General features: G+C 67.2%; 101 protein-coding genes, 1 tRNA gene and 1 pseudogene (1 of these 103 only partly in view). 56 read left to right on the top strand and 47 right to left on the bottom strand.

Annotation, left to right across the window (positions count from 1 at the left end; all coding sequences use genetic code 11):
• Positions 1–463: the beginning of a murein biosynthesis integral membrane protein MurJ gene (gene murJ / locus IAE24_RS09065; protein ID WP_063326900.1), read on the bottom strand. The gene continues 1103 nt to the left of window position 1, outside the view; 463 of the gene's 1566 nt are visible here — the first part of the coding sequence; its start codon is at positions 461–463; its stop codon lies beyond the left edge, outside the window.
• A 180-nt stretch (positions 464–643) separates the two neighbouring features.
• On the opposite strand from murJ, the gene rpsT reads away from it, so the two are divergent.
• A complete protein-coding gene (gene rpsT / locus IAE24_RS09060; RefSeq protein ID WP_012204104.1) occupies positions 644–937 on the top strand; it encodes a 30S ribosomal protein S20 in 294 nt (97 codons plus the stop codon).
• Positions 938–1166: 229 nt separating this feature from the next.
• On the opposite strand, the gene IAE24_RS09055 is transcribed toward rpsT, so the two are convergent.
• The gene (locus IAE24_RS09055) at positions 1167–1484 is read right to left on the bottom strand and encodes a DUF3579 domain-containing protein (RefSeq protein WP_012204103.1); all 318 of its coding nucleotides are present in this window, start codon (positions 1482–1484) and stop codon (positions 1167–1169) included.
• Between the two features lie 350 nt (positions 1485–1834).
• On the opposite strand from IAE24_RS09055, the gene IAE24_RS09050 reads away from it, so the two are divergent.
• Positions 1835–3031, top strand: a complete 1197-nt coding sequence (locus tag IAE24_RS09050) for an aspartate aminotransferase family protein (RefSeq protein ID WP_199960590.1) — start codon at positions 1835–1837, stop codon at positions 3029–3031.
• A gap of 10 nt (positions 3032–3041) precedes the next feature.
• The gene (gene argF, locus IAE24_RS09045; RefSeq protein ID WP_199960589.1) at positions 3042–3974 is read left to right on the top strand and encodes an ornithine carbamoyltransferase; all 933 of its coding nucleotides are present in this window, start codon (positions 3042–3044) and stop codon (positions 3972–3974) included.
• An 86-nt stretch (positions 3975–4060) separates the two neighbouring features.
• Here argF and IAE24_RS09040 read toward each other — a convergent pair whose 3' ends face one another.
• The 3 genes from IAE24_RS09040 to IAE24_RS09030 are packed head-to-tail and all read right to left on the bottom strand — an operon-like array spanning position 4061 to position 6551.
• On the bottom strand, positions 4061–4255 hold the full coding sequence (locus IAE24_RS09040; RefSeq protein ID WP_043824054.1) for a hypothetical protein: 195 nt from the start codon (positions 4253–4255) through the stop codon (positions 4061–4063).
• 14 nt (positions 4256–4269) lie between these two features.
• Positions 4270–6213: a ferrous iron transporter B gene (gene feoB / locus IAE24_RS09035; protein ID WP_199960588.1), complete on the bottom strand. Its 1944-nt coding sequence runs from the start codon at positions 6211–6213 to the stop codon at positions 4270–4272.
• On the bottom strand, positions 6210–6551 hold the full coding sequence (locus IAE24_RS09030) for a FeoA family protein (protein ID WP_043824050.1): 342 nt from the start codon (positions 6549–6551) through the stop codon (positions 6210–6212). The genes feoB and IAE24_RS09030 overlap by 4 nt, the downstream gene beginning before the upstream one ends.
• A 199-nt stretch (positions 6552–6750) precedes the next feature.
• On the opposite strand from IAE24_RS09030, the gene IAE24_RS09025 reads away from it, so the two are divergent.
• Positions 6751–7071 carry a YkgJ family cysteine cluster protein gene (locus tag IAE24_RS09025; protein ID WP_034391185.1) on the top strand — a complete coding sequence of 107 codons (321 nt, stop codon included), beginning with the start codon at positions 6751–6753 and terminating at the stop codon, positions 7069–7071.
• Positions 7072–7118: 47 nt separating this feature from the next.
• Here IAE24_RS09025 and IAE24_RS09020 read toward each other — a convergent pair whose 3' ends face one another.
• The gene (locus IAE24_RS09020) at positions 7119–7589 is read right to left on the bottom strand and encodes an Lrp/AsnC family transcriptional regulator (protein ID WP_012204096.1); all 471 of its coding nucleotides are present in this window, start codon (positions 7587–7589) and stop codon (positions 7119–7121) included.
• Between the two features lie 138 nt (positions 7590–7727).
• On the opposite strand from IAE24_RS09020, the gene IAE24_RS09015 reads away from it, so the two are divergent.
• The 9 genes from IAE24_RS09015 to kynU all read left to right on the top strand — a co-directional run bounded on the left by IAE24_RS09015 (position 7728) and on the right by kynU (position 16913).
• Complete coding sequence (locus IAE24_RS09015) at positions 7728–9161, top strand: amino acid permease (RefSeq protein ID WP_088166749.1); 1434 nt, start codon at positions 7728–7730, stop codon at positions 9159–9161.
• 75 nt (positions 9162–9236) lie between these two features.
• Complete coding sequence (locus IAE24_RS09010) at positions 9237–10442, top strand: amino acid aminotransferase (RefSeq protein ID WP_170962144.1); 1206 nt, start codon at positions 9237–9239, stop codon at positions 10440–10442.
• On the top strand, positions 10439–11299 hold the full coding sequence (kynA, locus tag IAE24_RS09005; RefSeq protein WP_199960587.1) for a tryptophan 2,3-dioxygenase: 861 nt from the start codon (positions 10439–10441) through the stop codon (positions 11297–11299). Before IAE24_RS09010 ends, kynA (IAE24_RS09005) begins: the two co-directional genes overlap by 4 nt.
• A gap of 161 nt (positions 11300–11460) precedes the next feature.
• The gene (locus tag IAE24_RS09000) at positions 11461–11838 is read left to right on the top strand and encodes a RidA family protein (RefSeq protein ID WP_099752144.1); all 378 of its coding nucleotides are present in this window, start codon (positions 11461–11463) and stop codon (positions 11836–11838) included.
• 105 nt (positions 11839–11943) lie between these two features.
• Entirely contained in the window at positions 11944–12564 is a 621-nt protein-coding gene (locus IAE24_RS08995; RefSeq protein ID WP_199960586.1) for a LysE family translocator, read from the top strand.
• A 12-nt stretch (positions 12565–12576) separates the two neighbouring features.
• Positions 12577–13362, top strand: coding sequence for a helix-turn-helix domain-containing protein (locus IAE24_RS08990; protein WP_097203166.1), 786 nt, complete (start codon positions 12577–12579; stop codon positions 13360–13362).
• A 156-nt stretch (positions 13363–13518) separates the two neighbouring features.
• A complete protein-coding gene (locus tag IAE24_RS08985) occupies positions 13519–14907 on the top strand; it encodes an amino acid permease (protein ID WP_199960585.1) in 1389 nt (462 codons plus the stop codon).
• 4 nt (positions 14908–14911) lie between these two features.
• On the top strand, positions 14912–15541 hold the full coding sequence (gene kynB / locus IAE24_RS08980; RefSeq protein WP_043824042.1) for an arylformamidase: 630 nt from the start codon (positions 14912–14914) through the stop codon (positions 15539–15541).
• 67 nt (positions 15542–15608) lie between these two features.
• Complete coding sequence (gene kynU, locus IAE24_RS08975) at positions 15609–16913, top strand: kynureninase (protein ID WP_199960584.1); 1305 nt, start codon at positions 15609–15611, stop codon at positions 16911–16913.
• Between the two features lie 17 nt (positions 16914–16930).
• Here kynU and IAE24_RS08970 read toward each other — a convergent pair whose 3' ends face one another.
• Positions 16931–17935 carry a DNA-3-methyladenine glycosylase family protein gene (locus tag IAE24_RS08970; RefSeq protein WP_199960583.1) on the bottom strand — a complete coding sequence of 335 codons (1005 nt, stop codon included), beginning with the start codon at positions 17933–17935 and terminating at the stop codon, positions 16931–16933.
• Complete coding sequence (gene ada / locus IAE24_RS08965; RefSeq protein ID WP_062794107.1) at positions 17932–18840, bottom strand: bifunctional DNA-binding transcriptional regulator/O6-methylguanine-DNA methyltransferase Ada; 909 nt, start codon at positions 18838–18840, stop codon at positions 17932–17934. The genes IAE24_RS08970 and ada overlap by 4 nt, the downstream gene beginning before the upstream one ends.
• Before the next feature lie 163 nt (positions 18841–19003).
• Between ada and kynA (IAE24_RS08960) the strand changes: the two genes are divergently transcribed.
• Together kynA (IAE24_RS08960) and IAE24_RS08955 are read left to right on the top strand one after the other, a co-directional pair.
• On the top strand, positions 19004–19879 hold the full coding sequence (kynA, locus tag IAE24_RS08960) for a tryptophan 2,3-dioxygenase (protein ID WP_012204084.1): 876 nt from the start codon (positions 19004–19006) through the stop codon (positions 19877–19879).
• A 91-nt stretch (positions 19880–19970) separates the two neighbouring features.
• Positions 19971–21272 carry an MFS transporter gene (locus IAE24_RS08955; protein ID WP_012204083.1) on the top strand — a complete coding sequence of 434 codons (1302 nt, stop codon included), beginning with the start codon at positions 19971–19973 and terminating at the stop codon, positions 21270–21272.
• 18 nt (positions 21273–21290) lie between these two features.
• Here the strand turns inward: IAE24_RS08955 and IAE24_RS08950 are convergent, their stop codons facing one another.
• The 3 genes from IAE24_RS08950 to IAE24_RS08940 form a co-directional block, all read right to left on the bottom strand.
• The gene (locus IAE24_RS08950) at positions 21291–22499 is read right to left on the bottom strand and encodes an FAD-dependent monooxygenase (RefSeq protein ID WP_013803678.1); all 1209 of its coding nucleotides are present in this window, start codon (positions 22497–22499) and stop codon (positions 21291–21293) included.
• A 377-nt stretch (positions 22500–22876) separates the two neighbouring features.
• Entirely contained in the window at positions 22877–23167 is a 291-nt protein-coding gene (locus IAE24_RS08945; RefSeq protein ID WP_012204081.1) for an H-NS histone family protein, read from the bottom strand.
• Positions 23168–23267: 100 nt separating this feature from the next.
• Positions 23268–24581 carry a hemolysin family protein gene (locus IAE24_RS08940; protein WP_012204080.1) on the bottom strand — a complete coding sequence of 438 codons (1314 nt, stop codon included), beginning with the start codon at positions 24579–24581 and terminating at the stop codon, positions 23268–23270.
• A 24-nt stretch (positions 24582–24605) separates the two neighbouring features.
• Here IAE24_RS08940 and IAE24_RS08935 point away from each other — a divergent pair, with 24 nt between their 5' ends.
• Positions 24606–25451 (top strand): symmetrical bis(5'-nucleosyl)-tetraphosphatase, encoded by an 846-nt coding sequence (locus tag IAE24_RS08935; protein ID WP_180317779.1) that lies wholly within the window; start codon positions 24606–24608, stop codon positions 25449–25451.
• An 85-nt stretch (positions 25452–25536) separates the two neighbouring features.
• Here the strand turns inward: IAE24_RS08935 and IAE24_RS08930 are convergent, their stop codons facing one another.
• The 3 genes from IAE24_RS08930 to IAE24_RS08920 all read right to left on the bottom strand — a co-directional run bounded on the left by IAE24_RS08930 (position 25537) and on the right by IAE24_RS08920 (position 28615).
• Positions 25537–27051, bottom strand: a complete 1515-nt coding sequence (locus IAE24_RS08930) for a DEAD/DEAH box helicase (protein ID WP_063326913.1) — start codon at positions 27049–27051, stop codon at positions 25537–25539.
• Positions 27052–27271: 220 nt separating this feature from the next.
• Positions 27272–28150, bottom strand: coding sequence for a KPN_02809 family neutral zinc metallopeptidase (gene ypfJ, locus IAE24_RS08925; RefSeq protein WP_012204077.1), 879 nt, complete (start codon positions 28148–28150; stop codon positions 27272–27274).
• A gap of 108 nt (positions 28151–28258) precedes the next feature.
• Entirely contained in the window at positions 28259–28615 is a 357-nt protein-coding gene (locus IAE24_RS08920; protein WP_224986416.1) for a hypothetical protein, read from the bottom strand.
• Positions 28616–28716: 101 nt separating this feature from the next.
• On the opposite strand from IAE24_RS08920, the gene IAE24_RS08915 reads away from it, so the two are divergent.
• From IAE24_RS08915 to nadB, 4 genes are all read left to right on the top strand, one after another.
• Positions 28717–29664 carry a delta(1)-pyrroline-2-carboxylate reductase family protein gene (locus IAE24_RS08915; protein ID WP_199960582.1) on the top strand — a complete coding sequence of 316 codons (948 nt, stop codon included), beginning with the start codon at positions 28717–28719 and terminating at the stop codon, positions 29662–29664.
• Positions 29665–29679: 15 nt separating this feature from the next.
• Entirely contained in the window at positions 29680–31431 is a 1752-nt protein-coding gene (locus IAE24_RS08910; protein ID WP_063326915.1) for a sensor domain-containing diguanylate cyclase, read from the top strand.
• Between the two features lie 143 nt (positions 31432–31574).
• Positions 31575–32708, top strand: coding sequence for a quinolinate synthase NadA (nadA, locus tag IAE24_RS08905; protein ID WP_071954657.1), 1134 nt, complete (start codon positions 31575–31577; stop codon positions 32706–32708).
• A gap of 10 nt (positions 32709–32718) precedes the next feature.
• Positions 32719–34221: an L-aspartate oxidase gene (gene nadB / locus IAE24_RS08900; RefSeq protein WP_199960581.1), complete on the top strand. Its 1503-nt coding sequence runs from the start codon at positions 32719–32721 to the stop codon at positions 34219–34221.
• Positions 34222–34357: 136 nt separating this feature from the next.
• Here the strand turns inward: nadB and dcd are convergent, their stop codons facing one another.
• The 3 genes from dcd to IAE24_RS08885 form a co-directional block, all read right to left on the bottom strand.
• A complete protein-coding gene (dcd, locus tag IAE24_RS08895; RefSeq protein ID WP_013803686.1) occupies positions 34358–34930 on the bottom strand; it encodes a dCTP deaminase in 573 nt (190 codons plus the stop codon).
• Between the two features lie 68 nt (positions 34931–34998).
• Complete coding sequence (gene guaD, locus IAE24_RS08890) at positions 34999–36291, bottom strand: guanine deaminase (protein WP_199960580.1); 1293 nt, start codon at positions 36289–36291, stop codon at positions 34999–35001.
• Positions 36292–36403: 112 nt separating this feature from the next.
• Complete coding sequence (locus IAE24_RS08885; RefSeq protein ID WP_012204069.1) at positions 36404–37510, bottom strand: BMP family ABC transporter substrate-binding protein; 1107 nt, start codon at positions 37508–37510, stop codon at positions 36404–36406.
• A 461-nt stretch (positions 37511–37971) separates the two neighbouring features.
• Here IAE24_RS08885 and IAE24_RS08880 point away from each other — a divergent pair, with 461 nt between their 5' ends.
• On the top strand, positions 37972–38412 hold the full coding sequence (locus tag IAE24_RS08880; protein WP_199960579.1) for an HIT family protein: 441 nt from the start codon (positions 37972–37974) through the stop codon (positions 38410–38412).
• Between the two features lie 6 nt (positions 38413–38418).
• On the opposite strand, the gene IAE24_RS08875 is transcribed toward IAE24_RS08880, so the two are convergent.
• The 8 genes from IAE24_RS08875 to IAE24_RS08840 form a co-directional block, all read right to left on the bottom strand.
• On the bottom strand, positions 38419–39468 hold the full coding sequence (locus IAE24_RS08875) for an adenosine deaminase (RefSeq protein WP_034366623.1): 1050 nt from the start codon (positions 39466–39468) through the stop codon (positions 38419–38421).
• Positions 39468–40475 carry an aromatic ring-hydroxylating dioxygenase subunit alpha gene (locus IAE24_RS08870; RefSeq protein ID WP_199960578.1) on the bottom strand — a complete coding sequence of 336 codons (1008 nt, stop codon included), beginning with the start codon at positions 40473–40475 and terminating at the stop codon, positions 39468–39470. The genes IAE24_RS08875 and IAE24_RS08870 overlap by 1 nt, the downstream gene beginning before the upstream one ends.
• 195 nt (positions 40476–40670) lie before the next feature.
• Complete coding sequence (locus IAE24_RS08865) at positions 40671–41828, bottom strand: BMP family ABC transporter substrate-binding protein (protein ID WP_012204065.1); 1158 nt, start codon at positions 41826–41828, stop codon at positions 40671–40673.
• Positions 41829–42078: 250 nt separating this feature from the next.
• Complete coding sequence (locus IAE24_RS08860) at positions 42079–43251, bottom strand: BMP family ABC transporter substrate-binding protein (RefSeq protein WP_012204061.1); 1173 nt, start codon at positions 43249–43251, stop codon at positions 42079–42081.
• A 47-nt stretch (positions 43252–43298) separates the two neighbouring features.
• On the bottom strand, positions 43299–44219 hold the full coding sequence (locus IAE24_RS08855) for an ABC transporter permease (protein WP_013803692.1): 921 nt from the start codon (positions 44217–44219) through the stop codon (positions 43299–43301).
• Complete coding sequence (locus IAE24_RS08850; protein WP_012204059.1) at positions 44219–45325, bottom strand: ABC transporter permease; 1107 nt, start codon at positions 45323–45325, stop codon at positions 44219–44221. Before IAE24_RS08850 ends, IAE24_RS08855 begins: the two co-directional genes overlap by 1 nt.
• Positions 45312–46901, bottom strand: a complete 1590-nt coding sequence (locus IAE24_RS08845) for an ABC transporter ATP-binding protein (RefSeq protein ID WP_199960577.1) — start codon at positions 46899–46901, stop codon at positions 45312–45314. The genes IAE24_RS08850 and IAE24_RS08845 overlap by 14 nt, the downstream gene beginning before the upstream one ends.
• Positions 46902–47021: 120 nt before the next feature.
• Positions 47022–47954 carry a LysR family transcriptional regulator gene (locus IAE24_RS08840; protein WP_012204057.1) on the bottom strand — a complete coding sequence of 311 codons (933 nt, stop codon included), beginning with the start codon at positions 47952–47954 and terminating at the stop codon, positions 47022–47024.
• Positions 47955–48230: 276 nt separating this feature from the next.
• Between IAE24_RS08840 and IAE24_RS08835 the strand changes: the two genes are divergently transcribed.
• Positions 48231–50555, top strand: a complete 2325-nt coding sequence (locus tag IAE24_RS08835; protein WP_199960576.1) for a DUF6351 family protein — start codon at positions 48231–48233, stop codon at positions 50553–50555.
• Positions 50556–50669: 114 nt separating this feature from the next.
• A complete protein-coding gene (locus IAE24_RS08830; RefSeq protein WP_043824016.1) occupies positions 50670–51362 on the top strand; it encodes a Crp/Fnr family transcriptional regulator in 693 nt (230 codons plus the stop codon).
• A gap of 16 nt (positions 51363–51378) precedes the next feature.
• Here IAE24_RS08830 and IAE24_RS08825 read toward each other — a convergent pair whose 3' ends face one another.
• Complete coding sequence (locus IAE24_RS08825; RefSeq protein WP_199960575.1) at positions 51379–53661, bottom strand: sensor domain-containing diguanylate cyclase; 2283 nt, start codon at positions 53659–53661, stop codon at positions 51379–51381.
• 120 nt (positions 53662–53781) lie between these two features.
• Positions 53782–54417: a Crp/Fnr family transcriptional regulator gene (locus tag IAE24_RS08820; protein WP_199960574.1), complete on the bottom strand. Its 636-nt coding sequence runs from the start codon at positions 54415–54417 to the stop codon at positions 53782–53784.
• A gap of 140 nt (positions 54418–54557) precedes the next feature.
• On the opposite strand from IAE24_RS08820, the gene IAE24_RS08815 reads away from it, so the two are divergent.
• Positions 54558–56441 carry an EAL domain-containing protein gene (locus tag IAE24_RS08815; protein WP_199960573.1) on the top strand — a complete coding sequence of 628 codons (1884 nt, stop codon included), beginning with the start codon at positions 54558–54560 and terminating at the stop codon, positions 56439–56441.
• 97 nt (positions 56442–56538) lie between these two features.
• Here IAE24_RS08815 and IAE24_RS08810 read toward each other — a convergent pair whose 3' ends face one another.
• Positions 56539–57870, bottom strand: coding sequence for a urate hydroxylase PuuD (locus IAE24_RS08810; RefSeq protein ID WP_199960572.1), 1332 nt, complete (start codon positions 57868–57870; stop codon positions 56539–56541).
• Positions 57871–58056: 186 nt separating this feature from the next.
• Positions 58057–58959 carry a xanthine dehydrogenase accessory protein XdhC gene (xdhC, locus tag IAE24_RS08805; protein WP_199960571.1) on the bottom strand — a complete coding sequence of 301 codons (903 nt, stop codon included), beginning with the start codon at positions 58957–58959 and terminating at the stop codon, positions 58057–58059.
• A 130-nt stretch (positions 58960–59089) separates the two neighbouring features.
• Between xdhC and IAE24_RS08800 the strand changes: the two genes are divergently transcribed.
• Positions 59090–59578 (top strand): hypothetical protein, encoded by a 489-nt coding sequence (locus IAE24_RS08800; protein ID WP_065346741.1) that lies wholly within the window; start codon positions 59090–59092, stop codon positions 59576–59578.
• 13 nt (positions 59579–59591) lie between these two features.
• Here IAE24_RS08800 and IAE24_RS08795 read toward each other — a convergent pair whose 3' ends face one another.
• A complete protein-coding gene (locus IAE24_RS08795) occupies positions 59592–59981 on the bottom strand; it encodes a hypothetical protein (protein ID WP_199960570.1) in 390 nt (129 codons plus the stop codon).
• Between the two features lie 93 nt (positions 59982–60074).
• Here IAE24_RS08795 and IAE24_RS08790 point away from each other — a divergent pair, with 93 nt between their 5' ends.
• The gene (locus IAE24_RS08790; protein ID WP_012204047.1) at positions 60075–60404 is read left to right on the top strand and encodes an Arc family DNA-binding protein; all 330 of its coding nucleotides are present in this window, start codon (positions 60075–60077) and stop codon (positions 60402–60404) included.
• Positions 60405–60469: 65 nt separating this feature from the next.
• On the opposite strand, the gene IAE24_RS08785 is transcribed toward IAE24_RS08790, so the two are convergent.
• Positions 60470–61054: a BPSL1445 family SYLF domain-containing lipoprotein gene (locus tag IAE24_RS08785; RefSeq protein ID WP_012204046.1), complete on the bottom strand. Its 585-nt coding sequence runs from the start codon at positions 61052–61054 to the stop codon at positions 60470–60472.
• 318 nt (positions 61055–61372) lie between these two features.
• Here IAE24_RS08785 and IAE24_RS08780 point away from each other — a divergent pair, with 318 nt between their 5' ends.
• Positions 61373–61762, top strand: coding sequence for a DoxX family protein (locus tag IAE24_RS08780; RefSeq protein ID WP_034391114.1), 390 nt, complete (start codon positions 61373–61375; stop codon positions 61760–61762).
• Between the two features lie 110 nt (positions 61763–61872).
• Here the strand turns inward: IAE24_RS08780 and uraH are convergent, their stop codons facing one another.
• Entirely contained in the window at positions 61873–62223 is a 351-nt protein-coding gene (gene uraH / locus IAE24_RS08775; RefSeq protein ID WP_012204044.1) for a hydroxyisourate hydrolase, read from the bottom strand.
• A 339-nt stretch (positions 62224–62562) separates the two neighbouring features.
• Here uraH and ggt point away from each other — a divergent pair, with 339 nt between their 5' ends.
• A complete protein-coding gene (gene ggt / locus IAE24_RS08770; protein ID WP_012204043.1) occupies positions 62563–64383 on the top strand; it encodes a gamma-glutamyltransferase in 1821 nt (606 codons plus the stop codon).
• A gap of 258 nt (positions 64384–64641) precedes the next feature.
• Here the strand turns inward: ggt and glxR are convergent, their stop codons facing one another.
• The 3 genes from glxR to gcl form a co-directional block, all read right to left on the bottom strand.
• Positions 64642–65556, bottom strand: coding sequence for a 2-hydroxy-3-oxopropionate reductase (gene glxR / locus IAE24_RS08765; protein ID WP_043824000.1), 915 nt, complete (start codon positions 65554–65556; stop codon positions 64642–64644).
• Positions 65557–65606: 50 nt separating this feature from the next.
• Entirely contained in the window at positions 65607–66407 is an 801-nt protein-coding gene (gene hyi, locus IAE24_RS08760; RefSeq protein WP_012204041.1) for a hydroxypyruvate isomerase, read from the bottom strand.
• Between the two features lie 240 nt (positions 66408–66647).
• Positions 66648–68438, bottom strand: a complete 1791-nt coding sequence (gene gcl / locus IAE24_RS08755) for a glyoxylate carboligase (protein WP_016449782.1) — start codon at positions 68436–68438, stop codon at positions 66648–66650.
• A 121-nt stretch (positions 68439–68559) separates the two neighbouring features.
• Between gcl and IAE24_RS08750 the strand changes: the two genes are divergently transcribed.
• The 3 genes from IAE24_RS08750 to IAE24_RS08740 all read left to right on the top strand — a co-directional run bounded on the left by IAE24_RS08750 (position 68560) and on the right by IAE24_RS08740 (position 70824).
• On the top strand, positions 68560–69477 hold the full coding sequence (locus tag IAE24_RS08750; RefSeq protein ID WP_013803709.1) for a LysR family transcriptional regulator: 918 nt from the start codon (positions 68560–68562) through the stop codon (positions 69475–69477).
• A 95-nt stretch (positions 69478–69572) separates the two neighbouring features.
• Entirely contained in the window at positions 69573–69911 is a 339-nt protein-coding gene (locus IAE24_RS08745; protein WP_233626189.1) for an antitoxin VbhA family protein, read from the top strand.
• Positions 69901–70824 carry a Fic family protein gene (locus tag IAE24_RS08740; RefSeq protein WP_199960569.1) on the top strand — a complete coding sequence of 308 codons (924 nt, stop codon included), beginning with the start codon at positions 69901–69903 and terminating at the stop codon, positions 70822–70824. Before IAE24_RS08745 ends, IAE24_RS08740 begins: the two co-directional genes overlap by 11 nt.
• Before the next feature lie 42 nt (positions 70825–70866).
• Here the strand turns inward: IAE24_RS08740 and IAE24_RS08735 are convergent, their stop codons facing one another.
• From IAE24_RS08735 to IAE24_RS08725, 3 genes are all read right to left on the bottom strand, one after another.
• Positions 70867–72189, bottom strand: coding sequence for a glycerate kinase type-2 family protein (locus tag IAE24_RS08735; protein WP_123692564.1), 1323 nt, complete (start codon positions 72187–72189; stop codon positions 70867–70869).
• A 104-nt stretch (positions 72190–72293) separates the two neighbouring features.
• Positions 72294–73274: a tripartite tricarboxylate transporter substrate binding protein gene (locus IAE24_RS08730; RefSeq protein ID WP_063326936.1), complete on the bottom strand. Its 981-nt coding sequence runs from the start codon at positions 73272–73274 to the stop codon at positions 72294–72296.
• A 52-nt stretch (positions 73275–73326) separates the two neighbouring features.
• On the bottom strand, positions 73327–74433 hold the full coding sequence (locus IAE24_RS08725; protein ID WP_199960568.1) for a tartrate dehydrogenase: 1107 nt from the start codon (positions 74431–74433) through the stop codon (positions 73327–73329).
• 124 nt (positions 74434–74557) lie between these two features.
• Here IAE24_RS08725 and IAE24_RS08720 point away from each other — a divergent pair, with 124 nt between their 5' ends.
• The 8 genes from IAE24_RS08720 to IAE24_RS08685 all read left to right on the top strand — a co-directional run bounded on the left by IAE24_RS08720 (position 74558) and on the right by IAE24_RS08685 (position 84830).
• Entirely contained in the window at positions 74558–75481 is a 924-nt protein-coding gene (locus IAE24_RS08720; RefSeq protein ID WP_012204035.1) for a LysR family transcriptional regulator, read from the top strand.
• Positions 75482–75567: 86 nt separating this feature from the next.
• A complete protein-coding gene (locus IAE24_RS08715; RefSeq protein ID WP_012204034.1) occupies positions 75568–76245 on the top strand; it encodes a GntR family transcriptional regulator in 678 nt (225 codons plus the stop codon).
• Positions 76242–77198, top strand: coding sequence for an allantoinase PuuE (gene puuE / locus IAE24_RS08710; protein ID WP_047217824.1), 957 nt, complete (start codon positions 76242–76244; stop codon positions 77196–77198). The genes IAE24_RS08715 and puuE overlap by 4 nt, the downstream gene beginning before the upstream one ends.
• Positions 77199–77204: 6 nt before the next feature.
• On the top strand, positions 77205–78980 hold the full coding sequence (gene uraD / locus IAE24_RS08705; RefSeq protein WP_013803715.1) for a 2-oxo-4-hydroxy-4-carboxy-5-ureidoimidazoline decarboxylase: 1776 nt from the start codon (positions 77205–77207) through the stop codon (positions 78978–78980).
• Entirely contained in the window at positions 78977–80269 is a 1293-nt protein-coding gene (locus IAE24_RS08700) for a M20 family metallopeptidase (protein WP_063326941.1), read from the top strand. Before uraD ends, IAE24_RS08700 begins: the two co-directional genes overlap by 4 nt.
• A 403-nt stretch (positions 80270–80672) precedes the next feature.
• Positions 80673–82160 (top strand): nucleobase:cation symporter-2 family protein, encoded by a 1488-nt coding sequence (locus IAE24_RS08695; RefSeq protein ID WP_013803717.1) that lies wholly within the window; start codon positions 80673–80675, stop codon positions 82158–82160.
• Positions 82161–82345: 185 nt separating this feature from the next.
• Positions 82346–84643, top strand: coding sequence for an NADP-dependent malic enzyme (locus IAE24_RS08690; protein WP_199960567.1), 2298 nt, complete (start codon positions 82346–82348; stop codon positions 84641–84643).
• A gap of 99 nt (positions 84644–84742) precedes the next feature.
• Positions 84743–84830 (top strand) — tRNA-Ser (locus IAE24_RS08685).
• A gap of 163 nt (positions 84831–84993) precedes the next feature.
• Here the strand turns inward: IAE24_RS08685 and IAE24_RS08680 are convergent.
• Positions 84994–85145: pseudogene (locus IAE24_RS08680) on the bottom strand (IS3 family transposase); the annotation flags it as partial.
• Positions 85146–85291: 146 nt separating this feature from the next.
• On the opposite strand from IAE24_RS08680, the gene IAE24_RS08675 reads away from it, so the two are divergent.
• The 3 genes from IAE24_RS08675 (at position 85292) to IAE24_RS08665 (ending at position 87837) form a co-directional block, all read left to right on the top strand.
• The gene (locus IAE24_RS08675) at positions 85292–85867 is read left to right on the top strand and encodes a Panacea domain-containing protein (protein ID WP_199960566.1); all 576 of its coding nucleotides are present in this window, start codon (positions 85292–85294) and stop codon (positions 85865–85867) included.
• A 10-nt stretch (positions 85868–85877) separates the two neighbouring features.
• Complete coding sequence (locus tag IAE24_RS08670; RefSeq protein WP_013803719.1) at positions 85878–86327, top strand: hypothetical protein; 450 nt, start codon at positions 85878–85880, stop codon at positions 86325–86327.
• A gap of 871 nt (positions 86328–87198) precedes the next feature.
• Positions 87199–87837: a BRCT domain-containing protein gene (locus tag IAE24_RS08665; RefSeq protein ID WP_013803721.1), complete on the top strand. Its 639-nt coding sequence runs from the start codon at positions 87199–87201 to the stop codon at positions 87835–87837.
• Positions 87838–88367: 530 nt separating this feature from the next.
• Here the strand turns inward: IAE24_RS08665 and IAE24_RS30240 are convergent.
• From IAE24_RS30240 to IAE24_RS08645, 4 genes are all read right to left on the bottom strand, one after another.
• Positions 88368–88841 carry a hypothetical protein gene (locus tag IAE24_RS30240; RefSeq protein WP_228676804.1) on the bottom strand — a complete coding sequence of 158 codons (474 nt, stop codon included), beginning with the start codon at positions 88839–88841 and terminating at the stop codon, positions 88368–88370.
• 295 nt (positions 88842–89136) lie between these two features.
• Entirely contained in the window at positions 89137–89838 is a 702-nt protein-coding gene (locus tag IAE24_RS08655; protein ID WP_199960565.1) for a hypothetical protein, read from the bottom strand.
• A gap of 16 nt (positions 89839–89854) precedes the next feature.
• Positions 89855–89992, bottom strand: a complete 138-nt coding sequence (locus tag IAE24_RS08650) for a Com family DNA-binding transcriptional regulator (protein WP_233626192.1) — start codon at positions 89990–89992, stop codon at positions 89855–89857.
• A 69-nt stretch (positions 89993–90061) separates the two neighbouring features.
• Positions 90062–90346, bottom strand: a complete 285-nt coding sequence (locus IAE24_RS08645) for a hypothetical protein (protein ID WP_199960564.1) — start codon at positions 90344–90346, stop codon at positions 90062–90064.
• Positions 90347–90630: 284 nt separating this feature from the next.
• Here IAE24_RS08645 and IAE24_RS08640 point away from each other — a divergent pair, with 284 nt between their 5' ends.
• Positions 90631–92103: a glycosyltransferase family 39 protein gene (locus tag IAE24_RS08640; RefSeq protein ID WP_199960563.1), complete on the top strand. Its 1473-nt coding sequence runs from the start codon at positions 90631–90633 to the stop codon at positions 92101–92103.
• A gap of 24 nt (positions 92104–92127) precedes the next feature.
• Here the strand turns inward: IAE24_RS08640 and IAE24_RS08635 are convergent, their stop codons facing one another.
• Both IAE24_RS08635 and IAE24_RS08630 read right to left on the bottom strand, forming a co-directional pair.
• On the bottom strand, positions 92128–92646 hold the full coding sequence (locus IAE24_RS08635) for a hypothetical protein (protein ID WP_199960562.1): 519 nt from the start codon (positions 92644–92646) through the stop codon (positions 92128–92130).
• A gap of 197 nt (positions 92647–92843) precedes the next feature.
• On the bottom strand, positions 92844–93503 hold the full coding sequence (locus IAE24_RS08630) for a TetR/AcrR family transcriptional regulator (protein ID WP_013803729.1): 660 nt from the start codon (positions 93501–93503) through the stop codon (positions 92844–92846).
• 60 nt (positions 93504–93563) lie between these two features.
• Between IAE24_RS08630 and IAE24_RS08625 the strand changes: the two genes are divergently transcribed.
• The 12 genes from IAE24_RS08625 to IAE24_RS08570 all read left to right on the top strand — a co-directional run bounded on the left by IAE24_RS08625 (position 93564) and on the right by IAE24_RS08570 (position 105497).
• The gene (locus tag IAE24_RS08625; protein ID WP_199960561.1) at positions 93564–94772 is read left to right on the top strand and encodes an arabinose transporter; all 1209 of its coding nucleotides are present in this window, start codon (positions 93564–93566) and stop codon (positions 94770–94772) included.
• A complete protein-coding gene (locus IAE24_RS08620; RefSeq protein ID WP_199960560.1) occupies positions 94765–95538 on the top strand; it encodes a siderophore-interacting protein in 774 nt (257 codons plus the stop codon). Before IAE24_RS08625 ends, IAE24_RS08620 begins: the two co-directional genes overlap by 8 nt.
• A 132-nt stretch (positions 95539–95670) precedes the next feature.
• The gene (locus IAE24_RS08615) at positions 95671–97104 is read left to right on the top strand and encodes an amidase (protein WP_199960559.1); all 1434 of its coding nucleotides are present in this window, start codon (positions 95671–95673) and stop codon (positions 97102–97104) included.
• 1 nt (position 97105) lies between these two features.
• On the top strand, positions 97106–97981 hold the full coding sequence (locus IAE24_RS08610) for a polysaccharide deacetylase family protein (RefSeq protein ID WP_013803733.1): 876 nt from the start codon (positions 97106–97108) through the stop codon (positions 97979–97981).
• A 28-nt stretch (positions 97982–98009) separates the two neighbouring features.
• Complete coding sequence (locus IAE24_RS08605; protein ID WP_043823934.1) at positions 98010–99455, top strand: MFS transporter; 1446 nt, start codon at positions 98010–98012, stop codon at positions 99453–99455.
• Between the two features lie 7 nt (positions 99456–99462).
• Positions 99463–100239, top strand: a complete 777-nt coding sequence (locus IAE24_RS08600) for an SDR family NAD(P)-dependent oxidoreductase (RefSeq protein ID WP_043823933.1) — start codon at positions 99463–99465, stop codon at positions 100237–100239.
• 11 nt (positions 100240–100250) lie between these two features.
• The gene (locus tag IAE24_RS08595; protein ID WP_199960558.1) at positions 100251–101009 is read left to right on the top strand and encodes an SDR family NAD(P)-dependent oxidoreductase; all 759 of its coding nucleotides are present in this window, start codon (positions 100251–100253) and stop codon (positions 101007–101009) included.
• 191 nt (positions 101010–101200) lie between these two features.
• Positions 101201–101533, top strand: a complete 333-nt coding sequence (locus tag IAE24_RS08590) for a hypothetical protein (RefSeq protein ID WP_233626188.1) — start codon at positions 101201–101203, stop codon at positions 101531–101533.
• Positions 101530–102624, top strand: coding sequence for a CobW family GTP-binding protein (locus IAE24_RS08585; protein WP_199960556.1), 1095 nt, complete (start codon positions 101530–101532; stop codon positions 102622–102624). Before IAE24_RS08590 ends, IAE24_RS08585 begins: the two co-directional genes overlap by 4 nt.
• Before the next feature lie 23 nt (positions 102625–102647).
• Positions 102648–103838, top strand: a complete 1191-nt coding sequence (locus IAE24_RS08580; RefSeq protein WP_097205350.1) for an ABC transporter substrate-binding protein — start codon at positions 102648–102650, stop codon at positions 103836–103838.
• 64 nt (positions 103839–103902) lie between these two features.
• On the top strand, positions 103903–104979 hold the full coding sequence (locus tag IAE24_RS08575) for a GntR family transcriptional regulator (RefSeq protein ID WP_199960555.1): 1077 nt from the start codon (positions 103903–103905) through the stop codon (positions 104977–104979).
• Positions 104980–105107: 128 nt separating this feature from the next.
• On the top strand, positions 105108–105497 hold the full coding sequence (locus tag IAE24_RS08570) for a hypothetical protein (protein ID WP_013803741.1): 390 nt from the start codon (positions 105108–105110) through the stop codon (positions 105495–105497).
• 61 nt (positions 105498–105558) lie between these two features.
• Here IAE24_RS08570 and IAE24_RS08565 read toward each other — a convergent pair whose 3' ends face one another.
• Both IAE24_RS08565 and IAE24_RS08560 read right to left on the bottom strand, forming a co-directional pair.
• The gene (locus IAE24_RS08565; protein ID WP_013803742.1) at positions 105559–107073 is read right to left on the bottom strand and encodes a L,D-transpeptidase family protein; all 1515 of its coding nucleotides are present in this window, start codon (positions 107071–107073) and stop codon (positions 105559–105561) included.
• Entirely contained in the window at positions 107073–108332 is a 1260-nt protein-coding gene (locus IAE24_RS08560; RefSeq protein ID WP_325100521.1) for a L,D-transpeptidase Cds6 family protein, read from the bottom strand. Before IAE24_RS08560 ends, IAE24_RS08565 begins: the two co-directional genes overlap by 1 nt.
• A 547-nt stretch (positions 108333–108879) precedes the next feature.
• Between IAE24_RS08560 and IAE24_RS08555 the strand changes: the two genes are divergently transcribed.
• A complete protein-coding gene (locus IAE24_RS08555) occupies positions 108880–113310 on the top strand; it encodes a beta strand repeat-containing protein (RefSeq protein WP_200016363.1) in 4431 nt (1476 codons plus the stop codon).
• Positions 113311–113385: the final 75 nt, after the last annotated feature.

The raw sequence follows: 113385 nt of genomic DNA, 5'->3' as shown, positions 1-113385 counted from the left end.
GCCAGGTATTGAGCACGCCGGCAGACAGCGCCACCAGCGACATGAAGCCGATGTAGGGGAACATCCAGCGTGTCATCAGCACGGCGGCGTCATAGCCCTCGGGCGACTGGCGCAGGCCGCTGGCCAGCAGCCAGACCAGCAGCGGCGCGCCGACCACGCCCAGCACGCAGGTCACCAGCAGCACCCAGAACAGCAGCGTGGCCACGTGCGAGATCAGCGTGCGCGTGGCCTCGTCCCCCTCCTTGGCCTTGCTGGCGGCCAGCACCGGCACGAAGGCCTGGCTGAAGGCCCCCTCGGCGAACAGCCGCCGAAAGAGATTGGGAATCCTGAAGGCGACATTGAACGCATCGGTCAGCGCATTGGCTCCGAACATGGAGGCCATGAGCAGATCGCGCACCAGCCCGGTGATACGGGAGGCCAGCGTCAGCAGGGAAACGGTGGAGGCGGCTTTGAACAGTGACACCGTGGGGAGTGTATGCGCTGGCATGCCCCGCCGGCCGGCGCTCCAGGCGGGCCTGGCCGCTCTTGCACTCCGTTGCAACAGGCCGGCCCGTGCGGCCTGGGCCCTCAAGGCCCTGTCCGGGCTGCGTGCTATAATCCCGCGCTTCGCCGACAACATCCTCAGACACTAGGAATACATATCATGGCATCCAAGCCCGCAAAGAAGAACCCCCGTCTCGCCTCCGGCCGCAAGCGCGTCCGCCAGGACACCAAGCTCAACGCAGCCAACACCTCGCTGCGTTCCAAGTACCGCACCGCCGTCAAGAAGGTCGAAAAGGCCGTTCTGACTGGCGACAAGGCCAAGGCAACCGAACTGTTTGCCGCAGCCCAATCCGTTCTGGACACGATCGCCGACAAGGGCATCTTCCACAAGAACAAGGCCGCTCGCGACAAGAGCCGCCTGTCCGCCAAGGTCAAGGCCCTGGCCGCCGCCTAATCCAATTAGGCAACCGCACGGATGGCTCCGGCCATCTGCCGTTTGTAACGGGTGCGCTGTCAGCGAACGAGAAAACCGCCTTCGGGCGGTTTTTTTGTGCCTGAACGATGCTCCTGCATCCGCATGACCCACCAAAAAAGCCCCACCCTCCGGAGCACGGGCGAAAAAAAACGCACCCCAGGCGCGCTTCACATCGGACGGGAACGACCCGCAAAAAAAGAAGCCGGCCTCAGCGGGCCGGCTCGTCCGGTATCAGGCAGGCCTCGGCAACCTGCAGGTTGTTGTCCTTGGCGAAGTTCAGGCAGAAATCCCAGGCCATGGGCTCGTAGTCGCGCAGGTCGCGGTGCACGACCACGCACTTGACGCCATTGAGCGTTGTGGGAACACACCAGGGCGAGTAGCTCAGGTGGCTGCCGCGCTGGGCACCACCGGGACGAAACTGGCTCATGACGCCTGCCAGCCGCTCGGCCCAGTCGCTGGGCCGGAAAGTCTTGCCTTCGTGGGTGATGCCCTGGATGAACAGTTCTTTGCTGGAGGGAGAGACCATCAGGATGCACGCCAAAATACGACTTGCGCAACAAGGAACAACACAGGCGACCTGCCAAGGGGCACGGCGCCCTGCCACATCCTGCTTGCGCAAGTCCTTCAAAAAAGTCAGAGCCTACAGGCAGGATCGCTGCCAGCAGGCCAAGCCGGCATTTTATCTCTTATATAAGAGCTGAGGCCTTGTTGCAGCGCACTACCCAAGTGTGGCGTAGGTTCATTGCATGGCTGTGATGCGCAAACCGCAACGGTAGGCCATCGCGCGGCCCCTAGAATCGGGCTTCGCTGTTTTTCAGGCATCTGCGGCGGCAACGCCCGGATGCCGTTTACTTTCCAGCTCAGGAGATTTTTGCAATGACCGCTTTCATTGAGGCTGCCTCGCCCCACGTGATGAACACCTATGGCCGCGTACCGATCGCTCTGGAGCGAGGCCAGGGCTGCCGCGTGTGGGACGTCAACGGCAAGCAGTACCTCGATGCGCTGGGCGGCATTGCAGTGAACACGCTGGGCCACAACCACCCCAAGCTGGTGCCTGCGCTGCAGGACCAGGTGGCCAAGCTCATCCACACCTCCAACTACTACCACGTGCCCGGCCAGGAAACGCTGGCCCAGCTGCTGACCGAGCGCGCGAAGATGACCAACGTCTTCTTCTGCAGCACGGGCCTGGAGGCCAACGAGGCCGCCATCAAGATCGCGCGCAAGTACGGCGTGGACAAGGGCATCGCCAAGCCGGTGATCGTGGTCTACGAGCATGCCTTCCACGGCCGCTCCATCGCCACCATGACGGCCACGGGCAACCCCAAGGTGCGCGACGGCTTCGGCCCGCTGCTCGACGGTTTCCTGCGCGTGCCGGTGAACGACTACGAGGCGCTCCAGAAGGCCACGGCCGGCAACCCCGACGTGGTGGCCGTGATGATGGAGCCCATCCAGGGCGAAGGCGGCCTGCACCCCATGCGCATCGAGTACATGCAGCAGGTGCGCGCACTGTGCGATGCCAACGGCTGGCTGATGATGTTCGACGAAGTCCAGGCCGGCATGGGCCGCACGGGCAAGTGGTTCGCCCACCAGTGGGCCGGCATCATCCCCGACGTGATGACCCTGGCCAAGGGCCTGGGCTCGGGCGTGCCCATCGGCGCCGTCGTGGCCCATGGCAAGGCGGCCTCCGTGCTGCAGCCGGGCAACCATGGCTCCACCTTCGGCGGCAATCCGCTGGCCATGCGTGCGGGCATCGAAACCATCCGCATCATGGAAGAGGACGGCCTGCTGGCCCACACCACCAAGGTGGGCGACCACCTGAAGGCCACGCTGCAAAAGGAACTGGCCGACGTCAAGGGCGTGGTCGATGTGCGCGGCCAGGGCCTGATCATCGGCATCGAGCTGAACAAGCCCTGCGGCGCCCTGCTGGGCCGTGGTGCCGAAGCCGGCCTGCTGTTCAGCGTGACCGCCGACACCGTGGTGCGCCTGGTGCCGCCGCTGATCATGACCGAGGCCGAAGCCGACGAAGTGGTCGCCAAGCTCAAGCCCCTGATCGTGCAATTCCTGTCCGAATGAGTACCTGCCTATGACTGCCATCAAGCACTATCTGCAGTTTTCCGACTTCACGGCCGACGAGTACGCCTATGTGCTCGAACGCGCGGCCCTGATCAAGAAGAAGTTCAAGGGCTACGAAAAGCACCACACGCTCAGCGACCGCACGCTGGCCATGATCTTCGAGAAGGCCAGCACGCGCACCCGCGTGAGCTTCGAGGCGGGCATGTACCAGCTCGGCGGCTCGGTGGTCCACCTGACCACGGGCGACAGCCAGCTGGGCCGCGCCGAGCCCATCGAGGACAGCGCACGCGTCATCAGCCGCATGACCGACCTGGTGATGATCCGAACCTACGGCCAGGACAAGATCGTGCGCTTTGCCGAATACTCGCGCGTGCCCGTCATCAACGGCCTGACCAACGAGTTCCACCCCTGCCAGATCCTGGCCGACATCTTCACCTTCATCGAGCACCGCGGCTCGATCCAGGGCAAGACCGTCGCCTGGGTCGGCGACGGCAACAACATGGCCAACACCTGGCTGCAGGCGGCCGACCTGCTGGGCTTCACCGTCCACGTCAGCACGCCGGGCGGCTACGAGGTGGAGGAGAAGCTGGCCTTTGGCGGCAAGACCCCGCGCGAGGGCTGCTACAAGGTCTTCAAGGACCCGCTGGACGCCTGCAAGGGCGCCGACCTGGTGACCACCGACGTGTGGACCAGCATGGGCTACGAGGCCGAGAACGAAGCCCGCAAGAAGGCCTTTGCCGACTGGTGCGTGGACGCCGAAATGATGGCCGCGGCACGTGGCGATGCCCTGTTCATGCACTGCCTGCCCGCCCATCGCGGCGAGGAAGTGGAGGCCGAGGTCATCGACGGGCCGCAGTCCGTGGTCTGGGATGAGGCGGAGAACCGGATGCACGTGCAAAAGGCACTCATGGAATACCTGCTGCTGGGCCGCCAGCCGAACTGACAACGCAGCCCGCTCAAAAAAGAATGCCTGCAGGCTTTGCGCCTGCAGGCATTCTTTTTTTCCTGGCGGAAGTTCGGGCCGTGGCCTTACGGCCCCCGCTTGTCCGGTGCGCAACTGTCCCCGCCGCAGGCACTGCAGCCGCCACAGCCGCCCGCATCCTTGGGCGCCAGTGCCGGATGCATCTGCCCGGCCTTCTGGCGCCAGCGCGCGGGCAGATAGCGCCAGACCAGAGACACGCCGGCCAGGGCCACTATCAGACCCACGATGATGTTTTGCCACATGGTCCGTGCTCCTTTCAGCCCGCGCCCAATGCGATGGCCACGCGGTAGGTGATGAAGCTGGCAAGGTAGGCCAGCGCGAACAGATAGCCGGTCATCAACAGCGGATAGCGCCAGCCGTTGGTCTCGCGCCGCACGGCGGCCAGCGTGGAGATGCACTGGGGCGCGAACACGAACCAGGCCAGCAGCGACAGCGCCGTGGCCATAGACCAGGTGTGGGCGATCAGCGGGCCCAGTTGCTCGGCCATAGCCTCGTCGCTGGCGGCGGACAGGGCATAGACCGTGCCCATGGCGCTGACGGCCACTTCGCGCGCGGCCATGCCCGGCACCAGGGCGATGGCGATCTGCCAGTTGAAGCCGATCGGCGCCAGCACCACCTCCAGCCAGCCGCCGATGCGGCCTGCAAAGCTGTAGCGGATGGCCGCTTCGGTGACGCCATCGGGCGGCGCCGGGTAGCTGGCCAGGAACCACAGCACGATGCTCACGGTCAGGATGATGCCGCCCACGCGGCGCAGGAAGATCATGGCGCGCTCGTACAGGCCCAGGGCCAGGCTGCGCGGGCTGGGCCAGCGGTAGGAGGGCAGTTCCATCAGCAGTGGCGTGGGTCCGGCGCTGCGGCCGGCCAACTTGGCCACGCCGGCCACGGCCATGGCGCTGGCGATGCCGGCCACGTACAGCGCGAACAGCACCAGGCCCTGCAGGTTGAAGATGCCGCCCACAGTGCGCTCGGGAATGAAGGCGCTGATCAGCAGCGCATAGACCGGCAGGCGCGCCGAGCAGGTCATCAGCGGCGCGATCATGATGGTCACCAGGCGGTCGCGCCAGCTGGTGATGGAGCGCGTGGCCATGATGCCGGGCACGGCGCAGGCGAAGCTGGACAGCAGCGGAATGAAGGAGCGGCCCGACAGGCCGACCTTGCCCATGATGCGGTCCAGCATGAAGGCGGCACGCGGCAGGTAGCCCGAGTCTTCGAGAGCAAGGATGAACAGGAACAGGATCAGGATCTGCGGCAGGAAGACCAGCACGGCGCCGGTGCCCGCGATCACGCCGTCGGCCAGCAGGCTGCGCAGCGCGCCTTCGGGCATGTGCTCGTTGACCAGGGCCGAGACGGCCGAGACGCCGCCCTCGATGCCGTCCATCAGCGGCTGCGCCCAGCTGAACACGGCCTGGAACATCAGGAACAGCGTGGCCGCCAGCAGCAGCATGCCCCACAGCGGGTGCAGCACCACGGCGTCGATGCGGTCGTCGCGCCGGGTGTCCACCACGGGCTCCTTGACGCAGTCGGCCATGATGCGGGCCACCTGCTGGTGCAGGGCCAGCACCTGCTCGCGCGCATCGTCCGGGCGGGCCGGGGCCTGCTGCTGCGGCGCCGCCAGGGCGCGGGCTTCGGGGCCGTCCAGCCATTGCAGCAGTTCGCGCGCGCCGTCCTGGCGCACGCCCACCGTGGACAGCACGGGCATGCCCAGGGCGCGTGACAGCGCCTCGCGGTCGATATCGATGCCCTGGCGCCTAGCCATGTCGCTCATGTTGAGCACCAGCAGCATGGGCAGGCCCAGGCGCTGGGCTTCCAGCACCAGGCGCAGGTTCAGGCGCAGGTGGGTGGCGTCGGTGACGCAGACCAGCAGTTCGGGCGGCGCCTCGCGCGCATGGCGACCCGAGACGATGTCGCGCGTGATGCGCTCATCCTCGCTGTGCGCATGCAGGCTGTAGGTGCCCGGCAGGTCCAGCACGCGCACACGCCGGCCGCTGGCCGTGCTCAGCCAGCCTTCCTTGCGCTCCACGGTCACGCCCGCGTAGTTGGCCACCTTCTGGCGTGCGCCGGTCAGCAGGTTGAACAAGGCTGTCTTGCCGCAGTTGGGGTTGCCCAGCAAGGCCAGGCGCAGTGCGGAATCACCGCTGCCGCCGCCACCCTGGGCAGGCTGCAGCGGCTGGATGAGCTTGGGAGAGGACGACGCGCTCATGCCACCGCCTCCGGCGCCACGCGCACCAGGGCCGCCTCATGGCGGCGCAGCGCGAACGTGGCCTGGCCTACGCGCACGGCCAGCGGGTCGTCGCCCGGAAAGCCTGCGGCCAGGATGCGAACGGGCTCGCCCGGCAGGAAACCGATTTCCATGAGGCGCAGCAGCAGTTCCTGCTCGGCCGTGTCGCGCGCCGCATGGAGTTCGACCACGCGCGCCGGAACCTGGCGCGGCAGCGCATCCAGGGTGATGGCCGCAGCCGTGGCCGGGCTTGGAGAGCTGGGAGGCGCGGACAGCGCGGACGGAGCCGTGGCGTCCGTCCCGGGATTCATCGAATGCATGGCGTGTTGTATCAACTGATTTTTATTCTCATTTTGATTTTGATCGAATCCCCGTGGGAAGCCCGCGCATGGTATCGGAGTAAGAGGCAGGGTCTTGCCAAAGGGCCGTCATGGTTTTTGGCCGGTTCCAGGCGCCCCGCACGCGTGCGCGCGACAATCGCGCTCCCACGATCCGCACCTGCACCTGCTTGCCCACGCCATGACCCATCCCTGCCTGAGCTGCGGCGCCTGCTGCGCATCGTTTCGCGTGGACTTTTCCGTGCACGAGTCGCAGGAGCATGGCGGCCGCGTGCCGGCCGGGCTGATCGAGGAAGTCACCGACTACACCTGCCGCATGCGCGGCACGGACTGGTCGCGCCCGCGCTGCGCAGCGCTGGTGGGCAAGGTGGGCGAGAAGGCCCATTGCGGCATCTACGAGTGGCGGCCCTCTCCTTGCCGCGAATTTGCGGCCGGCAGCGATGCCTGCAACCGCGTGCGCGTGCGCCATGGCATGCAGGCACTGGACAGCGGCCTGCTGTAGCAACCAGTCAGGCGCAGCCGGCCGCCAACAGCCGCCACCACCAGCCGTTATTCCACGGGCAGCCCCGCCAACTGCCCCTTGAACTCCTGCAGCGAGAAATGCGTGTGCACCTGGCGCACGCCGGGCAGCCGGTGCAGGCGGGTGAGCAGCAGATCGGAATAGGCATCGAGATCGCGCGCCACGACGACCAGCAGGAAGTCCTCCGGCCCCGAGATGCCGTGGAACATCACGACCTCGGGAATGGCGCAGACCGCTTCCTGGAAGTGGCGCGATGACTCCTCGTTCTGATGGTCTATGCCCACCATCACGAAGGCCAGCACGCCAAAGCCGATGGCGCGCCGGCTCAGCGCGGCGTGGTAGCCGGTGATCACGCCCTCATCTTCCAGCCGCTTGATGCGCCGCCACGACGGCGATTGCGACAAGTGCACGCGTTGCGCCAATTCGCCCGAGGTCAGCCGCGCGTTGTCCTGCAAGGCGCGGATCAGCAGCCGGTCCGTTCTGTCGATCTCGATTGACATAAACCACCTATGAATTCATGTTTCACAGAATAACTTATCCAAGATCAAGCGCATTTAGGGATAACTACTAAACGCCCTGCGAAGGCCGTAACTAGCATCCGCCTCCGAAGCCCCCCACAGCAACGGAGACAACAACCCATGCCAGCCTTCGAAGACATCGTCCAGCGCGAAGCCGGACTCCAACAGCAGCTGTCCGCCGGACAGATGACCATGATCGCCATCGGCGGTGCCGTCGGCACCGGCCTGTTCCTGGGCAGCGGCTTTGCCATCGGCTTCGCCGGGCCCAGCGTGCTGATCAGCTATGCCATCGGCGCGGTGATCTCGCTGCTGCTGATGGGCTGCCTGGCCGAGATGACGGTGGCCCATCCGACCTCGGGCTCGTTCGGCGCCTATGCCGAGCACTACATCGCCCCCTGGGCCGGCTTCGTGGTGCGCTATGCCTACTGGGCCTGCGTGGTGCTGGCCGTGGGCACCGAGGTGACGGCCGTGGGCCTGTACATGGGCTACTGGTTCCCCGAGGTGCCGCGCTGGGCCTGGGTGGTGATCTTCTCGGGCGCGCTGATCGGCGTGAACATGATGAGCGTCAAGGCCTTCGGCGCCGTGGAGTACAGCTTCTCCATGATCAAGATCATCGCCATCGTGGCCTTCATCGTGGTCGGCGCCTGGGTGGTGTTCGGCACCCGCCCGGCCGGCGTGGGCTTTGCCAACTACGTCAACAACGGCGGCTTCTTCCCCAACGGCCTGTGGGGCACCTGGGTGGGCGTGATCATCGCCATCTTCAGCTACCTGAGCATCGAGATGATCGCCGTGGCCGCCGGCGAGGCCAAGGACCCGCAGCGCGCCGTCACCAGCGCCTTCCGCTCCACCATGGTGCGCCTGGTGGTGTTCTACCTGGCCACGATCGCGCTGATGCTGGCCATCGTGCCGTGGTCGGCCGCCGGCAAGGACGGCAGCCCCTTCGTGAAGGTGATGGAGATCATCGGCCTGCCCGGCGCGGCCAGCGTGGTCAATTTCGTGGTGCTGGTGGCTGCCCTGTCGGCCATGAACAGCCAGCTGTACATCACCACCCGCATGATGTTCAGCCTCTCGCGCGCCGGCCATGCGCCCGCCGTGCTGGGCCGCGTGAACTCGCGCGGCGTGCCGCTGCCGGCGCTGCTGCTGTCCTGCCTGGGCATTGCCGTGGCCACGCTGTTCAACATCGTCAACCCCGAGCAGTCCTTCATGCTGATGATGGCCGTGGCCATGTTCGGCGCCATGTTCACGTGGTTCATGATTTTCGTGACCCACCTGTTCTTCCGCATCCACTGGGTGCGCCAGGGCAACAAGCCGCTGGCCTTTCGCATGTGGGGCTTTCCGGTGCTGACGCTGCTGGGCGCGGCACTGATGCTGGCCGCCCTGGTGTCCACGCTGTTCACCGACGTGTTCCGCCTGACCGTGCTCACCGGCCTGCCCTTCCTGCTGCTGCTGGGCGCCATCTACGCCATCTGGTACCGCAAGCCGGCCGGCCAGCCCGCCCCTCAGACCCAAACCTCAGCCCAAGCCCAAGCGCAAGCCCAGGTTCCCGCCCGGTGACATCCGGCCTCCCGTTTTTCTCCCTCCCCTAGAAACATGACGACTCTTGCCCCCCTCGATACCGCCCGCGCCTCGATGTTCAGCCACGTCCCGCCCTACCCCGGAGATCCCATCCTGTCGCTGATGGAAGCCTTTCAGCAGGACCCACGCGCCGACAAGGTCAGCCTGAGCATCGGCCTGTATTTCGACGAGGCCGGCCGCCTGCCCGTGCTGGACTCCGTGCGCCAGGCTGGCGATGCCCTGGCCCGCGAGCAAAGCCCCAGCGGCTACCTGCCCATTGAAGGCATAGCCCCCTACCGCCAGCTGGTGCAGAACCTGGTGTTCGGCGCTGAGCACGAGGCCGTGCGCGCGCAGCGCATCGCCACCGTGCAGACCCTGGGCGGCTCGGGCGCGCTCAAGCTGGGCGCGGACTTCATCAAGCACTATTTCCCCGACGCCGAGGTCTGGCTCAGCGATCCCACCTGGGACAACCATCTGGCCATCTTCCAGGGCGCGGGCCTGCGCACCCACAGCTACCCCTACTACGACGCGGCCACGGGCAGCCTGCGCTTCGACGCCATGCTGCAGACACTGCGCGAACTGCCCTCGGGCAGCGTGGTGCTGCTGCATGCCAGCTGCCACAACCCCACGGGCGTGGACCTGTCGCGCGAGCAGTGGCAGCAACTGATCCCCGTGATCGTGGAGCGCGGCCTGATCCCCTTCGTGGACATGGCCTACCAGGGCTTTGGCGATGGGCTCGATGAAGACGCGTGGTCCGTGCGCGCGCTGGCCGATGCGGGCGCCCAGGCCTTTGTGGCCAATTCGTTTTCCAAGAACTTCTCGCTGTATGGCGAACGCGTGGGCGGCCTCAGCGTGGTCTGCAGCGACGCGGCCACGGCCGGCAATGTGCTGGGCCAGCTCAAGGCCACGGTGCGCAGCAACTATTCCTCGCCCCCCACCCGTGGCGCGCGCCTGGTGCAGCAGGTGCTGGCGTCGCCCGAGCTGAGCGCCCAATGGGCGCAGGAGCTGGCGCAGATGCGCGGCCGCATCAAGGACATGCGCGCCCAGCTGCACGGCGCGCTGCATGAACGCTTTGGCGAGCGGCGCGACTTCGGCTTCCTGCTGACCCAGCGCGGCATGTTCAGCTACACCGGCATCAGCGAGCCCCAGGTCCACCGCCTGCGCGACGAGCACGGCGTGTACCTGATCCGCTCGGGCCGCATGTGCATGTCGGGCCTGTCGGGCGCCAACGTGCAGTACGTGGCCGACGCCATTGCCACGGTGCTGGAGGCACCGCAATGAGCGGCTGCCCCGTCCATGGCGGCCTGACCGAGCGCATCGTCGCCGAGGAAAAGGCGCAGCTGGATTTCAGCCAGTCCATGAGCTATGGCGACTATCTGCAGCTGGACGCCATCCTGGGCGCCCAGCAACTGCTGTCGCCCACGCATGACGAGCTGCTGTTCATCATCCAGCACCAGACCAGCGAGCTGTGGATGAAGCTGATGCTGCACGAGCTGGGCGCGGCCACGGCCGCCGTGGCGGCCGACCGCCATGCAGATGCCTTCAAGATGCTGGCCCGCGTGAGCCGCATCATGGAGCAGCTGGTGGGCGCCTGGTCCGTGCTGGCCACCATGACGCCTACCGAGTACACGGCCATGCGCCCGTATCTCGCCAGCTCCAGCGGCTTCCAGAGCTACCAGTATCGCTGCATCGAGTTCGCGCTGGGCAACAAGAACGCCGCCATGCTCCAGCCCCATGCCCACCGCCCGGACCTGCTGGCCCGGGTGGATGCCGCATGGCGCGCACCTTCCCTGTACGACGAGGCCCTGCGCCTGCTGGCACGCCAGGGCCTGGCCATTCCTGCCGGGCACCTGGCGCGCGACTGGACCCAGCCCTACACGGCCAGCCCCGAGGTCGAGGCCGCCTGGGCCCAGGTCTACCGCGACCCGCAGTCGCACTGGGACCTGTACCAGCTCGGGGAAAAGCTGGCCGACATCGAGGACGCCTTCCGCCTGTGGCGCTTTCGCCATGTGACCACGGTGGAGCGCGTCATCGGCTTCAAGCGCGGCACGGGCGGCACCGGCGGCGTCAGCTACCTGCGCAAGATGCTGGACGTGGTGCTGTTCCCCGAAATCTGGTCTGTGAGAACGAAACTGTGACCCCTGAGCGGCTTTGCCGCTTCCCCCGCTCTCGCTGCGCGGGCGCGGGACGACACCATCGCTGCGGGACGGCCCTTGCTCGGCGTCCGCCGATGGGCCGCGCCCAATTTCCGACGCAAGAACACCATGCCTTCGCATGTAGTCAAAACACAAGGAAATCCATGAAGCAAATCATCGACGTGGGACTGCCGCCGCTCAAGCAGCCCTTCTCCTGGGCCGTCAAGGCCAGCGGCCAGATGCTGTTCACGGCCCACGGCCCCGTGCGGCCCGACGGCAGCATCGACACTGGCCCCATCGAACAGCAGGCGCGCCTGACCTTCACCAACCTGAGCAACGCGCTGCAGGCCGCAGGCGGCACGCTGGCGCATGTGACCCAGGTGCTGATCTACATGACCGACGTGGCCGACATGCCGGCCATCGACGCCGTGTACCGCGAGTTCTTCGAGGCGCCCTACCCCAACCGCTCCAGCATGGGGATTTCGGCGCTGGTGGTGCCGGGGATGAAGCTGGAGATCGTGGCCTACGCCATGCTCCCGTAGAGGATGTGACGGACATGCCGGCGCCCCGCAATTGCGTTCAATACAGGGGCGGCGTGCGGGACGAGACTGCGGGCCTTGTGCAGTCCTGCGTCCGCGCGAAATCTCATGTCCTCCTCGCTGCTCGCCATGGGCGTCTTCACCCTCGTCGGCGCCATCACGCCCGGCCCCGTCAATGTGCTGGCCCTGCGCCATGGTGCGGCCCGCTCACGCCTGGTCTCGGCCGCCTATGTGCTGGGCGCCAGCGCCAGCTATGCGGCCGTGGTCTGGGTCATGGGCCAGGGCGCACAGTGGCTGCTGCAGACGCTGCCGCAACTGTCTGCGGCCGCACAGTGGCTGTGCGCCGCCTATCTGCTGTGGCTGGCCTGGCGGCTGGCCAATGCGCCTGTGGGCCAGGCCGGTGCGCAGCAGCAGGCCGGATCGCACCGCCCGCTGCAGGCCCTGCTGCAAGCGCTGTTGCAGGGAACGGCCGTGCAGACGCTCAACCCCAAGGCCTGGCTGGTGGCGCTGGCCGGCGTGGGCCTGTTCGTGCTGCCCCACGCGAATGCGCCGTGGGCGCTGCTGCAGTTTTGCGCCATCTCGCTGCTGGCCTGCCTGGTGGGGGTCGGCAGCTGGGCGCTGCTGGGGCAGCTGCTTTCGGGCTGGCTGCGCACCGAACGCCGCCAGCGACTGTTCCACCGCCTGCTGGCCCTGCTGCTGGTCGCCAGCGTGGCGGCCATGCTGGCATGATGGCTGGCCGCCATGACTTCAACCTCCCCCCACCGCTTCCACCGCCATCCGGCCGCCCCCTGGGCCGAATTGCGCGACAGCGCGCGCTCGCCGCATTGCTTTCGGCTGCACATGCATGCCGAGTACTCGATAGGCATCGTGGACGCGGGCCGCACCGTGTTCCACCATGCCCACGGCCCGCAGCCTGTGGAGGCGGGCGGCGTGGTGCTGATCGAGCCCGGCGCCTGGCATGCCTGCAATCCCGACCCCGGCGCGCCGTGGTCCTACCGCATGCTGTTTGTCGATGCCGACTGGCTGCACGCGCGGCTGGGCGTGGCCGCGCTGCGCTTTCCCCGGCGCACGCTCACGGATGCGGACATCGCCCGCCTGGTGGATGGTCTGTGCAGCCCCGTCGATGGCACGGCGGCCGCCGACCGCCTGGCCCTGGGCCTGGAGCACCTGCTGGACCGCTGTGCCCAGCCCGCAGCCGCACCCCTGCCCGGCGACGCGGCGGCCCTGGCCCCCGCGCTGCAGCGCCTGCATGCGGGGCCCGATGCGGGCCTGACCGTGCAGTCCCTGGCCCAGGAATGCGGCATGAGCGCCACGCGCTTCATCCGCCGCTTCAAGGCGGCCACGGGCATGACGCCCGGCAGCTACCGCCTGAACCTGCGCATCAACGGCGCGCGCCGCCTGCTGGCCACGGGCGCAGCGCTGTCCGATGCAGCCTATGCCATGGGCTTTGCCGACCAGGCGCACCTGCAGCGCGCCTTCAAGGCACACCATGCGCTGACGCCGGGCTGCTACGCACGCGGCGCCTGAGCCGGTACCTGGGCCGGCCGCACCTGAGCCGGCCACACCTGAGCCGACCGCATCTGGGCCGGACCCTCCCATGGTTTTGCAGCGGCCAGTCCGGGGCCGGCGGTGAAAGCGCAGATACTTACGCCTTCCGCTTTCAGCCCCCACCTGCCGCGCACCATGGCCGCCTTCCAAGACATTCAGCAACGAGAAACCGGCCTGCGCCAGCAGCTGTCCGCCGCCCAGATGGTGATGATCGCCATTGGCGGCGCCATCGGCACCGGCCTGTTCATGGGCAGCGCCTTCGCCATCGGCTTCGCCGGGCCCAGCGTGCTGGTCAGCTATGCCATCGGCGCGCTGATCTCGCTGCTACTCATGGGCTGCCTGGCCGAGATGACGGTGGCCCACCCGACCTCGGGCTCGTTCGGCGCCTATGCCGAGCACTACATCAGCCCGCTGGCCGGCTTCATGGTCCGCTATGCCTACTGGGCCGCCGTGGTGCTGGCCGTGGGCATGGAGGTGACGGCCATCGGCATCTACATGGGCTACTGGTTCCCGGACGTGCCGCGCTGGATCTGGGTGCTGGTGTTCTCGGGCGCGCTGGTGGCCGTCAACGCCAGCAGCGTCAAGGCCTTCGGCCAGGTGGAGTACGGCTTTTCCATGGTCAAGATCATCGCCATCGTGGCCTTCATCCTGATCGGCGCCTGGGTGGTGTTCGGGTCGCAGCCCCAGGGCATCGGCTTTTTCAACTACACGGCCGATGGCGGCTTCTTCCCCAAGGGCCTGTGGGGCACCTGGGTGGCCGTGATCATCGCCATCTTCAGCTACCTGAGCCTGGAGGCCGTGGCCGTGGCGGCCGGCGAGGCCGAGGACCCCAAGCGCGCCATCACCCGGGCCTTTCGCACTACCATGGCGCGCCTGGTGATCTTCTACCTGGCCACGATCGCGCTGATGCTTGCCATCGTGCCGTGGCAGCAGGCCGGCACGGACAAGAGCCCCTTCGTGAAGGTGATGGAGATCATCGGCATCCCGGGCGCTGCCAGCATCATCAACTTCGTGGTGCTGGTGGCCGCGCTGTCGGCCATGAACAGCCAGCTGTATGTGACCTCGCGCATGATGTTCAGCCTGTCGCGCGGCGGCTATGCGCCCTCGGTGTTCGGGCGGCTGAACAGCCGCGGCGTGCCCGTGGCGGCGATTGCCATCTCCTGCCTGGGCATTGCCGTGGCCGTGGCCGTGAACCTGTGGAAGCCCGAGGGCTCGCTGCTGTGGATGATGTCCGTGTCCATGTTCGGCGCCATGTTCACCTGGTTCATGATCTTCGTGACCCATCTGTTCTTCCGCGCGCGCTGGTCGCGCGAGCATCCGGGCCAGCGCCTGCAGTTCCGCATGTGGGGCTTTCCGCTGTTCACGCTGGCCGGCGCCGCGCTGATGCTGGGCGTGATCGTCACCACCTATTTCACCGAGGTCTTCCACATGACGCTGCTCACGGGCCTGCCCTTCCTGGGCCTGCTGGCCCTGGTGTACGCGCTGTGGTACCGGCCCCGCGCACAAACGCGCAAGAAGGACTGAAACCATGACCCGCAGACTCTGGGACATCTCCCCGGCCGTGCAGGCCGCCAGCCCCGTCTTTCCCGGCGACACGGCCTACAGCCAGCAATGGTGCGCCACCATCGGGCCGGGCTGCCCGGTCAATGTCAGCGCCATCACGCTGTCGCCCCATGTGGGAGCGCATGCCGATGCACCGCTGCACTATGACGCCGACGGGGCATCCATCGGCAACGTGGACCTGGACGCCTTCCTCGGCCCCTGCCGCGTGATCCACGCCATCGGAAAGGGACCGCTGGTCGAATGGGAGCACATCGCCCACGCCGTGGAGCATCTTCCGGCACGCGTGCTGGTGCGCACCTACGAGCGCGCCCCCACCACCTGGGACCAGGAACTGGCAGCCTATGCACCGGCCACGGTCGAGCGGCTGGCCGATCTGGGCGTGAAGCTCATCGGCATAGACACGGCCAGCATCGATCCGGCCAGCAGCAAGAGCCTGGACAGCCACCAGGTGATCCGCCGGCGCGGCCTGCGCGTGCTGGAGAACCTGGTGCTGGACGAGGTGGCCGAGGGCGACTACGAGCTCATCGCCCTGCCGCTCAAGCTGGTCGAGGCCGATGCCTCGCCCGTGCGCGCCGTGCTGCGCGCCCTGGCCTGATCCCTGCCCGCATTGCGGCGCCGGCCCTGCCCGCGCCTTTCGCCTTTTCGATACCCAAGGAGACCCCGTGACGAGCCTGCAAGACTGCCTCACCCTCGATGCGCAAGACCCGCTGCGCGCCCTGCGCGACCAATTCACGCTGCCCGAAGGCGTGATCTACCTTGACGGCAATTCGCTGGGCGCCAGCCCCCGCGCCGCCGCCGCGCGCGTGGCCGAGGTGGTGCAGCAGGAATGGGCGCAGGGCCTGATCCGCTCGTGGAACGATGCCGGATGGATCAGCCTGCCCCAGCGCCTGGGCGACCAGTTCGCCCCCTGGCTGGGCGTGGGCGCGGGTGAGCTGGTGTTCACCGACACGGCTTCCATCAACCTCTACAAGGTGCTGTCTGCGGCGGCCCGCATTGCGCGCGAGGACGCGCCGCAGCGCAAGCGCCTGATCAGCGAGCGCAGCAACTTCCCCACCGACCTCTACATCGCCCAGTCGGTCTGCCAGGAATACGGCCTGGAGCTGGTGCTGCTCGAACCCGAGGAAATTGCCGGCGCGCTGACCGACGAGGTGGCCATCTGCATGCTCACCCATGTGAACTACCGCACGGGCGCCATGCACGACATGGCTGCCGTGACGGCTGCCGCGCAGGGCAAGGGCATTCTCTGCGTCTGGGACCTGTGCCACAGCGCGGGTGCCGTGCCTGTCGATCTCAAGAGCGCGAATGCAGACTTCGCCATTGGCTGCAGCTACAAGTACCTCAACGGCGGCCCCGGTGCGCCGGCCTTTGTCTGGGCCAACCCGCGCCTGCTCAACCGCTTCTGGCAGCCGCTGTCGGGCTGGTTCGGCCATGCCGAGCCTTTCAAGTTCGTGCCGGAATACCACCCGGCCCAGGGCATACAGCGCTACCTGTGCGGCACCCAGCCCATGGTCAGCCTGAGCGTGCTGCAGTGCGGCCTGGACGTGTTCACGGCCGTGGAGCCGCTGGGCGGCATGGACGCGCTGCGCAACAAGTCGCTGGCGCTGACCGACCTGTTCATCGCCCTGGTCGAGGAACGCTGCCAGGGCCACGGCCTGGGCCTGGCCACGCCGCGCGAGCACGGCCGGCGTGGCTCCCAGGTCTGCCTCACGCGCGAGGAGGGACTGGGCGTGGACGGCAAGGACAGCGGCGCCTATGCCATCGTGCAGGCGCTGATCGCGCGCGGCGTGATCGGCGACTTCCGCAAGGGCGACGGCACGGGCCTGCACAAGGACATCCTGCGCTTCGGCTTCACGCCGCTGTACGTGGGATTCGAAGATGTCTGGCATGCCGTGGAGCACCTGCGCCAGGTGCTGGAATCGGGCGAATGGCGCAAGCCGGAGTTCAACCGCGTCAATGCGGTGACCTGAAGCCTGAAGCCCGGCGCTCAGAACGCCGTGGACGACAGCGAGGCCCAGAGATGGGCCGCGACCAGGGCGCGCCAGGGTGCGAAGTCCCGCAGCCATAACTCGGTCTGCGCCGCATCCATGGCGTCCGTCTTCAGCAGCAGGGCCAGGGCCCGGCGCACGGCCACATCGCCGTGCAGCGGGCCGTCCAGGTGGCCATAGCCGCGCAGCAGCATGTAGTTCACGGTCCACGGGCCTATGCCCTTGAGGGCCAGCAGCCGCTCGCGGATCTCGGCCACCGGCAGTTCAGGCAGGGCCGCCCAGTCGTCCAGCGGCAATTCACCCGACTGCACGGCCTGGGCCAGCAGGCGCAGCGTGTGCGTCTTGCTCCGCGAAAAGCCGGCTGCGCGCAAATCCTCCTCACCGATCTGCGCCAGCTGGGCGGCCTCCGGCATGCACCACAGCTGCTGCGGCGCGTCGGCATGGCCATCGTGCAGCGCCACCGGCTGGCCGGCTGCGGCGATCAGGCGGCGGCGCAGCGACACGGCTGCCGCCACGCTGATCTGCTGCCCGGTGACGGCCCAGCTCAGCGCCTCCCAGGGCGTGCAGGCCGCCGGCACATGCAGGCCACGCTGGCGCGCCAGCAGCGGCCCCAGCCGCGCATGGCGGCCAAAACGGCGCTCGAATTCGCCCACATCCTGGGACAGTCCGAACATGCGCCGCAGCATGGCGGCCAGCACATCGTCCATGCCGGTGATGGCGCCTGCACCGGCGGGCAGGCGCCATCGGGCCTGCACCACGGCCGCCTCTTCGCACTGCGGCGTCAGCTCCAGGGTCAGCAGCGTGGGAAGGCCTTTCCACATCAGGCCCTTGTGCATGCGGATGGTGTCGCCGTCCTGCAGATCGCATTCGGACAGGCGCTGGGCATCGCGCCGGTGAAAGCCCCAGAACTCGTTCATGCGGTAGCCGGCCGGCAGCGTCAGTTGCTGCTGCGCCTGATGGATCTGGCCGGTGCAACGCCCTTGCCCGTGCCCTTGCCCGCTCATGCGCTTCCTGCCTGGCGCAGCGGTGCGTGCCCAGCGTCCTTGCCAGCCGCCTCCTGCGCCTGGCGCGCCTCGCGCAGCAGCAGGGCACGCTTGCGCTCCACGCCCCAGCGGTAGCCGGAGATGCTGCCGTCGTTGCGCACCACGCGGTGGCAGGGCACGGCCACGGCAATCGGGTTGGCAGCGACGGCGCTGGCCACGGCGCGGGCGCCCGTGGGCATGCCCAGGCGCAGGGCCAGTTCCGAATAGCTCAGGGTCTGGCCGGCCGGAATGGCGCACAGCGCCTGCCACACGCGCTGCTGGAAGACCGTGCCCTGCACATCCAGCGGCAGCGCCAGGCCGCGGCGCGGCTGCTCGACCAGGGCCACGACCTGGGCCACGGTGTGCTCGAAGCCCGCATCGCCGCCCACCAGCTCGGCCAGCGGAAAGCGCTGCTGCAGGTCCTGCACCAGGGCCTCGGCGTCGTCGCCCAGCAGCACGCAGCACACGCCGCGCTCGGTGCTGGCCACGAGGATGCTGCCCAGCGTGCATTCGGCCACGGCAAAGCGGATGGTCTGGCGCATGCCGCCGCGCCGGTAGTCGCCGGGCGCCATGCCCAGCATGGCGCCTGCGTCGCGGTAGAAACTGCTGCTGGCCGCATAGCCGCTGGAGTAGGCCGCATCGGTGACCGAGTCGCTCTGGCCCGGCTGCAGCGCCGCGCGCAAGGCATGCGCGCGATGGGCCTTGGCATAGGCCTTGGGCGTGAGGCCCGTGGCCTGCTTGAACAATCGGTGCAGTTGCCAGGGGCTCAGGCCCGAGCGTTCGGCCAGCTGGCCCAGGGCGGGTGGGGGCTCCTCGGTCTCCAGCCAGCGGCAGCATCGGGCCACCAGGGCCGTGGGGTTGGCAGTGGCATCGCTGGCTTGATTCATGGCTTGGTTGGACACGGCATGTCTTTCTGGGTCATCGGATGCCCTACTCTACGCAGCCCGGAGCACCCGCGCATCCCGCTTCTTGCAACCCGCAGGATTTCAGCGCGGGATTCGGTTACGCTGCGCCCTGCATTTTCCGCGTCGAGACTTGCGAGACTCCCACATGACCACCGAACACTCCGGCTGCCCCATGAACAGCCCCGGCCGCACCGAATCCATCGTCAAAGAGGAGCGCGCCCAGTTGGACTTCAGCCAGTCCATGAGCTATGGCGACTACCTGCACCTGGACCAGATCCTCACGGCACAGCATCCGCTGTCGCCCGCGCATGACGAGATGCTGTTCATCATCCAGCACCAGACCAGCGAGCTGTGGATGAAGCTGATGCTGCATGAGGTCCGAGCCGCCACGGCCGCCATCGCAGGCGGCACGCGTGCGGACGCCTTCAAGATGCTGGCCCGCGTGAGCCGCATCATGGAGCAACTGGTCAGCGCCTGGACCGTGCTGTCCACCATGACCCCGCCCGAGTACACGGCCATGCGCCCCTACCTGGCCAACTCCAGCGGCTTCCAGAGCTACCAGTACCGCTGCATCGAGTTCTCGCTGGGCAACAAGAACGCCGCGATGCTCCAGCCCCATGCCCACCGGCCCGACCTGCTGGCCCAGGTGGAGACGGCATGGCGCTCGCCCTCGCTCTACGACGTATCCCTGCAGCTGCTGGCGCGCGAGGGCATCGACGTGCCCGCCGACCGGCTGGAGCGCGACTGGACCCAGCCCTATGAGGCCAGCGAGGGCGTCAAGCAGGCCTGGATCACCGTCTACCGCGATCCCCACAAGCACTGGGACCTGTACCAGCTCGGCGAAAAGCTGGCCGACATCGAGGACGCCTTCCGCCTGTGGCGCTTCCGCCATCTGACGACCGTGGAGCGCGTCATCGGCTTCAAGCGCGGCACGGGCGGCACCGGCGGCGTCAGCTATCTGCGCAAGATGCTGGACGTGGTGCTATTCCCCGAAATCTGGGCGCTGCGCACCGAGCTGTAAGAACTGGCGGGCGCCACCGACGGCAGACCGCTGCGGTGGCGACAGCGCGCAGGCGCGCAAACAGGTAAGCTGCGGCGCCAGGAGAAATACCGTGTCCGCAGCGCCACAACAGCCCCCACACAACAACATACACACAGAGGCTTCGCAGACCTCCCCCGCAGCACCGCCGCCGCGCAGCCAGCTGCTGTGGGCCATGCTGCTGTCCCTGCTCTCGGCCTTTGCGCTGAGCCAGGCCTTTCGCACCATCACCTCGGTCATGGCCACGGGCCTGCAGCAGGATTTCGGGCTCACCGCCCAGTCGCTGGGCGCCTTCGCCGGCCTGTTCGGCCTGTCCTTCGGCGTGGCACAGTTGCTGATGGGCATCGGCATGGACCTCTACGGCCTGCGGCGCACGGTGCTGCTGTCGTTTCCGCTGGCGATTGCGGGGTCGGCACTGTCCGCCGCCGCACCCAACTACGGCTGGCTGATGGTGGGCCAGTTGCTGATCGGCGTGGGCTGCTCGCCCGCCTTTCTGGCCTGCACCATGTTCATCTCGCGCCACTTTCCCATGGACCGCTTTGCCTTTCTGTCGGGCGTGGGCATGGGTGTCGGTGGACTGGGGCTGCTGTTCACAGGCACGCCACTGGCCTGGCTGGTCCAGCATTTCGGCTGGCGCTCGGGCTTTGCGCTGCTGGCCGTGATGTCGGCCCTGTCGTGGCTGCTGATCTGGTGGCGCGTGCACGAGCCCGCCCGCAGCGGAGCACAGACCGCCGCACGGGAAAGCTGGGGCGTGGCGGCACGCCGCATGGCCGAGCTGTTCACGCTGCCGCACACGCTGGGCATCGTCCTGCTGGCCATGGCCTGCTATGCATCGTTTCTGGCGCTGCGCGGCCTGTGGCTGGGGCCGCTGCTCATCCATCGCTATGGCTTTTCGCTGGTGGAAAGCGGCAATGTGGCGCTGGTCGTATCGATGATCTCGCTGTTCAGCCCCGCGATTTTCGGGCGCATGGATCCCGGCCCAGGACGGCGCCGGCGCTGGCTCACCAATTACTCGCTGCTCATGGGCAGCCTGTTCATGCTCATGGCCTTTTTGCACCATGGCTGGACCAATGTGGCGCTGATCTTCGCCATGGGCCTGCTGTCGGGCTATTCGGTGCTGCAGTACGCCGATGTGCGCGCTTCCTACCCCCCAGAGATGACCGGCCGCGCACTGTCGCTGTTCACCATGGCCATGTTCCTGGGCGTGGCCCTGGTGCAATGGTTCACGGGCTGGGTGGCGGCCTGGGCCGAGGCCTGGGGCGTGGAGCCCTACAAGGCCGTGATGATCTCGATTGCAGCCACGCTGGTGGGCGCGTCGACCGCGTTCCGTTTCCTGCCCTCCTCGCCGCTGCTGCGCCAGGCATCCGCCGCCTAGCGGCCGGAGTCTCTGTCTCTACAAGGCGTTGGCGGCCGAGCCATCGCCACGGTACAGCCATGGCAGATCCATCAGCCGGGAGCCCAGCAGGCGCAGCGACAGGTCACGCCCCCAGCGCACGGGACCCGTGGCGTGGAAGATGCGGCCGTTGCGCTGCGAGCGTGCCTGCACGCGCGCATTGCGCTGCCAGCGGTTGAGCGCGTAGCGGCGCAGGCGCATGTTGACGTCGAGATCGTGCATGGACAGGGCGCGCTGCAGCTCCGCTGCATCTTCAATCGCCATGCCGGCGCCCTGGGCCAGATAGGGGCGCATGGGATGGGCCGCATCGCCCAGCAAGGCCACCACGCCGCGCGCCATCTGCGCGGCCGATTGCACGGGCGGGCGGTCCCCCACCGGCCACAGCCGCCAGTCTCCACCGGCCGCTGGCACATGCTGGACCAGGTCCAGCAGCTGGGGGCAACTGCCCTGCAGCACCCGCACCAGATCGTCGAGATTGCCCGCATGGTCCCAGTTCGCCAGATCCTCGGGCGCCGGGCCCTGGATGATGATCACCAGGTTCTGCAGCTCGCCCCGGCGCACGGGATACTGGATGGCATGCATGCGCGAGCCCAGCCAGGCCGTGACATCGGTGGCCCGCAGGCGCTTGGGCAACTGGGCCTGGTGCACCAGGGCGCGGTAGGCCAGGTGCCCGGTGACACGCGGCGGGCCGTCGCCCAGCAACTGCTGGCGCAGAACGCTGCGCACGCCGTCGGCGGCGACCAGGGCATCGCCTTCGATCAGCTTGCCGGCCCGGGTTCGCACGGTGACCACGCCGTCGGTCTCGGAAAAGCTCTCGATGGGCTGGCCCAGGTTCAGGTGCATGCCCGGATAAGTCTGAGCGGCTTCCCGCAGCAATTGCTGCAGATCGGCCCGGTGGATGGTGGCGTAGGCCGCGCCATAGCGTTGCACGGACTCGCTGCCCAAGGGCATATGCGCCAATTCCTGCCCGGTGACTGCGCTGCGCACGCGCAGGCTGCCCGGCAATGCCACCACCTGCTGCAGCGGTTTTTGCAGGCCCCAGGCCTGAAGCCGCCGCACGACATTCGGACCGATCTGGATTCCGGCGCCCACTTCACTGAGCGCGGGCGCCTGCTCGAAAAGACGCACTTCCCAACCCGCCCGCGACGCACCGATGGCGGCGGCCAGGCCACCAATGCCGCCGCCGGCAATCAACACCTGCTTGTTCATGTGCGTATTGTGCCCCTGCCGCCACCCATGGCGGCCGGGGCCTGATTATTCAAGTCCGACACCGCTGAAGAAAACCAAAGAACGCTCGGAATCTTCTGAAACATGCGCGCATCCCCCAGGCATTGAGGCGCATCAAGATCCCAAAAACGGGCATCTCGCCACGCACCAGACTGCCATAAAGGACATCACCCAACCATCACCTGTGCGGCGCGGCCAAAAATCGGCCTTTGCATCACCGCTCTGGAAATGTCCATACACGGATCCACACTTTACGCCGCGGATGATAGAGATTCTCAACTGAGACAATCTTTTGACAAATGGCCGTGACAATGAAAAAAGCCCGCACTGGGCGGGCTCTTTCATGCGCGACGGGAAAATCAGATGACAAACTTCTCACGGTCCTGATTCTGAATCCACTTTGGCGGCTTGCCGCGTCCGGTCCAGGTTTGGCCGGTTGCGGGATCGCGGTACTTGGGAGCCACTTTGGCGCCGGTTGTGCCAGCGGTACGACCACGAGCTGCAGGAAACACATCATCGGCAGTCAGACCATATTCGGCAATCAAGTTGCGAACCTGTCCCACGGCGTCGGCAAGCTCGCGCTTGCGTGCTTCCTGGATCTGTTGCTCCAGTTCCTGTCGCTGCTTCAGCAGTTCCTTGTAAGAGCTCATGGTATGCGCCTTGAAAGTAGTTTAAGAGCTTTCATTATAAAAACATAATCAGCCCATGGCGCAAGACGCATGTAAGCAAAACCCACAATATCGCTGCTGCCTATTGCGAAGAGTAGTTCTCGGATAAATCCGATATGGCCAGCACCTTGTCAATGCGTTTGCCATCGAGATCGATGACCTCGAAGATCCAGCCCGCACAGCTGACCCGTTCCCCCAGAATGGGCAAATGACCGCTTTCTGCCATGAGAAGGCCCGCCACGGTGTTGTATCGGCCGCGGTGCTCATCGGGAAGATCACGAATATCGAGGCGCGCCTTCAGCTCCGATATGGGCATCAGGCCGTCCAATAGCCAGGAGCCATCCTCGCGCTGCATGGCCCAGGCTTCTGCCTCGGTCACAGGCTGTAACTCGCCGGTAATCGCCTCGAGCAAATCCCGGGGCGTCATGATGCCCTGCACCACGCCATATTCATCCACCACAAACACCATGCGCCCGGACCGGGCACGCAATTGCTCCAGCAGCTCCATGGCGCTGAGCGTCTCGGGCAGGAAAGAAGCCGGCAGCACATGTTCGTACAGCGTGGTGCCCGCGGCATCCGAGCCCAATGCCAGCAGGCGCGCCACGCTGATGATGCCGACCACGTCATCCAGCGAATTGCGGCACACCGGGTACCAGGAATGCCCGCCCTTCGAGTGGTCGTCGGCCGAGGCCTGCAATGCCTCGGTGACGGTCATGTCGGCATCCAGCCATTGCACGTCGCCGCGCGGGACCATGATCGACGTCAGTGAGCGGTCATCGAGGTGAAAGACGTTTTGCACCATCTGGTGCTCGTTGGCCTCGATCACTCCGGCATCCCGCCCTTCGGCGAGGCTTGCCACGATTTCCTCTTCGGTCACGGCGCGCGCTGCGGATTCATTGATGCGCAGCAGAGTCAGCATGGCGCGCGTGGAAAAGGCCAGCAGCCGCACAAAGGGCTTTGCAGCCGACGCCACCCAGGTCATGGGCCGGGAAACCACCGTGGCCACGGTTTCGGGATAAAGCTGGCCTATGCGCTTTGGCACCAGCTCGCCGAAGACGATGGTGACGAAGGTGATCACGGTCACGACGAGCGCCGTGGCAGAAATGCTGGCCGCGCGTTCCGGAATTCCCAGGCCCAGCAGCCATGCGGCCAGCCCGTCACTGAAGGCCGCCTCGCCCAAAATGCCGTTGAGCAGGCCGATGGAGGTGATGCCCACCTGCACCGAAGAAAGAAATTGCGTGGGGTTTTCGAGCAAGGCCAGTGCTGCCACCGCACCCTTGTCGCCTGTTTCAGCCAGTGCCACCAACCGAGCCTTGCGGCTGGAGGCCAGTGCCAATTCGGACATTGCAAACACCCCATTGAGCAGCGTAAGCAACGCGATCAGCAGAAAATCCATGGTTCGTATATCAGAAAGAAGACCATGGCACTTTACTGTATCGGCGATATCCAGGGATGCCACGACGCCTTTGAGCGCCTGCTGCACCGCGTGGACTTCTCCGCCAGCCGCGATACCTTGTACATCCTGGGCGACCTTGTGAACCGCGGCCCGGAATCGGACAAGGTGCTGCGCACCTGCATGGCCGCCGGCGACTCCATGCGCGCCCTGCTGGGCAACCATGACCTGCACCTGCTGGCCGCCGCCCAGGGCGTGCGCCGCAGCAGCCGGCGCGACACGCTGGCCCGGGTGCTGGATGCGCCCGACCGCGATCAGCTGCTGGACTGGCTGCGCCACCAGCCGCTGGCGCGCAGCCACCGCATGGCGCATGGCGAGGAACTGCTGATGGTCCATGCCGGCGTGCTGCCGCAGTGGAGCAGCCAGGAAGTGATGGCGCTGGCGGGCGAGGTGCATGCGGTACTGCGCAGCAAGCAGTTGCCCGATTTCTTGCAGGCCATGTACGGCAACCAGCCTGATCGCTGGTCACCGGACCTGCAGGGTTGGGAGCGCCTGCGGGTCATCGTCAACGCATTGACCCGGCTGCGCTTTTGCACCGCACAGGGTGTCATGGATTTCGACAGCACCGAGTCGGCCGAGCAGGCGGCGCCCGGCCTCATGCCCTGGTTCGATGTGCCGGGCCGCGCCACGGCGAGCGCAACGATTGCGTTTGGCCACTGGTCCACGCTGGGCCACATCAGCCGGCCCGACCTGGTGGCGCTGGACACCGGCTGCGTCTGGGGCGGCTGCCTGAGCATGATGCGTTTCGGCGATCACCTGGCGGACCGGGAACTGATCCAGGTGGACTGCCCGCAGGCGCAGGCCCCGGGCTGACCTGGACGACGCCCATGAGCGAGCGCCCATGAAAAAACGCCTGCAAGGCAGGCGTTTTTCGTGAGGCAGGCGGCTTGCGCGGCGCTCAGACCTCGGAAGTGGCGACGGGTGCCACAGGCGGGACCGGAGCGACAGGCGCAACAGGCGCCTTGAACAGCGCGGCCAGCTTGCGCTTGGGCTTGATGCCGCTGCCCGCCTTGGGCGCGGCAGCACCCTGGCTGTCCCAGCTCGCATCGACGCTGGCGGATGCCTCGTAGGGCTTGTCGAAGAACGGGTCCGAGTGCGCCGGGCGCTGGGCCATGCGCGAGCCGCGATGGCCAAAACCGGAACTGCCCCGCGACGCATCACCGCCGCGATCGCCACGCTCGGCGCCGCGATCCCGTTCACGACCGTAGCCGCCGCTGCTTTGGCGCGGCAGCTCGTCAAAACGGTGACCACGCGGTGCGCTGCCACGGAAATCTTCCATGGGGCAGGCCTCGACGTTGATCTTCTTCTTGATGAGCTTCTCGATCTCGCCCACCAGGCGAGCATCGTGGTTGGTCACCAGGGTCACGGCAATGCCGGAGGCGCCTGCGCGGCCCGTGCGGCCGATGCGGTGCACATAGTCTTCGGCGTTGAAGGGCACGTCGTAGTTGAAGACGGCCGGCACGTCCTTGATGTCCAGGCCACGGGCCGCGACATCGGTACACACCAGCAGATCCACCTCGCCGCGCTTGAAGGCTTCAAGCGCCTTCAGGCGCTCGTCCTGGCTCTTGTCGCCGTGCAGCGCCGTTGCGCGCAGGCCATCACGCTCCAGAGCGCGCGTCAGGCGCGCACAGCCCAGCTTGCTGTTGGAGAAGACGAAGGCCTGGCGGATGTCGCGCTGCTTGAGCAGGGAGCGCAGCGCATAGCGCTTGTCGTCGTCGCTGACGCTGTAGAAGCGCTGCTCCACCGTGGACGCCGTCTCGTTGGGGCGGGCCACTTCGATGGTGACGGGGTCCTGCAGGTAGCTGCTGGCCAGGCGCTTGATCTCAGGCGAGAAGGTGGCGCTGAACAGCAAGGTGGTGCGTGTCTTGGGCAGGTGGGACAGGATGCGCTGCAGATCGGGCAAAAAGCCGATGTCCAGCATGCGGTCTGCCTCGTCAAGCACCACGTACTCGACCTGGTTGAGCACGGCGTTCTTGGCTTCGATGTGGTCAAGCAGACGGCCCGGCGTGGCCACCAGCACCTCGACGCCCTTCTTGAGCTCCAGCGTCTGCGGCTTCATGTCCATGCCGCCGAACACCACGGTGCTGCGCAGCTTGGTGTACTTCGCATACTGGGCGATCTGCTGGGCCACCTGGTCCGCCAGTTCGCGTGTGGGCAAAAGCACCAACGCCCGCACGGGGTGGCGTGCAGGCGAAGCGGAGGTATTTTCGTGGCGCATCAGCCGCTGCAGCAACGGCAGCGAGAACGCCGCCGTCTTGCCTGTGCCGGTCTGGGCGGCGCCCATGACATCCTTGCCGGTCAGAACGACCGGAATGGCCTGTGCCTGGATGGGCGTCATGGACTCGTAGCCCATGTCGGCCACGGCGCGCGCCAGGGACTCAGCCAGCTGGAGATTGGAGAAAGAGCTTGTCATTGAGAGCGCTATTGTCGCACCTAGCGCGATTTGTGCGTTGCAATAACGCCAATTGGCACCTGGACAAGCATGGCGTTGTGTGAGCGCAACCCGCAAAAACCCGGTATGAGGGCCCGCAAGGCGGGCATTTTTCATCGCCTGGCAGCCTCCAGATGAAAAAGCGGCCCCTCGCAGGGGCCGGCGAACCTTGAACAGCAAGGCGAGCGTGGGGGGGTACTTCTCAGAGGGAAGCAGCCGAAAAAGTGTCGCAGGACTTGACGCTGCCGGTACGCAGGCCGGTGCTGAACCAGCGCTGGCGCTGGGCGCTGGTGCCGTGCGTGAAGCTGTCCGGCACCACGGCGCCGCCGCCTGCGCGCTGCAGGGCGTCGTCGCCGATCTTGGATGCCGCATTCATGGCCGACTCCACATCGCCCTGCTCCAGGATCTGGCGGGCGCTTTGCGCGCGGTTCGCCCAGACGCCGGCCAGGCAATCGGCCTGCAGTTCCAGCTTGACCGACAGATGGTTGTATTCGACCTTGCTGACGCGGCCACGGGCGCGGTCCACCTGGGCGCTGATGCCCAGCAGGTTCTGCACGTGGTGGCCCACCTCGTGGGCAATCACATAGGCCTGGGCGAAATCGCCGGGCGCGCCCAGCTGGTTCTTGAGCGTTTCGTAGAAGCCCAGATCGATATACACCTTCTGGTCGGCAGGGCAGTAGAACGGCCCCATGGCCGACTGCCCCGTGCCGCAGGCCGTGGGCGTTGCGCCACGGAACAGCACGAGCTTGGGATCGGTATATTGGGCACCGCCCTGGCGGAACACATCGCGCCAGACATCTTCGGTATCGGCCAGCACGGTGGATACAAAGCGGGCGAGCTTGTCATCGGCCGGCGGCTTGTGGGCCGGGCCCTGAGGCTGCTGCACCTGCACCGGCGAGCCGCCGCTGAGCGCACCCAGGATGGTCAGCGGGTTGATCCCCAGCACCCAGCCGCCGACCAGGGCGATGACGATGGTGCCAATGCCTATGCTGCGTCCGCCGAAGACGGGGCCGCCGCCACCGCCACCCTCGTCACGGCGGTCTTCCACATTGTCCGACTCGCGGTTGCCATCCCATCTCATGGTGTTCACTCCTGGATCTGTGCTGCAGCCTGCAGCATCGGGCGGCGATATTACGTCGGAAGCTGCGGGACTGCAGCGACCGCAGCTGTGGCAATGATACGGCGTGTATCAGCGCACGGGCTGCACCGCCATGGGGGCGGTGGCCGGTGGCGCCTGGCTGCGCAGGACCTGCTCGCGGGCCACCAGCACCATGGCGGCCAGCAGCGCGGCGACGATGCCCAGGCCGATGACGACCGCCAGGCCCAGCCCCCATCCGCCGCGCCTGCGCCGCTCGCGTGCAGGCTCGCCGGGCCGGCGGGGCGCGGGAGCCTGCTCGCTGGGCGGCTGCTCGCGCTGCCACGGCTCGGGCGCGGGTCCGCGCCGCTGCTGCTCATAGCGCGGGGCCGATTCCTTGCGCGGAGCTTCGGGCCGCGCCGAACCGTCCCAGCGGGGCTCTTCGCGCGGATAAGAAGGCTTTTGTGACATAGGCGACATCGTAGTGCCTGCGCAGGCCCTCACGGGCCTGTGCGCAGCACTGGACACATCGTGAATTGGTCGATCCAAGCCTACTGTGTACAGTCGCGGCCATGAGCCATTCCAGCATGCCCTCCTCCACCGCCCTTGACGCCCAGGCCACGGCCGGGCTGTTGCCCTGGAACGAACTGGCCGAAGAGATCGCCGCCCTTCTGCTGCAGCCCCAGGCAGCGCAGGTGCCGGCGCGCATCGTGATGCCCCTGCCGGCCGGTGGCAGCCTGTTTTGCATGCCGGCCACCGACGGCCAGGTGGCCATGACCAAGCTGATCAGCTTCACACCCGGCAACGCCGGCACGCCGCGCGCCACCATCCAGGGGGATGTGGTGGTCTTCGACGTGGCCACGGGCGAGCGCCGCCTGATCCTGGACGGCCCCACGGTCACGGCGCGGCGCACGGCCGCCGTATCGCTGCTGGCCGCGCAAAGGCTGGCACCGAATCCGCAGGGTCCGTTGCTGATCGTGGGTGCCGGCGTGCAGGGCCTGGCCCATTTGCAGGCCTTTGCCGCAGGCCTGGGCGTGCGCGAGGTTCAGGTGGCATCGCGCAGCGCGCAGAGCGCCCAGGCGCTGGTCGACCAGGCCCGGGCCATGGGACTGCAGGCCACCGCCGTGCAGGATGTGGAGGCGGCGGCGCGCCACTGCCCGCTGATCGTGACCTGCACGCCCGCCCGGGCCGTGGTGCTGCGCGAGGCGCCGCGCAGCGATGCCTTCATCTCGGCCGTGGGCGCCTTCACGCCGCAGATGGTGGAGCTGGCACCCGGCCTGTGCCAGGGCTTGCTGCAGTCGGGCCGCGTGGTGGTCGATACCGGGGATGCGCTGCATGAGGCCGGTGATCTGCTGCAGGCCGGCATCGATGTCGCCGCCCTGCCCACGCTGGAGCAGGTGGTGCGCGAGCAATGGCCGCGCTCGGATTCGCCCGTGCTGTTCAAATGCTGCGGCTGGGGTGGCTGGGATCTTGCAGCCACCCGCCTGGCCATGCGCCGGGCCGCACTCCAGAACAGTTGAAAGCGGATTTCTGCGTTGAACGAGCTTTTCCCCCCGGATTCCCCCGCCCCGGCTTCCAGCACCGCGCCCAGTCGCTGGCAGCGCCTGGGCCTGCGCACGCAACTGGCCCTGGTCTTCGGCTCGCTGCTGGTGGGCGTGACGGTGCTGATGTCGCTGGCATTCGGCGAGCTGTTGCGCTGGCGCATGGAGCGCGAGGTCAGCGCCTCGCTGCATGCCATGGCCTCCAACGCCGCCCGGCAGCTGTCCGATGGCCTGTTCAGCCGCGCCCATACCGTGGAAGTGCTGGCCGCCTCGCCGGAGCTCTGGATCCAGGGGCTGGAGGCCCCGGGCGTGGGCGCACTGCTCAACCGCGCCCGTTCGCTGACGCCCACCAGCCTCTGGATCGGCGTGGCCGACGCCGAGGGCACGGTGCGCAGCGCGACCGACCAGGTGCTGGTGGGCCTCGATGTCAGCGACCGGCCCTGGTTCGAGCCGGGCCTGCAGCGCGTCCATGTGGGCGATGTGCGCGCCTCCTCGCCTGTGATGTCCGCCTTGCTGCCGCCTGCGGCCGACGGCGCGCCGCGCCGGTTCATGGACTTCGCGGCGCCCATTCGCGTGGGCGATCTCACCCAGGGCGTGCTGTGCATGCACAGCAGCTGGGAATGGGTGCGCGAAACCATGCAGACCCTGCAGCAGGCCGACAGCGCCGACCGGCAGATCGGCCTGTTCATCTTCGACCGGCGTGGACGGCTGATCCACGCGCCGGGCGACAGCCTGGAGCCGCTGCTGGCCCTGGACCAGCGCCTGCCGGTGGCCCATACCGTGTCTGCCGATACGGCCGATGCCACGCTGCAGCCCGTACAGGTGGCGCGCTGGCAGGACAGCCCGCAGAGCTTTCTGACGGCCACCGTGCCGCTGCAGGCCCACAACCGGGCAACGGCCATGGGCTGGCACATCGTGGCCCGGCAGCCGCATGACAGCGCCTACGCGCCCGCGCGCCAGGCCATGCACCAGGTGCTGGCCGGCGGCCTGGCAGCCGCGCTGGTGGCCGCCGTCATCGCCTGGCTGGTGGCGCGCAGGCTGAGCCAGGATCTCAAGCGCCTGGCCCGTGCCGCCAATGGCATCGACGGCAGCGGTGCGGCCTCCGACATCCCGCAGCTGCACAGCAGCCGCGAAGTGCATCGCCTTTCGCAGGCGCTGCGCGGCAGCATTGCCCAGTTGCGCTCGGCCAACGAGGCCATGGAGCGCCAGGTGCGCGAGCGCACGCTGCAGCTGCAGCAGGCCAATGCCGAACTGGAGCACCAGGCGCGCAGCGACCCGCTCACGGGCCTGCTCAACCGCCGGGGCTTCGACTTCCAGTTGGACTTCGCCATGGCGCTGGCGCGCCGCAGCGGCCGCCCCTTGAGCGTGCTCGTCATCGACGTGGACTACTTCAAGCGCATCAACGACCAGCACGGCCACGACATGGGCGACGCCGTGCTGCGCACCCTGGCGCGCGCCTTCCGCATGCGGCTGCGCGAGTCCGACGTGCTGGCCCGCATGGGGGGCGAAGAGTTCCTGGCACTGCTGCCCGACACCACGGCCGATGCCGCCGTGGTCATTGCCGAGCAACTGCGCGAACTGCTGGCCGCCACGCCCATGGCCCACGGCGAGCCCGTCACCGCCAGCGTGGGCGTGGCCACGCTGCGCGGCACCACGGACACTGCCACCGCCATGCTGCGCCGTGGCGACGAAGCGCTGTACGAGGCCAAGGGCGCAGGCCGCAACAACGTGCAGCTGCAGCGCTGAGGCGGCCCCGCGCCGCTTTTCCCGCCCTCGATTTCCTGACTGCCGCAAAACACCCGTGCGGCAAAAAACACCACACTAATACTCAAATTGAGCATATTATTCGCAGCCATCACCAGCCCTTTCCACAGTCCCGGACAGCCACCATGCAGCTCAAATCCGTGCAGTACGACAAGCCCCATTTCTCCCTCGCCGGCCAGTGCGGCATCGGCGAGGCCTGGGCCCGCATTCCTCCCGAACTTGACCGCGCCCAGCGCCTTCGGACCGCCGAGCGCATACGCGCCCTGCTGCACGAGCGCGATGCCGTGCTCGTGGCCCATTACTACGTGGACGGCGAACTGCAGGACCTGGCGCGCGAGACCGGCGGCTGCGTGGGCGATTCGCTGGAGATGGCGCGCTTCGGCGCCCAGCACCAGGCCAGCACCCTGGTCGTGGCCGGCGTGCGCTTCATGGGAGAGACCGCCAAGATCCTCAGCCCGGAAAAGCGGGTGCTCATGCCCGACGACGACGCCAGCTGCTCGCTGGACCTGGGCTGCCCGGCAGACGAGTTCAGCGCCTTTTGCGACGCCCACCCGGACCGCACGGTCGTGGTCTACGCCAACACCAGCGCGGCGGTGAAGGCGCGCGCCGACTGGGTGGTCACATCGTCGGTGGGACAGGACATCGTGGCCCACCTGCACGCCTGCGGCGAGAAAATCCTCTGGGCCCCCGACCGCCACCTGGGCGCCCACATCCAGCGCCAGACCGGCGCCGACATGCTGCTGTGGCATGGCTCCTGCCTGGTCCATGACGAGTTCAAGGCCGACGAACTGGCCGCCATGGCGCTGGAGCATCCGCAGGCCGCCATCCTCGTTCACCCCGAGTCGCCGGCCGCCGTGGCCGCCCAGGCCGATGTGGTGGGCTCCACCACCCAGCTCATCAACGCGGCAGGCCGGCTGCCCACCGACACCTTCATCGTCGCCACCGACCAGGGCATCCTGCACGACATGCGCATGCGCTACCCGGGCAAGACCTTCCTGCCCGCGCCCACGGCCGGCCAGGGCGCCACCTGCAAGAGCTGCGCCATGTGCCCCTGGATGGCGATGAACAGCCTGCACGGCGTGGAGCTGGCGCTGGAGCAGGGCCTGTGCGCCATCGAGGTGGACCCCGCCATTGCCCAGGCCGCGCGCCGGCCCATCGAACGCATGCTGGCCTTTGCCGCAGGCCACCGCCAGCCCGTGCGCGCCAGCGGAGACCTTGCGCGCGATGCAGCGCTCTTCCAGCATTTCGGTCCTGCCTGAGGACAGCGCCATGACACAGCCTTGCACAGACGTACTGATCATCGGCGCCGGCCTGGCCGGCATGGCCGCCGCCCTGTCGCTGCCGCCGCATCTGCGCGTGGCCCTGCTCAGCAAGGGCGCGGCCGAGGAATGCGCCAGCGCCTGGGCCCAGGGCGGCATTGCCGCCGTGCTGGATGCACAGGACAGCATCGACGAACACCTGGCAGACACCCTGGTCGCGGGCGCAGGCCAGTGCGATGCACAGGCCGTGCGCGCCATCCTTGAGCAGGCGCCTGCCGCCATCGATTGGCTGGTAGCCCACGGCGTGCCTTTCACGCGTGACGACACCGGTGGCCTGCACCTCACGCGCGAGGGCGGCCATGGCCGCCGCCGCATCGTGCATGCCGCCGACTGCACCGGCCAGGCCGTGCACGCCGCCCTGCTGCACGCCTGCCGGGAGCGCGCGAACATCGATCTGCATGAGCACACCAGCGCGCTGGACCTGCTGACCGAAGCACAGCCTGCGCACTGCACCGGCGCGCTGGTGTGCCTGCCCGATGGCCGCCTGCAGCGCTGGCATGCCGCGCATACCGTGCTGGCCACGGGCGGGCTGGGGCAGGTCTATCCCGCCACCACCAACCCGGCCACCGCCACGGGCGACGGCGTGGCCATGGCCTGGCGCGCAGGCTGCCGCGTGGGCGACCTGGAGTTCATGCAGTTCCATCCCACGGCCCTGCAGGTGGGCGGCCGTGCGGCCGGCCTGGTCTCCGAGGCATTGCGTGGAGAAGGCGCCCTGCTGCGCCTGCCGGACGGCACGCGCTTCATGCCTGCCCATGACGAGCGGGCCGAACTGGCGCCGCGCGACATCGTGGCCCGGGCCATCCGGCACGAGATGGACCGCCATGGCCTGGCCTTCGTGCACCTGGACATCACCCACCGGCCACGTGCCTGGCTGCAGGCGCATTTCCCGGGCGTGATGGCCCTGTGCGCCAGCCATGGCATCGACATTGCCACGCAGCCGATTCCCGTGGCCCCCTGCGCCCACTACGCCTGCGGCGGCGTGCTGGCCAGCATCGACGGGCGCACGGATGTCGATGGCCTGCGCGCCATCGGCGAGGTGGCGCGCACCGGCCTGCACGGCGCCAACCGGCTGGCCAGCAATTCGCTGCTCGAATGCGTGGTGATGGGGCGGGCTGCAGCCCAGGCCATCGCGCAGCAGCCGGCTGCCGCCCCGGCGCCGGCCCGGCCGACCGAAACCCTGCAGGCCGGCGCACAGGAGCAGGACACGGCCGCCGTCGCGCAGGAGTTGCGCCAGCTCATGCAGGACTGCGTGGGCATACAGCGCAGCGACCAGGGCCTGGCGCAGGCCGTGCAGCGCATTGCGACATGGCGTGAAAGGCTGGCACCTGCCGCAGGCCATGCGCTGCGCAATCAGCTCGATGTCTGCTGGCTCATGGCCACGGCTGCCGCCGCACGGCGCGAGAGCTGCGGCGCACATTCGCGCGTCGACGCCGCCCTGGCGCTGTTGGAATGAAAAATGCCCCCCACGCTACCCTTGCTGCGCAAGGTCCGCTGCCCCCCCGAGGGGGTTGCTTTTCATCTTGGAGCGGCCCGGCGATGAAAAAGGCCCGCAGCTTTCGCTGCGGGCCTTGTCTGCCTGGCCAAAGCCGTCAGGCCTTGGGAAGCGTCACGCCCACCTGCCCCTGGTACTTGCCGCCACGGTCGCGGTAGCTGACCTCGCAGACATCGTCGGGATCGCTCTCGAAGAACAGCACCTGGGCGCAGCCCTCGCCGGCATAGATGCGGGCGGGCAGCGGCGTGGTGTTGGAGAACTCCAGCGTCACATAGCCTTCCCATTCGGGCTCGAAGGGGGTGACGTTGACGATGATGCCGCAGCGCGCGTAGGTGCTCTTGCCCAGGCAGATGGTCAGCACATTGCGCGGGATGCGGAAGTACTCGACCGTGCGCGCCAGCGCGAAGCTGTTGGGCGGGATGATGCAGCTGTCACCCTCGAAATCGACGAAGCTTTTCTCATCGAAGTTCTTGGGGTCCACCACGGTGCTGTGGATGTTGGTGAACACCTTGAATTCGGGTGCGCAGCGGATGTCGTAGCCATAGCTGCTGGTGCCGTAGCTGATGATCTTGCGGCCATCGACGTTGCGAACCTGGGCCGGCTCGAAAGGCTCGATCATGCCGTGATCCTCGGCCATGCGACGGATCCACTTGTCGCTCTTGATGCTCATGGCAATTCCTCGTTCCCTAGCTGCACTTGTCAGGCGCCAGCACCCGGCCGGGCACTGGCGCAAAGGCGCTATTTTGCTTGAGAAACGACGGTACGCTCGATCAGGCGGTCATCGCCCAGGATGATCATGGCGAACAGCAGCTCGTCCAGGCTCTCGGCCTGGCGGGTCTTGCGCTCGAGCAGCGGCGTGCAGACCGGGTTGATGACCACGAAGTCGGCCTCGCAGCCCGGCTGCAGGTTGCCCACCTGCCCCGCCAGGCCCAGGGCGCGCGCCGCGCCCGCCGTGTGCTGCCACCACAGGTTGCCGGGCGACAGGCTCAGGCCCTGCTTGGTCTGGCCCTCGCGGCCCGCCACGTAGGCGGCCTGCATGGTGCGGAAGGGGCTGAAGCTCATGCCGCCGCCCACGTCGCTGGCCAGGCCGTAGAGGAACTGCGCGGCATCGGCCCGCGCAAAGTCGAAGAAGCCGCTGCCGAGGAACAGGTTGCTGGTGGGGCTGACGGCCGCAGCGGTGCTGCGTTCACGCATCAGGGCGCGGTCTTTATCGTCCAGGTGGATGCAGTGCGCGTAGACGGCGCGCTCGCGCATCAGGCCGAAGTCGTCGTAGACCGACAGATAGCTGCGCGCCCTCGGAAAGAGCTCGGCCACCCAGCGCACTTCGTCCAGGTTCTCGGCCACATGCGACTGGATCCAGACATCGGCGTAGCGCGCGGCCAGCTCGCCCGCGCCGCGCAGCTGCTCATGCGTGCTGGTGGGCGCAAAGCGCGGCGTGATGGCGTAGCCCAGGCGGTCCACGCCATGCCAGCGCTGGATCAGGGTTTCGGTGTCGATCAGGCTTTGCTCGGTCTGGTCGCGCACGCCGTCGGGGCTGTGGCGGTCCTGCAGCACCTTGCCCGTGATCATGCGCATGCCGCGCGCCTGCGACGCGCCCATGAGCGCATCGACGGAACCCGGGTGCGAGGTGGCAAAGGCCAGCGCCGTGGTCACGCCGTTGCGCTGCAGCTCGTCCAGGAAGAACTCGGCCACGCTGTCGGCATGCGCGCGTTCGCAAAAGGCCGACTCGTGCGGAAAGGTGTATTTCTCCAGCCAGGGCAGCAGGCCGGCGGCGGGCGCGCCGATCACATCGGTCTGCGGATAGTGGATATGCAGGTCGATGAAGCCTGGCGCCAGGATGCGGCCCGGCAGATGGGTGACTTCGGCGCCCGGCTGTCCGGTGAACTGCGCCTGCAGCGCCTGCCAGCTGCCGGCGGCGACGACGCGCTGCTGCCCCCTGTCATCCGGGGCGACGGCCAGCAGGCCGTCTTCGTCGTAGAGCGCCTGGCCATCGTCGGCAAAACGCAGCAATGAGGAACGGTAGATTTGCATGCCGCCAAGCTTAGCGGGCGGACAGGCAGATGCCATATCCGCAGCGCTATAGGCGCCATCGGCAGGCGCCATCCTAGGGTTTACGCCAGGATCGGACGCCCCGCAGGCCCCATCACTTGGGCAGGGTGGCCTGCACGCCTTCCACCAGCCAGTTCATCTGCAGGATCTGCGCATCGTCCAGCTGCTTGCCGGCTGGAATGCGCACCTGGCCCTGGTTGTCGCGCACCGGCTGGTCGCCGGCCTTGAAGGGCTGCAGGCGGCCCTGGGCCATGTCCTTTTGGCGCTGCAGCACTTCCTCGCGCACGGCGGGCGGCAGCTTGGGGCCGAAGCCCTCCACGCGGATCATGCCCTCGCGCACGCCGCCCCAGGTGTCCTGGCTCTTCCAACTGCCGTCCAGCACGGCGCGGGCGCGCGCCGTGTAGTAGTCGCCCCACTGGTGGGTGACGGCCAGCAACTGGGCGTCGGGCCCGTCCTTGCGCATGTCGGAGTGGTAGGCAATCGCCATGCGGCCGCGCTCCTGGGCGGCCTGCATCACGGCGGTGGATGCGACCTGGAAGGACACCACGTCCACGCCGCCGTTGAACAGCGCCATGGCCGCATCGCGCTCGCGCGGCGGGTCGAACCAGGTATCCAGCCAGACCACCTTGACCGTGGCCTTGGGATTGACCGAACGCATGCCCAGCGTGAAGGCGTTGATGCCTTGCAGCACCTCGGGAATCGGAAAGCCGACCACGAAGCCGGCCACGCCCGTCTTGCTGGCACGGCCTGCGGCAATGCCCGACAGATAGCGGCCCTCGTAGTAGCGCGCATTCGAGGTGGCCACGTTGTCGGCGCGCTTGAAGCCCGTGACCGACTCGAACTTCACCTGCGGGAAGTCGCGCGCCACGCGCATCACGGACTCGGTGTAGCCGAAGCTGGTGGTGAAGATCAGCTGGTTGCCCGAGGCGGCCAGGTCGCGCAGCACGCGCTCGGCGTCGGGGCCCTCGGGCACGCTGTCCACCGCACGGGTCTGCACGCGCGGGCCCAGGGCCGCCTGCAAGGCGCGCCGGCCCTCGTCGTGCTGGCGCGTCCAGCCGGCGTCGAGCACGGGCGTCAGATAGACGAAGGCGGCCTTGAGGGGCGCGGAACCTGCGGGGGATGAAGGGGCGGGATGGCCTTGGGACAAGGCCGTGGATACAAGACTTGCGGCCGCGACTGCGGCTGCGAGGTTTTTGTACATGGTGTTCCTCTACATGGCCCGGAAATGAGAACGCACCTGCCGTGGGCAGCGGCCGGTGCGGGGCGCGATTATAGGCAGCGGCCCTGAGGGCTTCCTGGGCCTGCGCTTATGGCCTCCATAAGGGACGGCAGATACCGTCCACTAGAGCGTGTTATGCACTTTTAAGTGCCCGCGAAAGCCGGGAAATGGGCCCGGAACGAGGCGCAGCGCGCGCCGCGGTTGCCATACCGCAAGTGTGCTGCAACGAAGGGCCGGGCCCATTTCCCGGCTTTCCCGAAGGGTTGGCTCTGCGCGCAGGCGCTCGCGGCGTTGCAGCACTTGCCAAGGCTCCAGCCTTGGCGGCGCACTGCGCCTTGCGATCACCAGCGCGCAGAACCAACGCGGGTACTTAAAAGTGCTTAACACGCTCTAAGATCGTCGGCAAATTCCAACCCCCAGCAACCACCAAGGAGTACAGGACCATGCCGATGTTCGTCGATACCTCGCCCCCGGGGCAGTGCCTTTTTTGCCGCCTCGTGGCGGGCGAGATTCCGTCCGCCAAGGTGTTCGAGGACGAGCAGACCATCGCCTTCATGGACATCGGCCAGGTCAACCCCGGCCATGTGCTGGTGGCCAGCAAGCGCCATGCCGTGACCCTGCTGGACCTCACGCCCGACGAGGCCGGCGCCATGATGCGCACGGCCCAGCGCGTGGCGCAAGCCGTGCAGGCGGCGTTCGACCCCGATGGCATCAGCCTGTTCCAGGCCAATGGCGCAGCCGGCGGGCAGACCGTCTTCCACTTCCACCTGCATGTGCTGCCGCGCCACGAGGGCGACGGCGTGGGCCTGGGCTGGCCGCGCAAGGAGCCCGGCATGCAGGCGCTGCAGGACTATGCCGAGCGCCTCAGGCAGGCGCTGGCCTGAACGGGCTCAGGCCAGGGCGGCGTATCGGGCGAACACGGCCTCCAGCTGGCGCATCCAGTGGGCGCGCTGCTGGGGTGTGACGAAGCTGGCGTCAAAACTGTTGACCGCCAGTTGCCAGGCCTGCTGCGAGTTCATGCCCGTGGCGGCGAACAGCTGCAGGTAGTTCTCGTTCACATAGCCGCCGAAATAGGCCGGATCATCGGAATTGACGGTGACCTTGAGCCCTGCCTCCAAGAGCTGGGGCAGGTTGTGCTGGGCCAGGTCGGACACCACGCACAGCTTGAGGTTGGACAGCGGGCACACGGTCAGCGGCACGCCGTCGCGGACCAGGCGCTGCATCAGGGCCTCGTCGCGCGCGGCCTGCACGCCGTGGTCTATGCGCTCGGAATGCAGCACGTCCAGCGCGCCCCAGATATAGGCGGGAGGTCCCTCCTCGCCCGCATGCGCGACCAGGTGCAGGCCCAGCTCGCGGCAGCGCGCGAACACGCGGGCGAACTTCTCGGGCGGGTTGCCGACCTCGCTGCTGTCCAGCCCCACGCCGATGAAGCGGTCGCGCAGCGGCAGCGCGGCCTCCAGCGTGGCGAAGGCGTCCTCTTCGCTGAGGTGGCGCAGAAAGCTCAGGATCAGCGCCGACGAGATGCCCTGCTCTATCTCCGCATCGCGGCAGGCGCGGTACAGGCCGTTGATCACGGTCTCCATGCCCACGCCGCGCTGGGTGTGGGTCTGGGGGTCGAAGAAGATCTCTGCATGGACCACGTTGTCCTGCGCGGCGCGCGTCAGGTAGGCGCGGCCCATGTCGTAGAAATCCTGCTCGTACAGCAGCACGCTGGCGCCGGCGTAGTAGATGTCCAGAAAGCTCTGCAGGTCGGTGAAGGCATAGGCGCGGCGCAGGTCTTCCACGCTGGCATAGGGCAGCTTCACGCCGTTGCGCTGGGCCAGCGCGAAGATCAGTTCGGGCTCCAGCGAGCCTTCGATGTGCATGTGCAGCTCGGCCTTGGGCATGGCCTTGAGCAACTGGGGCAGATGCGCGGCATCCACGGCGGGTACGGTGTGCATCAGCAGACTCCGAAGGTGATGCCGCTGGCCCGGAGGTAGCGGCGGTAGGCGGACGACATGCGGTCGGCCGCAGAGTGCATTTCGGCGCGCGGGTCCAGCGGCAGGCACTTGGGCTGCTGCGACTCCAGCACTGGCTTGTCCTGGCAGAAGATGGTGTGCTGGAATTCCTGCAGCTGGGCGTCGGGCGAATCGAAGTCTGCCACGGCCAGCCGGAACCAGACGCGGCTGGTCTCGGGCGTGACGGGGCAGATGAACAGGGCGATGGACTCGCGCCAGCCTGCCTTGGTGGTGCCGGACTCGGGCAGCTTGGTCAGCACGGCGGCATAGGGCGCCGTGACTTCGTAGGTGTATTCGACTTCGGCCGCGCTGGTGGAGTGCAGGTTGGACTGCGGCTGCACGGCCTTGCAGCCCGTGGCCAGCACGCCCGTGGCCGTGGTCTCCACGGCATAGGCTTCGATGGCCGTGGCATCGCGGCTGCCCAGCCAGCCTTCGTGGACAAAGCCGAAGTGCGACATGTCCAGGAAGTTCTCGATGATGCGCGGCGCGCTGGCGGCCACGTCATAGGGGCCGCAGTTGAGCTTGCGCAGGTGCGCGTCCGCCTCGGCTTCAAAGGCTGGAAGTGCCGTCAGGGCCGCCAGGGCCGGAACAGCCGAGAGCTCCTCGCCCGTGGCCAGCCGCACCCAGACCAGGCCGTAGGCTTCCTGTGCCTCGAAGGCCTTCACGCATTGCGAGGGCGGGGGCGTGAAGCTGGGCAGGGCCGGCACCTTGACGCACTGGCCGCTGTCGGCGAACTGCCAGCCGTGGTAGGGGCATTCAAGGTGGCCGTTCTCGACACGGCCCATGGACAGGCGTGCGCCACGGTGCGGGCAGCGGTCCACGAAGACGCGGACCAGGCCTTGCGGATCGCGCCACAGCACCAGGGGCTGGTCCAGCAGTTGCACGCCCAGCGGCGCATCGACAACTTCGTGGGCCTGGGCCACGGGATGCCAGAGGGAGTTTTCGATCATGGGGGGAATCTCTTGCTGTCTGTCTGTGCCGCGGCGGCGGGCAGGCCGCGGCTGGGAGCGAGCATAAACCCACTCGATGCGCAGCACAGGTACGGTACAGGTGCACCTGTGCTGCGCATGAACGCCAAGGCCGCCCGAAGGCGGCCTTGGCGGCAGCAGGCAACCCGGCCTGCGCCGGGTGGCCTGGCGTCTGTCTTACTTGCTGTCCTGGCCCGGCACCTTGCCTTCCACGCCCTTGACGTAGAAGTTGATGCCCGTGAGGAACTTGTCCTCGGCCACGGCGTCGGCGGCCAGCAGTTCCTTGCCGTCCTGGCCTGCGATCGGGCCCTTCCAGATGTGGAAGGTGCCGTCCTTCAGGCCCTTCTTGACCTCTTCGATCTTCGCCTTGGCTTCGGCGGGCACGTCATCGGCCAGCGAGACGATGTCGATCGCGCCTTCCTTCACGCCCCACCAGGTCTGCTGGCTGCTCCACTTGCCGTCCAGCATCTCGCGCACGGTCTTGGTGTAGTAGGGCGTCCAGTTGATGATGGCCGAGCCCAGGTGGGCCTTGGGGCCGTAGGCCGTCATGTCGGAGTCCCAGCCGAAGGCGCGCTTGCCCTTTTCCTCGGCCGTCTTGAGCACGGCGGCGGAGTCGGTGTTCTGGAACAGGATGTCGGCGCCGCCGTTGATCAGCGAAGTCGCAGCCTCGGTTTCCTTCGGGGGTGCGAACCACTCGTTGACCCAGACCACCTTGGTCTTGATCTTGGGGTTCATGGACTGCGCGCCCAGCGTGAAGCTGTTGATGTTGCGCAGCACTTCGGGAATCGGCACGGAGCCGACCACGCCCAGCACATTGGACTTGGTCATGGAGCCCGCGATGATGCCGGCCAGGTAGGCGCCTTCGTAGGTGCGGCTGTCGTAGGTGCTGACGTTGGCGGCGGTCTTGTAGCCGGTGGCGTGCTCGAACTTCACATCGGGGAAGTCGGGAGCGATCTTCTGGATGGGCTCCATGTAGCCGAAGGTGGTGCCGAAGACCAGCTTGTTGCCGTTGGCGGCCATGTCGCGCAGCACGCGCTCGGCGTCGGCGCCCTCGGGCACGCTCTCCACATAGGAGGTCTTGATCTTGTCGCCGAATTCCTTCTCCAGCGCCAGGCGGCCCTGGTCGTGGGCAAAGGTGTAGCCGCCGTCACCGACGGGGCCAACGTAGGCGAAGGCGATCTTCAAAGGCTCGGTTGCAGCGGCAGCAGGGGCCTCGGCAACGGGAGCGGGCGCAGGCGCGGCCTCCTCCTTCTTGCCACAGCCGGCCAGCGCGGCGGCGGCCACGGCCGACAGCGCTGCCACCTTGATCAGGGAGCGTTTGTGAAGATCAGTCATCGAAGTTTCCTCAAGTGGTCCTGCGGCAGGCAGGAAGAAGGCGGTGTCCGCAGGGGCGCAGACCCGCCGCGATGGGTCCCGAGAATAAAGCAAGAATGGCGCCAGCCGGCTGCGCCAGAGCCACCAGGCATGCGGGAAAACCACATTTTGGGGGCTTTGCACAATCGTGGTGCATAGGGCGGACCCGTCTGGCGGATCGCGGCAGAAAAAAAGGCCCCGAAGGGCCCTTGGTGCATGGACTGCCGCCGGATCACTTGGCGCCCGGCACCTTGCCTTCGACGCCGTTGACGAAGAAGTTGATGCTGGTCATGAAGCCCAGATCGCCGACCTGGCCTGCCGTCAGCACTTCCTTGCCGGTGTTGTCCTTGATGGGGCCGGTCCAGACGGCGAAGCTGCCGTCCTTCAAGCCGTCGCGTGCCTTGGCGACCTTGTCCTTGATGTCCTGGGGCACGTCGTCGGCGATCTTCACGAGGTCGATGGCGCCTTCCTTCACGCCCCACCAGAACGAGCCGCCCTGCCACTTGCCGTCCAGCGTGTCCTGGGTGACCTTGCTGTAGTAGGGCGTCCAGTCGATCACGGCCGAGCCCAGGTGGGCCTTGGGCGCGAAGGCGCTCATGTCGCCGTCCTTGCCGAAGGCGCGCGCACCGCGTTCCTCGGCCGTCTTGAGCACGGCCGGGGAGTTGGTGTTCTGGTAGAGCACGTCCACGCCGCCGTTGATCAGCGAGGTGGCAGCCTCGGACTCCTTGGGCGGGGCGAACCATTCGTTCACCCAGACCACCTTGGCCTTGATCGAGGGATCGACGCTTTGCGCACCCAGCACGAAGCTGTTGATGTTGCGCACCACTTCGGGAATCGGCACCGAGGCCACGACGCCGACGGTCTTGGTCTTGGTCATGCCGCCGGCCACGATGCCGGCCAGGTAGGCGCCCTCGAAGGTCTTGGTGTCGTAGGTGGCCACGTTGTCGGCGTTCTTGTAGCCGGTGGCGTGCTCGAACTTCACGTCCTTGAGGTCGGCCGCGACCTTCTGCACGAACTCCTGGTAGCCGAAGCTGGTCGCGAAGATCAGCTTGTTGCCCTGGCCGGCCATGTCGCGCATCACGCGCTCGGCATCGGCGCTCTCGGGCACGCTTTCGACGAAGGAGGTTTCCACCTTGTCGCCGAACTTCTCCTGGATGGCCTTGCGGCCCAGCTCGTGCTGGAAGGTCCAGCCGCCGTCACCGATGGGGCTGACGTACATGAAGCCGATCTTGAGCTTCTCGGCCGGCGCCTGGGCGGCAGGCGCGGCAGCGGGAGCAGGCGCTGCGGCCTCTTCCTTTTTGCCGCAGGCGGTCAGGGCCGCCACCGAGATGGCCGACAGGCCGATCATCTTCACAAGCGTGCTTTTCAGGCCAGGTTTCAGGGTGCGTTCGCGCAAAGCGGGCATGCGTTTGTCCTTTTGTGGTTCTGGAGGGAGAGAGAAAAATGAAAGCGTCAGGAGCCCGGGTAGAAGGGCTTGCCCAGCGAGGCCGGCATGTTGGCACGGATCCAGGCCGGATTGCGCGAGATCAGCACCAGCACGACGATGGTCGCCAGGTAGGGCAGCATGGACAGCAGCTGGCTGGCCACCTGCACGCCCGTGGCCTGCAGGTGGAACTGCAGCATGGTCACGCCGCCGAACAGGTAGGCGCCCAGCAGCACGCGAGCAGGCCGCCAGGTGGCAAAGGTGGTCAGCGCCAGCGCGATCCAGCCCCGGCCCGACACCATGCCCTCCACCCACAGCGGCGTGTAGACGGTGGAGATGTAGGCACCGGCCAGCCCGCACATGGCGCCGCCGAACACCACGGCCGCCAGGCGGATGCGGCGCACCGGGTAGCCCAGCGCATGGGCCGACTGGGGCGACTCACCCACGGCGCGCAGCACCAGGCCGGCACGCGTGCGGTAGAGGAACCAGACCAGGGCCGCCGCAATGACCACCGCGCCATAGACCAGCGGGTGCAGGCGGAACAGCGCCGTGCCCACCACGGGCAGGTCGGACAGCCAGGGCACGGCGAACTTGGGCAGCTCGGGCAGGCGCGCCTGCACATAGCCCAGGCCCAGGAAGGCCGAGAAGCCCGTGCCGAACAGCGACAGCGCCAGCCCCGTCGCGTACTGGTTGGTGTTCAGCCAGATCACCAGCACGCCGAAGATGGCGGCCAGCAGCGCGCCCGCGCCCATGCCGGCCAGAAAGCCCACGGTGGTGCTGCCCGTGTGGACCACGGCGGCAAAGCCCGCAATGGCGGCGCACAGCATCATGCCCTCGGCACCCAGGTTGACGATGCCGGCCTTTTCATTGATCAGCAGGCCCAGCGCGGCCAGCGCCAGCACGGTGCCGGCGCTGAGCGTGGAGCCCAGCAGCAGTGCGTAGGATTCCATCAGCGGGCCTCCTTGACGGCAGGCGCCGCTGCGGGCGGGACCACGGGCGTGCGGGACACCCAGCGCACGCGGTAGGCCACCAGCGTGTCGCAGGCCAGCAGCGTGAACAGCAGCAGGCCCTGGAACACGCCGGTCAGCGCCTTGGGCAGGCCCAGGCGCGACTGGGCGAGTTCGCCCCCGATATAGAACATGCTCATGAGAATCGCGGAAAAGATCATGCCCACGGGATGCAGGCGGCCGACGAAGGCCACGATGATGGCGGCAAAGCCGTAGCCGGCCGGGACATAGGGCGTGAGCTGGCCCAGCGGGCCGGCCACTTCCAGCGCACCGGCCAGGCCGGCGGCGGCGCCCGAGATCAGCAGCGCCGTCCACAGCGCGCGGCGCGAGGAAAAGCCCGCGTAGCGCGCAGCAGCCGGGGCCAGGCCACCGACCTGCAGCGCAAAGCCGGCGCGGGTGCGGAACAGGAAGACCCACAGCATGGCCGCCGCAGCCAGCGCCAGCAGCAGCCCGATGTTGGTGCGCATGCCCTGCATGAGCTTGGGGATCTGCGTGACGCGCTCGAAGGTCTTGGTCTGCGGGAAGTTGTAGCCCATGGGGTCCTTCCACGGACCGTAGACCAGAAAGCCCAGCACCAGGGTGGCCACGTAGACCAGCATCAGGCTGACCAGGATTTCATTGGCGTTGAAGCGGTCGCGCAGCAGGGCCACGATGCCGGCCCAGACCATGCCGCCGAGCATGCCGGCCACCAGGATGGCGGGCACGATCCACGGCCCCGTGGTCTTGTCCGCCAGCAGCGCCACGCCGCCTGCGGCCACGGCGCCGATCACGAACTGGCCTTCGGCACCGATGTTCCAGACATTGGAGCGAAAGCACACGGCCAGCCCCAACGCGATCAGCAGCAGCGGCGTGGCCTTGACGGCCAGCTCGCCCAGCGCATAGGTGGACTTGACGGGGTCCCAGAAGAAGGCCTGCAGGCCGCGCACCGGGTCCTTGCCCAGCATCACGAACAGGCACACGCCGATCAGCACGGTGATGGCCAGCGCCAGCACGGGCGAACCGTAGGTCCACAGCTTCGAGGCCTGGGGGCGTTGCTCAAGCTTGAACATGGGCGCCTCCCCTGGCGGCATTCTGGGCGGCGTTCGGGGCGGCAGCACCGTCCCACAGGCCGCTCATCCACTCGCCGATCTGCTGCACGGTGGCATCGGCCCGCGCCGCCGAGGGCGACAGCCGGCCCTTGGCCACCACATGCAGGCGGTCACATATTTCAAACAATTCGTCCAACTCCTCGCTGAGCACCAGCACGGCGCAGCCTTCGTCACGCAATTGCAGGATGGCGCCGCGGATCTGCGCGGCCGCCCCCACGTCCACCCCCCAGGTAGGCTGGGAGATGATGAGCAGCTTGGGCCTGGCATCGATCTCGCGGCCCACGATGAATTTCTGCAGGTTGCCGCCCGACAGCGACTGCGCCGCCGCGTTGGGGCCACCGGCCTTGACGTTGAAGCGCGCGATGATGGCGCGCGCCTGCTCCTGCAACTGGCCCATGCGGATCCACCCGCCCGCACCCAGCGCGGTCTTGCGCGTCAGCAGCAGGTTGTGCGCCAGGCCCATGCTGGGCACGGCGCCACGGCCAAGACGCTCCTCCGGCACGAAGTGCAGGCCCAGCGCTCGGCGCCGGCCGGGGCCGAGGCGCCCCGCCTCCCGGCCGGCAATCTGCACCATTTCGGGCGCTGCGCGCGTGTCCTCGCCGGACAGCGCATACAGCAATTCCTTCTGGCCATTGCCCGAGACACCGGCGATGCCCACGACTTCGCCCGCGCGCACATCGAGCTGTATGCCATGCAGGTCCACGCCGAAGGGCTCCGAGCGCGGCAGCGCCAGGCCCTGCACGCGCAGCACGCTGGCGCCGACCTGGGATTCGCGGTGCGTGAGCTCGGGCGGCTCCGAGCCGATCATCAGCCGCGACAGCGAGGCATTGCTCTCCACGGCCGGGTTGCACACGCCGGTCACCTGCCCGCCGCGCAGCACGGTACAGGCCGTGCACAGCGAACGGATCTCGTGCAGCTTGTGGCTGATGTAGAGGATGGAGCAGCCCTCGGACGCCAGGCGGCGCAGCACGACGAAGAGCTTTTCCACCGCCTGCGGCGTGAGCACCGAGGTGGGCTCGTCAAGAATGAGCACGCGCGGGTGCGTGAGCAGAGCGCGGATGATTTCCACGCGCTGCATCTCGCCCACGCTCAGCGTGTGCACGGGGCGGTGAGGATCGACCTCCAGCCCGTAGTCATGCGCCGTGGACTCGATGCGCTTCACCACCTCGGCCAGCGGCAGGCTCTTGTCCAGGCCCAGCCAGACGTTCTCGGCCACGGACAGCGTGTCGAACAGGCTGAAATGCTGGAACACCATGGCGATGCCCAGCTGGCGCGCCTCCTGCGGGTTGCGGATGTGGACCGGCTTGCCATCGACCTCGATGCGGCCCTCGTCGGGCTTGACGGCGCCGTAGATGATCTTCATCAGCGTGGACTTGCCGGCACCGTTCTCACCCAGGATGGCGTGCACTTCGCCGGCGCCCACGGTCAGCGAAATACCGTTGTTGGCCACCACCGCCGGATAGCGCTTGGTGATGCCTGTCAGCTGCAGCCGGGGCGGTGCGGCGGCTGGCAGGGGGACTGTATCGGGGGGATTCATGGCTGGGATTGTCTTTCAATTTCTGCAACAAACTGGAACACAAGTCCTTGAAACCGCCTCGGCGGCCCTCATATCGACCACCACTTTGTTCACCAAAAAGGCGGTTCCTGCCGCCATCGCCTAGCGGGCACGGGACATCAGGGCCACATGCCGCACGGCGTCGCGCAGCCAGCGCGTGGAGGCGCCCATGTGCGTGCGGGCATGCCACAGCTGGTAGTACACCAGCGGCGCGAACTCCACCGGGCAGGGCAGGATCACCAGGGGCAGGCGCTGGCTGAAGCGCTCGCAGAACAGCCGCCCCGTGGTCAGCACCAGCAAGCTGGTGGCCACGATGTCGGGGATCAGGCTGAAATGCGCGCAGCGCGCCGCCACCTGGCGCTGCAGGCCCATGCGGGACAGCTGGTCGTCGATCACGCCGCGCGCGCCCGGGTAGGTGGGCGTGGGCGCGATGTGCTCGGCCTCCAGCCACTGGGCCACGTCCCAGCCGCGGCGCACGGCCGGGTGCTGGGGGCTGACCAGGCAGACCACCTCGTCCTCGAACAGGCTGGCCATGTGCAGGCCCTGCGGCGGCTCGGGCCAGTTGCCGATCACCACGTCCACATCGCCCTGGGCCAGCTGCACCTCGTAGTGCGCGTCGCCGTTGAGGGCCAGGATGTCCACGGGGCAGCCGGGCGCCTCGGTCTTGAGATGGGCCACCAGGCGCGGCAGGAACAGCGGGTCCAGGTAGTCGCTGGCGGCGATGCGGAAGGTGCGCGTGGAGGTACGGGGATCGAAATGGCGCGCATCGCTGAACAGGCCCTCGGCCGCGCGCAGGATGTCGGCGGCCGGCTGCACCATGCGCAGCCCGGCCTCGGTGGGCTGCATGTGCGCGCCCGAGCGCACCAGCAGCGAATCGCCGGCCAGGTCGCGCAGGCGTTTGAGCGCAGCGGACACCGCCGGCTGGTGCATGCCCAGGCGCAATGCGGCACGCGAGACGCTGCGCTCGGTCAGCACCGTGTGCAGCACCCGTATCAGGTGCAGATCAATCTTGTCGAACAGGGCCTGGTCGCGCATGTAGCGAAGCAATCAGCGAAAAAAAGAGCGGTCGCGCCGGGGACGCGCCGCAGGTCATGGGGAGCCCGCAGCGTAACCCAGCCATGACCCCCGCCAGCTAGATACAAGCACCAAGAATGCCCTGGGCAGGGGCGGTTAAACACTTGTGCACGCAGCACATGCAATATGCGAGCCAGTCGACGGCAAACCATTGTCCAAACCTATACAGACTTGCAGACTGTTAGCGTGATTCAATGAAATCGCTTCAAAAGGAAGTGGATTGCAGGAGACAAGACGATGAAACAGCCAACCCCTTTTTCGGGCATGGTGGCCGCAGCCACGCTCGCCAGTGTGCTGACCGCCTGCGGCGGCAGCGGTGACTCAGGCCTGGGTGTCATCGAGATACGCAGCCTGTCCAACCGGGCCGACATGATCAGCGACGGCAATGCCTATATTGAAATTGTGCTGCCCAAGGGCAGCCCGCCCGGTGCGCTGAAGGTGGCGCTCAATGGCACGGATGTCACCGCCCGGTTCGCCCAGCGCGCCAATGGCCGGATTCTGGGCCGGGTCGAGGGATTGAAGGTGGGCGCCAACACCCTCACCGCCACGGCGGCCGGCAGCGCGAGGGCACGGCTGGACATCACCAACCATGGCCGGGGCGATCCCATCTTCGCCGGGCCGCAGACCGCGCCGTGGATCTGCGCCACGCGCAATGGCGCGCAAGCCACCGTTTCCGTGCCGGGCACGGCACTGTCGGCGACCGTGACCACGCGCGTCAGCGGTCTCGATACCGATCCGGTGGATGTCCAGTGCAATACCAGGACCCAGTACACCTACTACTACATGCCCAAGGCCAGGCAAGGCAGCGCCTGCACGATGGGTCCGGCAGGCGCCACGCCCTGCCATGTGGCCTACGACCCATCGCAGCGCCCGGCCGACAGCGAGATCGCCGACTTCACCAACGACCGCGGAGATACGGTCAAGCACCTGCTGCGCATGGAAACTGGCGTCATGGGCCGCGGCACCTTCCAGATCCTGGCCTACCATGACCCCGCGCAGGCCTGGACGCCCTGGGAGCCGCAAAAGGGATGGAACGGCAAGGTGCTGTGGCGATTCGGCGCAGCCGCTTCCGGCAACCGCTTCCAGGAGCCGGCGGTCAACCTCCTCGACCAGTTCAGCGGCAGCCTGCCTTTCGACCCCAACGCGCTCGCGGCAGGCCACATGGTCGTGAAAGCCATGCTGACCAACCACCTGCACAACAACAACGAGTTGCTGGCCGCCGAGAACATGATGCGCATCAAGGAGCATCTGATCGAGAACTACGGCGAAGTGCGCTACACCATGGGCGACGGCGACTCGGGTGGCTCCATGATGCAGACAGTGATCGCCTCCGCCATGCCGGGTCTGCTGCAGGGCATACAGACGGGGCTGAGCTATCCCGATGCGGTATCCACCTGGATGGAAACACGCGACTGCGGCCTGCTGTCCAGCTACTACAGGACGGCCGCAGGACAGGCACTGAGCGACACCGCGAAGGCCGCCATCAATGGCCATCCGGCCAGCTACTGCGACAAATGGGTAGGGAGCTTCATCGCCCCCCAGAACCCCCGGCTGCCCGACAACTGCGGCGTGGGCTTTCCCGCCTCCATCGTCTACGACCCGCGCACACGCGGCCAGGGCGTGCGCTGCTCGATCCACGACATGCTGGTCCCAGTGTTCGGGACGTTCAAGGACACCGACGGCCACACCAAGCCGCAGCTGCCGTATGACAACACGGGCCTGCAGTACGGACTCAAGGCACTGCAGTCGGGCGCCATCAACGCGGAGGCTTTCGTGCAGCTCAACGAAGGCATCGGCAGCTACACCAACGACATGGACTGGACCGGCGGCACTGCGTCCCGGCCGGCAGCCCGCGAGCGGGCCGTGGCCAGCCTGCTGCCCAGGCTCTACAGCAGTGGCCTCACCAGCAACGGCAGGAACCTGTCCCAGGTGGCCATCATTGACTTGCGGCCCGAGGGCGGCAGCGACATCCACATGACCTGGCGCAGCCTGCAGCAACGTGCTCGGCTGGATGCCGCCAACGGCCACCATGACAACCATGTGATCCGTGCCAGCAAGGGTATGGTCCCGCTGCTGATCGCCCCGGCCATGCGACGCGAGGCCTTTGTCATGATGGACCGCTGGCTGACCGCCGTGGAGCGCGACACCACCGGCGCTGCGCTGGCACAGAAAGTGGTGCGCAACAGGCCTTCGGATGTCAGGGATGGATGCATCGCCGCAACGGGAGCCGCCCCCTCGGATCTCGACAAAGTCCTGGCCCTGGACGACCCAGCCTGTCCCCTCAAGCCGACCCTGTCGCCACGCCAGGTGGCCGGAGGCCCGCTCGCGGAGGACATCTACCAGTGCCAGCTCAAGCCCCTTTCGTTCACCAGCCCGGAGTACGCCGGCATCACCTTCAGCCCGGCCCAGCAAACGCGCCTTGCCGCAGTGTTTGCGGCGGGAGTGTGCGACTGGAGCCAGGCCGGAAGGGGCCAGAGCCAGGAGGCGGCCTTCCTGACCGATTTCAGTGCCGGCCCGGCGGGCACCAAGGCCGGGCCTGCGCCGGTCTCGCGCAACGATTGAGCTGCACCCTGCGCGAAGTCCCGCAGGGGTCCGGGGGCCGGTGATCAGGGTTTGCAGCGTGCCAATTCATGCAATGAAGCAGCAGACTTTCATTGAAGATTTGCATCAAGCACCATGCAGCCGCCCACGATCAACGCCGTCCTCAAGTCCGCGCCCTTTGCGCCCCACCTGAGCAGGGCCCACCTGCTCAGGTTGCGGCGGGAGGTGCTGTTGCGGCACATACCGGCCGGCACCCCGCTTTGCCACAAGACGCACCGGGCCGGCCACTGGGCCGGCGTCGTCCAGGGAGCGGTCAAGATCCATGCGCTGTCGCCTACCGGGCGCAGCACCACGCTGGCCACCTTTACCCCGGGTTGCTGGTTCGGCGAGGGCACACTGCTCAAGCACGAATGCTGGCCATTCGACGCGACGGCGATCGAGGATACGCTGGTGGCGCTGATGCCGGCCAGCACCTTTCACTGGCTGCTGGAGCGCAGCCTCGGCTTCAACCGCTTCCTGCTGGACCAGCTCAATGCGCGCCTGGGCCAGTTCATCGGCCGCTGCGAGCATGCACGGCTGCACCATTCCAGCCGCCATGTGGCGCACTGCATCTCGGAGCTGACCGATTCGAGGCTGTATCCGGACACCGGCAACCGGCACCTGGGCATGTCGCAGGAGGAGTTGGCCAGCCTGGCCGGCGTGTCGCGCCAGATCGTCAATCGCACCCTGGGGGAGCTGGAGGACATCGGAGCCGTCCGCGTCTCCTATGGCGCATTGACACTGATCGATCCCGAGGGACTGCGGCGCTTCAGCGAATCCTTCGAGTGAGGCACGGCCCCGGCGCTCAGGCCGCCTCCAGCACCTCGACGCGGTTGCGGCCCTTGCGCTTGGCCGCATAGCAGGCCATGTCGGCCGAGCGCAGCGCGCTGCTGACCGTGTGCTGGCGGGCATCGAGCACCACCATGCCGACGCTGGCGCCCATCAGGTAGCGCTGGCCCTCGTGCGCGCCTTCCCAGTCCTGCACGGCCATGCACAGGCTTTGCGCCAGCAGCATGCCCTGCTCCGCCGAGGTGCCCGCCAGCAGCACGGCGAATTCATCACCGCCCAGGCGCGCCACCCAGCCCAGCGGCCGGACCACGCTGTCGATCAGCCGGGCCATGTGGCACAGCACCTCGTCGCCCGCCGCATGGCCGCCCTGCTGGTTGACGTGGGCGAAGTGGTCCAGGTCCAGGAACAGGATCACGCCATGCTGCTGCAGGCCGACGGTCTCCTCCGCCGCCTCTTCCTCAGCCTCTTGCGCCTCCTCTACCGTGGCGACGGCGGTGTTGTCGCTGTGCTGCAGGGCGGATTCACCCTGCTGCAGCGCCTCGGCCGGCAGGCGCTGGGCGGCACTGCATTCCTGCAGCCATTCATGCAGGCGCATGGCAAAGGCCTCGCGATTGGGCAGCAGGGTCAGCGGATCATGCATGGCCTTCCAGCCCGGCTGCTCGCGCACCAGTCGCTGCATGGTCACGTCCTCGACCACCCAGACCAGGGTGGGGTCTGCCGGCACCACGGCGCGCGGCTCCAGGCCGCGCTGCAGGCGCTGCAGGCTCTGGCCGTGCAGGCGCACCCAGATGGGGCGGCCGTCCTTGCGGACAAAGCACTGCTCGCTGTCGAACTGGCCGTACATGTCCAGGTCCTTGCGCACGCGCTCCAGCAATTGGATGTGCGCCGCGTCGGAGGCGCACAGCTGGCGTATCGCCTGCCCCTGCAGCTCGCGCGGCGGGTAGCCGAGCATGCGCGCGGCCTGCAGGCCCACCAGCTCCAGATGCGCCGACCGCGTGACCACCAGGCCCACGGGCGCGTAGTCCATCAGCGTCTGCAGCTGCAATTGCAACCGGCCGACCTCGTGCCCCTGCTCCTGCCCCAGCTGCCCCAGGCGATGCAGGGCCTGCCACAGCGTGGAGGCTTCGCCCCAGGCATGGGTCCAGGGCATGCGCCAGCCGCCTTCCTCCGCATGGCCCGGCTCGGGTTCGGGCGCGGGATCGGGCTCCTCGGCCATCAGCCTTCCCTGGCTCGCCAGCCATTGGCGTGCAGTGCGGTGCAGGGCCGCCATGGGTTCGGTGACCAGGATCAGCAGCAGGACCAGCAGGCCAGCGACACCGGCCACGGCGGCCATCAGCCACCACAGCACGCGCGGCGCCAGGCTGGGCGCAATGGCTTCCTCGGGGGTGATCCTGACCACCAGCCACTGCGGCAGCGGCATGCCTGCCGTCGTCACCAGGTAGCCCGCGCGCCGCTGGGTGTCGGGGCCCACCTGCACTGCGCCGGCCGCGGGGTCCTGCAGCCAGTCCGCGCCCAGGCCAGGCTCGGCCTCGGCGCGCGCCGACCAGCGCGAGGGGTCGGAATGGGCCAGGATCTGCCCGTCACGCTGCATGACCAGCAGGCGCCCGCCGGAGCGCGAGGGATCGATGCTGGGCGGCAGCAAGGCCTGGGCGGACATGCGCACTCCGGCCGACAGCACGCCGCTGACCGTGCCGTTGCCGGTGCGCAGCGGCACGGCGTACAGCAACTCCATCATTCCGGGATCGGCCCCCTTGCGCACCATGGTGGAGACCACGGGCCGGCCATCGGCCAGACTGCGCCGCATCACGTCGCGCACGCCTTCGTCCAGATCGACCAGGGGCTCGGAACGGCCGCCGCGCAGGCTGAGCTGCAACTGGCCACGCGCGTCGGCCAGTTGCAGGGTGTCGAACAGCCGCACGGATGCGTCTCCGCGCAGCATCTCGCCCATCAGCCGGCTCGGGTCGCTGCCCTGGTCGGCAATGCCCTGGGCCAGCACCCACAGCAGGCGCTGCTGCTGCTCCAGCCGCGCGGCCAGCATGCGCGCCACGGTATCGACCTCGTCGGCCTGCCGGGCCATGGCGCGCTCCAGTGTCTGCTGGCGCATGTTGTGCGAGACCCACCAGGCACTGCCAAGGCCCGCCAGCAGCACGGCCGCAGCGGCCAGCGCCAGCACCGTGCAGCGCATGGCGCCCCAGCCTGTGGCCGCGCGCGGCCGCGAGGGTGAATCCGGCAGCTGCGGAGCATCCTGGGATGCCAGCAGTGCCTGGAAAAAGGGAGATCGGCGGGCGTCCAGTGACATGACGCCATCAATATATGCAGGCCCGAAAGCCGTCCCACTGGGTGGAACCCGCGAACCAGTGGATACCCCGCCCCGCAAGGCCCGGCGCTTGCAGGCCGGCACCCGTCAGCGGCGTGGGAATCAGCCTACTGCGAGCACTTCGAGGGCCGCCGGCTTGGGCAGATCGATGACATTGCCCCGGCCCGCGATGAGTCCGTGCTCACGCAACTGGCGCAGCACGCGCGAGAAGGTCTCGGGCGCAATGCCGAGCTGAGCGGCGATCAGCCGCTTGCGCAGGTGCAGCGTCACGCGCAGGCCGCCAGCTTCGTGCGGCATGGCATGGCACAGCAGCCACTGGGCGCAGCGCGCCTCGGCGTCCTTGGACAGGCGACTCACCGCCAGCTCGGTCTGCGCGCAGTAGGCCTGGGCCATGTCCTGCAGCAGTTGCTGGGCGGGCGACGGCAGCTGCGAGACGGCCTTCAGGAAGTCGGTCTGGGGAAGTTGCTGCACGCGGACATCGCTGTCGGCCAGCATGTCCAGGCTGCTGCCGCGCCGCTGCAGCACAAAGGCCGCATCCAGCCAGGCCGGCCCTTCCACGACACCCAGCTGGTGGCGCATCTGCCCACCCTGGCCTATGCCCAGGAGCACGCGACCGCGCTCCAGATACATCACCGTATCCGGCGACTGCCGACGCAGCCTGAGCCAGGTACCCGCGGCCAACACCTGGGCGGAACCCGGCGCGAAGGCGAAAGCTTGCAAGGAAGACAGGGCGAACATGCATGCAACTTTGCCGGCTTTGCTCCCGCCGCGTTTTGAGCCATGTCAATCCACCCCCAGCACACCGGTCCGCAGGCGGCATACTTGTCACAAAAATGTCACCAGTGAAACGTAATGTATCCAGCTGAAAAGTTGAGCCCATGATCGATCCCCAGATGCTCGCCAGCCTGCCCGCTGCCGCGGCCGTGCTCTCCGCCGCCGTGCGGTCCGGCGCAGGCCCCGTGGCGCAGCTCATGCGCGCGGGCGGCCTGTACTGCGTCTTCCAGCCGCTGGCCGATCTGCGCAGCGCCAGCATCTACGCGCACGAGGCGCTGATCCGCGGCCCCCATGGAACGCCACTGCACACGCCCGACGCCCTGCTCAAGGGGGCGGCGGCCGAGGGCATTCTTCGGGAATTCGAGCTGCTGGCGGTCTGCGTGGCGCTGCAGGACTGGGGCCGGCAGAGTGCGCCGGGCCGGCTGTTCGTCAACCTCAGCGCCCAGGCGCTGGTGCAGGCCGTGGGGGTCTGCGGCCCCGGCATGGTCGGGGACACGGTGCGCAGCTTCGGCGTGCAGGCCCGCTCCCTGGTGGTGGAGATCACCGAACATGACCATGTGACCGACATGCCCGCCGTCTGCGCCGCCGTGAAGGCCGTGCATGCCACGGGCGCGCGCCTGGCGCTGGATGACTTTGGCGACGGCCGCTCCAGCCTGCGCCTGTGGTCCGAGGCCAAGCCCGACTTCGTCAAGATCGACAAATACTTCATCCACCAGATCGAGCAGCGCCCGGCCACGCTGCAGCTGCTGCAGGCCATCAAGGGCATTGCCGAGGTCTTCGGCACCACGCTGATTGCCGAAGGCATAGAGACCGAGGACGAGCTGCGCACCCTGCGCGACCTGGGCATTCCGTATGGCCAGGGCTGGCTGCTGGGCCGCCCTGCCGAAACCGCCCAGCCCCAGATCAGCATGCAGGCGCGCAGCGTGGCCCAGGACCCGCGCGTGGCCGTGCTGCCCCACCAGGGACACAGCGCACGCCCGGGGGTGCTGCGCAATCTGATGGTGATGCAGGCGCCCTGCGTGGTGCCCACGGCCAGCAACGACGAGGTGGCCGAGCTGTTCCAGGCCGGCCAGCAGCTGCATGCCATTGCCGTCGTGGAGGCCGGCCGGCCGCTGGCGCTCATCAACCGCCAGCAGTTCATGAACCACTACGCCACGCTGTACTTCCGCGAAGTGCACGGGCGCAAGCCCTGCCTGGCCTTTGCCAACGTGCAGCCGCGCATCGTGGAGCTCGATTGCGATGTGGACCAGCTCGTGGGCATCCTGACCTCGCAGGACCAGCGCTACCTGAGCGATGGCTTCATCGTCACCGACAACGGCCGCTATGTGGGCCTGGGCACGGGCGAGCAGCTGGTGCGCCGCGTGACCGAGGCCCGCATCGAGGCCGCGCGCCATGCCAATCCGCTGACCTTCCTGCCCGGCAACATCCCCATCAGCCTGCACATGCAGCGACTGCTGGACAGCGGTGCCGGCTTCGTGGCCTGCTACGCCGACCTCAACCACTTCAAGCCCTTCAACGACCACTACGGCTACTGGCGTGGCGACCAGATGATCCGCCTGGTGGCGCGGCTGGCCGTGGCGCACTGCGATGCGCGGCGCGACTTCGTGGGCCATGTGGGCGGGGACGACTTCATGCTGCTGCTGCAAAGCGAGGACTGGCAGCGGCGCTGCGAAGGCATTGTGGGCGCCTTCGCCAGCGAGGCGCGCCAGCTGTTCGACGACCAGGCGCGCGAGGCCGGAGGCATCTGGGCCGAGGACCGCCACGGCATCCGGCGATTCTTTGCCTGCACCACGCTGTCCATCGGCGTGGTGCGCGTCACGCCGGGCAGCGTGCTGGCACCCGAGGACATCGCCAACCTCGCGGCCCTGGCCAAGCAGCAGGCCAAGGCGCAAAGCCTGCCGGGGCGCGGCGCCATCGCGCTGCACACGCCGCGCGATGAAGCGCGGCGCCCGGCCCTGCACGGCACCGCAGCAGCCTGGCCTGCCTGAAACAGAAAGCCCGCAGGCTCTTGCGAGGCTGCGGGCTGGTGGCTGGCCGCCGAACGCTGACAGCAAACGCCGACAGCGTCTGGGCGCGGCCCAGCGATCAATTCACCGATGCACCAGACTCGTACCAGCGCTTGACCATGCTGCGCTCGTCATCGTTCAGGGCACCCGGATTGCCAAAGGGCATCTTGCGCAGTTGCACCACCTGCTGGTAGATCTGCTGGGCGTGGGCCTTGACCTGCTCGGGCGAGTCCAGACGCACATTCTTTTGCTGCAGGGCGGCACCGTGGCAGACCACGCAATGCTGCTGGAAGAAGGGCGCCATCTGGGCGTAGCCCACGGCGCCGTCGGCGGCGGGAGCAGCGGTCGCAACGGGTGTAGCAGCTTCGGCACCGGGCGCCGCCGTCGCAGCGGGCTCGGCACCAGCAGGCGCCTGCACGGCGGCCGGAGCCGCTGCGGGGGCTGCGGCAGGCGCAGACACAGGGGCGGCGGCAGGCGCCGGTGCAGGCTTGAGCCAGACGGCCGTGCCGATCAGCACCAGCACGCCGACCAGAGCGTAGGGCCAGGGATGGGCATTGCGGCCCAGCTTGAAGCCGTGGCGCATCACGAAGAACTGGCGGATGGCAGCGCCCGCGAACATCATCAGGATCAGCACCAGCCAGTTCAGCTCATGGCTGTACAGCCAGCCGTAGTGGTTGGACAGCATGGCGAACAGCACCGGCAGCGTGAAGTACGTGTTGTGCACGCTGCGCTGCTTGCCGCGCTTGCCGTGGATGGGGTCCACGGGCTGGCCTTCCTTCAGGGCCTTCACCACCGTGCGCTGGCCGGGAATGATCCAGAAGAACACGTTGGCGCTCATCGAGGTCGCCAGCATGGCGCCCATCAGCAGGAAGGCGGCCTGGCCCGGGAAGATGTGGCAGGCCAGGAAGGCCGCAATGCACACCAGCACCAGCACCATGGCGCCCACCGTGGCGTCGCCGTTCTTCTTCTGGCCGAAGACGCGGCAGATGCCGTCGTACAGCAGCCAGAACACGACCAGGAAGGCCAGGGCCGAGGCAATGGCCGCAGCCGAGCCCATGGCGTTGGGATCGGCCGGATTGACGAGGTAGATCTTGGCGTTCCACAGATACGACACCGTCAGCAGCGCAAAGCCGCTGAGCCAGGTGGTGTAGCTTTCCCAGTAGAACCAGTGCAGGTGGTCCGGCAGCTTGGGTGGGGAGACATTGAACTTGACGGGGTGGTAGAACCCACCGCCGTGCACGGCCCAGAGTTCGCCGCTGACGCCCTGCTTCTTGAGATCGTCATCGACAGGCGGCGTCAGGCTGCTGTCGAGGAAGACGAAATAGAAGGAGGAACCGACCCAGGCGATGGCCGTAATGACGTGGAGCCACCGCAACAGCAGGTTGGCCCAGTCGAGAATGTAGCTTTCCATAGCTCTCAACCTTGGCAGCGTGGGGGCCGCCGGTGTTCAACCTGCTCACCACTGCGGGCGCTCTGAGCAGAAGAAAAAGGCCGCGCACCCGGTAGATATACCGCCGGTGCACCGCTGCGACCATTTCGTAGACACAAAGTGTATGCAATTTTTCGATAGCCAGCCGGCTTGCGCGACATCAATTCACTAGAGATTTCCCTGATTCTGCGCGGGCGCGGCACTGCGCCGCTGCAGCAGCTGCGCCGCCACGGCCACCGCGATCACCTCAGGCTCCTTGCCCTTGATGCCTGGCACGCCGATGGGGCAGGTCACATGGTCCAGCTCCGCATCGCTGAAGCCGCGCTCGCGCAGCCGGCGCCGGAAGGTGGCCCATTTGGTGGCGCTGCCGATCAGGCCCACATAGGGCAGGTCGCCGTGCTGGCGCTGGCGGCTCAGGCATTGGGCGACCACCTCCAGGTCCTCGGCATGGCTGAAGCTCATGATCAGCACCTGGGAGCCAGTGGGCAGGTCGGCCACGGCGGACTGCACGGGATCGGAGTATTCACACTGCACGAGCTCGTGCTCCTCCTCGGGGAAGACCGAATCGCGGCTGTCCACCCACATCACGCGGTAGGGAAGATTGCACAGCAGGCGCACCAGCGCATGGCCGACGTGGCCTGCGCCGAACAGCGCCACGCAGTCGCGTGGCGGCTGCAGCCGTTCGCGCAGCATGTCCATGCGGCCCTGGGGCACCAGCACGAACCTCAGCATCACCACGCCGCCGCAGCACTGGCCCAGGCTGGGTCCCAGCGGATAGCGGTGCTGGTGCTCGGCGAGGGCGGGACCGGCCTGCCCAGGCTGTCCGGGCTGTCCGGGCTGTCCGGGCAATCGGGCCTGAAGCGCCGCGTCGCGCAGCAGGCTGCGCGCGCGGTCGATGGCGTCGAACTCCAGGTGCCCGCCGCCAATGGTGCCGGCCACGCGGTCGGCAAACACGGCCATCCAGGCGCCGCGCTCGCGCGGCACCGAGCCGCGCGACTCCATCACCTCGACCCAGCACAGCGGCCCCTGCGCAAGGCCCTGCTCGACTTTCTTGAACGTGTCACTCCACATGGGCGCACCTGACAGCCCGTCGTGGCGCCTGCGGGCTTCGTTGGAATTTGTTGCGGGATTTTCCGCTGCGGCACTTGAGTTTTGCGCTCCGACTGCCGGTGCCGCAGCGTTTCAGGATACGCTCGCAATCATGCCCGATTCCCCCGATTCCTCTCAGCACAGTTCCGTGCAAAAGCCACGTTCCGGCCGTCCCTGGCTGTGGGCGGGACTGATGGCCGCCATTGCCTCCCTGGTCACGGCCTGCAAGTCGCCACCCGGCCCCGGCCCGCGCCCCGACGAAGCCACCTCCAGCGCACAGCTGCAATACCGCAAGGTGGCGGCCAACCATCTGTACGCGCGCAATGCCGAGCGCATCTACAAGGGCCAGCTGCCGCCCATGCTCTACGCGATCGGCGTGCTGCAGGTGCAGATCGACCGCAACGGCCAGGTCCAGCGCCTGCACTGGATGCGCGCGCCCAGCCATGCCCCCGAAGTGGTGAGCGAGATCGAGCGCCTGGTGCGCGCCGCCGCGCCCTTCCCCGCCCCGGCCGGCGCCGCCCGCATCACCTATACCGATACCTGGCTCTGGGACAAGTCCGGCCGCTTCCAGCTCGACACGCTGACCGAAGGCCAGCTCTGAGCTTCAGCACGGTTCAGGCAGATTCACGCGGCTGGCCGTCGGCAAAGCTCCTGGCGCTTCTGAGCAGGCAGGTCACGGCATACAGCACCAGGTCGTCCGGGGCATCGTCGTTCACGCGGTCGATGACCTCGATGGCATAGCCCAGGTCCTGCGATAACTGCGGCAGCACGCCTGCCGCGCGGTGGCCGGCCTGCAGGCTGGCCACTGCCAAGTCAGCGCTGGCGTGGTAGCCGCGCAGCAAATCACGCGCGGCACACACCATGGCCGAGTCGGCGCGCTCTGCATGCAGCTCCAGCACGCCCAGGGCCGCGCCCATGTGGCACAGCGCATCGACCGCCAGCACCTCCTGGTGCTGTGGTGAGTATCTTCGGTGACTGCGGCCCGATGGGTTGACTGTCTTCATGGCTCCCCTTGCGCGGGACCGTGCTGGTCCCGAAGCAACAATACCTTTCAGGTCCCTTGCAGTCAATACCTTTCCGGTCCATGATTGCCGGCGATGAAACAGACCGATCCTCAGTACAAGCTGCGCCTGCCGCAGGAACTCAAGGACCTCGTCGAGGAGGCAGCCAAGCGCACCGGCCGTTCCATGAACGCCGAAGTCGTGGCCCGGCTGCAGACCACGTTCGAGGCCCCTCTGCTCGGCCGCCTGTCGGCCGCGACGGACCCTGCGCTGGAATGCGAGGAGCCCGTGAGCATCTACGACATCAAGATGAGCGCCGAAGCCGTGGAGCGCATCGAAAAGCGCCTCGAACGCATAGAGCAGGCCGTGCTCCCGCCCGCTGCGCCGGGCAGCGCCAATGAAGACGGCGCCGCTGGCGCCGACTGAGACGACCGCACAAAGAAAAACCGGCCCGCAGGCCGGTTTCGTTCAAAGGCCCCTCAGGGCCGGGATCACTCGACCACCTTGGTGATCTTCGAGCCCTGCAGCGACACGCCGGCTTCCAGGCCCGCATTGGTCAGCACATAGCTGGTCACGGGGCCCTGGGCGGTCGTGGTGTCCACGCTGCCATTGGCGCCCACCTTGCCTGCGGCCACCGTGGCATCGGCGCCCACGGACCAGCCATCGCTGGCCAGGAACTTGTCCAGCGCTTCCTGGGTGTTGAACACATAGATCACAGCCTTGGACTGGCCACCGGCCTGCCAGCCCACCGAGGCGCCTGTCGTGCTGTAGTAGCCCTTGTTCTGGCCGCCGACGCGCAGCACGCCGCGGCCATGCTCGACACCGATGACGAAGCTGCCGCCGATCACCGAGGGGAAGATCAGCACGCCCTTGGAACGGGCCACCATTTCCTTGGAGCCTGGCGCCGTCTGGTACAGCCGCTCCAGCGCGGCGTTGGCGCGCGCATTGACGGTGGTGGCATCAGCGCGCGGTGCGGACTGGGTTTCCGGCTTGGTGGTGGTGCAGCCGACCATGGCAATGCTGCCGGCCGCCAGTGCAGTGGCCATCACGACGGTACGCAAAGAAAACTGACGCATGGGAAAACCTGCCTTTCTTGATTGGACGTTTTGGGGAGACCCCATCGGTTCATTGGATTGATCACCTTGCCTCCCGGTCCCGGGCACCCCTTCCAGTGCTCGCAAACCGTTTCTGAGACAGGCTGGGGATGATGCTAGGCCGCTTTGCGGTACTTGTGATGAGACATGTCACAAGTTGCGCCATAGGACTACAGGCCCGCAGGAAATGTCTGAAAATCCCGTGCCGGGCCGCCACAGCCGACACCGAAAGCGCGCTGATGCCAGAATGCACGCACAGCAACACCCGGCCCACCGGGCCTATCCACACCGAGGGAGTTCATGAAGTTCTGGAGCCACTTTCACCATCCCCAGGCAGCCATGGTGCTGCTGCGCGTCACGCTCGCGGTCCTGTTGCTTTTTCACGGCTGGGCCAAGCTGCGCTACGGCATAGGCAGCATCGAGCGCATGGTGGAGTCCACGGGCGCACCGGGCTGGCTGGCCTATGCGGTCTATCTGGGTGAGGTGGTGGCGCCGCTGCTGCTGCTGGTCGGCCTGTGGGTGGTGCCTGCGGCGCTGGTGATTGCGATCAACATGGTCGTGGCCTTTGCGCTGGTGCACACGGGCCAGGTGATGCAGCTGCACAGCTCGGGAGGCTGGGCGCTGGAGCTGCAGGCCTTCTTCTTCATCACGGCCCTGGTCGTGGCCATGGGGCACGCCAAGGGCAAGTAGCACGCACGCTTGCTGGAGCCCCAAAAGCAACGGCCCGCAATGCGGGCCGTTCGTCATTTCAGGTTTCACTCCAGGCCATCCCCCGACAGCCTGCGCCTGCAGTCCAGGGCTCAGGAGCCCCGGTACGTGGAATAGCTCCAGGGGCTGACCAGCAGGGGCACGTGGTAGTGCTGGTCGGCATGGGCCACGCCGAAGTCCAGGCTCACCTTGTTGAGGAAGTTGGGCTCGGGCAGTTGCACGCCACGGGCCTTGAAGTAGGCCGCCACGTCGAAGGTCAGGCGGTAGGTGCCGGTCCTGAGGCTGTTGTTGTCGAACAGCGGCGCATCGGTGCGGCCGTCGTGGTTGAGCACCAGGCTCTTGATCAGCGTGGCCTGGTCGCCATCGGTGGAATACAGCGCGACAGCCATGCCGGCTGCGGGGCAGCCATTCATGGTGTCGAGGACGTGGGTGCTCAGGCCCATGGAAATCTCCTGTGCGGCGGGAGCTGGCCCGCCCGGTTGTCATTGGTTGGTCAATGCACGGAGCGCGGCGCGCGACAGCACTCGCGGCCCTGCCCTGCATTCGCAAAGTGTATACAGTTTTTGTACGCCCTTGAAGGGCGTTGCACGGCCGACGCCTAGGCAGATACCCGCACTTTCGGCGCCCGGGCCGGCGCGCGGGAAGCCTGCCGACGCCATGCTTCTACACTGTGGTCCGCCGCCGTCCTGGCCGCAGGACCCTCCGGCCGGCGCACACAGGGCGGCACAGGACTCGCGCTCTTTTTCCACTGTTCCACTGTTTCATCTGCCAAGGAGATACCGATGCAACTTCGCTCCCCCTTGCTTGCAACCAGCCTGGCGCTGGCCATTGCCAGCCTGGCCGCCTGCAGCAGCACGCAGCCGCCCGCGGCTTCGGCGGCGCCAGCACCCGTGGCCGCAGCGCCTGCCCCGGCAGCGGCGCCCATCACGCAGAGCAGCGCGGCCCAGGCCGCCAGCGCCGCCTATGACTTCGACATGGATGTGTTCCATCCCGTCGTTGGCAGGAGCGGCATGGTGGCCAGCGAGCAGGAGCTGGCCTCGCGCATCGGCCTGCAGATCCTGAAGTCCGGCGGCAATGCGGTGGACGCCGCCGTGGCCATGGGCTTTGCGCTGGCCGTGGCCCTGCCCAACGCAGGCAACATCGGCGGCGGCGGCTTCATGGTGGTGCATGACGCCAAGAGCGGCAAGAACATCGCGCTGGACTTCCGCGAGGTCGCGCCCTCCAAGGCCACGCGCGACATGTACGTGGGTGCGGATGGCAAGGTCATCGACGGCAAATCGCTCTACACCCACTACGCCGTGGGCGTGCCCGGCACCGTGGCCGGCATGGAGCATGCGCTGAAGAAATGGGGATCGCTGCCCTTGTCCACGGTGATTGCGCCGGCCGCAAAGCTGGCCGACAAGGGCTTTACGGTCAGCGAGACCCTGGCCAAGATCCTGGAGCAGGAAAAGAAGAACATGGGCCAGTGGCCCGCCACCCAGGCCATCTTCTGGCGCAACGGCGAGCCCCTCAAGCGTGGCGACCGCCTGGTGCAAAAGGACCTGGCGCAGTCGCTGCGCCTGATCGGCCAGCAGGGCTCCAAGGTGTTCTACGAAGGCTCCATCGCCCGCAAGATCGCGGCCGAGATGGCGCCGCATGCAGGCGCCCTCTCGCTGCAGGACCTCAAGAGCTACAAGGTCGCCGAGCGCGAGCCGCTGCGCGGCACCTACCGCGGCTACGAGATCGTGACCATGCCGCCTCCGTCCTCCGGCGGCGCCCACCTGATCCAGATCCTCAACATGATGGAACGCTGGCCCATGAACCAGTGGGGCGTCAACAGCGCGCAGAGCATCCACTACATGGCGGAAAGCATGAAGCTGGCCTATGCCGACCGTGCCGAATACCTGGGTGATCCCGACTTCGTGACCGTGCCGCTCAAGGGCCTGACCTCCAAGCGCTATGCCGAGGCACTGGCCGCCGGCATCGACCCCTACCAGGCGCGCGCCGGCAAGGACATCCGGCCCGGCAAGCCCCAGCCCTACGAGAGCGACCAGACCACGCACTACTCGGTGGTGGACAAGGCGGGCAACGCCGTGGCCGTGACCTATACGCTGAACACCAACTTCGGCAGCGGCATCGTGGCCAAGGGCACGGGCATCCTGCTCAACAACGAGATGGACGATTTCTCGGCCAAGCCCGGCGTGGCCAACGCGTATGGACTGGTCGGCGGCGATGCCAATGCAGTGGCCGCAGGCAAGCGCCCGCTGTCGTCGATGACGCCGACCATGGTGCTCAAGGGCGGCAAGCCCGTGCTGGTCACCGGCAGCCCCGGCGGCGCACGCATCATCACCACCGTGCTGCAGACCGTGGTCAACACCATCGACTTCGGCATGAACCCGGCCGAGGCCGCCGCCACGCCGCGCTTTCACCACCAGTGGACGCCCGATGAGCTGCGCGTGGAAAAGGGCATCAGCCCCGACACCGTGGCCCTGCTCAAGTCGCGCGGCCACAACGTTGCCGTGAAGGCGTCGATGGGCCGCACGCAGACCATCGAGCTGCGCGACGGCATGCTCTACGGCGCCTCCGACCCGCGCAACCCCGACGGGCAGACACTGGGATATTGACCCCCTGAGGCGCTGCGCGCCTTCCCCCTTCTCGCTTCGCGGAGGGGGACGACACCCTCGGTGCGGGGCGGCCCTTCCTCGGTGTCCCTGAGTTGGGCCGTGGCGGCTTTACAAAGTGTTCGCCTTGCGCAGGTCTTTAAGCATGCAGCGCATGCGTTTCATTGCAAGAAAAAGCCGCGCCCGTTGCCGAGCGCGGCTTTTCACAACAGGGCGGCGCAAGGCCGCCCTCCCACCAATCGTTGTCTCAAAGGCCGGCCATCAGTCCTGGACCTTCTGGCCCACTTCGAAGTTGGCCTGGATCTCCAGCGCACGCACCATGCCCGAGTGATCCCAGTTCGCGCCGCCGTGGGCCACGCAGCTGTTGAACAGCTCCTGCGCCTGGGCGGTGTTGGGCAGGGACACGCCGAGCTGGCGCGCGCTGCTCAGGGCCAGGTTCAGGTCCTTCTGGTGCAGCGAGATGCGGAAGCCCGGGTCGAACGTGCGCTTGATCATGCGCTCGGCATGCACTTCCAGGATCTTGGACGAGGCAAAGCCGCCCAGCAGCGCCTCGCGCACGCGGGCCGGGTCGGCACCGGCGCGCGACGCGAACAGCAGGGCCTCGGCCACGGCCTCGATGTTCAGCGCCACGATGATCTGGTTGGCCACCTTGGCGGTCTGGCCGTCGCCGTTGCCGCCCACCAGGGTGATGTTCTTGCCCATGCGCTCGAACAGCGGCTTGACGCGCGCGAACACGTCCTCCGGGCCGCCGACCATGATGGACAGCGTGGCGTTCTTGGCGCCCACCTCGCCGCCGGAGACCGGCGCATCCAGGTACTGGGCGCCGATGGCCTCGATGCGGCGAGCGAAGTCCTTGGTGGCCACGGGCGAGATGGAGCTCATGTCCACCACCACCTTGCCGCTGCTGCCCTTGAGGCCGGCGGCCACGCCGTCCTCGCCGAACAGCACCTTCTCGACATCGGGCGTGTCGGGCAGCATCAGGAAAATGATGTCGGCCCGCTCGGCCACGCCGCGCGCCGTGGTGCACTGGGTGGCGCTGCTCTCGGCGATCTGCGCGGGGATCTTGCCCAGGGTGTTCACGAACAGCTGGTGGCCAGCCGTGAGAAGGTGGCCTGCCATGGGCGCGCCCATGATGCCCAGGCCCACGAAACCAAGCTTGAGAGAGGATGCATTCATGCTGTGTACTCCTTGTCGTTTTTGAAAAGCTGAGAAAACTTTGGCGGCGCTCAGGCGGCGACTGCCGCGCGCACGCTGGTGTGGGCGTCCAGCCAGCCCAGGCCCGATTCGGTATCGCGCGCGGGCTTGTACTCGCAGCCCACCCAGCCCTGGTAGCCGATGCGGTCCAGGTGCGCGAACAGGAAGGGGTAGTTGATCTCGCCCGTGCCCGGCTCGTTGCGGCCCGGGTTGTCGGCCAGCTGCACGTGGCCGATGCGGGCCAGGTGCTTTTGCAGCGTGGCCGCCAGCTCGCCCTCGGTGCGCTGCGCGTGGTAGATGTCGTACTGCACGAAGGCGTTGGGCGCGCCCACCTCGTCGAGGATGGACAGGGCCTCGTCCGTGCGGTTCAGATAGAAGCCGGGAATGTCGAAGGGGTTGATGGGCTCGATCAGCAGGCGCAGATTGGCCGCGCTCAGCGCCGATGCGGCAAAGCGCAGGTTGTCCACGAAGGTGCGGCGCAGCAGCGCGGCATCGGCACCGGCTGGCGCCTTGCCGGCCAGGCAGTTGAGCTGGGGCACGCCCAGCGCATGGCCATAGGTCACGGCCTTGGCCACGCCGGCGCGGAACTCGTCCACACGGTCGGGGTGGCAGGCAATGCCGCGCTCGCCCGCATCCCAGTCGCCGGCCGGCAGGTTGTGCAGCACGATCTGCAGGCCGTGGGCGTCCACGCGCTCCTTGATCTCTTCGACCGTGTGGGCGTAGGGAAACAGGAATTCCACGGCCTCGAAGCCGGCGCGCGCCGCGCGCTCGAAGCGGTCGAGGAAGGGCACCTCGGTGAACAGCATGCTGAGGTTGGCAGCAAAACGGGGCATGTCAGAAGTCTCCGGTAGTCGTTTGGTGGGTGGGTGGCGGCAGGGCACGCAAGGCGCCCCGCCGGTAAAAATGCCCAAGGGGCAATGGAAATCGGAACCCCCGAGTGCCTGCACCGCGCGCAATGCAGGCATTGGCGCAGCGCCAGCCAGGGATGCCAGGCAAGGGCCGCCCCGCAGCGATGGCGTCGTCCCCCTCCGAAGAGAGGGGAAGCGGCGCAGCCGCTCAGGGGGTGCCTTGCTTCAATCCAGCAGGGCCAGGGCGCTGGGCACGTCGGCAGGCGCTGCGGCCAGGTCCTCGAACTCGATCACGTTGTCGATCTCGGCGCCCATGGAGATGTTGGTCACGCGCTCCAGGATGACCTCGACGACGACCGGCGTGCGGTGCTCGGCCATCCAGGCCTCGGCCTGCTGCATGGCGGGCGCGAAGTCCTCGGGACGGTGCACGCGGATGGCCTTGCAGCCCAGGCCCTCGACCACCTTGACGTGGTCCACGCCATAGCCCTTGGACTCTTCCTTGTCGTCGACATTGATGTTATCGAAGGCCAGTTGCACGCAGTAGTCGATGGAGAAGGCGCGCTGCGCCTGGCGGATCAGGCCCAGGTAGCTGTTGTTGACCAGCACATGGATGTAGGGCAGCTTGAACTGCGCGCCCACGGCTAGCTCCTCGATCATGAACTGGAAGTCATAGTCGCCCGACAGCGCCACGATCTTGCGGGCCGGGTCGGCCACGCGCACGCCCAGGGCGGCCGGCACGGTCCAGCCCAGCGGGCCGGCCTGGCCGCAGTTGATCCAGTTGCGCGGCTTGTAGACATGCAGGAACTGCGCGCCGGCAATCTGCGACAGGCCGATGGTGGAGACGTAGCAGGTGTCCTTGTCCAGGCTGCGGTTCATGCACTGGTAGACGCGCTGCGGCTTCATGGGCACGTTGTCGAAATTGGTCTTGCGCAGGTACTCCACATTGTTCTTGCGGGCCTGGCATTCGGCCACCCAGCCGCTGCGGTCCTTCAGGCGGCCAGCCGCCTTCCACTCGCGCGCCACCTCCACGAAAAGCTGCAGCGCCGCGCCGGCATCCGAGACGATGCCGTAGTCGGGCGCGAACACGCGGCCGATCTGCGTGGGCTCGATGTCCACGTGCACGAACTTGCGGCCCTTGGTGTAGACCTCGACCGAGCCCGTGTGGCGGTTGGCCCAGCGGTTGCCGATGCCCAGCACGAAGTCGGAGGCCAGCATGGTGGCATTGCCGTAGCGGTGGCTGGTCTGCAGGCCGCACATGCCGGCCATCAGGCGGTGGTCGTCAGGGATGGTGCCCCAGCCCATCAGGGTGGGAATCACGGGCACGTCCAGCAGCTCGGCAAACTCCACCAGCAGCTCGGAGGCGTCGGCATTGATCACCCCGCCGCCCGAGACCAGCAGCGGGCGCTCGGACTCGTTGAGCATGGCGATGGCCTTTTCCACCTGCTTGCGCGTGGCAGCCGGCTTGTAGACAGGCAGGGGCTCGTAGGTGTCGATGTCGAACTCGATCTCGGCCAGCTGCACGTCGATGGGCAGGTCGATCAGCACGGGGCCGGGACGGCCCGAGCGCATCAGGTGGAAGGCCTGCTGGAAGGCGCGCGGCACCTGGGCCGGCTCCAGCACCGTGGTGGCCCACTTGGTCACGGTCTTGGCGATGGAGGCAATGTCCACGGCCTGGAAATCTTCCTTGTGCAGACGCGAGCGCGGCGCCTGGCCCGTGATGCAGAGAATCGGAATCGAATCCGCGCTGGCCGAGTACAGGCCCGTGATCATGTCCGTGCCGGCCGGGCCGCTGGTGCCGATGCACACGCCGATGTTGCCGGCCACGGCGCGGGTGTAGCCCTCGGCCATGTGGCTTGCGCCTTCGACGTGGCGCGCCAGGATATGGCCGATGCCGCCATGGTCCTTGAGCGCTGCGTACAGCGGGTTGATGGCGGCACCGGGAACGCCGAATGCGACGGTCACGCCTTCTTTTTCCAGCACGCGGACTGCGGCTTCGATTGCTTTCATTTTTGCCATGGGAGGTCTCCTTCAAATTGGAGTCAACTCTAGGCAGACAGGCCGATTGGCGGAACGCCTGCACAGACCATAAAATTTATTCCGTGCAGGAATAACTACCAATGAAAAAGGAGACAACGCCATGGACAGACTCGATGCCATGCACATGTTCGTGCGCGTGGTGGAGACCAGCAGCTTCACCAAGGTCGCGCACGAATTCGCCACCACCCAGCCCACGGTCACCAAGCAGATCGCAGCCATGGAAGCGCGCCTGAAAGTGCGCCTGCTCAACCGCAACACGCGCGGCGTGAGCCTGACCGAAGCGGGCGCGCTGTACTACGAGAAATGCAAGGCCATCGTCAACGACGTGGCCGAGGCCGACAAGGTGGTCCAGGTGCGCCAGACCCAGGTGCAGGGCCAGCTGCGCATTGGCAGCTCGGTGGCCTTTGGCCGGCGCGTGCTGATACCGCTGGCGCTGGAATTCATGGCGCACAACCCCCAGGTGCAGGTCGACCTGAGCTTCGAGGACCGCTACACCGACCTGGTGGCCAACGGCATCGACGTGGCCCTGCGCCTGGGCAAGCTGGCCGACTCCAGCCTGGGCGCACGCACCCTGGGCGTGAACCCCTGGGTGCTGGTGGCCTCGCCCACCTACCTGCGCAAGCGCGGCACGCCGCGCCGCCCCTCCGACCTCAAGGAACATGCCACGCTGATCTACAGCAGCGTGCAGGGCAACGACATCTGGCGCCTGCGCAACGCCAGCGGAGAGCCGGTCTCGGTGGCGGTCACGGGCCGGCTGCGCTCCAACAATCTCTCGGCCCTGCTGGCGGCCTCACGCTCGCACATGGGCATCGCCGCCCTGCCCCGCTACGTGGCCCACGACTCCCTGGAAGCCGGCCGCGTGGTCGAAGTCCTCAAGACCTGCCGCCTGCCCGAGCAGGAAATCCACGCCGTCTACCCCTCGCCCCGCCTGGTGCCGCAGAAGGTGCAGTCCTTCATCGCCTTCCTGCAGGGGCGGTTCGATGCCGAATGGTGGGAGACGCTGCCGCGCGGGGCGTGAGGCCAGGTGCTGCGCATTGGCAATGCAATGTATGTACATTGAGAAGAATGCCGCCCGAACGGCATGTCTGATTTCCGTCTTGCGAGGTGACCGCCATGTCCAAAGAAGTGCAAATGACATTTCGTGTCGAGCCCGAACTGCGCTCGGAGTTTGCCGACGCTGCCTTGCTGGAAAACCGCCCCGCAGCACAGGTGCTGCGCGAGTTGATGCGCGCCTATGTCAACCAGTCGCGTGAGCGCGTCAGCAGCCCTGTGAACGCCGCCATTTCCGCAACGGAGAAACGTCGGCGCGAAGCAGCCGTCAACTTCGCCCGCGCGTCCATCGGACTGGAAGGCTTCACGCCTTCCGAAGCTGCTGAGACCGGCGCACGCCAATTTATCCGGGGTGATATCCAGCTTGCCGATTTCGTCCAGGCGAAGGTCAATGCGCGATGAGTTCCCGCCTGCATCCGCGAGCACGTTGACTGCAGCGCAGCGTCAGCAACTCGAAGCCGATCACACATTCAAACGGCTTGTCGAGCTGGAGCTGGAGCCTGTGCGCGGCAGCTTCGACGCCGCGCACCTGAAAGCAGTCCACCATCGCATCTTCCAGGACTTGCCGGACGCCGGCTTCCACGAGGTCACGCCTGGCGAATTCAGAACACAGGTGCCCCATGGCCAGGACTGGATGAAGCAGCGCGGCCTATCGACCATGGGAGGCACTTTCCATGTCGTCTATTCACGCATGGACAACGCGGCCATGGCCAGACTCGACAAGGCCCTCGAAGAAGCCAGCCCCGACGAGCTGCACGGCTTGAAGACCGCTGAATTCACGGCACGGCTTGCCAGGATGTACATCGAGTTGGACTATGCCCATCCATTCAGCGATGGCAACAGCCGAACGCTTCGCACCTTCACCCGGCAGCTCGCCAGGGAAGCTGGATATGAGGTCGATTGGGCACGATTCGGACACAGTGAGACCGGGCGTGATCTTCTCTATATCGCCCGCGACCGCAGCGTGAACGAGCTGGCGAAGCCACACGTGCAGCACGAAAACACCATGCGAAAAATCCTGCGCACGCAGGACCGGCTGAAAGTCCATCCCGCCCTGCCCGACTTGCTGCGCGACGCAGTACGTCCGAGCCGCGCAGTGGCCTTTGAGCAACTGAACGAGCGGGAAGCGTTGAGCGAGCATCCCGAGCTGGAAGCGGCATACAAGACCGTGCATGCAGCAGCGACCCGCCTAGCCTCGCAGATGCCGGGCCATCCCGAGGCGCAGAAAGTCGGCATTCAGTCAGTCATGAACCATGTTCAGAACTGCCTGAACGCCGGGGAGACCGTCGACTTCGGCCATAGCCAGAAAAGGTAAAAGCGAACGCCAACGCCCCTAATGGCTACGGCCCGGACCTTCTCAAAGAACCAGAATCGCCCGGAAGTCATTCACGTTGGTATGCGTGGGCCCGGTCACCACCAGATCCCCCAACGCATCAAAGAACCCATACGCATCATTGCGATCCAGGTACTCGGCAATCCGCATGCCCTGGTCCTGGGCCCGCGCCAGGGTATCCGGCGACACGCGCGCTCCCGCGTTGTCTTCCACGCCATCGATGCCATCGGTATCGGCCGCCAGCGCCCAGACCTTGTCCTGCCCCTGCAGGGCCAGGGCAAGACCCATGCAGAACTCGCCCGCGCGCCCGCCGCGCCCCTTGGGCGTGCCGGCCGGGCGCTGCCGGATGGTGACCGTGGTCTCGCCGCCGGACAGGATCACGCAGGGCTTTGCAAACGGCTGGCCGTGGCGGGCCACGGCGCGCGCCAGGGCGGCGTGGACCTTGGCGACTTCGCGCGATTCGCCCTCGATCTCGTCGGACAGCACGTGGGTGCGCAGGCCTGCGGCCTCGGCCACGCGTGCGGCCGCCTCCAGCGAGTGCTGGGGCGTGGCGATCATGTGGACCTCGTGGCCCGCAAAGCGCGCGTCGCCGGGCTTGGGGGTTTCCAGCTCGCCCGCCTCCAGCGCGCGGCGCACGGATTCAGGCACGTCGATGCGGTAGCGCGCGAGGATGGCCAGCGCGTCGGCGCAGCTGCTGGCATCGGGCACGGTGGGGCCGCTGGCGATGATGGAGGGGTCGTCGCCCGGCACATCGCTGATGGTCAGCGTGACCACGCGCGCAGGCGCGCAGGCCGCGCCCAGGCGCCCGCCCTTGATGCGCGACAGGTGCTTGCGCACGCAGTTCATCTCGCCGATGGCGGCTCCGCTTTCCAGCAGCGCGCGATTGATGCGCTGCTTTTCCTCCAGGTCGATGCCTTCGGCCGGCAGGGTCAGCAGGGCCGAGCCGCCGCCCGAGATCAGGCACAGCACGAGGTCGTCCTCGGTCAGCCCTTCGGTCAGCGCGAGGATGCGTTCGGCGGCAGCCAGGCCTGCCGCATCGGGCACGGGGTGGGCGGCCTCGACCACTTCGATGCGCTGCGCCAGGCCTTCGGGGCGCGGCGGGATGTGGTGGTAGCGCGTGACCACGAGGCCGGACAGCGGCGCGTCCGCTGGCCACAGCGCCTCCAGCGCCTGGGCCATGGAGCCGCCGGCCTTGCCCGCGCCCAGCACCAGGGTGCGGCCCTTGGGAGGCTTTGGCAGGCATTGGGCCATGCTGTACAGGGGCTGCGCATCCTTGACCGCAGCGCGGTAGAGGTCGAGCAGAAAGGCTTGGGGATCGGTGAGGTGCAGGTCCGTGGTGCTGGTCATGGTGTGTTGTCTCCGCCGGGCATTATGGAATTTCCTGCACCGGCGGTGGCATGCGGTCAAGTCACAACTGATTCGCCCGGCCTCGTTCCTCGCGCCAACTCAACTCAATCCAGGGCCACCTTGGCATCCTTCACCAGCCTGGCGAAGCGGTCGGTGTCGTCGCGGATCTGGCGCGCCATCTGCTCGGGTGATCCGCCGATGGGCTCGGCGCCTATCTCCTCCATCTTCCTGCGGAACTGCGGGGACTCGATGATGCGGTTCATGTCCGCGCCCAGCCGCGCCAGTACCTCGCGGGGCGTGGCGGCCGGTGCCAGCACGCCGAACCAGGTGCCCATGTCGAAGCCCTTGAGGCCGGCTTCGTCCAGCGTGGGCACATCGGGCAGGGCCACCGAGCGCCTGGCCGTGGTCACGGCCAGCGCACGCAGCTTGCCGGCCTTGATGTGGGGCAGCACGGGCGTGACGGTATCGAAGGACATGGCGATCTGCCCGCCCAGCAGATCGGTGGTCAGCGGCCCGCTGCCCTTGTAGGGCACGTGCAGCAGCTCCACGCCGCCCATGGACTCGAACTGCGCGCCGATCAGGTGCTGGCCCGTGCCCGCGCCGTTGGAGCCATAGGCCAGCTTGCCGGGCTGGGCGCGGGCCTGGGCCAGCAGCTCCTGCACGGTTTTGGCGGGCACCTGCGGATTGACCACCAGCACATTGGGGACCACGGCCACCACGGTGATGGGCGCCAGGTCCTTCTGGAAGTCATAGCCCAGCCTGCGGTAGACGCTGGTGGCAATGGTGTGGTGCACAGCGCCCATGAGCAGGGTGTAGCCGTCAGGTTTCGCCTTGGCCACATGGTCGGCGCCCAGGGTGGCGCCCGCGCCGGGGCGGTTTTCCACGACCACGGGCTGGCCCAGACTCTTGGACAGCTCCTGGCCCAGCGCACGTGCCAGCACGTCGGTGGTGCCGCCTGCGGGAAACGGCACGATGAGGTTGACGGGGCGCGCCGGCCAGGCCTGGGCCCAGGCCGAAGACATGGCGGCTGGAATGGCGGCGGCGGCCAGCGCGCACGCGGCGGCAACCCTGGTGATGCGGTTCATGGCTTGTCTCCTGTCTGTTCTTTTGTGGGTTATCGGACCATGCAGCGCGCGCTCAGGCAGGCACGGGCTCGGCCTGGACCTCGGCGGTCTGCGCGCGCAGCCGAGTGCAGACCGCGTCGGTGACCTGGCGCGTGGTGGCCTTGCCGCCCAGGTCGCGCGTGTGCAGCGCGGCATCGGCCGTCACCTGCTCCACGGCCTGCATCAGCCGCTGCGCGGCGCGGTGCTCGCCCAGGTGCTCCAGCAGCATCACGCAGCTCCAGAAGGTGCCCACGGGGTTGGCCAGGCCCTGGCCCATGATGTCGAAGGCCGATCCGTGGATGGGCTCGAACATGCTGGGGTAGCGGCGCTCCGGGTCGATGTTGCCCGTGGGCGCAATGCCCAGGCTGCCGGCCAGCGCGGCCGCCAGGTCGCTGAGGATGTCGGCATGCAGGTTGGTGGCGACCAGGGTGTCCAGCGAGGCCGGGCGGTTGACCATGCGCGCCGTGGCCGCGTCCACCAGCTCCTTGTCCCAGCGCACGTCGGGGAACTCGGCGGCCACCTGCACCGCGATCTCGTCCCACATCACCATGGCATGGCGCTGGGCGTTGGACTTGGTGATCACCGTCAGCAGCTTGCGCGGCCGCGACTGCGCCAGGCGGAAGGCGAAGCGCATGATGCGCTCCACGCCCGCGCGGGTCATCATGCTCACGTCGGTGGCCACCTCGATGGGATGGCCCTGGTGGGCGCGGCCGCCCACGCCCGCGTATTCGCCTTCGGAGTTCTCGCGCACGATGACCCAGTCCAGATCCTCTCGCGCGCAGCGCTTGAGCGGCGCATCGATGCCGGGCAGTATGCGCGTGGGCCGCACATTGGCGTACTGATCGAACCCCTGGCAGATCTTCAGGCGCAGGCCCCACAGCGTGACATGGTCGGGAATGTGCGGGTCGCCGGCCGAGCCGAACAGGATGGCGTCCTGGCCGCGCAGCGCGTCCAGCCCGTCGGCCGGCATCATCTCGCCGTGCGCGCGGTACCAGTCGCCGCCCCAGCCGAAACTGGTGAAGGCAAAGCCCAGGCCGGCCTGGGTTTCGGCCAGCGCCTGCAGCACCTCCTGCCCTGCGGGCACCACTTCCTTGCCGATGCCATCGCCGGGAATGCAGGCGATGCGGTATGTCTTTGTCATGAGGGCTCCTTGGATTGCGGTGGATGAAGCGCCATGCGGATCCATGGCCTTGTCCGTGAATCTATCGATGGAACAACGCCGCGCGCGCCTCTAGAGTGATGGCATCGTTCACTTTGATTCAACAATGAGCACACCCGTCTCAGCGCCATCGGAGATGGCCTTCTTCTGCCTGCTGGCCCGCAGCGCCAGCCTGTCGGCCACGGCCCGCGAGCTGGGCATCACCACGCCGGCGGCCAGCAAGCGCCTGTCCCAGATGGAGGCGCGGCTGGGCGTGCAACTGGTCAGCCGCACGACGCGGCGCCTGGGCCTGACCGATGAGGGCCAAACCTACCTGGCCCATGCGCGGCGCATCCTGGACGACATTGCCGCCATGGAGCAGGCCGTGGCCGGCATGCCCGGGCAGCCGCAGGGCCTGCTGCGCATCAATGCCACGCTGGGATTCGGGCGCAGCCATATCGCGCCGCTGATCGCCAGCTTCGTGCGCAGGCACCCGCAGATCCAGGTGCAGCTGCAGCTGTCGGCCTCGCCGCCGCCCCTGGTCGATGACAGCTTCGACCTGTGCATACGCTTTGGCGAGCCGCCGGACGCGCGCGTCATCGCGCGGCGCCTGGCGCCCAACCGGCGGCTGCTGTGCGCGTCTGCCGCCTACCTGGCACGGCGCGGCACGCCGGCCACCCCGCGCGAGCTGATGCAGCACGACTGCATCGACATCCGCCAGGGCGACGACACCCACGGCGTCTGGCGCTTCACCCACAACGGCCCCGGCCGCAAGACCGAGGCCATCCGCCTGCGCGACAGCCTGAGCACCAACGATGGCGAGATCGCCGTGGGCTGGGCCCTGGCCGGCCTGGGCATCGTCATGCGCGCCGAATGGGATGTCGCCCGCTACCTGCGCAGCGGCCGCCTGGTGCAGGTGCTGGCCGACCATGCCACGGCGCCGGCCGACATCCATGTGGTCTATCCGCAGCGGCATGCGGCAACCCAGCGCGTGCAGCGCTTTGTCGAGCACCTGGCACGGCACTTCGATACGGCCGCGCCCGGTTTCTGAAAAGGGATGCCGTATGCGGGGAAACGCCAATAAGCAGTAGACAGAAACTGTATACAACTCTTGTGACCAGCCGCTATGATGGCTGAATGGAGACTTCCACCACCAGTTTCATTGTCGAGAGCCTGACCCGGGCCATCGTCGAACACCGTCTTCTGCCCGGCACCAAGCTGGCCGAGCAGAAATTGGCAGACCATTTCGGCGTCTCGCGCACCCTGGTGCGCCAGGCGCTGTTCCAGCTGTCGCAAAACCGCCTGATCCGGCTCGAACCCGCCCGCGGGGCCTTCGTGGCCACGCCCTCGGTGGACGAGGCGCGCCAGGTCTTCGCCGTGCGCCGCATGCTCGAAGCCGAGATGGTGCGCGCCTTCATCGCCCAGAGCACGCCGGCCAAGATCCGCGCGCTGCGGCAGCACGTGGCGGCCGAGAAAAAGGCCATGGACGGCAACGACGTCGGCCAGCGTACCGAGCTGCTGGGCGACTTCCACGTGCGCATGGCCGAGCTCATGGGCAACGAGGTGCTGGCCCAGCTGCTGGGCGAGCTGATCTCGCGCTGCGCGCTGATCACGCTGATGTACCAGTCCAGCACGGCCGCCGAGCACTCCCATGACGAGCATGCCGAAATCGTCACGGCCCTGGCCGGCGGCGACGCCGACCACGCCGTGCAGCTCATGCAGCAGCACCTGGACCACGTGGAAGCCGGCCTGACCTTCGACCGCGACATGCCGACCAGCGATCTTTCGATGGCCCTTTCCTCCGTATCCGCATGACCTACGACGCCACTGCCCCCTATCCCCGCGACCTGATCGGCTACGGTCGCACGCCCCCCCACGCCCGCTGGCCAGGCCAGGCCCGCGTGGCCGTGCAGTTCGTCCTCAACTATGAAGAGGGCGGCGAGAACTGCGTGCTGCACGGCGACGCCGCCAGCGAGCAGTTCCTGTCCGAAATGTTCAACCCGGCCGCCTACCCCGAGCGCCACATGAGCATGGAAGGCATCTATGAATACGGCTCGCGCGCAGGCGTCTGGCGCATCCTGCGCGAGTTCGAGAAGCGCGGCCTGCCGCTGACCGTGTTCGGCGTGGCCACGGCCCTGCAAAAGCACCGCGAGCTGGCCCAGGCCTTCGACGAGCTGGGCCATGAAGTGGCCTGCCACGGCCTCAAGTGGATCCACTACCAGAACATTCCCGCCGAGGTCGAGCGCGAGCACATGCGCCAGTGCATGGAGATCTTCGGCGAGCTGTACGGCCACGATGGCGACCACGGCCTGGGCTGGTACACGGGCCGCGACAGCCCCAACACCCACCGCCTGGTGGCCGACGACGGCCGCTTCGCCTACGACAGCGACTACTACGGCGACGACCTGCCCTTCTGGATGAAGGTCGGCAAGAGCGACGGCAGCACCCGCAGCCAGCTCATCGTGCCCTACACGCTGGACTGCAACGACATGCGCTTCGCCCTGCCCCAGGGCTACTCGCACGCCGACCCGTTCTTCCAATACCTGAAGGACACGTTCGACGCCCTCTACGCCGAGGGCGATCCGGCCGGCGACGACTCCCCCAAGATGATGAGCATTGGCATGCACTGCCGCCTGCTGGGCCGCCCCGGCCGCATCACGGCACTGCAGCGCTTTCTGGACCACATTCAGCGGCACGACAAGGTCTGGGTCTGCCGCCGCATCGACCTCGCGCGCCACTGGGCGCACCACCATCCCGACAAGGAATAACGCAGCATGGCTCTGACGCTGGAACAACTCAACGCCGCCGACCTGGCCACCGCCGCCAGTCTGCTGGACGGCCTCTACGAACACTCGCCCTGGATTGCCGAGGCCGCGCTGGCCCAGCGCCCCTTCCGCTCGCTGGCACAGATCAAGTACGCCATGGCCCAGGTGCTGGACAAGGCGCCGGTGCAGGCCAAGCTCGACCTGATCCGCGCCCACCCGGAGCTGGCCGGCAAGGCCATGGAGACCAACACGCTCACGGCCGAATCCACCAACGAGCAGAACAAGGCCGGCCTGACCCGCTGCACGCCCGAGGAGCTGGAGCACATCCGCAAGCTCAACGCCGAGTACGGCAAGCGCTTCGGCTTTCCCTTCATCCTGGCCGTGCGCGGTCCGCGCGGCGCGGGCCTGGCCAAGGCCGAGATCATCGAGACCTTCGAGCGCCGCCTGCACAACCACCCCGACTTCGAGCTGGGCGAGGCGCTGCGCAACATCCACCGCATTGCCGAGATCCGCCTGAACGACAAGTTCGGCTACACGCCCGAGCTGGGCAACGATGTCTGGGACTGGCAGGAAAAGCTGGCCCAGCACAGCGACCCCGGCTATGCCGAAAAGGGCCAGCTCACCGTCACCTACCTGACCGATGCCCACCGCGCCTGCGCCCAGCGCATCAGCCACTGGATGCGCGACTGCGGCTTCGACGAGGTCGAGATCGACGCCGTGGGCAACGTCGTGGGCCGCTACAAGGCGGCCACCGAGGACGCCAAGACCCTGCTGACCGGCAGCCACTACGACACCGTGCGCAACGGCGGCAAGTACGACGGCCGCCTGGGCATCTTCGTGCCCATGGCCTGCGTGCGCGAGCTGCACCGCCAGGGCAAGCGCCTGCCGTTCCACATCGAGGTCGTGGGCTTTTCCGAAGAGGAAGGCCAGCGCTACAAGGCCACCTTCCTGGGCTCGGGCGCACTGATCGGCGACTTCAAGCAGGAATGGCTGGAGCAAAAGGATGCCGACGGCATCACCCTGCGCGAGGCCATGCAGCACGCCGGCCTGTGCATTGACGACATCCCGAAGCTGCAGCGCGATCCGGCCCGCTACCTGGGCTTCATCGAAGTGCACATCGAACAGGGCCCGGTGCTCAACGAGCTGGACATCCCGCTGGGCATCGTCACCTCCATCAACGGCAGCGCGCGCTACATCTGCGAGATGATCGGCATGGCCAGCCACGCCGGCACCACGCCCATGGACCGCCGCCGCGATGCCGCCTGCGGCGTGGCCGAGCTGGCGCTGTACATCGAAAAGCGCGCCGCGCGCGACGGCACCTCGGTGGCCACCATGGGCCAGCTCAATGTGCCCAGCGGCTCGGTGAACGTGGTTCCCGGCCGCTGCCAGTTCAGCCTGGACCTGCGCGCGCCCACCAACGAACAGCGCGACGCCATGGTGGCCGACATCCTGGCCGAGATCGAGGCCATCGCCCAGCGCCGTGGCCTGCGCTACAGCACCGAGCTGGCCATGAAGGCCGCCGCCGCTCCCAGCGCCCCCGAATGGCAGCAGCGCTGGGAAGCCGCCGTGGACGCCCTGGGCGTGCCCCTGTACCGCATGCCCAGCGGCGCCGGCCACGACGCCATGAAGCTGCACGAAATCATGCCCCAGGCCATGCTGTTCGTGCGCGGCCTGAACGCCGGCATCAGCCACAACCCGCTGGAAAGCTCCACCGCCGACGACATGCAACTGTCCGTCGATGCCTTCTCCCACGTACTGAACCAGCTGGCCCAAGAGCAGCAATGACCGACATGAACCAAGACAAGCAAGCCACCTACGCCGCCCTGGACGCCTGGATCGACCAGCATTTCGATGAAGAGGTGCAATTCCTGCAGGCCCTGGTCCAGGTTCCGACCGACACCCCGCCCGGCAACAACGCACCCCACGCCGAGCGCACGGCCGAGCTGCTCAAGACCCTGGGCTACGAGGCCGAGAAGCACACCGTGCCCGAGGCCGACGTCAAGGCCTACGGCATGGAGTCCATCACCAACCTGATCGTGCGCCGCCCCTACGGCAGCGCAGGTGACGCCGGCGGCGGCCTGACCATCGCGCTGAACGCCCACGGCGACGTGGTGCCGCCCGGTGAAGGCTGGACCCAGGACCCCTATGGCGCCGCCATCGAAGACGGCAAGCTCTACGGCCGCGCCGCCGCCGTGAGCAAGAGCGACTTCGCCACCTTCACCTACGCCGTGCGTGCGCTCGAAGCCGTGGCCCGGCCCTCCAAGGGCGCGGTGGAACTGCACTTCACCTATGACGAGGAATTCGGCGGCATCCTGGGCCCCGGCTGGCTGCTGGCCAACAACCTCACCAAGCCCGACCTCATGGTCGCGGCCGGCTTCAGCTACGAAGTCGTCACCGCCCACAACGGCTGCCTGCAGATGGAAGTGACCGTGCAGGGCAAGATGGCCCACGCCGCCGTGCCCCACACGGGCGTGGACGCGCTGCAGGCCGCCGTGGTGCTGATGAATGCGCTGTACGCCGAGAACACCAAGTACCAGCAGGTGACCTCCAAGGTGCCGGGCATCAAGCACCCCTACCTGAACATCGGCCGCATCGAAGGCGGCACCAACACCAACGTGGTGCCCGGCAAGGTCGTGCTCAAGATCGACCGCCGCATGATCCCCGAGGAGAACCCGGCCGAGGTCGAGGCCAGCATCCGCGCCGTCATCGCCCAGGCCATTGCCGACTTCAACGCCAAGGGCGGCTACACGGGCGAGGATGCCGTGCGCGTGGACATCAAGCGCCTGCTGCTGGCCAATGCCATGACGCCGCTGGCGGGCAACAAGCCGCTGGTGGACGCCATCCAGGCCCATGGCGAAGCCGTGTTCGGCGAAAAGCCTCCGGCCGTGGGCACGCCGCTTTACACCGACGTGCGCCTGTACGTGGAGCGCGGCATTCCCGGCGTGATCTACGGCGCCGGCCCGCGCACCGTGCTGGAATCCCACGCCAAGCGCGCCGACGAGCGCCTGGTGCTGGAGGACCTGCGCCGCGCCACCAAGGTCATTGCACGCATGCTGTGCGACCTCACGGCCTGACCGCCTGACGGCCCGCATCAAGGCCTGACACCCAAGCCCGGCGCCGCCGGGCTTTTTTGCGCCCGGGCACCGCATCGGGGCGCATGCACCACCGCAGCCCATGCCGTGCGCCAGAGCCGCGCACGAGCCGCGCCCAAGCCGCGCCAAGCCGCGCGGTAGCGGCCGCCAGGCACCAGCACGGTGCCTGGCGCTTGCCTGGCGGCTGGCATCCATCTTGCAATGCACCATGGCACTCCCGCCCTGGCAGGCGTTGCGCACCAAAACGGGTTGGCGCGACTGCCGCAACAGGGTTTACCGGGAGCAGAAATTTCCCATGATCTGTATACACTTTTTGTATGGATGTTGGCGCCGAACCCTGCCACGCCGGCGTCCGTTCCCATAAATCCCGAGGAGACAAATCCCCATGCAATCTTCCGTTCATCCCGTCGATGAGATGCTGCCCGCAGGCAAGCTCACGGCGCTGGGCCTGCAGCACGTTCTCGTGATGTATGCGGGCGCCGTGGCCGTGCCCCTGATCGTCGGCCGCGCACTCAACCTGCCGCCCGAGCAGGTGGCCCACCTGATCTCGGCCGACCTGTTTTGCTGCGGCCTGATCACGCTGATCCAGGCCATGGGCGCGACCCAGTGGTTCGGCATCAAGCTGCCCGTGATGATGGGCGTGACCTTCGCCAGCGTGGCGCCCATGGTGTCCATGGCGCAGAGCACGGGCGGCTCGGCGGGGGCGGGGCTGATCTTCGGCTCGGTGATCGGGGCGGGGATCGTGTCCATCCTCATCGCCCCGCTGATCAGCCGCATGCTGCGCTTTTTCCCGCCCGTGGTGACCGGCACCATCATTGCCGTCATCGGCATCAGCCTGATGCGCGTGGGCGTGAACTGGATCTTCGGCAACCCCGTCGGCCCCACCGCGCCCAGCGTGCCCAACCCCGAGCACCTGAAATGGCTGGCCGACGCCCAGGCCACGGCCGGCGCGCCAGGCTCCTCGCTGCCGCCCGTGCCCAAGGGTTTCGCGGTCGTGCCCACCATTCCCAACCCCAAGTACGGCGACCTGACCGGCGTGGGCATCTCGGCCATCGTGCTGCTGTCCATCCTGCTGATCGCGCGCTTTGCCAAGGGCTTCCTGGCCAACGTCTCGGTGCTCATGGGCATCCTGATCGGCGGCGTGCTGTCCGTGGCCATGGGCCTGATGGACTTCAGCAAGGTCGCCAAGGCCGAATGGTTCACGATGGTGCTGCCCTTCGAGATCGCCACGCCGGTGTTCGACCCCATCCTCATCCTCACCATGAGCCTGGTGATGGTGGTGGTGATGATCGAGTCCACCGGCATGTTCCTGGCCCTGGGCGACATGACCGATCGCAAGATCAGCCAGGACGAGCTGACGCGCGGCCTGCGCACCGACGGCCTGGGCACGCTGATCGGCGGCATCTTCAACACCTTCCCCTACACCAGCTTCTCGCAGAACGTGGGCCTGGTCGCCGTCACCGGCGTCAAGAGCCGCTGGGTCTGCGTGGCCGGCGGCGTGATCCTGATCGTGCTGGGCGTGCTGCCCAAGATGGGCGCCCTGGTCGAGTCCCTGCCCACCGTGGTGCTGGGCGGCGCGGGCCTGGTGATGTTCGGCATGGTGGCCTCCACCGGCATCCGCATCCTGAGCAACGTGGATTTCCAGACCAATCGCAACAACGCCATGATCGTCGCCGTGTCCATCGGCGTGGGCATGATTCCGCTGGTGGCGCCGAATTTCCGCCAATGGATGCCCCACGGCATTCATCCGTTGATCGAATCCGGTATCCTGCTGGCCTCGATTACCGCGGTGGCATTGAACATTTTCTTCAACGGAGCCAGCAGCGATACCTCTGCTGCCGTCCGGGCCGCACGCCAGGCAGACGCCCACTGATGAAACAGTGCCCGCCCTGGCGGGCACGCCCAACAATCGCCCGGCCTACCCGCCGGGCTGTGCGCCCCCTGCCGTCCATAGGCGCCAGGGGGCTTGTTGTCGAAATCCCTGAGGCAAAACTGTCCTGACCCTCATAGGCTGTAGCTATCCGGTAAGCTCCGAGAGCATTTGCAGAGAATTCCTGTATGACCCAAAACCTGTCCAACGCCGAACAAGCCCTGCGCGACGCAGCCCGCGAATACCATCGCAGCCCCAACAAGGGCAAGATCTCCGTCACGCCCACCAAGCCCTTGTCCAACCAGCGCGACCTGTCGCTGGCCTATTCGCCCGGCGTGGCCTACCCCTGCCTGGACATCCAGGCCGACCCCTCGCTGGCCGCCGAATACACGGCGCGCGGCAACCTGGTCGGCGTCATCACCAACGGCACGGCCGTGCTGGGCCTGGGTGACATCGGCCCGCTGGCCGGCAAGCCGGTGATGGAAGGCAAGGGCTGCCTGTTCAAGAAGTTCGCCGGCGTCGACGTGTTCGACATCGAACTGGCCGAGCGCGATCCGGACAAGCTGATCGAGATCATCGCCTCGCTCGAACCCACGCTGGGCGGCATCAACCTTGAGGACATCAAGGCGCCCGAGTGCTTCTACATCGAGCAGGAGCTGTCCAAGCGCATGAACATCCCCGTGTTCCATGACGACCAGCACGGCACGGCCATCATCTCCAGCGCCGCCCTGCTCAACGGGCTGGAGCTGGTGGACAAGCAGATCGGCAACGTCAAGATCGCCGTCTCCGGCGCCGGCGCCGCTGCCATCGCCTGCGTGAACGTGATGGTGGGCCTGGGCGTCAAGCGCGAAAACGTCTTCATGTGCGACTCCAAGGGCGTGATCTACGAAGGCCGCCCCGGTGGCCTGGACGCCTCCAAGGCCCAGTACGCGCAAAAGACGGACGCCCGCACCCTGGCTGATGCCGTCAAGGACGCCGACGTCTTCCTGGGCTGCTCGGCTCCCGGCGTGCTCACTGCCGACATGGTCAAGACCATGGCCGACAAGCCCATCATCCTGGCCCTGGCCAACCCCGAACCCGAGATCCGCCCCGAGCTGGCCAAGGCCGTGCGCCCGGACTGCATCATGGCCACGGGCCGCTCGGACTACCCCAACCAGGTCAACAACGTCCTGTGCTTCCCCTACATCTTCCGTGGCGCGCTGGACTGCGGCGCCACCAAGATCACCGAAGCCATGAAGCTGGCCTGCGTGCGCGAAATCGCCGCACTGGCCAAGCAGGACGTCAGCGATGAAGTCGCCGCCGCCTACCAGGGCAAGGAGCTGAAGTTCGGCCCCGACTACCTGATCCCCACGCCCTTCGACACCCGCCTGATCCTGCGCATCGCGCCGGCCGTGGCCAAGGCTGCCGAAGAGTCCGGCGTCGCCACCCGCCCCATCGCCGACTACGACGCCTACCGCGAGAGCCTGACCCGCTTCGTCTACCAGACCAGCATGTTCATGCGTCCGGTGTTCGCCGCTGCCAAGGCCAACCAGCAGCGCGTGGCCTATGCCGAAGGCGAAGACGAGCGCGTGCTGCGCGCCGCCCAGGTCGCCGTCGATGACGGCCTGGCCAAGCCCATCCTGATCGGCCGCCCCGCCGTGATCGAGGCCCGCATCGCCAAGGCCGGCCTGCGCCTGGTGCTGGGCAAGGACGTGGACATCTGCAACCCCGAGGACGATCCGCGCTTCCGCCAGTACTGGGAAACCTACCACCGCCTGATGGGCCGCAACGGCGTCACGCCCGAGACCGCCAAGGCCGCCGTGCGCCGCTCCAACACGCTGATCGCCGCGCTCATGGTCCACCTGGGCGATGCCGACGCCATGCTCTGCGGCCTGGTCGGCAAGTTCGACAGCCACCTGGCCCATGTGCGCGACGTGCTCGGCCTCAAGCAAGGCGCTGGCGAGTTCGCCACCGTCAACGCCGTGATGCTGGACAGCGGCACGCTGTTCATCGCCGACACCTACATCAACGAGGCGCCCAACGCCACCGAGCTGGCCGACATCGCCCGCCTGGCGGCCGAGGAAGTGGCCCGCTTCGGCCTGCCGCCCAAGGTGGCCTTCCTGTCGCACAGCAACTACGGCTCGTCCAGCCGCCCCTCGGCGCTGAAGATGCGCGCCGCCCGCGACCTGTTCGCCGCCGCCAACCCCGACGTGGAATGCGATGGCGAAATGCACGGCGACTCCGCCCTGTCCGAAGCCATCCGCGACCGCGCCCTGCTCGAGTCCTCGCTGCACGGCGAGGCCAACGTGCTCATCTGCCCCAACCTGGACGCCGCGAACATCCTGTTCAACGTGCTCAAGACCACGGGCGGCCACGGCACGACCATCGGCCCCATCCTGCTGGGCGGCGCCGCGGCAGCCCACGTGCTGACCCCCTCCGCCACCGTGCGCCGCGTGGTCAACATGACGGCCCTGGCCGCAGCCCAGGCCATCGCTGCCCGCGGCTGACGCGCCGCACCCAAAAAAGGCGCCCCTGTGAAGGGGCGCCTTTTTTACGCCCCCTGCCTCGGCAGGAGCGGCATAAGCCCGGCTAGAATACGCAGCTTCGGAGGTTTGGGTGAGTGGTTTAAACCAGCAGTCTTGAAAACTGCCGACGGGCAACCGTCCGTGAGTTCGAATCTCACAGCCTCCGCCAGATGACTAGGAAACAAGCGCCTCTCAGGGCGCTTTTTTCTTGTATCCATCAATCTACCCATCAATACTGAAGGTATGCGTTGAAATCGTTCGCACTGTCAGATTGAGATCCACCCTTCCTTCGAAACAGCATCGGTTGGCGGATCTTTCGGGGTTGGCGTAGAGCGGCGGCTCCTGCCCTGGAGCTCCCAATGCATGCGCCGCGAGCCGTAGGCGGCCTTGCCCCCGCATGGATGCTCTCCATCAGGCCCACGGCCTGTGGGTCCGTCAGGTGTGTGCGACCTGGCTTGCCGCTGCGCTTGCAAGCGCGGTACCCAGGCTGCGTGGCACGCCTCAGGCCACGTTGTCAGTACCCATGGCACGTTGACTGCCATAGGGGTGCTGTAGGTTGCTTACCCATGGTGAATGCCATAATACAAGTCCGTATGGACTCCTTGTAATAGCCTCCCTTTCCTCACCCGCATGACCCACCGGCAACGACTGATCAACGCAGTTTTGTTCTTTGCGAAGAACGCGAACTACTGCGGCAAGATCAAGCTCTTCAAGCTGCTGTACTTGCTCGACTTTGAGCACTTCCGGCAGACGGGCAAGAGCGTGACCGGCTACGACTATCAGGCTTGGAAGTTCGGACCAGTCCCAGTGGACTTGATGGAGGAATGGGAACAGCTGGAGCCGGATCTTGCTCGGGTTGTTCACATCATGCCCGAGCAGGTGGTGGACTTCATACGGTATAGCGTGAAGGCGAACGACGGAGCAGAGTTCGACGACAGCGAATTCACGCCGCGTCAACTGCGCATCATGACCGAACTGGTGGATAAGTACCGCGATACGCTTTCTGCAGCAATGATTGATGTCACCCATGCACAGAACGGTGCTTGGGACAAGGTCTGGCAAGACGGCAAGGGCGCACACCAGCCAATACCCTATGCGCTGGGCATCGCCGACGATGCGCCAGAGAAGCCCATTCTTCTTGAAGTTGCGAAGGAACAGGCGATGCATGAGGCATCTCTAGCTGCAGAGCATTCCCCGGCGAACTGACTGATCCTGAATGGCGTTCTTCAAGGCTAACACCTTGTGGTGTGACTCGCGGTATTACCTCAACAAGGAAACAGGCGAGTACATGCGTAAATATGTGCTGATCTTGGCAACCAGTCCGAGTGGAGACGATGCTCTGTCGGCTGTACTGACTTCCAAAGCTAACGGGTTGCGCGAAGAACCTGCATGTGACCCTGGACCACCTCGGGCTGGTTACTACGTCGGGGTACCTGGCGACGGCTTGCTGAAGCCTACGTGGGTGGACTTCAGCAGCGTGAAGGACGAAGACGACTTCGATTTTAAGAAGCTCGTCGGCAATGGCCGCATAACCTCTCATGCGCTCACCCTACCTGATGCCATTTTCTGCGGCATCCTGCGCTGCTTAAGTAAATCAGAGGACATTAACAACCGGCAGCATAAGTGGCTTGCCGCGACAATTGCGTCCCTGGGTTGCCCCTACTAGTGGTGAGAACCAGAAGTTCGTATACAGAATTGGGCGACAGATTTCAGAATCTGGTCAGCCGACTTTGTCCAGATGAAGAGCTTGGGCGAAGCATTACTGTTGGCCACATAGGCCCTGATATATAGCTCCCATCCCCTTCCGTCCATCGTTCGTCTTCGCATAGACTCTCGCTCATGGTGGAATCAACGGTGATGCCGTCCCCACCTAGGGCCTGAGAAGGCCTGGGGCCGCGACTCAAGCGGCTCAAGGTCATTCCGCCAGAGGAGCCCCGGATAGGGCCAACCAAAAGTGGATAAAGCCGAACGCTGGAAGTCATCCTAGGTAGACGGACAGCTAGTGTCTGGCAAGGCACGATAAATCAAGCCGACCCTCATGAAGTTGGCGGGCCCGCCAGCGAGACTTTGGAGTAATCCATGATCAAGCTGTGTGTGCAGTATGGAAAGCTGAAGTTCAGCCTGTCGGTCCCCGGCGCTCTGATTCTGGTAATCCTGTTCAAGCTGCTTTAGTAGTACGGGGCGGGGCTTGCACCCGCCCCCGAAACCAAATCATGACGACCTTTGTTCTGCATGTTGCTTTCCCTTGCAGTGGTGCGCAGCACAAAGCCTCGCTAGGCGAACCGTGCGGTCCGGTGTTCTCGGGAAAACATTGCGCGCGCTACCTGGACACCCAAAGTGGGGGTCCGGCTCCTGCTGCATGATCAGGCCGAGCAGCCGCCGTGCCCTGAATTTTGGATGTGAAGAATCTGCGGGAGCTATGGGTTCAGCCCGATCATTTCTTGTTTCGTGAGTCCTCGGGTATACAGCCTCCAATCGTAACGAGCTGTTGCACGACTTGCGCCCGTAGGTCATCATCCGGGGCAAGGGAGGTGATGATGGACGCTCAGTCTCTGTACACACGCCAAGCTGCTGCTTTCCGCAGCGAGATGAAACAGACGTGCGCTGCACTGGTCGGCATTGTTCAAGGAGTGCTTGCCGACGGCGAGTTGCACGACCGGGAAATCCAGTTCCTCGATGAATGGCTGACCAAGGCAGAGAGTGTTTCTCTCCTCTGGCCAGGCACCGTCATTCATGCCCAGGTTAAGCACATCCTCGCCGATGGCTTGGTCACGCCTGAGGAACGAGCCCACCTCATTGCCACGCTCAATGCGCTCATCGGCGGCGCTTTGGACCAGTTAGCCGAGACACCCCGCGTCACCACACTAGCCTTTGACGATGATGTGGTGATCGAGCACCACGAACGCCTGTTCTGCTTCACGGGAGATTTCGCATTCGGTCCAAGGAGCATCTGCGAGAAAGCAGTGATTGCCCGCGGAGGGAATGTTGCCAATGTCACCAAAAAGCTTCACTACCTGGTCATCGGTGGCCTTGGCAGTGCCGAATGGAAGCACGGATCTTTCGGGACAAAGATCGAGAAGGCCATGGAGCTAAAACAGAAGGGACTGGATCTCAAGATCGTCCCAGAAGATGCATGGGCCACGGCGCTTGGCGCAACGCCAGAGCACACGATTTAGGAAGCCGTCGCTTGAAGCAACTTGCTTATGTCGGCCGTGAAAACCACTGTGACCCCGGTTCGCGCACAAACCTTCTCAATCTCACTGGATAGGTCAATGTGGAGATCTTCTCCGCGAAGACCCTGCCACATTGCCACGTAGTGCAGTGCGCCGGTTTTGGTGGCGCGTATCTCGCGCTCAACTCCACCTTTGAATGGCAGAGGGGGTAGTTCTCCCCTTGCCGCTGCCAAGGCGATCTCAGACCATGCTGCGCGCTGTGCACTTCCTGCAAGCCACGCGGAAATCAGCCCCTTGTCCGCACCTTCTTGGCGCTCGTCCCATGACGTACCTTGCTCAGGTGGATTGATGGCAGATGCGGTTATCAACACTGGCTCCTCCATTGAGTGCCGGGGATGATAGCTGGCTTCCGCCTTTGAGCTGCATGCAGTACCCGGCTCAAATTTGAGCCGGGCCTTATTCCGCCCATTGGAGCAAGAGCGAGTGCTCAACTGAGCCTTGCATCGGCCGTGTTGGTGCGGCGGCGCGTCTCGTCAGCGATCTGATTCACGGTGCGGCACCCCTGCACCGGCATCGAGATGTTCCGGACGAAGCCGCCGCCACCCCTTCGGACGGAGATCGACACGGCCACTACCGGAACTCATCAGGAGCGTCCTGCCGCCCTGGGTGAGTAGCTCATTGTCATTGTCTTTCTCATTCACCCCGTAGAACTTGCCGGCATGGACAGGACTGCCGTTCGCGCGCTCCTCCGAAGAGCCCACCCAGGAAGTCCAAGATGCCGCCACCAGAGGGCACCGCTTGGCCAAGCCAGTTGCTGCCGACGCCTCCTGACTGACCGAAACGATGCGCTGCCGCAGCTTGACCAGGCTCTGCCGATTCCTGCCAACGTTGGTGGCGCACAGGGGCTGCCAGTTGCTGAGCCGCCAGAACAGCGACTGATCCCCGCGATGCGGGGTGATGTAGCCAACGACCGTGGCAGCCTCGATCCTGCCCTGCACTTGGTACATGACGCACAGCGGGTGCTCCCCGCAAGAACTGGTCGCGGGCCTTCTGCCATTTGGAGCCGTAGCCCCGCTGAGCCTCCGTCTGGTCGCTGATGCGCCAGCTGCCGGCCTGCATCTTCTGCACGCGGTGGGTATCGAGGACAGGAAGCTTGCTCTTCAGGGTCTGGAGCTTGAACATGGCAGGCCCCAAAATGAAAACGCCACCCGAAGGCGGCGATAAACAGCAAAGCCTGACATGGCCGGGCCTTGTGAGTCAAAACGAAGAATCGCTCCTATTCGTCAGACTGTGTCGCGACAATTAAGGATTTTGTACCGTTTCGTCAATACTGGACCAATAGCTCGTCAAATCCTTATAGTGGAAACCTGCGGTAGGCTTGGAGGCATCATGAATGCTGAACAACACCACCTTGCCAGCGTCACGAGAGACATAGTTCTGCGAGTAACTGGACCAGTAGTCCTGGAGCGTATAAACCGTCTGCTGCGTAGTTTTATTGATAACACGAATCGTATGCCCGATGGCACCTGCTTGGCTGACACTTTCGATCACCAATCGATACCACGTGTTTTCTTGCATAAATGGGTTGCCAAGTGCGCCTCTCGGATGCTGCGCTGACATCGGGTGATGGGAATCGCCGTTTTGAGCACCGGGGTAGATTTCGATCTCCTCCAAGGCAATACTTCCGCCGCCATAACCCCAGTTTCCGGCAATCACTGCACCCCCTCGATTATCACCCGGGACATAAGGGACACTGTTGCTACCTTTATGCCTGGAAATAATACCCATGTGACAGAAATTCAAATACCCACCTACAAACATCACATCCATTGCGATAGTATGCCGATTGAGGGCAGGGTTGTAGTAGGAGGTCTTTCCGGTGTCATCAAACACCAAAACATAGGGATTCGTTTGAAGAATGTGCCGCGAACCTGCGGTCACTGGGAAGCCAGATGCATTACTGCAAAATTGTTGCGCACCGACCAAGCCTTTTGATGTCGTCATAAGTTTTTACTTTCGTCTATGAAGGCGCTCGATGGCACTCAGGTTTGGGGTTCTCGACCCTCAAGGAATTCATCGTCCCGCAGCGCGGGCACTTGATGTTCAGGTGCTGGAACACCCCAGCAGCCAGCTTTCGATTGCAACTGGCACATCTCATTTCTTGCATCGTTGAAGTCTGCTTGTTGCATTGACTTTATTGTGCTGTTGGCAACGGCGGCTATCCAGGTCAGCACCGCGTGAGGGCGGCACTCACATCACACCCCAAAGGGATGGCGTCGCCAAAGCATGAACAAAGCAAAAAGCCCGCAGAGCGTGAACTGTGCGGGCCTTGTCCATGCAGCCCAAGCAGCGAGTCACGGTGGCGGCTCTCGCACAGCGCGATGCACACGTACTGCCGGTTCTGCTTGACGTGGTGCGCCTCACTCAGGTCAGGGGTGTCGCACATGCTGCAGGCCAGCTCCTTCACTGCGGCCAGGCGCTCGCGCTCCCGGTCGTTGAGCTTGTTCAGCATGCGGACAGCTGCAGCCACGCAGCCCGCCGTGAGCCTGCAGGCAACGGCCTCCACACATTCTTCACACAGTCTTTACATTGGATTAACCAAGCAGACATAAGCTGCCGGGCTTCTAGCGCTCGCGTAAGCCAAGAGTCCGTAGCCAACGCTGAAGCTCCCGTTCGACCGCCTTCCTGGGAATTTCCCCTGTGCCAGCGCACTTGTCATCGCCGCTGGCATTTCCTATGACCCATCCCGTCCCCTCACAAGCAGCGAGCGCGATCACGCGAAGCGCTCCGCTGGCCATGCCCGCACCGTCGCTTTCCCTGGACATCAAGGTCCTCATCGGCCTCTTTCTCTTTTCGGTGGTCTGGCTGCTGCAGATCGACAGCTCCAGCCTCACGGCACCCAAGGACAACCTCGAACAGCTGACCTGGGTGCACAGCCTGGAGTGGGGCTACTACAAACACCCGCCCCTGCCGACCTGGCTGCTTTCGGTGCCGGTCCATTTGTTCGGCCTGTCTGCGCGCACCAGCTACGCCACCGGCGCGCTTTTCACGCTGGCGGGCCTGTTCCTTTTCTGGAAACTGCTGAATGACTTGCGCGGCAGCCGCTACGCCACGCTGGCCCTGTTGGCGGCCATGTGCATCACCTACTACAACGAGCGGATGCACTTCTTCAACCATGAAGTCGTGCTGATGCCTTTCTTCGCGGCCAGCGCCCTGCTGGTGTGGCGTGCGGTGGGCAGCAGGCAGCTGCGCTGGTGGGCCGCCCTGGGCTGCTGCCTGGGGCTGGGCGCACTGGCCAAGTACCAGATGATCCTGGCCGCCGTGGCGGTATTCCTGTTCTGGCTGGCGTCAGGCGCCTGGCGCGAGCGGGTCCACATGATCGGCCTGGTGCTGGCGGCAGCCATCTCGCTGGCCATCATCTCGCCGCACCTGTACTGGCTTTTCCTGAACGACTTCGGCCCCATCCGCTATGCCACCGAATCCTCGCTGGGCGCCAGCCTGGGCGGCGGCGCCAGGCTGCTCAACACCGTGCACTGGCTGGCAGACCAGTTGCTGAACCGCGCGCTGCTCGCCTGGGTGCTGCTGGGACTGGTGATGGCCCTGCACCGCCGCAGCCGCCTTGCGCCGCAGGACACACCGCAGCGTCCCGGGACAGCCGATGCATCGCGCGCGCTGATCCTGTGCTTTGGCCTCACGCCCATCGTGCTGACCTGCGCCATCGGCATCTTTGCGGGCTCGTCGCTGCAGCTGCACTGGGGCACGCCCTTTCTGCTGCTGGCCGTTCCCGTCGCCATGGAGCTGGCCGGTGCCAGGCTGCAGCCGTCGCGCATATCGATCACCACCGCCATCAAGTGCTTCGTGGCGCTTCAACTGGCCTTGCTGCTCGTGGCCCAGATGACCTCGGCGCGCAGTGAACTGCGGCTTAACAGCCGGCACTGGAGAAACTTCGATTCAAAGGCCTTGAGCCAGGCGCTTGCCGAACCCGCGCGCGAAGCGCTGGGCGGCGATATCCGCGTGATCGCAGGCCCCACGGCCGAGGCCAAGGCCCTGGCCCTGAAGCTGCGCGAAAAGCCCCTGGTGCTGATCGATGGCCGCATGGACATCAGCCCCTGGATTTCCCAGCACATGGTGGATGCCTGCGGGGTGCTGCATCTGCAGCTGGCGGCATCGCAGCCGCCCGGCCATCAGCCGGTGGGAGAAGGATTTCCATCCCTTTACTGGCGTGTCAGCCCGCCGGAGGAGGATGCGGGCAGCTGCGTCGAAAGCTGAACAGGGTGATGGCTGGGCCGGGCACTAGCGAACCAGCACGTGCCGCACATCGATGGCAAAGCCGCTCAAACCCTTGCCCGGGGTTTCGCCGTCTTCGACGTCCACATCGAACAACTGCCAGTGCGCTTGCCTGCCTTGCGGCAAAGGCAGACAGGAGATCTGCGGTCCCATGTCGATCATGGCTGCGATGTTGTTGACCGCCTGCGCCTGTGCCGCGCGCACCAGGGGCATCAGCAAGTCGTCGGCAATGCCCAACGCGCGCAGGCGGCCCAGCGCCTGCTGCGCATCGCTGAGCAACGGGCCTTCGTTGACGTTCAGATCTCCTTGGTGCAACTGCTCCAGCCAGCGGCTGTCGCTGGCAGCCGCCACCTCGCTGCACAACCCGTGAACCAGTGCCGCCATTGCCACGGTGGGCTCTCCGCGGCTTTCGCTCAGAGCCCATAGCACGGGCTCGGCCATACCAAGCGATTCGTAATAAGGGAACAGCCCGTGCAGCTCGGGATGCTGTTCGAGCAGGTACTCGCTGTAGGACTTTTTGGGCATGGGCGTGCAGTGTGTTTTCAGATCAGGGCTTGGGGATTTTCTGAGCAGATGGCGATATCTGGCTCATTGGCTCCGTGCTTTTTCTTGCGCCGGAGGAAGACAGCAGAATCCGGGTCATATTTGCGGGCAGCCTGCCTTCGGGGCTGAAGAGGCTTTCGCGCCCTGAGGACCTGGCGACCAAATCGCGCTTCGCATCCTCAACCCAGGGCAGGCGCTCGCAGATACCCCATCAGCACCTGCACGATGCCATCCTCCAGGGCCTGGGGGGTGAACATGGCCGGCGGATCGATGACGGCGGCATGCACCAGGGACTCCATGGTCTGCAGCAGCATCCAGGTGGCCAGGTCCAGATCGCGGTGGGCGAGCTGACTGCGGTGCAGCTCCAGGAGCTGGCGCACCTGGCGGAAGATGCCGCCGTCCGCCGCGCTTTGCTCGCGCGGCGCGTCGAAGAAGGGGAACTCCTTTTCCAGCACCCGGTGCAGATCGGGCTCGACCCGGTGCGCCGCCAGCAGCGCGCGGACCATGGCCTGCACATGGCCTTGCAGGCCCTGCGGCCGCTCTGCCGCAAGCACGGCGGCAATGGCCGCGTACATCTGCGCGGCGTGGCGCTCGTGCAAGGCCGTGATCAGCGAGTCCTTGTTGGGAAAGTACTGGTAGAGCGAACCCACGCTCACACCTGCGCGCTCGGCCACCAGATTGGTGTTGGTGGCGGCGTAGCCGCGTTCTGCAAGAACGCGAGCCGCGGCCTCCAGAATGGCCTCGACCGTGGCAAGGGAACGCGCCTGCCGTGGCTGCTTGCGGGGCTGGGGCGGCTGCCGCTGCGCCGCCTGCGAATGCGAGTTTTCAATGCGAGCCATGGCTCATATTCTCCTGGACATGTGACCTGAGTTTTTACTCGTATTTGAAAGGGAATGCACATGTCTTCCGGAATTTCGCCATCCGCGGCCGCGTCGCCGCCGGTGAACGCATTTGCGCGGCTGCTGCCGCTGACGCTGGCGGTCTTCGTCAGCTTTCTCTGCCTGGGCATGCCCATGCCCGTGCTGCCCCTGCACCTGAGCCAGACCCTGGGACTGGGCACGCTGGGCGTGGGCACGGTGATGGGCTGCCAGTTCGCGGCGGCCCTGCTGTCGCGGGCCTGGGCCGGCTCTCTGGCCGACACGCGCGGCGCCAGGCGTGCCGTGGTGCTGGGTATGTTGCTGGCCGCCGCTTCGGGCGTGGCCTACCTGATGTCCCGCGCCTTCGAGGGCGGACAGGCCGCAGTCTGGGTGCTGGCCGCCGGCCGCGTGCTGCTGGGCTGCGCCGAGAGCCTGATCATCACAGGCGCCCTGAGCTGGGGGATGGGAATGATCGGCCCGCAACATGCCGGCAAGGTGATGGCCTGGGTGGGCATTGCCATGTACGGCGCCTATGCGGCGGGCGCGCCGGCCGGCGTGGCAGTGCAGGCCGTCTGGGGCTTCTCGGGCATTGCCGTGGCCACCATCGTGCTGCCGCTGGCCGCCCTGGCCATGGTCTGGGGCCTGCGCGCCACGCCGGCTGCGGCCCAGCGCCGCACACCGTTCTACAAGGTGCTGGGCACGGTGTGGCTGCCCGGCCTGGGGCTGGCCCTGTCCAGCGCGGGCTTTGGCGTGATCACCACTTTTGCGGCGCTGCTGTTCGCGTCGCGCGGGTGGGGCGCGGCCTCGCTGGCCTTCACGGCCTTCGGCCTGGCCTTCATCGGGGCGCGTTTGTTCTTCGGCCATCTGCCTGACAGGCTGGGCGGCGTGCGGGTGGCGCTGGCCAGCATTCCGCTGGAGGCGGCGGGCCTGCTGCTGATCTGGGGCGGCGGCGATGCGGCCTGGGCCTATGCGGGAGCCGCACTCACCGGCTTCGGCTATTCGCTGGCCTTCCCGGCCTTCGGCGTGGAAGCCGTCCGCCGTGCGCCACCCCAGGCGCGCGGTGCGGCCATGGGCGCCTATGTGGCCTTCTTCGACCTGTCCATGGGACTGACGGCTCCCGCCGCCGGGCTGCTGGCCAGTGTCACGGGCGTCGGAGACGTGTATTTCGCCGCCGCCGTGAGCGTGGCGCTGTCCATTGCCGTGGCCCTGCTGCTGCGCGTGAACGCAGCCCGGGGAGCCTCCCATGGCTGAGCCGCTTCACACCCCCGCCGGCACGCAGCGCGCCCTGGGCACCGTGGTGAACGTGCAGTCCATCACCCCGCGCATGCGCCGCATCACGCTGGGCGGCGAGCAGATTGCCGCCTTCTCGCGAGCGCCCGCAGCGGATGCGCCCGCTGCCTGGGTCAAGCTGTTCCTGCCGTCCGGCGAAGGCCGGGCCTATACGCTGCGCAGCGTGGACCGCCAGGCCGGCACGCTGGACATTGACCTGGTGCTGCATGGCGATGCGTTCAATGCCAACCATCAGAACAACACCTCCGCTGGCGGCGACGGCCCCGCCTCCCGCTGGGCTGCCCAGGCCCGCGTGGGCGAGCAGGTGGCCATTGCCGGCCCACGCAGTGGCGGCTTCGCTCCACCAGCCGACACCGATTGGATGATGCTGGCAGGCGATGCCTCGGCCTTGCCGGCCATGCAGTCCATCGCCGCGAGTCTGCCGGCCTCCGCCCGGGTCAAGGCCTATGTGGAAATCGTCGACGACGGCGAATGCCAACCCATGGACAGCGCCGCCAACTGGCGCACCGAGTGGATCACCGCTGCGCCAGGCCAGCCCGGACAGAGGCTGTGCCAGCGGCTCATGTACCGGCCGCTGCCGCTGGGCACCGGCTATCTGTGGATGGCCGGCGAGTCCGGCGCCATGCGGACGTTGAAGATGCACTTCCTGGACCGTGGCATCGCCCGCACCCAGCTGAGCACCAAGGGCTACTGGAAATCCGGCGAGGCGGACCACAAGGATCGCTAGCGCCGCTAGGGCCGCGCAAGCAGCTTTCTCCCCCCATCAACAGCGCCACATCCCCCGGGTAACCACCCGGACACGGGATGCAGGCGCTCACTAGAATCAAAAAATGAACTTTGACATCAACATTCAAATTCAATGAAAACCAATGGCTGCCAGACGGCGCCTCCCTCGGCATCCGAACTGCATGCGGCGTATGCAGCCGGCACGCTGACGCCCATGCAAGCCACCGAGCACTGCCTGCGGGTTGCCTGCGCAAGCCAATCCGTGTTCACGCGCATCACGGCGGACCGCGCGCTCGAAGAGGCCCGGCAGTCCACCGAGCGCTGGCGCGCGGGCCGGCCGCTGGGGCCGCTGGACGGCATCCCCATCAGCTGGAAGGACTTGTTCGACGTGCGCGGCACGCCGACCACGGCAGCCTCGGCCCTGCTGCAGTCGGCCGCGCCAGCCCGGGCCGACGCCACCGTGGTGGCGCGTGCCGCAGCGGCCGGCATGGTCTGCCTGGGCAAGACCAATCTCAGTGAGTTCGCCTACTCGGGCCTGGGGCTCAATCCCTGCTTCGGCACGCCGGTGTTTGCACATGAGGGAGGCCACGACCGAGCGCCCGGAGGCTCGTCCAGCGGCGCTGCGCTGGCCGTGGCCCTGGGGTGCGGGCCGCTGGCCATGGGCACGGACACGGCGGGGTCCGTGCGCATTCCCGCCGCCTTCAACGGGCTGGTGGGCTATCGCGCCAGCAGGGGGCGCTATTGCCTGCAGGGCGTGTTTGCGCTGGCGCCGTCCCTGGACACCCTGGGGCCGCTGGCCCTGAGCGTGGCCGACTGCATGGCGCTGGACCGCGTGCTGCGCGGGCTGACCGACGACGGCCATGCCAACGCATCCCCCGCCGCGGACCTGCGCAATCAAGTGTTCTGCACGGACCTCAGCCTGCTGGATGACGACCGCGTGCAAGCTCCCGTGCGCAACAACCTCCTGTCCTCCCTGGCCTTGCTGGAGACCCGGGGTGCCCGCGTGGAGCGCCGCACGCTGCGCAGCCTGCGCGCCGTACGGACGCTGACCCGGCGCCATGGCTGGCTGGGCGCCCATGAAGCCTTTGCCACCCACCGCGCACGCCTGGACGATGCCGATCAGGCCGCACGCATGGACCCGCGCGTGCGCCAGCGCCTGGAGGCGGCCAGGCATCTGAGTCCTGACAGCTACCGGACATTGATCGCCCAGCGCGCACCACTGATGGCCTTGTTCGCGCAGGAGCTGGGCGATGCCACCCTGGTGCTGCCCACCACGGGCCACACCGCACCCCTGCTGCTGCCGCTGCTGGACGACGACAGGCTGTTTGCCGAAACCAACCTCGCCACGCTGCGGCTGACCATGCCCGGCAGCTACCTGGACACGCCGGCCGTGGCCCTGCCCAGCGGCGTGCAGCGCATTCCCGGCCTGGACGGCAGGCCTGCGTTTCTGCCCACGGGCCTGCAGCTCATGCGCCCCCAGGGCGATGACGACCGGCTGCTGTGCATTGCGCTGAGCGTCGAACAGGTTCTTTCCCCCTCCACCGTTCCCATTGATAGGAGTGCATGACATGAGCAAGGAAATCCAGATCACGTTTGGCGTGGACGTCGATGCCGTCGGCGGCTGGCTCGGTTCGTATGGCGGGGAAGACTCGCCCGACGACATCTCGCGCGGCATGTTCGCGGGCGAGGTCGGCTCGCTGCGGCTGCTCAAGCTGTTCCACAAATACGGCCTGAAGACCACCTGGTTCATTCCAGGCCACTCTGCCGAGACCTTTCCCGAGCAGATGAAGGCCGTGGTGGACGCGGGCCACGAAATCGGCATCCACGGCTACAGCCATGAGAACCCGATTGCCATGACGCCCGAGCAGGAAGAGGCCGTGCTGGACCGCAGCATCGAAGTCATCACGCGGCTGGCCGGCCGCGCGCCCACGGGCTACGTCGCTCCGTGGTGGGAATTCAGCCCGGTCACCAACGAGCTGCTGCTCAAGAAAGGCATCAAGTACGACCACAGCCTGATGCACAACGACTTCCACCCGTACTACGTGCGCGTGGGCGACCAGTGGACGCGCATCGACTACAGCAAGCATCCCGACACCTGGATGAAGCCCTTGGTGCGCGGCAAGGAGACACGGCTGGTCGAGATCCCCGCCAACTGGTATCTGGACGACCTGCCGCCCATGATGTTCATCAAGAAGTCGCCCAACAGCCACGGCTTCGTCAATCCGCGCGACATAGAGCAGATGTGGCGCGACCAGTTCGACTGGGTCTACCGCGAGCACGACTACGCGGTCTTCCCCATCACCATCCACCCCGATGTCTCCGGCCGCCCCCAGGTGCTGCTGATGCTGGAGCGCCTGATCGAGCATTTCCAGTCGCATGAGGGCGTGCGCTTCATGACTTGCGACCAGATCGCCGACGACTTCCTGCGCCGCCAGCCGCGTTGATGCCGCATCCCACCTCAGCGAGGACACCATGAATACCTCCGCCATTGCCTCCGACGCCCCAGGCGCCGGCCATCCGGCCCCGGCCGGCATCGATGCCCCCTGGACCGCGCCCACCGTGACGCGCAGGCAGGTCAGCTACGCCACCTGGGTCTGCTTTTTCGCCTGGGTCTTTGCCGTCTACGACTTCATCCTCTTCGGCACCCTGCTGCCGCAACTGGGCGAGCACTTCCAGTGGAGCGCCGAGCAGCAGGCGCGCCTGAACACCTGGGTGACGCTGGGCACGGTGATCGTGGCCTTCGGCATCGGCCCCATTGCCGACCGGCTGGGGCGACGCAAGGGCATCATCATCGCCGTGGCGGGCGCCGCGCTGTGCTCGGGCCTGACGGCGCTGGCCGGCTGGGTGATCGGGCTGTCGGCGGGCCTGGGCTTCGTGCTGCTGATCGTGGTGCGCTCGCTGGCGGGCCTGGGCTATGCCGAGCAAAGCATCAACGCCACCTACCTGAGCGAGCTGTTCTCCCTGGTCTATACCGACCCGGCCTCGCTGCGCCGGCGTGGCTTCATCTACTCGCTGGTGCAGGGCGGCTGGCCCGTGGGCGCCGTGCTCACCGCCGTGCTGGTGGCCCTGCTGTATCCGCTGGGCGAGCGCTGGTTCGGCCAGGGCGGCGGCTGGGCGCTGTCCTTCGTGTTCGCCATGTTCCCGGCCCTGGTGATCGCCGTGCTGGGCCGCCGGCTGGTGGAAACGCCCCAGTTCCTGACCGCGCGGCGCGTGGCCGATCTGCGCCGCGCCGGGCGCGAGGCAGAGGCCATGCGCCTGGCGCAGGAGCATGGCGCCAGCCCACAGCAGGAGCAGCACACCGGCCTGTCGGCCATGTTCCGCGGTGCCTCGCTGCGGCCCACGCTGTCGCTGGCCCTGGGCTTTTTCCTGAACTGGTTCGCCATCGTGATCTTCGCGGTACTGGGCACCTCGGTGCTGGGCGGCGCCGGTGGCACGCCGGGCAAGGGCGTGGATTTCTCCAGCGCGCTGCAGGTGCTCATCATCTCCAATCTCGCGGGCTTTCTGGGCTATGTCTTCCATGGCTGGCTCGGTGACCGCATAGGCCGGCGCAACGCCGTGGCCATCGGCTGGATGCTGGGTGGCCTGGCCTTCGCGCTCATGCTGAACGCGCCCTCGGGCGACTTCTGGCGCATCGTGCCGCTGTACTCGCTGGGGCTGTTCTTCCTGATCGGCCCCTATGCCGCCGCCCTGTTCCTGATCGGCGAGAGCTTTCCCAGCCACATCCGTGCCACGGCCAGCTCCTTCGTCAACGCCATGGGCCAGGTGGGCGCCATCGCGGCAGGCTTTGGCGTGACCTGGACGCTGTCGCAAGGCTCGGACTGGGTGCAGGCGGCGCTGTACTGGGGCGCCATTCCCTGCGCGGCCTCGGGCCTGCTGATGTTTCTGGCGCCCCATGTCGATCCCGAGACCGTGAAGTGAGGCCGACATGAACCCGGACACCCCCAGCAACAAGGTGGCCCTCGTCACGGGCGCCGCCAGCGGCATCGGCCAGGCGCTGGCCGTGGCCTATGCGCAGGCAGGCATTGCCGTGGCCGGCAGCTACTACCCCCGGGATCCGCACGATCCCGGCCAGACCCTGGAACTCGTCGAACGCGCGGGCGGGCGGTGCGTCATGGAGGCGGTCGATGTGGGCGATGCCGAACAGGTCGAGCACCTGGCCCGGGTCGCCGTGGGCCGCTTCGGCCGGCTGGACTTCGCCGTCGCCAATGCGGGTTTGCTGCGCCAGGCGGCCCTGGTCGAGATGAGCGATGCGCAGTGGCTGGAGGTCATCAACATCGACCTGGGCGGCGTGATGCGCACTTTCCGGGCCAGTGCGCGCCACATGGCTGCAGGCGGGGCCATGGTGGCCGTCTCCTCCATTGCAGGCGGCGTCTACGGCTGGGAGCAGCATGCCCACTATGCAGCCGCCAAGGCAGGCGTGCCCGGGCTGTGCCGCGCCGTGGCCATGGAGCTGGCACCGCGCGGCATACGCTGCAATGCCGTGATTCCGGGCCTGATCGAGACGCCGCAATCGCTGGACCCGGTCAACTCGCTGGGGCCGGATGGCTTGGCGCTGGCGGCCAGGGGCATCCCGCTGGGACGCGTGGGGCAGGCCCGCGAAATCGCCGCCCTAATCCGCTTCCTGACCAGCGACGAGGCCTCCTACATCACCGGCCAATCCATCATTGCCGACGGCGGCCTGACCGTGCGCTGGCCCAGTTGAGGACATCCGACATGAACACCTCCAAGCCCCTGGACGGCCGCCGCGCCGTCGTGACAGGCGCCGGCAGCGGCATCGGCGAGGCCATCGCCCTGGCCTATGCGCAGGCCGGCGCGCAGCTGGTGCTGGCCGACATCGATGCCGCCCGCACCGACAGCGTGGCACAGCGCTGCCGCGCGCTGGGCGCGCAGGCCGAGACCGTCATCGGCGACGTGGGCGACGAGTCCACGGCCCACCGCATCATCGACCGCTGCGTGCAGGCCTTCGGCGGCATCGACATCCTGGTGAACAACGCCGGCATGCTCACCCAGTCGCGCTGCGCCGACATGTCCACCGCGATGTGGGACGAGATGCTGCGCGTGGACCTGCGCAGCGTCTTCCTGTGCGCGCGGCGCGCGGTGCCGCACATGCAGGCCCAGCGCTGGGGCCGCATCATCAACATCGCCTCGCAGCTGGGCATCAAGGGCGGCGTGGAGCTGAGCCACTATGCGGCGGCCAAGGCCGGCGTGATCGGCTTCACCAAGTCGCTGGCGCTGGAAGTGGCACCCGACAACGTCCTGGTCAACGCCATTGCCCCCGGCCCCATCGCCACGCCGCTGGTCGATGGCATCAGCGCGGACTGGAAGCGCGCCAAGGAGGCCAGCCTGCCGCTGGGCCGCTTCGGCCGCGCCGACGAGGTGGCGCCCACGGCCGTGCTGCTGGCCTCCGATCCCGGTGGCAATCTGTATGTGGGACAGACGCTGGGGCCCAACTCCGGCGATGTCATGCCGTGAAAAGAAGCACCCCCTGAGTCGCTTCGCGCCTTCCCCCTCTCTTCGGAGGGGGGCGTACGGGCAGCCGGCGACACCCTCGGTGCGGGGCGGCGCGGCCGGCATAGGCCCTTCCTCGGTGTCTCTGCTCTTTGGCTGCGCCAGTTTCGCAGGCGGCTCCATTCGCAACCGAAAGGGTTTCTGTCATGTGTGGAATGTGCGGTTTGCTGCAGGCCTCCGGCCACTGGAGCCAGGCGCCGGCCGGATCGGCCGGGCGCCGCCAGCGGCTGATTCAGATTGCGCGCGCCAACCGGCTGCTGGCGCTGTGGCGGCTGCGGCTCAGCGATTTCCATGGCCAGTCCTATGTACTGGCCGGCCCCACGGGGGCCAGCGTGCTGATTGCCGATTTCGGCGCGCTGTGGCCCGCCGCCGAGCAGATGCTGGGCCGAGCCCTGGATCCGCTGGCCATGCCGTGGCAGCCGGCGCAGGCACAAGTGCGTGCACAAGGGCGGGCACCAGCGCAGGAACACAGGGAGCAGGCGCCATGAGCGGCCTGACGGACCACCACGGCGAGCGGCTGCCCGTGGGCGTGCTCACGGGATTTCTGGGCAGCGGCAAGACCACGCTGCTCAGGCAGTGGCTGCAGGACTCGCCCGCGGGCGAGACTGCGGTGCTCATCAACGAATTCGGTGCCGTGGGGCTGGACCATCTGCTGGTGGGCCGCATAGACGCCGACACGGTGCTGCTGGACAACGGCTGCGTCTGCTGCGCCATACGCGGCGAACTCAAGGACGCTTTGTGGCGCCTGTACCAGCGCCGCCTGCGCGGCGAGCTGCCGCCTTTTCAAAGGGTGCTGGTGGAGACCACGGGGCTGGCAGCGCCCGGCCCCGTGATCGCCACCCTGATCGGCGATGCGCAGCTGCGCCAGATCTTCAGGCCGGCCTTCATCTCCACCGTGGTCGATGCGCTGCATGCCCCGTGGCAACAGTCCCGGCGCCCCGAATGGCTGGCTCAGGTCGCGGCGGCCGACCGGCTGTACCTGAGCAAGACCGACCTGGCCACGCCACAGCAGGCCGAGGCACAGCGCGCGCAACTGGCGCAGATCAATCCCCTGGCCAGCATCGTCACCTGCGGCCCTGGCGCAGCGGTACCGCCTGCCTGGCAGATGCAGGAATCCCATGCTCTGCAAACCGATTGGCTGGCACGCGCCATTGCCGGCACGCCGCGCAGCCGCACGGGCCAGCGCCAGGGCCAGGGTCTGCACGCAGGCGCCCAGGCGTTCTGCCTGGAACTCGACAGCCCGGTGGACTGGTGCGTGCTCACCCTGTGGCTGACCATGCTGCTGCACCGCCATGGCGACCGGCTGCTGCGCCTGAAGGGACTGGTGGCCGTGGCCGCGGATGGCTGGCCGCAGGGGCAGCCCACGGCGCTGCACGGCATGGGCCATCTCATGCACGCCCCCGAGCACTTGCCCGAGTGGCCGGGCGAGGACAGGCGCTCTCGCCTGGTCTTCATCACGGCCGGGCTCGATGAGCAGCAGGTCAGGGCCTCCTGGCAATCGTTCCAATCGTTCTACCGCCTCCACTCGCAGGACAATGGCAGCCAGACCCCGGCAAGCCCCTCACCCCACACTGCGTGAAACTCCACGGCAAGGACCGCAACATGCGCAAGAACGATCCCGAACTGCGTGTCCTCGGCACCTCGGTGACGCTGACCGAAGCCCTGCGCCAGCGTGCGCAGCAGGACCTGGGCATACGAATCCATTTCGAGGTGCTGGACGGCTTCGACGCCCAGCGCCAGGCCGTGATGCGCCAGGACAGCTTCGACCTGTACGACCAGTGGTTCCACAGCGTGGATTTCCTGTGGCCCACCGGCACCCTGCAGCCCATCGACACGGCGCGCCTGACCTGTTGGGACGAGGTCAACGCCCTGCCCCGCACCGGCCGCATCACGCCGCAGGCGGCCTTTGGCGCGGGCTGCAATCCTGTCACGCGCCTGTATGTGCAGGCCGATGGCAGCGTCAGCGATGTGCCCAGCGCGCATATCTCCATGCTGCCGCTCACGCACAACGTCGACAGCTTTGTCTACCTGCCCGCCGCCCTGCCCGCGCTGTTCGACCAGGCCGAGGAAAGCTGGTCCTGGCTGGTCTCCCCCGCCTGCCGAGGGCGCGCTGCGCTGCAGGCCGATGCCGCCATCGGCGCGCTGGACGCGGCCCTTGCCCTGCAGGCCAGCGGCGACATGCGTTTCGGCGACATCAGCAACCTGGGGCTGGAGGAAATCGACCGGATGATGGCCGTGCTGCTGCAGCGGCAGGAGTCCGAGCAGTTCCGGGGCTTCTGGGGCAACTACGCCGATGCGGCACGGCTGATGATCGATGCAGGCGTTGCCATCCAGAGCCACTGGTCGCCGGCCATGGGCCACTACCGCGCGGCGGGACTGGACTACCGGCTGGCCTGTCCGCGCGAAGGCTACCGCGCCTGGTACGGCGGCCTGGGCATCTCCAGCCAGGCCAGGGGCGACACGCTGGACGCCGCCTACCGCTACCTGAACTGGTGGCAATCCGGCTGGCCCGGTGCCGCGATGGCGCGGCAGGGCTACTACATCTCCAACCCGCTGCGCACGCGCGAGCACCTGAGCGCCAGCGAATGGGACTACTGGTACGCCGGCCTGCCCGCCGCCGAAGACCTGCAGGGCACCGACGGCCAGCTCGTGATCCCGCGCGGCAGCGTGCGCGACGGCGGCTCCTACGAGCAGCGCCTGGGCCGCATCGCCGTCTGGAACACCGTCATGGACGAGCACAACTACCTGGTGCGCCAGTGGGCCACGCTGCTGCGCCGTGCGCGCGCCGTATAGTCCTGCCCGATGACGGCCCCCGCTGGCGGCGGCACACGCACACGCACACGCAGATGAAGCAGGAATGAGAAGAGCCATACAAGCATCCACGCAGACTGCGCGGGACGAAGAGACCGGCGAGAGCGGCGAATCTGGCGATTCCGAGCGCCGGCTGCGCTATGAACTGATACGCCAGCGCCTGCGCCAGGCCATCGTCGAGCAGCGGGTGGCGCCCGGCCTGGTGCTGCTGGAGGGGCCCGTGGCCAAGGTCTTCGGCACCAGCCGCATTCCCGTGCGCAAGGCCTTCGAGCTGCTGCATGCCGAAGGGCTGCTGAGCACCTTCGACGGACGCGGCTACCTGGTCGCCCGGCCCGGGCAGGCCGTGCAGCCCCAGCGCCTGACGCTGGACGCGCAGGCCCTGGGCCTGGAGGCGGGCCAGGCCACGATCCACATTCCATCGGAGAGCGAGCGCATCCACGACGAGCTGGAGCAGTCCATCTCCATCGCCATGATCTTCGGGCGCTTTCAGATCGATGAGAGCGCCGCCATGGACCACTTCAACGTCAACCGCGTGGCCCTGCGCGAGGTGCTGAGCCGGCTGGTAGATAGAGGGCTGGTGGAGAAAAGCACCTATGCCGCCTGGCGTGTGGCCGCGCTGACGGCACGCGCGGTGAATCAGGACTTCGAGCTGCTCGCCTTGCTGGCGCCCGCAGCGCTGCGCGAAAGCGGGCCGCGCCTGGACAGGGACATGCTCGCCAGCCTGCGCCAAGGTCTGCAAGGCGCGACGGCGCCAGGTGTTCCGGACACGCAGGAACCATTGCGCCTGGAACAGCGCCTGGAACAACGAGTCGAGCAGCACCTGCATGGCGACTTCCTGGCCCGGCACCCCAACGACAAGCTGGTGGGCATGCTGCAGCAGTGCCAGATGCCCTGGCTGATCCACAGCACCTTCTGCCGCATGTTTCCGCAATCGCCCAACCCGCCGCTGACCGAGAACTGCCGGCAGATCGTCGATGCCTTGTGGGAGGGGGAGTACGAGCGGGCCGCACAGGCGCTGCAGGACTATCTGGCCCAGGCGCGCAAGCGCGCCCAGCTGCAGCTCAAGGTGCTGGCCGTGCTGCCTGAGACGCAGCTGCCCGCCTACCTGGTGCGGCAGACCTGATCTTGTGATTGCTGCAGTCGGCTGCCGCTGCCCGGCGCGGCTGGTTGCATGTGGAACCGCTGGTTTGCCTGCCGTTCACCGGGCGTTTACGCAAGCACGGCATATTGGGCGCCCAAAGGACCGCACCGATGAACGCCCTGCGCATCAGCACCACCGTCTTCACCGAAGCCAGATTCTGGAGCCTGGTGGTTTTCTCGGTCGTTCTTCCCTGCGCCATCTACGCGGCCCTGCTGGCCAAGCGCAGCATCTCGCGCACCACGGTGCTGCTGTTCGGGCTGGCCCTGGTGGCCATGGCGGGGGTGGATGTCTACCTGCTGCAAAGCCTGGCATCAGCGGCCCGGCAGACGCCATCGCTGTCGGACAACGCCATCTTCGTCTCGGAGCTGTCCACGGCGCTGTACCTGCTGCCGGCCATGATTGGCGGGATCGGCGTGAACATGACCTCGCATGTGCTGATACAGCATCTGTTCGATGCGGAGCGCCGGTTCGACAGCAACCGCAAGAACGAGACCACCTGAGCCGGCCGGGCCCCGCCTGGCGCTATCGGACGCTATCGGGCGCAACCGGACTCGGCCCGGTTCAGCCCATCACGTCTTCGGAAAAGAGCTGCCAGCGCCCGCCCGTCTTGCGCCAGTACTGGCGCAGCGGCAGGCCTTCGGCGAAGGCCTTGCTGCTGGCGCGCAGGTTGACCACGCGGATCTCTCCCTTGGCATCTTTCCAGGAATAGATGGACAGGTCCTGCAGCGTCACGCCGGGGCGGTTCAGGTAGGCGGCCAGCCGTTCCTGCGATGCGCGCGAGGCGGGCGACTGCAGCAGGTCCGGCGCGTAGAGCGCGGCCAGCTTGCGCGGGTCGGCCCCGTCCCAGGCGCTCTTCCATTCCTCGACGACACGCACAAAGGCATCTGCCGCCTTCTGCTGGGCCTGGGCCTTGGGGGCCACCCACTGCAGCTTCTCGCGGATCAGCACCGGCGTCTGCCGGTCCACGGTCTGCATGAGCAAGGTGAGGTCGGGGTTGGCCAGCACCAGGCAGCCATCGCTGGCCTCGGGCGCGCGCGAGAACTGGTCGGGCGGCGAGCCATGCAGCCAGATGCCGCTGCCCGAGCGGCCCACGGCCTTGTCCCAGTCGTTGGGGAAGTTGACCGTGAGCGCACCCTTGCCATAGAACTCCGGCAGCCGGGGTCCGGGGATGTGGCGGCCCACGAAGTAGATGCCCAGCGGCGTGCGCTGGTCGCCTTCCTGCCATTTGTCCGTGCCCAGCTTGCCCACGGAGACATAGAAATCCCCCACCAGCCGCAGCCCGCCCGCCTCATGGGCGAACAGGTACAGCCGTGACTTGCTGGCGTCGATGGCAATCGCATGCCGCACCGACGCGCCCAGCATCAGGAACTCGCCCGGAACGGAGCCCGCGGGCGGCGCGCCGCTGTCGGCCTGCAGGCGGCGCTTGAGTTCGTTTTGCAGATCCTGCAGCTGGGCCTGCGTGGGACTGGCCGGGCCTTCCAGCCGCGCGACACTGCCCACGGACAGGTTGTGCCGCACCAGCACGCCCTGGCCCGGATGGCCGGGAGCGGAGGAGGCGGCGACGGGCGTGCCCGCCAGCACCTCGCCGGCACGGCCGGTCTTGAAGCGCAGCAGGTCGGCATACACCAGCTGGGCTGCACGGAAATTGGGAACCTCGGCTGTGAGATCGCCGGCGGCCTTCAGCGCGCCGTCCAGATCCCGCTGCTCCACCTGGCGGATGATGGCCAGCAGGCGGGCCTCCGCCTGGCTTTGCTGTGCGGGGGCGGCGGCCTTGGCATGGGTGGCTGCCACGGCAGCGGCACCGCCCGCCGTGGCCACCGCAGCGGCGGCCAGTGCGGGCTTTCCCGATGCCGCGCGCAGCCTGGCTGCACCCGCCTTGCCGGAGGCAGGCTTGGAGGAGACAGGCTTGGCAGCTGCCGTTTTGGAGGCCTTGGCCTTGGCCTGCCTGGCATGGGCTGCCGGGCTGAAGGACACCGCGGACAGCGCGACCAGCAGCACGGCCACCCCGGCGGCCCGCGCATGCAGGCGCAGCAGGCCGGTGGGTGGCAGTGCCAGGGGACGCGCTTTTTCAGGCATCAGGAGCCGGTTCCTTCATGGGTGATGCGCCATTGTCCCTTTTCGCGCTGCATGCGCAGGGTCTTGCGGGTAGTGGTCTTGAGCGCGCCCGATGCGTAGTACTGGCGGAACTGGGCCGTGGCCTTGTCGCCATCCACGGTCACCTTCAGGTCGCGCACATTGACGACGATGGTGGTGCGGCCAACGATGCGCTGGCGGCGCTGTTCCTTCCACTTGGCCAGGCTGCTGCCATCGGCCGGGGAGAAGTGGTCGCTGTAGGCGTCCAGGTAGCGGTCCATGTCCTGGCCGGCCCATGCGGTGGACCAGGCCTTGACGGCGGCTTCCACTTCCTGCGCGGCAGCCGATTGTGCGGCCTTCTTCTCATCGACGGCAGGCGCTGCCTTGGCAGGCTCGGCGGCGGCCACGGCTGTGGCGGCTGCTGCGGTGGCCGGAGCAGCGGCCTTGGCCGCTGCCTGCCTGGCTTCCTCGGCCGCGCGGGCCTTGTCCTGTGCTGCCTGAGCGGCCTTTTCCTGGGCCAGCTTGGTCTCTGCGGCCTTGGCTTCCGCCGCCTTGGCCTGGGCCAGCTTGGCCTCTGCAGCCTTGGCCTCGGCAGCCTTGGCTTCTGCAGCCTTCGCTTCCGCCGCCTTGGCCTGGGCGGCCTTGGCATCGGCGGCCTTCACTTCAGCGGCCTTGAATTCGGCAGCCTTGGCCTCTGCGGCCTTGGCTTCGGCGGCGCGGGTCTCGGCCAGCTTGGCGTCGGCTTCGCGGGCCTGGGCTGCCTTGGCATCGGCCACCTTGGTCGAGGCGGCCGTTGCCGTGGCCTGGGCCGTCTTGACCTGGGCGCCGCCCTGCTTGGGGAAGATCTGCGTGATCAGGGCCAGCTTGGGCTGGATGGCCTGGCGCGACCCGTCCAGCTGCAAGGCCTTGGCATAGGCATCGCTGGCCATGCGCGCATACAGGTCGCCCAGGTTCTCATGCGCCGTGGCGTAGCTGGGGTTGGTGCGAATGGCCTGCTCCAGCACTTCCGAGGCTTTGCGCTCCTGGCCCTCGGCTGCGTAGAGCACGGCCAGGTTGTTGTAGGGCTCGGGCAGGCTGGGGTAATCACGGGTCAGCGCCGTGAAGATCTTGATGGCCTGGGCGTTCTGGCGCTGCTCCGCCGCGATCACGCCCTGCAGAAAGCGCATCTGCACATCGGCCGGGTTCTGCTTGAGGTAGGCCTCGGCCTGCTTGGCGGCCTGGGGCGCCTTGCCCTGCTCCAGCAGCCGGGAGACCTCGTCCACCGCCTCCTGCGACGCATGGGCAAACGCCCCGCACAAAGCGGCCCCCAGGCTGAAGGCGGCAATGGCCACAGGTCGGGCTATCCGCAAATAGGTACGACCCGGCACTCGCGACGGAACTCTGGACGAAATCAGCATATGGGCGCTCTCTACGCAATGAAAGTTGGAAGACGGGCCTGTTCGCTTTTGGGCTTCTTGCACACGCCGATATGCGCCTGCAGCCAAAAGCCAGCGATTTTATAGGCGAAAGCCACCTTGCCCCGCTGCATGGGTCCTTGAGACAAGGGCCATGAAACACGGCGCAAAGCCAGCTCCGAGGTAACGGAGCGGACCGGGCGGCGTTACGTAACGTGTGCCGTAACAGACCGTTGCTGAGACATTGTGATCAATAACAAAAACCATACAAATCAATATCTTAGGAAGATTCCTAGGCCATCCAGACCTGCCACCGGCACATGGCATGCATGTTGCACAAAAGGGCTCGACAGATTTCACGGCTTCCAAGCCACCGTCTGACCTTGTCGTTTCAACCCTTGTCTGGAGAGAGCAAATGACCGCCCAATCGATGCAGCCCACTGGCAACACCACCGTCAGCCCCGTGCAGTTTGCTGACCAGCAGCCCTCCACCGTTGTGCTTGCACAGCTGGGCACATCGAACACGCAGCCCGGCGCGGCTGCGGTGCTCATGCCCCGGGGCGCCGGTCCCGCCACGATGTCCCAGGTCAGCCCGGGCGTGCAGATCGTGCGCAACGGAGAAACCCTGATGGCCCAGCCCGGCAGCGCGCTGCAGGTGGGCGACAAGATCATCGTGCCCGCCGACGGCAGCGCCAAGGCGCTGTTCCAGGGCAAGGACGGCCAGACCCTGGTCGGCACCTTCGAGGGCGGCACGCAGGCCACGCTGACCCAGCGCGACGGCGACGGCGCAGGGGCCATGGTGCTGGACCTGGCCTCTGGCAACGTCCAGGTGGCACCCGCCAATGACGGCGACGCCCTGGGCCTGATCGTCACCAAGGAAAGCGCCGCGGCCGCAGCCGGTGGCTCCGTGCTCAGCGACTTCCTGCTGGCCGGCCTGATCGGCGCGGGCGGCGTGGGCCTGATCGCCGCAGCCAACAGCAGCGACGACGATCCGGCGCCCCCGCTCCCGACCGACCCCACCAACCCGACGAATCCGACGGATCCCACGAATCCGACCAACCCCACGAACCCGACAAACCCCACCAATCCGACCAATCCGACGGACCCCACGAATCCGACCAATCCCACGAACCCGACAAATCCGACCAATCCTACGAATCCGACCAATCCCACGGATCCTACGAACCCGACCAACCCCACCAATCCCACGGATCCGACGAACCCGACCAACCCGACCAATCCCACGGACCCCACCAATCCGACGGATCCCACGGACGGCCACGGCCTGATCACCTCCGTGCAGGACGTGGTGGGTGCGCTGTCCGGTGGCACGGTCGCCGGCCCGGTGGGCAACCTGATCGATACGCTGGTCAATCCCGGCAGCGGCACGCTGTCCGGGGTGACAGGCCTGCTGGAGAGCCTGACCAGCACCAATGGCGGGCCGCTGGGCGTGCTCACCGAGCTGGTGGACGGCCTGGTCAACATCCAGAACCAGGGCCTGGAGCCCCTGATCAGCACGCTCAATGAGCTGCTCAAGGGCCTGGACGAAGCGGGTTCCGGCGGCTCCATCGGCACGGTAGTGGACAACGTGCTCGGCGGCCTGCTCGACGAAGACGGTGCGCTGGGCGGCCTGCTGGCCGGCGTGGGCGGACTGCTGGGCGGCCTGGTGGGCGGCGGAACGGGCAATCCTCCCGGCACGCCGGACAGCGGCGTGGTCACCTCCGTGCAGGACGTCGTGGACGGTCTGCTGGGCGGCACCGTGGCGGCACCCGTGGGCCAGTTGCTCGATGCGCTGACCAATCCCACGGACGGACTGCTGTCCACCGTGACCGGCGCGCTGGAGAACCTGACCAATGTGGAGGGCGGCCCGCTGGGCGTGCTGACCGAGCTGGTCAACGGCCTCACCCAGGTGGACGGCGAAGGCCTGGCCCCGGTGATCGGCACGCTCAACGAGCTGATTGCCGGTCTGGGCAACGGCCTGGGCGAAGATGGGCTGGGCGGACTGGTCGGCAGCCTGCTGGGCGGCCTGGTGCCCGGTGGCGGCACGGGCGGCGGCACGGGTGAAGGCCTGGTCACCACGGTGCAGGATGTGGTGGACGGCCTGCTCGGCGGCACCGTCGCAGCCCCTGTGGGCCAACTGCTGGACGCGCTGGCCAATCCCACCGATGGCACGGCCTCGGTCGTCACCGGCCTGCTGGAAGGCCTGACCAGCGTGGACGGCGGCCCCCTGGGCGTGCTGACCGAACTGGTCAACGGCCTGACCCAGGTGGACGGCCAGGCACTGCAGCCGGTGATCGGCACCCTCAACGGCCTGATTGCCGGCCTGGGCAACGGCCTGGGCGAGGGCGGCATCGGCGAGCTGGTGGACGGCCTGCTGGGCGGCCTGATCCCGGGCGGCACGGGCGGCGGCAGCGGCGACGGCCTGGTCACCACGGTCCAGGACGTGGTGGACGGCCTGCTCGGCGGCACCGTCGCAGCCCCTGTGGGCCAACTGCTGGATGCACTTACCAATCCCACCGATGGCACGGCCTCGGTCGTCACCGGCCTGCTGGAAGGCCTGACCAGCGTGGACGGCGGCCCCCTGGGCGTGCTGACCGAACTGGTCAACGGCCTCACCCAGGTGGACGGCCAGGCCCTGCAGCCGGTGATCGGCACGCTCAACGGCCTGATTGCCGGCCTGGGCAGCGGCCTGGGTGAAGGCGGCATTGGCGAGCTGGTCAGCGGTCTGCTGGGTGGCGATGGCGGCCTGCTGGGCGGCGTGATCGGCGGCGATGGTGGCTTGCTGTGTGGCGTGCTTGGCGATGATGGCCTGGTTGGCGGCCTGCTGGGCGGCGACGGTGGCCTGCTGGGCGGTGTCCTTGGCGGCGATGGAGGCCTGCTGGGTGGCGTGCTTGGCGATGACGGCCTGGTTGGCGGTCTGCTGGGCGGCGATGGCGGCCTGCTGGGTGGCGTCCTTGGCGACGACGGCCTCGTCGGCGGTCTGCTGGGCGGCCTGGTTCCGGGCGGCGGCACAGGCAGCGGCGACGGCCTTGTCACCACGGTGCAGGACACCGTTGGCGACCTGCTCGGCGGCACGGCCGGAGCGCCTGTGGGCCAGGTACTGGATGCGCTGATCGACCCCGGCACCGGCGCACTGTCCGTGGTCACAGGTCTGGTGGAAGGCGTGACCCAGGTCAACGGTGGTCCGCTGGGTGTGGTGACGGACCTGGCCAACGGCCTGACGCAGGTCCCGGGCCAGGCGCTGCAGCCGGTGATCGGCACCGTCAATGGCGTGCTGGCCGGCCTGACCGGCGGCGATGGCCTGCTGGGTGGCGTGCTCGGCGATGACGGCCTGGTCGGCGGTCTGCTGGGTGGCGTGCTCGGCGACAACGGCCTCGTCGGCGGTCTGCTGGGCGGTGACGGCGGTCTGCTGGGCGGCGTGGTCGGCGGCGACGGCGGCTTGCTGGGTGGCGTGCTTGGCGATGACGGTCTGGTCGGCGGTCTGCTGGGTGGCGACGGCGGCCTGCTGGGTGGCGTGCTTGGCGAAGACGGCCTGGTCGGCGGCCTGCTGGGCGGCCTGGTTCCGGGCGGCGGCACAGGCAGCGGCGACGGCCTTGTCACCACGGTGCAAAACACCGTTGGCGACCTGCTCGGCGGCACGGCCGGAGCGCCTGTGGGCCAGGTGCTGGATGCGCTGATCGACCCCGGCACCGGCGCCCTGTCCGTGGTCACGGGCCTGGTGGAAGGCGTGACCCAGGTCAACGGCGGTCCACTGGGTGTGGTGACGGACCTGGCCAACGGCCTGACGCAGGTCCCGGGCCAGGCACTGCAGCCGGTGATCGGCACCGTCAACGGCGTGCTGGCCGGCCTGACGGGCGGCGATGGCCTGCTGGGTGGCGTGGTCGGCGGTGACGGCGGCCTGCTGGGTGGCCTCACGGGCGGACTGACGGGCGGCTCCGGCCTGGTCGGCGGCCTGCTCGACACGGTGGTGGGCGACAACGGCATCGTTGGCGGACTGCTGGGCGGCGACGGCGGCCTGCTGGGCGGCCTCACTGGCGGTCTGACGGGCGGTTCCGGCCTGGTCGGCGGGCTGCTCGACACGGTGGTGGGCGACAACGGCATCGTTGGCGGACTGCTGGGCGGTGACGGCGGCCTGCTGGGTGGCCTCACGGGCGGACTCACTGGGGGCCTCACTGGCGGATCGGGCCTGGTCGGTGGCCTGCTGAACACCGTGACGGGCGACAACGGCGTCGTCGGCGGGGTGCTCAACACCGTGGCCGGTGACAACGGCGTCGTCAGCGGCGTTCTGGACACGGTGGCAGACAACAACGGCATCGTCAGCGGCGTGCTCGACACCGTGGCCGGTGGCAGCGGCATCGTCAGCGGCGTGGTCAACACCGTGGCGGGTGACAACGGTGTTGTCAGCGGTCTGGTCAACACGGTGGCAGGTGATCACGGCATCGTCAGCGGCGTGGTCAATACCGTGGCCGGCGACAACGGTGTCGTCAGCGGGCTGGTGAACACCGTGGCTGGCGACAACGGAATCGTCAGCGGCGTGGTCAACACCGTGGCCGGCGACAACGGAATCGTCAGCGGCGTGGTCAACACGGTGGCCGGCAACAACGGCATCGTCAGCGGCCTGCTGGGTGGCGGCAGCAGCGGCGGCGGCCTGTTGGGCGGGCTGCTGGGGGGATCGTCCGGCGGCGGGCTGCTCGGTGGCCTGCTGGGTGGCACATCGCACGCGGCAGCGGCCTCGGTCGCCGAGCTGGATCCGATTGCCACCTCCATCAGCAGCCATGCCAGCAGCACGGCCGATGCAGCAGCCAGCGTGCTGACGCAGCAACTGCACCACAACACCCTGCTCTGAGCGGCCGCGGCGCCTGCGGGCGCCGCATCCATCCCCTGCGCCGCCGCCCCACGGTGGCGGCGCAGGGGATGGATG

The organism is Delftia sp. S65 (assembly GCF_016516495.1).
Lineage (GTDB): Bacteria > Pseudomonadota > Gammaproteobacteria > Burkholderiales > Burkholderiaceae_C > Comamonas > Comamonas acidovorans.
This window is presented reverse-complemented; position numbering and strand designations above follow the sequence as displayed.

Excerpts from the sequence above, each read along its gene's own strand:
- IAE24_RS08600 (WP_043823933.1), top strand. The coding sequence starts at position 99,463 with ATGAACCCGGACACCCCCAGCAACAAGGTGGCCCTCGTCACGGGCGCC.
- IAE24_RS09015 (WP_088166749.1), top strand. The coding sequence starts at position 7,728 with ATGCCAGCCTTCGAAGACATCGTCCAGCGCGAAGCCGGACTCCAACAG.
- IAE24_RS08855 (WP_013803692.1), bottom strand. The coding sequence starts at position 44,219 with ATGGAATCCTACGCACTGCTGCTGGGCTCCACGCTCAGCGCCGGCACC.
- IAE24_RS08735 (WP_123692564.1), bottom strand. The coding sequence starts at position 72,189 with ATGACCAGCACCACGGACCTGCACCTCACCGATCCCCAAGCCTTTCTG.
- IAE24_RS08880 (WP_199960579.1), top strand. The coding sequence starts at position 37,972 with ATGCCGATGTTCGTCGATACCTCGCCCCCGGGGCAGTGCCTTTTTTGC.
- IAE24_RS09020 (WP_012204096.1), bottom strand. The coding sequence starts at position 7,589 with ATGTCAATCGAGATCGACAGAACGGACCGGCTGCTGATCCGCGCCTTG.
- IAE24_RS08555 (WP_200016363.1), top strand. The coding sequence starts at position 108,880 with ATGACCGCCCAATCGATGCAGCCCACTGGCAACACCACCGTCAGCCCC.
- IAE24_RS08915 (WP_199960582.1), top strand. The coding sequence starts at position 28,717 with ATGAGCCATTCCAGCATGCCCTCCTCCACCGCCCTTGACGCCCAGGCC.
- IAE24_RS08850 (WP_012204059.1), bottom strand. The coding sequence starts at position 45,325 with ATGTTCAAGCTTGAGCAACGCCCCCAGGCCTCGAAGCTGTGGACCTAC.
- IAE24_RS08820 (WP_199960574.1), bottom strand. The coding sequence starts at position 54,417 with ATGTTCGCCCTGTCTTCCTTGCAAGCTTTCGCCTTCGCGCCGGGTTCC.
- IAE24_RS08935 (WP_180317779.1), top strand. The coding sequence starts at position 24,606 with ATGGCACTTTACTGTATCGGCGATATCCAGGGATGCCACGACGCCTTT.
- IAE24_RS08920 (WP_224986416.1), bottom strand. The coding sequence starts at position 28,615 with ATGTCACAAAAGCCTTCTTATCCGCGCGAAGAGCCCCGCTGGGACGGT.
- uraD (WP_013803715.1), top strand. The coding sequence starts at position 77,205 with ATGGCTCTGACGCTGGAACAACTCAACGCCGCCGACCTGGCCACCGCC.
- nadB (WP_199960581.1), top strand. The coding sequence starts at position 32,719 with ATGACACAGCCTTGCACAGACGTACTGATCATCGGCGCCGGCCTGGCC.
- IAE24_RS09000 (WP_099752144.1), top strand. The coding sequence starts at position 11,461 with ATGAAGCAAATCATCGACGTGGGACTGCCGCCGCTCAAGCAGCCCTTC.
- IAE24_RS08995 (WP_199960586.1), top strand. The coding sequence starts at position 11,944 with ATGTCCTCCTCGCTGCTCGCCATGGGCGTCTTCACCCTCGTCGGCGCC.
- IAE24_RS08590 (WP_233626188.1), top strand. The coding sequence starts at position 101,201 with ATGTGCGGTTTGCTGCAGGCCTCCGGCCACTGGAGCCAGGCGCCGGCC.
- IAE24_RS08780 (WP_034391114.1), top strand. The coding sequence starts at position 61,373 with ATGAAGTTCTGGAGCCACTTTCACCATCCCCAGGCAGCCATGGTGCTG.
- uraH (WP_012204044.1), bottom strand. The coding sequence starts at position 62,223 with ATGGGCCTGAGCACCCACGTCCTCGACACCATGAATGGCTGCCCCGCA.
- feoB (WP_199960588.1), bottom strand. The coding sequence starts at position 6,213 with ATGAGCGCGTCGTCCTCTCCCAAGCTCATCCAGCCGCTGCAGCCTGCC.
- rpsT (WP_012204104.1), top strand. The coding sequence starts at position 644 with ATGGCATCCAAGCCCGCAAAGAAGAACCCCCGTCTCGCCTCCGGCCGC.
- ada (WP_062794107.1), bottom strand. The coding sequence starts at position 18,840 with ATGAATCAAGCCAGCGATGCCACTGCCAACCCCACGGCCCTGGTGGCC.
- IAE24_RS08970 (WP_199960583.1), bottom strand. The coding sequence starts at position 17,935 with ATGAGCGGGCAAGGGCACGGGCAAGGGCGTTGCACCGGCCAGATCCAT.
- IAE24_RS08575 (WP_199960555.1), top strand. The coding sequence starts at position 103,903 with ATGAGAAGAGCCATACAAGCATCCACGCAGACTGCGCGGGACGAAGAG.
- IAE24_RS08825 (WP_199960575.1), bottom strand. The coding sequence starts at position 53,661 with ATGTCACTGGACGCCCGCCGATCTCCCTTTTTCCAGGCACTGCTGGCA.
- IAE24_RS08640 (WP_199960563.1), top strand. The coding sequence starts at position 90,631 with ATGCCCGCACCGTCGCTTTCCCTGGACATCAAGGTCCTCATCGGCCTC.
- IAE24_RS08580 (WP_097205350.1), top strand. The coding sequence starts at position 102,648 with ATGCGCAAGAACGATCCCGAACTGCGTGTCCTCGGCACCTCGGTGACG.
- IAE24_RS08585 (WP_199960556.1), top strand. The coding sequence starts at position 101,530 with ATGAGCGGCCTGACGGACCACCACGGCGAGCGGCTGCCCGTGGGCGTG.
- IAE24_RS08865 (WP_012204065.1), bottom strand. The coding sequence starts at position 41,828 with ATGACTGATCTTCACAAACGCTCCCTGATCAAGGTGGCAGCGCTGTCG.
- argF (WP_199960589.1), top strand. The coding sequence starts at position 3,042 with ATGACTGCCATCAAGCACTATCTGCAGTTTTCCGACTTCACGGCCGAC.
- IAE24_RS08650 (WP_233626192.1), bottom strand. The coding sequence starts at position 89,992 with ATGAGATGTGCCAGTTGCAATCGAAAGCTGGCTGCTGGGGTGTTCCAG.
- IAE24_RS08790 (WP_012204047.1), top strand. The coding sequence starts at position 60,075 with ATGAAACAGACCGATCCTCAGTACAAGCTGCGCCTGCCGCAGGAACTC.
- IAE24_RS08670 (WP_013803719.1), top strand. The coding sequence starts at position 85,878 with ATGGCGTTCTTCAAGGCTAACACCTTGTGGTGTGACTCGCGGTATTAC.
- IAE24_RS08610 (WP_013803733.1), top strand. The coding sequence starts at position 97,106 with ATGAGCAAGGAAATCCAGATCACGTTTGGCGTGGACGTCGATGCCGTC.
- IAE24_RS08675 (WP_199960566.1), top strand. The coding sequence starts at position 85,292 with ATGACCCACCGGCAACGACTGATCAACGCAGTTTTGTTCTTTGCGAAG.
- IAE24_RS08700 (WP_063326941.1), top strand. The coding sequence starts at position 78,977 with ATGACCGACATGAACCAAGACAAGCAAGCCACCTACGCCGCCCTGGAC.
- gcl (WP_016449782.1), bottom strand. The coding sequence starts at position 68,438 with ATGGCAAAAATGAAAGCAATCGAAGCCGCAGTCCGCGTGCTGGAAAAA.
- IAE24_RS08595 (WP_199960558.1), top strand. The coding sequence starts at position 100,251 with ATGAACACCTCCAAGCCCCTGGACGGCCGCCGCGCCGTCGTGACAGGC.
- IAE24_RS08625 (WP_199960561.1), top strand. The coding sequence starts at position 93,564 with ATGTCTTCCGGAATTTCGCCATCCGCGGCCGCGTCGCCGCCGGTGAAC.
- IAE24_RS09040 (WP_043824054.1), bottom strand. The coding sequence starts at position 4,255 with ATGTGGCAAAACATCATCGTGGGTCTGATAGTGGCCCTGGCCGGCGTG.
- IAE24_RS08720 (WP_012204035.1), top strand. The coding sequence starts at position 74,558 with ATGAGCACACCCGTCTCAGCGCCATCGGAGATGGCCTTCTTCTGCCTG.
- IAE24_RS08570 (WP_013803741.1), top strand. The coding sequence starts at position 105,108 with ATGAACGCCCTGCGCATCAGCACCACCGTCTTCACCGAAGCCAGATTC.
- ypfJ (WP_012204077.1), bottom strand. The coding sequence starts at position 28,150 with ATGAGATGGGATGGCAACCGCGAGTCGGACAATGTGGAAGACCGCCGT.
- kynA (WP_012204084.1), top strand. The coding sequence starts at position 19,004 with ATGACCACCGAACACTCCGGCTGCCCCATGAACAGCCCCGGCCGCACC.
- IAE24_RS08800 (WP_065346741.1), top strand. The coding sequence starts at position 59,090 with ATGCCCGATTCCCCCGATTCCTCTCAGCACAGTTCCGTGCAAAAGCCA.
- IAE24_RS08745 (WP_233626189.1), top strand. The coding sequence starts at position 69,573 with ATGTCCAAAGAAGTGCAAATGACATTTCGTGTCGAGCCCGAACTGCGC.
- IAE24_RS08565 (WP_013803742.1), bottom strand. The coding sequence starts at position 107,073 with ATGCCTGAAAAAGCGCGTCCCCTGGCACTGCCACCCACCGGCCTGCTG.
- guaD (WP_199960580.1), bottom strand. The coding sequence starts at position 36,291 with ATGCAAATCTACCGTTCCTCATTGCTGCGTTTTGCCGACGATGGCCAG.
- IAE24_RS08940 (WP_012204080.1), bottom strand. The coding sequence starts at position 24,581 with ATGGATTTTCTGCTGATCGCGTTGCTTACGCTGCTCAATGGGGTGTTT.
- IAE24_RS08785 (WP_012204046.1), bottom strand. The coding sequence starts at position 61,054 with ATGCGTCAGTTTTCTTTGCGTACCGTCGTGATGGCCACTGCACTGGCG.
- IAE24_RS08635 (WP_199960562.1), bottom strand. The coding sequence starts at position 92,646 with ATGCCCAAAAAGTCCTACAGCGAGTACCTGCTCGAACAGCATCCCGAG.
- IAE24_RS08985 (WP_199960585.1), top strand. The coding sequence starts at position 13,519 with ATGGCCGCCTTCCAAGACATTCAGCAACGAGAAACCGGCCTGCGCCAG.
- IAE24_RS30240 (WP_228676804.1), bottom strand. The coding sequence starts at position 88,841 with ATGTACCAAGTGCAGGGCAGGATCGAGGCTGCCACGGTCGTTGGCTAC.
- IAE24_RS08795 (WP_199960570.1), bottom strand. The coding sequence starts at position 59,981 with ATGAAGACAGTCAACCCATCGGGCCGCAGTCACCGAAGATACTCACCA.
- kynB (WP_043824042.1), top strand. The coding sequence starts at position 14,912 with ATGACCCGCAGACTCTGGGACATCTCCCCGGCCGTGCAGGCCGCCAGC.
- puuE (WP_047217824.1), top strand. The coding sequence starts at position 76,242 with ATGACCTACGACGCCACTGCCCCCTATCCCCGCGACCTGATCGGCTAC.
- IAE24_RS08990 (WP_097203166.1), top strand. The coding sequence starts at position 12,577 with ATGACTTCAACCTCCCCCCACCGCTTCCACCGCCATCCGGCCGCCCCC.
- IAE24_RS08835 (WP_199960576.1), top strand. The coding sequence starts at position 48,231 with ATGAAACAGCCAACCCCTTTTTCGGGCATGGTGGCCGCAGCCACGCTC.
- IAE24_RS08945 (WP_012204081.1), bottom strand. The coding sequence starts at position 23,167 with ATGAGCTCTTACAAGGAACTGCTGAAGCAGCGACAGGAACTGGAGCAA.
- IAE24_RS08615 (WP_199960559.1), top strand. The coding sequence starts at position 95,671 with ATGAAAACCAATGGCTGCCAGACGGCGCCTCCCTCGGCATCCGAACTG.
- IAE24_RS09055 (WP_012204103.1), bottom strand. The coding sequence starts at position 1,484 with ATGGTCTCTCCCTCCAGCAAAGAACTGTTCATCCAGGGCATCACCCAC.
- IAE24_RS08730 (WP_063326936.1), bottom strand. The coding sequence starts at position 73,274 with ATGAACCGCATCACCAGGGTTGCCGCCGCGTGCGCGCTGGCCGCCGCC.
- IAE24_RS08810 (WP_199960572.1), bottom strand. The coding sequence starts at position 57,870 with ATGGAAAGCTACATTCTCGACTGGGCCAACCTGCTGTTGCGGTGGCTC.
- IAE24_RS08815 (WP_199960573.1), top strand. The coding sequence starts at position 54,558 with ATGATCGATCCCCAGATGCTCGCCAGCCTGCCCGCTGCCGCGGCCGTG.
- glxR (WP_043824000.1), bottom strand. The coding sequence starts at position 65,556 with ATGAATGCATCCTCTCTCAAGCTTGGTTTCGTGGGCCTGGGCATCATG.
- IAE24_RS08690 (WP_199960567.1), top strand. The coding sequence starts at position 82,346 with ATGACCCAAAACCTGTCCAACGCCGAACAAGCCCTGCGCGACGCAGCC.
- IAE24_RS08725 (WP_199960568.1), bottom strand. The coding sequence starts at position 74,433 with ATGACAAAGACATACCGCATCGCCTGCATTCCCGGCGATGGCATCGGC.
- IAE24_RS09050 (WP_199960590.1), top strand. The coding sequence starts at position 1,835 with ATGACCGCTTTCATTGAGGCTGCCTCGCCCCACGTGATGAACACCTAT.
- IAE24_RS08950 (WP_013803678.1), bottom strand. The coding sequence starts at position 22,499 with ATGAACAAGCAGGTGTTGATTGCCGGCGGCGGCATTGGTGGCCTGGCC.
- IAE24_RS08645 (WP_199960564.1), bottom strand. The coding sequence starts at position 90,346 with ATGCTGAACAAGCTCAACGACCGGGAGCGCGAGCGCCTGGCCGCAGTG.
- IAE24_RS08845 (WP_199960577.1), bottom strand. The coding sequence starts at position 46,901 with ATGAATCCCCCCGATACAGTCCCCCTGCCAGCCGCCGCACCGCCCCGG.
- IAE24_RS08715 (WP_012204034.1), top strand. The coding sequence starts at position 75,568 with ATGGAGACTTCCACCACCAGTTTCATTGTCGAGAGCCTGACCCGGGCC.
- xdhC (WP_199960571.1), bottom strand. The coding sequence starts at position 58,959 with ATGTGGAGTGACACGTTCAAGAAAGTCGAGCAGGGCCTTGCGCAGGGG.
- kynA (WP_199960587.1), top strand. The coding sequence starts at position 10,439 with ATGAGCGGCTGCCCCGTCCATGGCGGCCTGACCGAGCGCATCGTCGCC.
- IAE24_RS08655 (WP_199960565.1), bottom strand. The coding sequence starts at position 89,838 with ATGACGACATCAAAAGGCTTGGTCGGTGCGCAACAATTTTGCAGTAAT.
- dcd (WP_013803686.1), bottom strand. The coding sequence starts at position 34,930 with ATGAGCATCAAGAGCGACAAGTGGATCCGTCGCATGGCCGAGGATCAC.
- IAE24_RS08750 (WP_013803709.1), top strand. The coding sequence starts at position 68,560 with ATGGACAGACTCGATGCCATGCACATGTTCGTGCGCGTGGTGGAGACC.
- IAE24_RS08665 (WP_013803721.1), top strand. The coding sequence starts at position 87,199 with ATGGACGCTCAGTCTCTGTACACACGCCAAGCTGCTGCTTTCCGCAGC.
- IAE24_RS08840 (WP_012204057.1), bottom strand. The coding sequence starts at position 47,954 with ATGCGCGACCAGGCCCTGTTCGACAAGATTGATCTGCACCTGATACGG.
- IAE24_RS09010 (WP_170962144.1), top strand. The coding sequence starts at position 9,237 with ATGTTCAGCCACGTCCCGCCCTACCCCGGAGATCCCATCCTGTCGCTG.
- IAE24_RS08875 (WP_034366623.1), bottom strand. The coding sequence starts at position 39,468 with ATGCACACCGTACCCGCCGTGGATGCCGCGCATCTGCCCCAGTTGCTC.
- ggt (WP_012204043.1), top strand. The coding sequence starts at position 62,563 with ATGCAACTTCGCTCCCCCTTGCTTGCAACCAGCCTGGCGCTGGCCATT.
- IAE24_RS08860 (WP_012204061.1), bottom strand. The coding sequence starts at position 43,251 with ATGCCCGCTTTGCGCGAACGCACCCTGAAACCTGGCCTGAAAAGCACG.
- IAE24_RS08870 (WP_199960578.1), bottom strand. The coding sequence starts at position 40,475 with ATGATCGAAAACTCCCTCTGGCATCCCGTGGCCCAGGCCCACGAAGTT.
- IAE24_RS09030 (WP_043824050.1), bottom strand. The coding sequence starts at position 6,551 with ATGCATTCGATGAATCCCGGGACGGACGCCACGGCTCCGTCCGCGCTG.
- IAE24_RS08695 (WP_013803717.1), top strand. The coding sequence starts at position 80,673 with ATGCAATCTTCCGTTCATCCCGTCGATGAGATGCTGCCCGCAGGCAAG.
- hyi (WP_012204041.1), bottom strand. The coding sequence starts at position 66,407 with ATGCCCCGTTTTGCTGCCAACCTCAGCATGCTGTTCACCGAGGTGCCC.
- IAE24_RS08885 (WP_012204069.1), bottom strand. The coding sequence starts at position 37,510 with ATGTACAAAAACCTCGCAGCCGCAGTCGCGGCCGCAAGTCTTGTATCC.
- IAE24_RS09025 (WP_034391185.1), top strand. The coding sequence starts at position 6,751 with ATGACCCATCCCTGCCTGAGCTGCGGCGCCTGCTGCGCATCGTTTCGC.
- nadA (WP_071954657.1), top strand. The coding sequence starts at position 31,575 with ATGCAGCTCAAATCCGTGCAGTACGACAAGCCCCATTTCTCCCTCGCC.
- IAE24_RS08620 (WP_199960560.1), top strand. The coding sequence starts at position 94,765 with ATGGCTGAGCCGCTTCACACCCCCGCCGGCACGCAGCGCGCCCTGGGC.
- IAE24_RS08930 (WP_063326913.1), bottom strand. The coding sequence starts at position 27,051 with ATGACAAGCTCTTTCTCCAATCTCCAGCTGGCTGAGTCCCTGGCGCGC.
- IAE24_RS08740 (WP_199960569.1), top strand. The coding sequence starts at position 69,901 with ATGCGCGATGAGTTCCCGCCTGCATCCGCGAGCACGTTGACTGCAGCG.
- IAE24_RS08830 (WP_043824016.1), top strand. The coding sequence starts at position 50,670 with ATGCAGCCGCCCACGATCAACGCCGTCCTCAAGTCCGCGCCCTTTGCG.
- IAE24_RS08630 (WP_013803729.1), bottom strand. The coding sequence starts at position 93,503 with ATGGCTCGCATTGAAAACTCGCATTCGCAGGCGGCGCAGCGGCAGCCG.
- IAE24_RS08605 (WP_043823934.1), top strand. The coding sequence starts at position 98,010 with ATGAATACCTCCGCCATTGCCTCCGACGCCCCAGGCGCCGGCCATCCG.